Source organism: Viscerimonas tarda, from assembly GCF_054601255.1.
The window spans coordinates 57,672-173,014 of record NZ_BAAHWV010000001.1 but is presented as its reverse complement, the minus strand read 5'-3'; the positions used below and the strand labels follow the sequence as shown (position 1 = coordinate 173,014).

Genomic DNA, 115,343 nt, shown 5'->3' with positions numbered 1-115,343 from the left:
TTCTTCTTGTGTTTTGAAATCCGAAATTTTGTAAACAGATTTTGTAATTTCTTTTTCTATTTCAAAAGCTCCTTTTTCGGTAAATTTTAGATAGCAATCCTTTTTATTCTTACCGCTGTCCACAAAGAATACTTCGTCTTTTAGTGTCGCAATACCAACACAAATATCAAATAATTTGCCAATTGGTGTCCCAATAGTTTCAATGATTTGAATATTTTTTTTGTTCATCTTTCTTCAACAGACGCCATTTCCTTGCATTTAGGTCTCTTAGGTAATTGGGAGAACCGTTGGCAATTGACAAGAAATCTTTTGGTGTATAGTTATCTTTAATTCTGTCAAATGCTATTGCTTCATTCTCTTGTTTAGTCAGAAAAGTGATTGCAGTATAAGTTTGAGCATCAAATACCTTTTTGTGGCTAAAATCAATAATTCGTGAAACGCATTTTTTTTGCTGGAAATATTTACGAATAGATTCTCCAGATAATGAAGTGAAAAAGTTGTTTGGTGTAATATAGCCTAATTTACCATTCGGACTCAGTAATTTATACCCCAGTTCAAAAAAAGCAAAATATAAATTAAATGATCCTCTTTCTACTGTTTCCCAATTTTTAGCTAAATAAGTGCGGCTTTCATTTGACAAATCTTGAAATTTAACATACGGCGGATTACCCACAATATTGTCAAATTGAGTATTCCATTTTGCTTTCAAACTGTCTTGATGGTATAGATTAAAATCTGATTCTTCCAAAATTTCGTCATGTTGCAAAGCAAAAATTGTCAATAACAATTTAGTTCGATAAATATTATATACAAGAATGTCAGAGCCGTAGATATTTTCCTGAATAGTTTTTCGGATGCTTTTCCCCGTTTTTTTATAATAATCGACCAATCCTATTTGAAATGCACCACAACCACAACTTGGATCTAAGTTTTTGTGATTGTCTTGCGGTTTTACTTCGTTAATAATAAAATCTACGATGTAGTCGGGTGTAAAGAAAGCTCCGTTTTGTTTTCGATCGTTAGTCGGGATGATTAATTCTAAATGATTTTCAAGCGACTTAAGCGTTTCTATTCCCAATATTTGGACATCCAAATATAATTTGTTGTCCAAATTAAAGCCCTCGAAATACTCAGCCAATATGAGAGATCTTTGGTGGTTTAATCGTTTTTTGTCTAAAAATGAATATAACAAATGCTTCTCAAGAATACTGAGGTCTTGAGTTTTAATCAGTTCATTTAATAATCCGCTATTCATTTTATTGACTACTATAAGCAACAAGGATATGAATTTTTATTCAAATGAACAAGTTCTCATCAGGCAAACTAGGGTAGAGCCATAAAGATAAAACAATTATTTTCAATAGCAATGCAATAAATAAGTTTGCTTATACGCTTCATAACAATCTCCCCCTTATTCCCATCCTCAAAATTATCGTATCATATAAAAAATTTCGTACCTTTGCAAGGATAATTATAGGAGTTCTACATGGATAATTACATTGTTTCGGCACGAAAATACCGTCCTTCTACTTTTCAGTCGGTAGTTGGGCAAAGGGCGTTGACTACCACTTTGAAGAATGCGATTGCTTCTAACAAATTGGCACATGCTTACTTGTTTTGCGGTCCGCGTGGGGTTGGAAAGACGACTTGTGCCCGTATTTTTGCCAAAACCATCAATTGCCTGAATCCTACTGCTACCGGTGATGCCTGCAATGCATGTGAATCGTGTACGGCTTTTAACGAACAACGCTCGTTCAACATACACGAGCTGGATGCCGCTTCCAACAATTCGGTGGATGACATCCGCTCGCTGATCGACCAAGTGCGGATACCGCCGCAGATAGGTAAATACAAGGTGTATATTATCGACGAGGTGCACATGTTGTCGTCTGCGGCCTTCAATGCGTTTCTTAAAACTTTGGAGGAACCGCCTCATCATGCGGTCTTTATTCTGGCCACAACGGAGAAACATAAAATCCTGCCAACCATTTTATCGCGTTGCCAGATTTACGATTTTAGCCGGATAAGCATTTCGGACATAGTGGAACATTTGCAATATGTGGCCGAGCAGGAAGGAGTGAAAGCGGAGCCTGAAGCATTGAATGTTATTGCGCAAAAAGCCGATGGCGGGATGCGTGATGCACTCTCGATATTCGATCAGGTGGTGAGCTTCACGGGTGGAAATGTAACCTACAAGGCTGTTATCGACAACCTGAATGTGCTTGATTACGAATATTATTTCAAGCTGACCGATGCAGTACTGAACGGAAATGTAGTTGAAGCCCTCCTTATATTGAACGATATTCTCAATCGCGGCTTTGATGGGCACAACATTATTACCGGCATCGCCTCGCATTTCAGGGACTTGCTGTTGTGCAAAGACCCTCAAACGGCGGCCTTGTTCGAGGTAGGCGCCTCCATTCGTTCCCGCTACATCGAGATGGCGCAAAAATGCAGCAACGACTTGCTGTACAAAGCCATAGAGATTGTCAACGATTGCGATTTGAATTATCGACAAAGCCGGAATAAACGCTTATTATCGGATTTAACGGTGATAAAATTGTGCCAGCTGACTACAAATCCGAATGTAGCCGACGAAAAAAAAAACTCCCTGATTAATCCGATTGTTCCCCAATCGCCAACACAATCGCCGGTCGCCCCCCAGCCACAAACGCCGCAGCCCCAGCAACGCCAACCGGCAACGCCCGAAAGGCCTGTACAAAATACGGTAGCAAAAGAAACTCCCAAAAGCGCCCTTGCTCCGCCGTCTATCAGCAATTTAGGGGTCTCCATCTCGGCGATGACGCAAGAGAAAGAAGAAGTGCAAAAAACTGAAACAAAGGATAATACAGCCGTAGAGTCGGAACGGTTTACCCCTTTAGACCTGATCAACGGATGGAAGTCGTTTGCCGAATCGGACTTGGTGGGAGAAGACCAGCACCTGCGGAACACCATGCTGAACTGTCTGCCAAATCTTATTGATAACCAAACGTTTGAGGTAGTGGTCAACAATCAGGTGCAGGAGCAAAAGCTAACCGATTTCAGCCACAAGATACAGGCCGAACTGAGGAGCAAACTAAGAAATTCCTCCATCCAGATGAAAATACGCCTGTCGGAGGACAACGAGAAGAAGCTCGCCTACACACCGCGCGACAAATTCAACCTGATGGTCGAACAAAATAAGAACATTCTCCGGCTACAGGACGAATTTGGGCTGGAAATCACATAAAATAGAGCGTTTGCCGAAAAAAAATCCCATTTAGTTTTTCATTCTTCAAATTTTTTATATCTTTGCATCGCATTTGAGCGAAAATGCAGAAAAACAACAAGGGCGTTTAGCTCAGCTGGTTCAGAGCATCTGCCTTACAAGCAGAGGGTCGGGGGTTCGAATCCCTCAACGCCCACCTTGGGAATGAAGACTTACAGGTTTGTGGGTCTTTTTTTTGTTTTGTGGGGAGGCACAATTTGCATGCAACTATACGAATTACTCCTAAATAAGAGTTTAGTCATCACAAGAGTTTTTATGGATTATAACTCTGCCCCACTTTTAGAAACAACATGCCTCGAACTACGCACGAACCGTTAGGCGCTGGTGTTTGTTATCGTATTTATCGCATATCGCATATAACATGTTGGCGGCTTTATGCTGTGCTTGCTTTCACTAATGTTTGTGCGGGCGATAAACTTGCAAATTAACACTAACGTTTCTGCGGGAGTACGGCAAAGCATAGCAAAAAACCGCTCGTTATGCGAGGCTCGGTTGTTCTGTTGTGTTGTCGTTTTGGTAATTGATTACATAAACCATTCCTTTTCCCTGACCAACGGCGCTTACAATTTGTTCGGTTTTTAAGTATTGCAAGTCCTTTTTTAGCGTGTTAGGCGAAATGTCGGGGAAAGCAACGGTTATGTCCGAAATTTTAACGGTCTTTTGTTTAGTGATAAATTCTTTTAAGAATTTCTGCCTCTCGTTCAAATAGCCGCCTTTTTGTTTGAAAACATCATATTTTTTGTCTAATTTTTCGCTTAATGATTTCAAACTTTCCAGAAAGAATATCAGCCATTTATCTATAATATCTTCTTGCTTTATTCGTTTCCGCTGTGCCGTAATTAAGGCATCGTAATATGCTTTTTTGTGTGTTTCAATGTGATTTTCAAACGAAATATACTGCATAAATTCATAGCCAAGTTGCAAAAGAAAAAGCGTTGTAAGCAAACGACTTAACCTGCCGTTGCCGTCTTGAAAAGGGTGTATGCTCAAAAACTCGTAAATAAAAACGGATAAAACTATGAGCGGGTGTATTGCTTTGTCCTGCCATTGACGGTTTGTCCATTCGATGAGTTCAAACATTTCGCCTTCAACAAATGCGGGTTCTGTGGTGGAAAAAATTACTTTTTGCTCGCCTGTCGGGTAGGTTGCTACGACTTTGTTCGACAAATGTTTATATCCGCCACGGTGTCGCTCGTCTTTGTTGCTGTGTTTGATCAAAAGTTGGTGAAGTTGTTTAATATAACTTTCCGAGAGTTTAATTTCTGAATAATTATCAAAAATTTGTTCCAAAACATCGTAGTAACCAATGACTTCCTGTTCGTCTCGTGTTTGGAATTTGGTAATTTTTACGTCTTTGAGCAACTGTTTCACTTCTTCGTCCGTCATTGTAGAACCCTCGATACGAGTAGAAGAACCGATACTTTCTATTGTGGCAATTTTTCGCAATTCTTTCAAGTAACGATTTTCGTGTTTTTCAACCACATTCCATTTACCGCGATATTCGTCAATAGCGGCTATCAGTTGCATTACGCGCTGATTTGTAAGAAAATCAAAGTTTAATTTTTGAATATATTTATCCATATTGTATCTGTATCTTATCTGTAAATTCAACTGCGAAGATACATTATATATTCATATTATACCTATATTTTATCTAAAAAAATTATTTCAATCCCCAATTCTCAAAAACAAATGCCAAAATTCTATCTCTACTCTCTACGACTTTTATCTTCTTCGTTAAGGCGGCGGGGTGGCGGTGGAACACTTAAAGCTAACGTGTTGACGGCTTGGCGCAGTGGCGGGCTTACTGAGGCTCATGCGGGAATGAAACTTCAAAAATTGCACTGCTGTTTGTGCGGGATACTGCCGCCATTGTGGCAAATTGCCACGTTATGTGCAGGCATTTTTTATCACTTATTTTGTGTTGTTTCTAATAATTTCCATTCTTTCTGTATAACAATTTCGCTTAAATTCTACTGGTCGTCCTTTCGTATAATGTAATAATTCAGTAGCTTTACCATATAATAATCCAAAATGTTGTTTAAAACTACTTTTTATTTTTTTATCATCAACACTAAAGAGAGATGACCTAAAACCTAATTGGTCTGCAAAATAAAATCCGACTAACATTTCTGATGTTTCATCACTTCTATAATCAACGTAATGGTAAGCATACTGATTAATTTCAGAAACTACTTTAATATCTATACTACCAATAGGTTTTATTTCATCTAATTTCTTTGCTAATTCCTCTATAATTATTAATGATTTTTCTAAATCAAGATATAATGCTTTAGGTGTTGCACGTCCTTCACTTGTTGATATTTGATTTATCATATTCCACGCTGGGTCCAAAAATAAGACTTTAATATTCACTCCTTTCTGCATTTGTTGAATAAATATATCTGCAACGCCATTCCTGAAATGTTCTTGAAAGTCTCTTTCCATATTGTGTAAAACTGAACGTCCAGAAAATTGCACTTCCTTAACAGATTTTTGATTTAACCAATTGTGGTAGCCTCCATAGCCATTTCTTATTTCTGCAACCTCCATCATACCACCACGCAACTCATTCTTATTGGTAGACCAATAAGAACCAAATGCTAATTCCGCAAATAATCCAACAACTCCAGCAACAACTAAAGACAAACCAATGTTATAAACTACTTGCATAAATCTTACTGTTGTTTGTAAATCGCTAGTTAATAACATAATAATAACACCAACCAAGAACATAATGATTGCTCCTGCTACTTTTAAATTTAATTTTTCCTTCATTTTCTTATTATTTTGATTTATTGACTGTAAATAAATCTCAACCTTATTCTGTTATTACCTGCCCGCACCACTATCCACCGCTTGCCTGCAACTCATAAATATACGCAACCATTCTTTTTACAAACTTCAACATAAATCATTGCTGTTTAATTATCTATTACTTTTTACTAATTGCGTATTTTGACCTCCAATCTTTGGAACAGCATCCTCAAAACTTTCGCATCAAAGATACTAATAAATTAACATTGCAGAAAAAAAAGCACATCAAAAACTCCCATTTTTTACTAATTTTGCAATGTACTTATAAAACAACTTGTTATGAACTTGAATTTTACCCAAATCGCCAGCGTTTTTGTGGTTTTGTTTGCCTTGATTGATGTGTTGGGGTCGGCGCCTGTTTTTCTTAATTTTCAGAAGGAGGGGCGGAGCTTGAATCCTTTGCAGGCTTCGGTTTATTCGTTCTGCATTTTTGTGGTTTTTTTGTTTGTGGGGGAGTGGATATTGCAGCTTTTTAATGTGGATGTGTCATCTTTTGCTGTGGCCGGCTCGTTGGTCATATTTATCATTTCGATTGAGATGATATTCGGCATTGAGATTTTTAAGAATGATGCGCCCGAGGGCTCTTCTACGCTTGTGCCTGTTGTTTTTCCCCTGATTACCGGCCCCGGCACATTTACTGCGCTTTTGTCGATACGTGCCGAATACGACATCGTGAATATTATCATTGCCCTGTTCCTCAATATCGTAATCGTATTCCTTGTCCTGAAGAACCTGGGAATTGTGAAGCGGATAATGGGCGTTGGCGGCGTTTATGTGATGCGGAAGTTCTTCGGCATCATCCTTATGGCAATAGCCGTGCGCTTGTTCACCTCCAACTTTAATGCGCTTATCGAATCGTTCCGGTAGATTATGGAACATGCCGGAAATATGGGGGTAAATAGTCGAACACAAGAAGAACGCAAATTACGCGGATTACGCGAATTTGCGCAACTGATTTTATTAATTGACTGATTTTGAATAATATATAAATTGCGAAAATTTGCGTAATCCGCGTGATTCGCGTTCCTATGTTTTGTGTTTGCTGTGCTGGATAGTTGTCATCCCCAGTTTTTCGGCATGAGCCTAGGTTATCAGTTATCTCTTGTCGCTGTTCGGAATAAAAATGTAGTCGCCTCCTGCTTGTTTAATCAGGTCTTTGTCCGATACCAGTTTCTTTTTCAGCAGTTTGTAGGGCGTGTATCCCAGCGAATCGAAATAATCGAGTAGTTGCTGTTCGGTGTCGGCCCATACTTCCACCTGAACAGTTGGTTTATGGCGTTTGAGGATGTCCTCCATTTCGGTAAGCGCCGTGTATTCAAAGCCTTCGATGTCGCATTTGATGTAGTCAATCCGGTCAATGTCCCTGAACAAAACCGAAGGGACCTTCATTTCTACGGTGAACGAAAAATCCTGTGCCTGCGGAGAGCTGTCCCTCTTCGGGTCGAACACATGCGGCAGTCCGGTTCTCAGGTAGCCCGCACCGGAGGATGTTACCATCAACACCTCTTTTTCTTCCAAGCCCAAAGCATAAGGGAAAAATGTAACGTTTTTCTGTTTGCCTGCTTTCCTTTGCAGTACTTTGTTGAAAATTTCAATCGGCTCTACGGCATAAACCCTGCCGGCATCGCCTACCCACTTCGAGAACAGGAAGGTATAATAGCCCAGATTGGCGCCAATATCTATCACCGTATCGCCTTTCTTTATCAAGTTCCTGACAAAATAATGGTACTTGTAGGTTTCGTTCGATTTGAGTATCCCCCAATTATAGGCTGCAAAATAGCCGCTTTGCATCAGTTTGAGGTAAGTTTCGAGTTTAACAAAGCGGAATATGAATCTTTTTAAGCTACTTATCATGATGAATTATTTTGTTTCTTTACTAAGGCTGTTCACTATTAACTTGGCCGCCCTGCCCGATGCGCCGGGTGCGCCGAGAATCGCTATTATGCGGTCGTATCCGGCCAACATCTCGTTCCGGTAAGCGGTATCGTTCAGCATTTTATCCAGCTCATCGCCAATACTTTTGACGGAGAAAAACTTGGCGAATAGCTCCTGCACAACGGTTTTTCCGGCAATCAGGTTCACCAGCGAAATGTATTCCGTGGTCAGCAGATTTTTATACACCCAGTATGTAAACCGGGGTAGTGGCGTTCTGTAACACACCACCTGCGGCACGCGGAAAAGAGCGGTTTCGAGGGTCGCCGTTCCCGAAGTTACCAAAGCGGCATCGGCATATTCCAGCAAGCGGTAGGTCTGCCCGAAAACAATGGACGAATCGCTCCCCGCATATTTTTTATAGTAGTCCGGTTCGATGCCGGGCGCCCCTGCAATAACTGCCTGATAATCCCCAAATCGACTTACAGCCTCCAGCATGGCGGGCAGATTATCCTTTATTTCCTGCTGCCGACTTCCGGCCAACAACGCCACAACAGGCTTGGCGGACAAGCGATTTTCTTCGCGAAAAAGACTGGCTGTATCACCCTTGTTTTTATCGCGAAAACCGGCCACAGCATCCACCGTAGGATTGCCCACATAATCGACCTTGTAGTTATGCTTCTTATAAAAATCCACCTCAAAAGGCAGGATGCACAACATTTTATCGACGTACTTCTTAAACGATTTCACGCGGTACTCTTTCCAAGCCCACACCTTGGGCGAAATGTAGTAATAGACAGGAATTGCCGTGTTTTTCTTCACAAACTCAGCGATTTTCAGGTTGAAGCCGGGGTAATCGACCAAAACAACCACATCGGGGCGGTAGTCAACAATAGCCTGTTGGCACATCTTCATGTTGCGAAGGATAGTCCGCAGATTCAACAGAACCGGCACAAAGCCCATGAAAGCCAGTTCGCGGTAATGCTTCAGCAACACCCCACCCTGCGCCAGCATAAGGTCTCCGCCAAAGAACCTGAAATCGGCCTCCGCATCCTCCCTCTTCAATCCCGCCATCAAGTTCGAGGCATGTAAATCGCCTGAGGCTTCGCCTGCTATTATAAAGTATTTCATGAGTTTTGTTTTTATTCACTTCTTGTTTGCCGTACGATATGCCTGTTTAGGATGATTCGGCATTTCAGGAATGGTGTATTCCAATTTGCCTTGTTTGCGTAGCGGTGTAATATAGGTATATAACAAATGTTTTTCGCCGGTTCTATTCATCATTTCAGCTATTTGACTTAATGTAAGTGGATTCCATTCACATAAAGCAAGTATCACATTTTTTATATTCTCTTTCTTACTCCTGTGCTTTAATAGTTTTATTTCTTCTTTTAAGTCATCAGGCAACTGGTTCGTTAAAGCATCGAACTGGTTCGTTAAAGCATCGAACTGGTTCGTTAAAGCATCGAACTGGTTCGTTAAACTATCCTCACGAATAGGCAACAAGTTTATGAACTCTTCACCAGGGACATAGTAAGTCTGCTTACCTTTTCCTTTTTGTGTGAGGATTCCTTTGTTTTTCAAATCTCGCAAATCTATGCTGGCTTTCAGCATTTCAATTCCGTTGAGCTGTCGATAAGTAGGATTGTCTATTGCATCAACTTCCCTTGTGAGAATTAACGAGCGTTTTTGGTCTTCATTCAAGTCGAAACCCTTGAATTTGGCAAGCCAATTCACATCTTCTTCTCCCAAGAAATGATGCAACAGGAGACGGATAGTAAATTGATTGAGGCCGTGATTGCTCTCAAAAGTAGGAGGCAACATTTGTGCTTTTTCCATTAATAAACGCATGGTACGAATACCAAAGCCTTTGGTCTCAGCCAAATTGGTCTCGTGAAATATAGTTGCAATAATAGGATTTCTGTTTACTGACCCCGGAATACCAAGGTGTTCTTCCGGTTTCAATGAAAAGCCGGGATTACTTATCTCAATACGGTTGCTGTAACGAATGATTTGTATAGGCTGATTTACTCTAAATGTTCTGTGAATCATTGCATTGACTATTGCTTCACGCAAGACACGGGCAGGAAGCCCATTACTGCCCGCTTGCAATTCGCCTTCGGGCAATAAAAAACCTTTGGGCAAATCATCGGAAACAAGATTGAAAGCTCTTTGCACCATTTCGAGCAACGAGCCACGCATATCTACTGTGGTAAAACGATTATCAGGGTCTTCAATCCATGTATTGCCCGGCGCTCGGATATAATCTACCCGAACCATGGGGAGTAAACGGCGAAGGGAGGTTCGTTTACCAAACACTAATAAGCCGGCATACGTCAAATAGTATTTGTCCGCTTCCTGTTTCAGGCAAGCCAAAGACTGCAATAATTCAATATCATCGTATTGCAATTCTTCGGCATAAGGGTTGACTCTTGCTCGCAGATTGCGATACAAAGCAATGGCTTCTTCACTAATGTCATCTAATCCCGAATTTTTAATAATGCTACCATCAAGCTCGTCTTCTTTGTGGTAAAAGATAAACAAATCATCATCGGAGCAACGCTGGTCGCTTGATCCAATTCGTCTGTATGCACCACGAGGCAAGCCTTTATCCTTGAAATAAATCGGTTTTTGCGAGGCTGGCAGTTCCGGCACAAAGACAAGTAAGACATTTTTACCGTCTATCGTTTCTACGTTAATTTCGGGTCGAACGGTTTGATTAAAAGAATCGGCACATTGCGAACTCAAATTCAATTGCAATTTATCGGGATCACTTATTCCGGTAACGACATACTGCGGAGTTTCGACGGATTCGTCCTGCTCCACACCTAATAGCAGGTAGCCTCCGCCCAAATTAGGTTCATTGGAAAAAGCATTTATAGTTTCCATGACAGACCTGTCGATTTTTCCAGCCCGCTTTGCCTCAATATTCACCGATTCATCTGTGATATTCAGTCGCTCCAATAATTCGTTGATGTCTGCTGCCATGCTCCACATGTATTTTCTGCAAAGGTAGCAATTCGTTTTTAATTTTGATGGTTTGCGGGGGTATTCCGCAGGGCCAACCTTGAAAAAGTCCGGATAGGCTAAGGCTGAAAGCCTTAACTTAGTTTTGTGGGGGTATTCCGTTTCTTTGTTGAGCATAAAAAGCAGACCGGAGGCCTGCTTTTAGTTTGACGTAACGAGGATATTATGCCGACGGCGGAGAGTTTCAACTCACTTATTTTGATGGATTATTTCCTCTTCCACCTCCTGAAAGCTTACCCGGATGTTGACTTGGTCCATTAGGGACGGGACTACTTTTTGCCATGTCTAAAAAATATTTTTTCATTATAAAATTTGTTTTACGTCCGTCCTTCAATAGACATTTAATGAATTAATTTGTTATTTTTTGAATGTCCTAATTTCAGAAAGCTAAACGCTTTTTCCAAAATTTTAAAATGTGCGTATTAATACGCTTAATATCTGTTTCTTATCTTCTATTTTATTGATTTATAATATCGCTCATGATATAAAATAATTCCCATGTCTCTTAGCCTTCACTTGTTCGTGGCAACGAAACTGGTTTTCGGGCGTATTTGTCATGGTGGCAATGAACGAAAGCGATTTTGGAAACATCGTGCGGATGCGCAAGGCTATCGTTTTCAACTCTTCCATTCCGTAATAATTGCGGATAATTTGCCAGTCGTTCCACTCGCCATAGTCCAATACCCGCCCGACGACATACGTTTTGTGTACGTCCAAATCCAAATCATTCATATCGGCATCCCAAAACAAATTCTCTGAAAAGCGGTTATTTTCTATTGCAATCATCTAACTGTTTTTATCACACTGTAAAATTACAAAATTACTCCAATACATCACCCTTCCAAGGGCAAAATTCTCTCCAATCCCTTCAAGCCCTCTATCACCTCATGTGCCGTGATGTCTATTTTGGTGGGGACGATGGATATGTAGTTGTTGGCCAAGGCCCATTCGTCGGTTTCGGGGTTATTGGGCTCATCGTTCTCAAAACGACCTGTTAACCAGAAGATTTCCTTGTTTGCTCCGTCTTTTGAGCGGGCAAATTCTTCGACCCACCGCCCGGCTGTTTGGCGACATACTTTGATGCCTTGCAATTTTCCGGTGGGGATATTTACATTCAGACACACGCCTTCGGGCAAACCGGTTTTCAGAATCTCCTCGCTGAGTTTGCGGGTGATGGCTTCGGCATTGGAAAAATCGGCATCGGGGCGATGGTCTAACAGGGAAAAACCGATGGAGGGAACTTTGAAAATGCAACCCTCGATAGCCGCGCCCATCGTTCCCGAATACAGCACGCAGATGGAAGCATTTGAGCCATGATTGATTCCGGTCAGTACCAAATCGGGTTGGCGACCTGTTATTTCACTGATGCCCAGCTTCACACAATCGACAGGCGTACCTGTGCAGGCATATATTTTCAGGTCTTTTGCTTCGTCTTCTTCCATCAAACCTACGCGGATTGGCTGTATGCTGGTTATGGCGCCCGACATCCCCGAACGCGGCCCATCCGGCGCTACTACTACTATTTCGCCCAATCCTGTTACCGATTCTATAAGCGTTTTTATTCCTTTGGCCTGATAACCATCGTCATTCGTAATAAAAATCAGGGGCTTCTTTTTAGTCATAAATACTTTTTATACCTTTTAATCAAAAAACAAAGATAAGGGATTTATTTCAAAGATTTATTATCAAATAATGCGCATTGATTTTCTTAAAAGCTTATATTTGTACGAATTTCAAAAAAATGTACCGATGAAAAAAATAGTAATTTTTGTTGTGCTTGTATGCCTGATTGTTAGCCCCGGTTGGGGAAAGGTTTATCCGAAGGACGTGAAACCCGTAAAAAATGTGATTCTGATGATTCCCGACGGCACATCTATCGGAGTGGTGTCGGCTGCCCGCTGGTTTAACTTTTACAATAAACTGGGGAAAAATCTGAATCTCGACCCGTATATGTGCGGAACGGTGCAAACTTTTTCGTCCAATGCACCGATAGGCGATTCGGCGCCAACCACCTCCTGCTACATGACGGGCGTGCCTCAACAAACCGGCAATGTGGCCATTTATCCGGTTGCCGACCCTGCAAACGATTTGTATCCGGTTGACCCCGGCATGGCTTACCAACCACTGGTTACCATCCTCGAGGCGGCCAGAATAGACCGCAACAAAGCCACAGGGATGGTTTTCACCTGCGAATTTCCACATGCCACCCCAGCCGACTGTTCATCGCATTATTACAGCCGGGGAACCTACGATTACATCGCCCCGCAAATAGCATACAACAACCTCAACGTATTGTTTGGAGGAGGAAACAGTCTGCTGACAGACGATATTAAACAGCATTTTGCCAATAACGGCACCAAATTGATTCAAGACGACCTGTCGGCTTTCCGCAACTACCGCGACAATAGCAAGGTGTGGGCGCTTTTTGGCGACAGAGCGCTTCCCTACGATTTAGATCGCGATCCGGCAAAGGTTCCGTCTTTGGAAGAAATGACAAGCAAGGCGATCGACCTGCTGTCGAAGGATAAAAATGGATTCTTCCTGATGGTCGAAGGGAGTCAGGTGGACTGGGCTGCCCATGCAAACGACCCTGTGGGATGCATTTCCGAGTTTCTGGCCTTCGATAAGGCCGTAGGAGCGGCCATAGAGTTTGCTAAAAAGAACGGCGAAACAGCGGTTATCATCCTTCCCGACCATGGAAACAGCGGATTTACAATTGGTCGGCGCGATTTGCCCAGTTACGACCGCGCCAGCATCGAAAAACTATTCGGTGGCGTCTCCAAAATAAAAAGAACATCGCAAGGAATGGAAAAACTGTTATTGAAAGAAAAGCCCGAAAAATTTGCAGCAGTTTTCAAGGAATATACCGGCATTGATTTAACCGGGGACGATGTGAAGGCGCTTGCAGGTTCGCAAAACTACAAATTGGTGGACTACATGAAAGCCAGCGACAGCAAAAACATGGGCAACACAATAGTAAACATATTCAACAAACACCTGTGGTTCGGCTTCACCAGCGGAGGACATACGGGCGAGGAAGTGTTTTTAGCGGCTTACCACCCTCAGGGCACCCCTCCCACGGGCATGAATACCAATATGCAAATAAACGCTTACTTGTTTGATGTGCTGGGATTGAAAACAACGCTGCCCGAACTAACAAAAAAAGTATTCGCAAAACACACCGAAGTTTTCAAAGGTCTGGAATACACAATAGACAAATCGACCAAATTCCCCGTACTAATAGTAAAAAAAGGCGGAAACACCCTCGAAATTCCAGCATTCAAATCGGTAGCCTACCTCAACAAAACGGCCTTCGATTTGGGTTCGGTTGCAGTATATATAGACAAAAACGATACGTTTTATCTGCCTGCGGGATTGGGGGTGAAGATGAAATAAATGGTGAATGAAGTAGAGGTGTGTGTCATAAGTCTCTTTTCTGAATTTGTCATTGCGGGCTCCGACCCGCAATGACAGACTTATGACACAGCCTCTCATCGTCAGGGGCAGACGGATAGGTTTTCCCCTACGCAATTTCCGAAAAGTTTGCAAAACAGGAAAGTTTTCGGAAATTCAACAACGAATTGGAGACACAAGGAGGCTGGGTTATACTCCCACTTAATAGCATTTTACCTACTCTTTTCCACAAAAAACAACGATACATAAACAATCTTCCCCTATTTTTCGTAAATTTGCATCTAAATTATGACGCTTATGCAGGACAATGATCAAGACGATATATTAGACGATTTTACAAACGGCGAATATAAATACGGGTTTTTTAGCAACATCGATACGGATGTTATTACCAAGGGGCTGAATGAGGATGTTGTGAGGCTTATTTCTTCTAAAAAGAACGAGCCGGAGTGGTTACTCCGGTTCAGGCTGGAGGCTTACAGGCATTGGTTGACATTGGAGATGCCAACCTGGGCGCATCTCAAGATTCCACAAATAGATTACCAATCCATCAGCTACTATGCCGCACCCAGACAAAAAGAGGGGCCGAAAAGCATGGACGAGGTGGACCCCGAACTGATAAAAACCTTCAACAAGCTGGGTATTCCGCTGCAGGAACAAAAACAGCTGGCTGGAATGGCTGTTGATGCGGTGGTGGACAGCGTTTCGGTGAAAACAACTTTTAAAGAAGATTTGTCCAGGAGAGGGATTATCTTCTCCTCGTTCAGCGAGGCGGTGAAGGAACATCCCGAGCTGGTGAAAGAATACCTGGGGTCGGTGGTTTCGTACCGCGACAACTTTTTCGCCGCGCTCAATTCGGCGGTGTTTAGCGACGGTTCGTTTGTGTATATACCCAAGGGGGTTCGCTGCCCCATGGAATTGTCCACCTATTTTCGCATCAATGCGGCCAATACCGGTCAGTTTGAACGGACGTTGATTGTTGCCGACGACGATTCGTATGTCAGTTACCTCGAGGGCTGTACCGCTCCCATGCGCGACGAAAACCAGCTTCATGCCGCCATTGTGGAAATTGTGGTACACAATAGGGCCGAAGTGAAATATTCTACCGTGCAAAACTGGTATCCGGGCAATAAGGAAGGAGTTGGCGGGATTTATAATTTTGTAACCAAGCGGGGGCTTTGCAAGGGAATAAACTCCAAATTATCGTGGACGCAGGTAGAGACAGGCTCTGCTATCACCTGGAAGTATCCGTCCTGCATCCTGGCCGGAGATAATTCGTCGGGGGAATTTTATTCGGTTGCCCTCACCAACAACTACCAACAAGCCGATACCGGAACAAAAATGATACACATTGGCAAAAACACCAAAAGCCGCATTGTATCGAAAGGCATCTCCGCCGGACAAAGCCAAAACTCTTACCGCGGCCTGGTGAAAGTTTCGCCAAAGGCCGAGGGCGCCAGAAACCACTCGCAATGCGACAGCCTTTTGCTGGGCGACAAATGCGGGGCGCATACCTTTCCCTACACCGACATTCACAACAATACGGCCATAGTCGAGCACGAGGCAACGACCTCAAAAATCAGCGAAGACCAGATTTTTTATTGCAACCAGCGCGGTATTCCTACCGAAGATGCCGTAGGATTGATAGTGAATGGCTATGCCAAAGAAGTGATGCAAAAACTGCCGATGGAATTTGCCGTTGAAGCGCAAAAACTGCTGCAAATAAGCCTCGAAGGAAGCGTGGGTTGAATATTGATAATTTTAAAAACATATTGCCATGAAGAATAAACACAACATGTCGGCCAAGTATTTGCTGGCCATTCCAGTAGCAACAATAATGATATTCGGAAGCGCCGTACCGGCTTCGCCCGATTCGGTTCAAACGCCGGTAGATGGCGTTAGCTCTGCCACCACTCCGCTGGGAGAACAATATAAGGCTGCAAAAGACAGCGCTCACAGCTCTGTTGAAGTAATGCCGAAATTTCCGGGAGGAACAGATGGCCTGCTGGCATTTGTCGGAGACAATTTAAAATATCCCCCAAAAGCGGCAGCAGATAGTGTTCAAGGCCGTGTTTTTGTTGGTTTTGTCGTATCCAAAGACGGTTCGATTAGTAGTGCGAAAGTTATACGAGGCTTGTCGCCCGAAACCGATGCCGAAGCCTTACGGGTAGTCGGCTTGATGCCCGAATGGACGCCCGGGGAAATAAACGGTAAACCGGTGGATGTACGTTATACATTGCCGATTATATTCAAATTGAGCGATGATGAGGTGAAGAAAAACCCTGATGCGGCGGAAGCCAAAAGGCCTGCACCCAAAATGGATGAAAATGGCGTTTATTTTACTACTGGTGAAGAAATGCCGGAATTTAAGGGTGGACGGCAGAAATTAATGGCTTTTATTGCCAATAACCTGAGGTATCCTGTTGAAGCTTCTAAAGCCGGAATAGAAGGGCGTGTAATTGTTCGCTTCGTAGTTGCGAAAGACGGTTCGGTTAAAGATGCCGGAGCTATGAGAAGCTTATCGCCCGTTCTTGATGCCGAAGCCATACGGGTGGTGAATAAAATGCCGAAATGGACACCGGGGAAAAAGAACGGCAAACCGGTGGATGTATATTATACTTTACCGATAATATTCAGACTTCGGAGGTAGGTGTTTTTTTCTATATTCGCACAATAAAAACCGCCTTTATAAATTATACTATTCTAGTATATTGGTGTTAATAGATTATTTTTAGTTTAAAAAAAGCGATAGATACGGCAAAAAAAATCGCTCGCCGTATTTGTGTCCATTTAATAGATAATTTCACTTATACCATTAAAATAGAAGAAGTATTTTATATAGCTCATAACCGGAATCAGTACAGTGAAAAGACGGAAAAATAGCGTTTCAACTATTTATATATACATTGATAATCAATTTATTATAATTGAATTCTATTTCTTCCGTGCATTGGGTGTTCGCGTCTATCAATTGGGGGGACAAGCTCTTTTTAGTTGTTTGACTGCTTAGCGCCCAAAAATTGGATTTTAAGCCTGTTTCACCCAAAAAACGCCCATCAAATTATACTATTCTAGTATTTTGAAATTAATAAATTATTGCGGAAAGCGACCACGCTTACCCACCCCCCGAATGGCAGGGCTGTTAAGTTTTATCCCGTTAGGCACAATATGTTGGTAGAAAACAGATTCTCATCCCTAAGAGCGTGCCGTCAGGTACGCAATATACACACATCTCGTACCTACGGCACGAAGAAGAGAAGAGAACAACATTTCTACCAACATATTGTGCCTAACGGCACAAAAACGAGTGTTTATCAATAGAACTTAACAGCCCTGCTCCCAATGGGGGTTGAATGCACACTCGTTGTTGTTCAACACCTTCGGCGTTGGTGAAAAGAGCTGTACCTACCCGCCCCCAATCGCTCACTACGTTTCGCTTCATTGGGGGTTATTCATATTAAAGTCCTTTGGACTTTTTTCATGTGGTTGCTCTGACCAAATGGGGGAGGTAAGGTAAGGCTATCAAAATTACCATTCTCAAAACGCCCGTTCGCAGCAGCGGGCGAAAGATATTTCGCCCCTACAAAACCCGTTCGCGGCAGCGGGCGTATGCCATACGCCCCTACGAAATACGCGTCACGTCTCTACTTTGAACCCGAAAACTTGAACTTTGAACCTTGAACTTTAACCCCTCCCCTTCTTTTCTTAAAAAAGTAAAAATATTCTCTTGCATGGTTTTTATTTTGTTCCTTTGCATCAAACTTAGGGTTGTTGTACCCATTTTATAAATCAAAGAGAATACTTGTATAAAATATGGCAAAAAACAGACAAGGTGGTTCTTCCTCGTTATGGGGCGCCGGAATGACTACTGCCGTAAGTATTACGCTGGTCTTATTGTTGTTGGGGCTAACAATTCTAGTCGGTTTTTTTGGAAAGAGAATTACATCGCTCGTTAAAGAGAATATCGCCATCACGGTCGAAATATCGGATACGATGAAAGGCGCCGATATTGCCAAATTACAAAATCAACTGCAAAATAAGCCTTTTACCAAAGAAGTCAAGTTTGTCAGCAAAGAAGAAATAAAAAAACAATTGATTACCGATTTGGGAAAAGACCCCGAAGAAATACTCGGTTACAATCCGGCTTCCAGCTGTTTCGACATCAACCTGAAAGCAGAATATGCCAACCCCGACAGCATGAAAGTTGTTGAAGCAATACTGAAAGGAGAAAAGGTAGTTAAAAACATTATTTACAGTCAGGACGACCTCGAAATGGTCAACTCCAATCTGTCGAAGATAGGGACGGCGCTGCTGGCTATGGCTCTGGTGTTGCTGTTTATCTCGTTTACCCTCATCCGAAACACCATTCGTTTAAATATCTATTCCAAGAGGTTTATTATCAATACCATGCAGCTGGTTGGAGCCACCGATTCGTTTATCAGGAGGCCATTTGTGCAAGGTACTGTCTTTATGGGTGTAGTTGCCGCCATAATAGCCGATATGTTAATAACCATCCTGGTTTATTCTTCCATAAAAGAATATCCCGAGATGATTTCAATCATACAAATCAGCGATTTGCTGATTATTTATGCAGCCGTTTTAGCATTTGGCATACTGCTCACCTGGCTGGCTACCCGGTCGGCTGTGAATAAATACTTGAAAATGAAAACTAACAATCTTTATTATATCTAATTTTTTTACTTACATCTATGGACAAAAAAGAATATGCTTTCGGCAAAAAAAATTATATTATCTGTGCTGTTTCGGTACTTATCGTCATCATCGGGTTTTTGCTGATGACCGGTTCTGCCTCAACAATTGAAGAAGGTTTTCAAGCCGATATTTTTAGTACAAGACGAACCGTAGTTGCCCCAATGGTGTGCTTTTCCGGCTTTTTACTGATGATTGTCGGCATTTTATTTCAAGGCAAACCCAACGAAACAGACAAATAAAATAGCATGAACGTATTAGAAACTATTATCATTGCCATTGTTGAGGGACTGACCGAGTTTTTGCCTGTGTCGTCAACGGGGCACATGATTATTACACAAAGCATTTTGGGCGTCAAAAGCACCGAATTTGTGAAAGCGTTTACCGTTATCATTCAGTTCGGAGCCATATTATCTGTTCTGTTTCTTTACTGGAAACGGTTTTTGCAATCCTGGGATTTTTACCTGAAACTTTTTATCGGCTTTCTTCCTGCGGCATTTTTCGGATTTATATTCAGCGATAAAATAGACGAGCTGTTGGAGAATGTGCAAGTGGTATCCATCACGCTCATACTGGGTGGCGTTGTCATGTTGTTTATGGACAACTGGTTCAACAAACCAAAAGAAGATCAGGAAATAACCAAGAAGAATGCGCTTATCATCGGCTTTTTCCAGTGTATTGCGATGATTCCGGGCGTTTCGCGTTCGATGTCCACCATTTTTGGCGGTCTTGCACAAGGGCTTAACCGGAAAAATGCGGCCGAATTTTCGTTTTTTCTGGCTGTGCCAACCATGGCTGCCGCATCGGGCTATAAATTGTTGAAACTGTTTTTAGAACCAAATGGCATTGATATATTGACCGAAAACATGGGTACGCTGATACTCGGAAATGTGGTGGCTTTTGTAGTGGCCATGCTGGCTATCAAATTCTTCATCGGATTCATCACAAAATACGGATTCAAGCTTTTTGGTTGGTATCGCATTGTGATAGGCGGTATTATACTGGTTATGACACTACTGGGTTACGAATTAACCATTATGTAAGATGAATATGGATTTTGTTGCAGGCGAAATCGTGTATATAAATAAACCTTTGCATTGGACGTCCTTCAATTTGGTTAGCAAACTAAGGTCTAATCTGTGCCGAAGGCTGAAAATAAAAAAACTCAAGGTGGGTCATGCCGGTACGCTCGACCCCTTGGCAACCGGAGTAATGATTATTTGCACGGGGAAAAAAACCAAATTGATAGAGACATTTCAATATCAAACGAAAGAATATGTAGCCACCATTGGCTTGGGAAAAACAACCCCTTCTTTCGATTTGGAAACGGAAGTGGACGGTGTTTTTCCGACAGAACATATAAGTAAAGAGCTGGTTGAAAAAACCTTGTCGGAATTTATCGGCGAAATAGAACAAACGCCACCGGCTTTTTCGGCCTGTAAAATAAACGGAATGAGGGCCTACGACCTGGCACGTGATGGCCAAGCCGTTGAACTGAAACCCAAAACGCTGGCGATAGACGAAATAGAACTTTTAGATTATAATTTGCCCGTCATAAAAATAAGAGTGGTTTGCAGTAAAGGCACCTATATAAGGGCTTTAGCAAGAGACATTGGCTTGGCGATGAACTCAGGAGCACATTTAACAGGGCTTGAACGTACCAGAATCGGAGAAATTACGTTAGATAAATGTATGTCTGTTGATGATTTCGACGCCCTTATCGAAAAAATAACTGTTAATTAAACAATTAATACATTCTGTATATGAAACTTTCACAATTCAAATTCAATTTACCCGAAGAATTGATAGCCCAATATCCTGCCAAAAACAGGGACGAATCGCGCATGTTGGTCATTGATCGCAAAGAAGGCAAAATGGAACACAAAATATTCAAAGATATTCTGGAATATTATAACGATAAAGACGTTTTCATTTTCAACGATACAAAGGTCTTTCCGGCGCGGTTGTACGGAAATAAAGAAAAAACAGGAGCCAAAATTGAGGTCTTTCTCCTACGCGAACTCAACGAAGAACTCCATTTGTGGGATGTGTTGGTAGATCCGGCCCGAAAAATACGCATCGGCAACAAGCTGTACTTCGGCGAAAACGACTCGATGGTTGCCGAAGTAATTGACAACACCACTTCCCGCGGACGCACATTGCGATTTTTGTACGATGGTCCGGCTGAGGAATTCAAATCGTCGCTCTACGCCTTGGGCGAAACACCCATACCCAAATATTTGAAACGACCCGAAGATAAGGACGATAAAGAACGCTATCAAACTATTTTCGCCAAAAACGAAGGAGCTGTTGTTGCTCCGGCTGCCGGCCTGCACTTTAGTCGCGAACTAATGAAGCGCCTCGAAATAAAAGGCATCGATTTTTCGTTTATCACCCTCCATTCGGGTTTGGGAAACTACCGCGACATAGATGTGGAAGACCTCACCAAGCATAAAATGGACTCGGAGCAAATGATTATTACCGAAGAAGCCGCCAATATTGTGAACAAGGCCAAGGAAAACGGATACAATATCTGCGCAGTAGGTACTTCCGTAATGCGCGCCATCGAAACCATTGTTAGCACCGACGGTCGCCTGAAACCCAACCAGGGATGGACAAACAAATTCATTTTTCCACCTTACGATTTCAGTGTAGCAAACTCATTGGTAACTAATTTTCATCTTTCCGAATCCACCATCCTGATGATGGCAGCCGCTTTCGGCGGATACGACCTGATTATGGACGCCTACAACCTGGCCGTGAAAGAAGGCTACCAGTTTGGAACTTATGGCGATGCTATATTGATTATATGATGGTTTGTTCGGCATAGGTAGTTTAGCTACGCCGAACAAAAGGCAATTTTTGCACAAGTTCAAAAGAATATAGACATAATCAATACGCACCAACAATGAACAATACCAATCTGCACGATGTATTTCTAAGTCTGGGGTCAAACTTGGGCGATAGAGAAAAAAACTTGCATGGCGCAGTTGAAAAAATAAGCGAAAAGATAGGGGAAGTGGTTTCCCTATCTTCTTTTTATACAACCGCTCCGGTAGGTTTTGTCTCCGACAATTTTTTTCTGAATGCCGCCTGTCGTGTAAAAACCTCACTTACTCCCCTCGAAATACTGCAAACGACCCAGGAAATAGAGAAAGAACTGGGACGCACAACCAAATCGAACAACGAAACATACTCCGACCGGACAATAGATATTGACCTGTTGCTCTTTGACAATGTTATTCTGCATTCCGACAAGCTCACTCTCCCCCACCCTCACCTGCACGAACGGAATTTTGTTCTTCTTCCTCTTGACGAAATAGCCGGAAATATTGTGCACCCTGTGTTGAAAAAAACAATCAGGAAATTGAAGAATAACCTGTCAAGAAGTTGTTGAAATCTGTTGAAAAAAATAGAATTGTTTTATCCGAAGAAAGTGTATATAGAACAAACAACTTATAGTCTCAAATTTTTAAGCATAAATATAACAACACTATTTTATCAATTTCTCAACAGAAAAAAAGTCATTCTCCGTCAATAAATTTTCAACAACTGCTGTTTTCAACAACATTTTGATAAGATACGGAACCAACAGAAAATCAACCGGAATAAGGTTTGCAAAATCTGTTGATAAATCGGTTTTGGCTTTTGATTCATTTTTAAAAACGAAAGAAACAAGCATTTTCCGGTATTTCTTTCAACATTACTAACAGGGTATCATTACCACCATGTTTTTTTAATTCTTTCTAAAATAAGAATATATGAATATTAATCGTTCAAAACTAAAGTGGTGTTGAATTGTTTTATATGTTAACTTTGTAATCAGTTTTTTTAAAGGATTAGTCGTTATGAAAAGATTTTATGTAGTGTTGTGTATTCTTGTCTCGTTGTTGGCTTCTTGCAGTAAAACCGATAAAAACACAGGAATCGCTTTTTACGAAGGCGAAGATATTTCGGATGTGGCGAGCATTATACGGAATAAAGAGACCAAGGTGTCTAGCTTGGTCATCAATGTGGGCGGCAAGTGGGTGTTATATTCGGGCGCTTCGGTCGATAAAATAGACTATTCCGAACCCATAGCCGGCGGATTTGAAGCAGGCAGGCATACTCTCAATGTAAGCGATTCGTCAAGGGTCTATTTTCAGTTGATAACCGATAGAGGTAGAGGCATATTGGCCGAAAGACGTTTACCCATGGCCGGCGGATACAATTTCAGGGATTTGGGAGGTATCAGGAATAACGATGGAAAATACATAAAATGGGGTCAATTATTTCGTTCCGATGATTTATATAAGCTTTCGGAATCGGATTTGAATTACTTGTCGAGTAATCCCATTGTTTCGTTAGTGGACTTTAGAACGGATGAAGAAGTTAAAAGCGCTCCTGATAAAGTTCCTGCTTCGGTAAAAAGCAGTTATCATCTGCCCATTGATGCAGGCAGTTTGAGTATGGAAGAACTTGCTGAATTTTCTATTCCTCAAATGGATTCGATTATGATGAGTATGAATGTGAAATTGGTGAGTGATTCGTTGTGTGTAAAACAATACCGCGAATTTTTCGGCATTTTGCAAAATGAAAAGAATATTCCGGTTATGTTTCATTGTTCAGCCGGTAAAGATCGTACCGGAATGGGAACAGCTCTTGTTCTTTTTGCCTTGAATGTGGACGAAAAAGTGATTTTGGAAGATTATTTGGCCTCTGCCATGTACTTGGGAGATAAATATGCAGACATAACCAACGAATACCCTAATTTAAAGCCTTTGTATGACGTTAAACCCGAATTTCTGTTGGCCGGTATAGAACAACTGAAAAAGAGCTATGGATCGCCTGAAAATTACCTTAAAAAAGTTCTTCATGTGGATATAGATTTATTTAGGCAAAAGTATTTGTATTGAAGATGGGGAGAGTTGAAATATAAAATTATTTCATATATATTTGTAATTGAAAATAAGATTATAAAGATGGAAACAGTTTTACAAAATATTCAAATGAATGTTCCGAAATCAGATGTAAGACTTTTGAAAGCCTTAGCAAAAAAGATGGGCTGGGTTATTGAAACCAAGTCGGATACGCTTCGCAACTATATTTTAAGCCGTCCTAAAAATATTGTTGTATCAGAAGAGGATATTTTATCGGAACTTAAATCCGTAAGGTATAAATGAACATAATTGTTGATACAAACCTTTGGATTTCATTTCTTATCGGAAAAAGATTATCGGTACTGAAATCATTACTTACATCTTCAACTGTAAGAATTTTTGTTTGTGATGAACTATTGATGGAAATACAGGAAATATCATCAAAACCTAAGATACGAAAATATTGATAATAGGATTGCCCGTAGGGCATAATATCAATAGAAAATAATTTAATTCCCCGTATAAATTGTCCGTAGGACATTCACCCGTTCATTTGTGTATCCCCTATGGGGAAAAATTGCAAATTGTAATGCTATTTTTCTATTGATATGGATGTCCTACGGACAATCGTCTTTAAAAATATATGTTGCCTCCCTACAGGACTAAACATGAAATTTTGCTGTTAATCCTTGAAAATTTGTACTAAAAAACCGCTATCAATAAATACTGTTTTTCTTAATAGTGCTGTAGAGTTTGAGGTAGGTTGTCCGCAGGTCGTTAAAATTAAATTTAGCATTGCTGAATGCTGTTGTAATACCTAAGCCGAAAGGGGTAGAAATAATCCATTCGGCAACAAAATCTACATCAATGTCGGCTCTTAATTCGCCGCTTCTCATGGCAAATTTGATGATATTTTTCCATCCTGTCAATTCTTTTTCCATAAGTATTCCTACTTGTTCATTAAAATTGGAGGAATGCTCGGAAGCTTGAAAAAGAAACTTGAAGAAATAGAAATCAATTAATTTGGCAGAAGTTATTTCTTTCAACGTATTAACGTGATTTTGACGGCACTTTATGACTCCCAGAATGGCATCCTGAAGCGTTTTTTTCTCTCCCTCGGCAATTAACGAATAGTTCAGGTAGATGGGCAGAAGGTATTCGTTAACCACATCTTCATATATTTCTTCTTTACTTTTGAAATGATGGTATATAGCTCCTCGCGATACATTGGATAATTCCTGTATTTCCCGCATGGAAACAGAATTGTAGCTCTTTACCAGAAAGAGTGAGAATGCTTTTTCTAATATTTTTCTTTTAGACGGATTCATTTTTGTATGCCAAGTAGTTGTGTATTAATGACCGATTAGTAGGTTTCTCATACAAAAATAATTTTTTTATTTGATAAATGATAATTTTTAAGACAATTTTTTATCAAACTATACATTAAACCTGAAATGCATAATATCTCCATCCTGAACAATATACTCTTTGCCTTCCACATTCATTTTGCCGGCTTCTTTTACGGCTGCTTCCGAACCCAAAGTAATGAAGTCTTCGTATTTAATTACTTCGGCGCGTATAAAGCCTTTTTCAAAATCGGTGTGAATAACGCCTGCACATTGCGGGGCTTTAAAACCACGCAGGAATGTCCATGCGCGAACTTCCTGAACACCGCATGTAAAATAGGTTTGAAGATTTAGTAATATGTAAGCCGATTTGATTAACCGCGCAACGCCTGATTCTTCCAAACCTATTTCCGAAAGAAATAGCTGCCGTTCTTCGTAAGTTTCAAATTCGGCTATTTCCGATTCTATTTTTGCAGCCACAACCAAAATTTCGGCATTTTCAGCTTTAATGGCTTCACGTACTTGTTCTACATAGGCATTTCCGGTAGCTGCGCTTGCCTCGTCCACATTGCAAACATACAATACGGGTTTGTAGGTGAGTAAATAGAGTTCTTTGGCTATTTTTTCGTCTTCTTTGTTGTCGAATGTAATAGTACGGGTCGATTTGCCTTGTAGCAGGGCATCGCGGAACTGAACCAACACATCATACACACGTTTTGCCTCTTTGTCGCCGCCTGTTTTTGCTTGCTTTTCGACACGGGTAATGCGCGATTGTATTGTTTCCAAGTCTTTAAGTTGCAGTTCCATGTCGATGATTTCTTTGTCCCTCACCGGATTGATGCTGCCGTCAACATGCGTAACATTGCCGTCGTCGAAACAGCGTAAAACGTGCAGAATAGCGTCTGTTTCGCGTATGTTGGCCAAAAATTTATTTCCCAGTCCTTCGCCCTTGCTGGCTCCTTTCACCAGTCCGGCAATGTCAACAATTTCTACTGTTGTGGGAACAATACGGTTTGGATTGACCAGTTCGGCCAATTTGTTCAACCGTTCGTCGGGTACTGTAATTACGCCGACATTGGGTTCTATTGTGCAAAAAGGAAAATTGGCAGCTTGCGCCTTAGCATTCGATAAACAGTTGAAAAGAGTTGACTTACCAACATTTGGAAGTCCGACAATACCACATTGTAGAGCCATTGGAATGTATTTTATAGTTGAAATTCAGGCTGCAAAGGTAATTCATTTTTCCTTTATTCCGTTTTCAATTATGTATTTCTTAGGGTAACGTATGAAAAAATTTAGTACTACTGTTACAGATGAGATTCCTCCCTTTGGTCGGAATGACTCGCCTGTTAGCGCTTTAAGGGATGAGGAAGCGGCGGCGAAGCCGCCGCTTCCTCATCCCCTCTCCCAAAAAGGAGGCCGTCATTCCGACCAAAGGGAGGAATCTCCTGCTCATATCAGCAACTTTACCGAAAGGCATAAGCAGTAAAATTTTTCATGTTTGCCCTGTGTATTTCATTTTAAATATCTTAGAAAAAGGAGATTTTCCCAACGAAAAAAGGGGAATATCCGGCTGCCCGGATACCCCCTTTTCACAATTACTAAAAACAATGATTACTTTATAAATTTAAGCGTTTTTCCTGTTTCTGTTTTGACAATATACAATCCCGAAGGTATTGATTTTGCATTGATGTAGCTGTTATCGGATGTCAATATCAGCGTTCCTGTGGTATTGTATAAAAGAACGGTTTCTTGTTTCGGATTATTAATTATTCCGTCGATGTATGTAATACCGGCTTCCTCATTTGCTGTTTCGGCTTCGATATCACTTGCAACCGCATCATTGGATAACAATTCCAAAGTGGCGGAAACGTAAGCTACGCGCGGGTTTTTAGATGAGCTTCCTACTGTAGTCGTATTAGCGCCGCTTCCTATTTTGTAAAGGTCTTCATCTACTGTCGAAATGGTTACTGTGCGATACAAGCGGAACGATTTACTGCCGACCGGAGCTGTTACTTCAGTACCTATAGCGCCTTTGCGGGCTTGAGGAAGAGATATTTCTTCGTATCCGATGATGGATGTGGTATTGAATGGCAACTTATCGGAAAACAAAACAGCAGGCGATATTTCGGTATCAACATCAGAGCTTGTTCCGTTAATCTTTATGGAGGCAATATTTTTTTCGGCGCTGGCAGTTGTTAATGTTGCTTCAACATAATGTGCATTATCAGTCAGGTCGAAATATTGAATCTTGGTTGTTCCTTTTCCCGTGTACGAGCCATCGCTTTCGGCTACGGCGCCACCCGAAACGGAGAATTTCATTTCGTTGACGGTACTCGGGAAAACAGTGTAGGTTTTAGTACCGCTGGCTAGTATCTTTCCCGATTTGGCAGTTACTACGCTACCGGTAAAATCTTTTCCCACATCAACCAATGTACTTGTAAACGAATAGGTTCCTGTTTTGAAATTCCATACAGCGCCTTCGGTAGTTCCCAATATGTTTGTGGCATCTACTCGCCAATAATAGGCTGTGCCCATTGTCAAATCAGAAGTAGTATAGATATAATTTTTATCGGAAATGCCGGACGCAATTTTTGTCAAAGCGTCTGCACTCGCTCCAAAATATACATCGTAGCTAACAGCTCCCGCCCAAGGGCCGGTTGCATTTTCCCATGCAAAAGCAACTTCGGTATAAAAGCGCGAAGCGCTTCCTACTTCGGGTGAAGGATCAGTACTTGCATAAGGCGCTTTTGGCGTTCCTTCGGTTGCCGCTTTCAGTATTTCGGATGGTGTAGAATCGGCTAATCCGCTTTTCTTGGTAACCAGACGGAAATAATAGGTAGTTTCTTCCGACAATCCGGATACTTCAGCCGAAGTGGCCGTAGCGCCCAGCGGTTGTATTGTTTCAAATGCTTTACCATCAGCCGATTGTTGCAACAAAATTCCGTCGCTTTCTTCAGCATTGTTTTTCCACTCCAAGGTGATGGAAGTTATGCTACGGCTTTTTAATTTCAAATCGGAAGCACAACGTACATAAGGAGAAATGGCTGCACTAATGCCGTTGATATAGTTTTCGATGTTCAGGTAACCGTTGCCTGCTGGTTGTGTGGCATCGGCTTTGAGGTCAGGATTTAATCCGTTAGCTGTTTCCCACTCGTCAGGAATACCGTCATTGTCGGTATCGGTCAGTTTGGGTCCATTGCTCACAACGCCTACATTTTGATAAATGCCGTTGTTGTTTTCATTGGTAATCAAGGCTCCTTTTTTTCCGTACGAAAGCAATTGGTCAACTACATAAGCATCGGGCGCCGAACGTGCCGGCAGAGAAGCTCCAACAGAAGCTATTACTTTGGCAAGCGCCTCTTGAGGAGTTAAAATAGTGGTAATTGCCGGATGAGGCTTAGGAATGCGAACAAAATCTGTTACGCTTGCTTTGAAAGAAGTTGTATTTCCATAATTGGAATTTATAGCTACGCTCCCGTTTGCTGTACCATCTTTATTGGTATCTACATAATCGTTGTTGTAATAAAGTTGGAAATTAGCATTGGTTCTTGTAAAAGGGCCACCGCTACTGGAAGGGCCACCGATGAAGTAATTACCTTCCAACCATACCCAAGAATCACCTCCTGAATCACCCATGATATAACCATCGCTTCCGCCCCAGTTATACACCACGTTGTTGATAAATTGATTCAAACCTTTCACCTTTGGATTACGGGTTTTATTGTCCACATAGAGACAGCCAAGGATAGAAACACCGCCGTCAGTTTGAATCAAACCGCCTGCCGAGTGTGTCATGATACCCTGTCCGATAATAGAATTTTGAATAGTTATGTCGGCCGGTTCGGTACCTTTGCTGTCCCAGTTAATAGAGAAGTTTTCGTCCAAACCCCACATCAGCGATAAATGGTCGAAGATCATGTTGCTTCCGTTGGCTATACCCGAAGCATCTTTTCCCGAAGAACCGCTTTTACCCATATAAACGCGCAGGTAGCGTACTATCAGGTTGTTGGCTCCCGAAAAAGAAACGCCATCACCGTACAGGATTACCCCGTCGCCCGGAGCTGTTTGACCGGCGATATAGGAGTTGCCGGAGAACACAATACGCGAATTTAATTTAATAACACCCGCTACGTCGAAAACAACGATACGTCCCGGTTGGCTCACTGCATCGCGAAAAGAACCTGTTCCCGAATCATTGAGGTTGGTTACATGATATACGGTAGGGCTGGCTACTGCACGGGCGCCCGTAGCATTGCGACCAAATCCCTCAGCTCCCGGAAAAGCCAGTTGCTGGGCAGAAACATTATTAACTCCGAACGCAAAACATAAAGCGACCGCGAGTTTGAGTAAAGTTTTTTTCATGGTAAAAATATTTGTTTAAGAATTAGTAAAACTTGGTTTAAAGCTTTTTATCAGAAACAAAAATAGACAGATATTATAACAGGTATGTATCATAAAATATCTTTTATTTAGTGGCTAAGGGGGACATTTAGGTTTTTAACATATATGTTCTGTTGACCCAATAGCACAAAAAGAAAGGGCTGTCTCAAAAGGCTGTCATCCCGTGCTTGACACGGGATGACAGCCTTTTGAGACAGCCTTTTTGGTGATAAATATCTTGATTATTGAACGATTACTTTAAGCGTTTTCTGTTCAATCTTTACATAGTATATTCCTGAGCTGGCAGGTATAGTGCAGGATGACACGGTATTTTTTCCGTTGAATACCTGTAAACCGGAAAGATTGTAAACCGAAATAGTTTTGGGCGATGATAAGCCTTCGATAATGATTGCCCCATGCTTCGATTTCACTGTTTCCGAAATTTCGGTTGCCCCGATTCCTAAACCACTTGCAACTCTTAAAATACCGGATGTGTACAAGTTTGTTGTGTCCCAAATCAGGTCTTGTCCAGGAGTTGAGGGTGTTATGCCGACAAAACTTCCCGAATAAGTTGTTGCGGAAAGGATGGTTATGGCATCTCCATTGGCAAAACTTCCGTCAACAAGGTTGATATTCAGGTTTCCGGCCAATGTCAATGTTCCGTTTACAGTCAGTTTATCGTTTGTTTTGCTCTGTCTGTTGACGTCGATACTGAGATTGCTTCCTGCTTCAAATTTTGTGCTGTTTTTAATGGTGAATGTTCCGATGCCTAAATCACCTGGATTCAGTATGCCATCCTCTTTCACCGTTACCGGAGCGGCCAAAGAGCCTTTTCCCGACAAAGTTGCGTTTGCATTTACGGTTACGGCTCCTGTTCCGGTGTGCGCTCCGTTTACAATCAGGTTACCGCCGTTAATAACGGTTGTTCCGGTGTAGATGTTAGCGCCGGTCAATCTCCAGTAACCATCGCTTTCTTTTACGATGTTTGTTGTTCCTTTTTGTCCGCCGATGGCCTCATCATTGATGATACCTTTAAATTCCTCGTCGGTTCCAAGTCCGCCTACCACCCAGGTCATTTTAGCTCCGGTCGATTTTACATCGGCTCCCACAAGTCGTGTAGTCGATTCGCCCGATAATCCGCCGAGGTACATGGTACTTTGGCTTTTTGCACAATTGAGGCGGGCAATGCCGGTCAGGTTGATGCGTGCATTGGGGATGCCATCCCCTTTTCCGCCGTTTTCGAGGCTAAATGTGTTGTTTGATGTAGCAGGGCCATGTATTGTCAGGTTTCCCGTGAAATTATCCCAATTTCCCCTGTAATATTCGCGCAAGTAAATCAAATCTATTCTCAGGTTGCCATTGCCCGAAAATTTACTGTTGACATACGAATTACGTGTGGGGGAGAACACGCTTTGCGCTTCACCAATAACTTCCACGTCAAAATTATAGTTTCCCCACATTCCATCGGCGCCACCGGAGGTTTTGAATGTTCCTCCGTCGAGGATAAGTTTTCCGTGTAGCTCGAAAGGAGCGTTATTCCCTGTCATTTCGTAAGTTCCGCCTCTAAGGATGGTGTTTCCTGTGTAGGTATTCCGGTCTAATGTTGTTTTCACAGCTCCGGGACCCGATTTAATAAAATCGCCTGTTCCTCCTACCACTCCATTCAGGGTAATTGTTGCCGAGGCATTGGCTACTTCAAATTCGGTAGGGGCGTCTAATGCTACATTGCGGTCGGTTGCTACGCTGCCGCCGGTATAGCTGATTTTTCCACCTTTCCAAACCCAGTTGAAAGCGTAGTTTTGCGATGCGCCGATAGAACTTGGCTGACCGCCGTTTGCCAGTTTATTTATCACGACTACGCCACCGTGAATAACATTGGCGCCTGTATAAGTATTGTTATCATTTTTCAATGTTAATACGCCCGAACCTGCTTTGTTCACCGAACCTGCGCCGGATAATGCTTGTCCGCCGAATGTATAATCCCTGTTGGCATTGACTACCATATTGGATTGATCTACCGATGCCGGCAAGCTTATTTCGGTATCGCCTGTATAAGCGTTGTTGAACAAAACGCTTTTTCCGTTTTCAAAACTACCTTCAACCCAGTTTGCCGAGCTTGTATCCCAAACCGAAGAAGCAGCTCCCGTCCATGTTCTGTCGGGGGCAAAGCTCTCAACATCCAACACTTCTACCGGAACGGGGTTGGTTTTCACCGTTAGTTCATTCGTATAGGCTGTGCTCGAAGAACCGGCATAAGCTTTTACCCTGTAAATGTGGGTAGATTCGGCTGTTAATCCCGCAAAAGTATGTTTCCACACGCCTTTTCCTACGCGGCCGACTTCAACAAACGCATCACCTGTTTTTTCTTCAATAATATATCCGTCTTCACGGTCGGTATAGCCAAGCCATTCGATGGTGATTTCGTTTTGGGTTTTACTTTCAACCGACAGGCAAACAGGCGCTCTCAAATAGGGTTGAGAATCGGCTTCGGTAATCGAATTTATGTAATTTTCGATGTTTGCATAGCCATTAGCAGCTATTGTCATGGCATCCGATGCGTTATTCGGATTGAGGCTGTTGGCTGTTTCCCAGGCATCGGGAATTCCATCGTTGTCGGTATCAACCGGTTTTGTTCCTGTCCAAACATTCCATGTAGTAGGAGCATTGATCGGAAGGTCGGCTTCGTTGTTGATATAAATTCCTTTTTCGCCAAAAGAAGCAAGATCGCTCAGCAAGTACCAGTCGAGGTTGTCGCGATACGGCAGAGAGGCGCCGACCGATTTTACCAAATCCTCATAAAGCGAAGTAGCCGGTATAGTGGGTAATACGGGATAGTCGTAGGGTACATTTTTGAATGTAGGGCCTCCGCTGTATTCGCTTTGTGGTATCAGATAGCCATCCAATACGCCGTTTTTGTTTTTGTCCACCCAGTTATCCTCTGCATAAATATTGTAACGGCTGTTTGCCCCACTGAAGGCATTTGTTGAACCGGCAGGTCCGGTAATAAAATAGTTACCTACGGCATTGGCATACGATGTTCCTTCCGAATCGCCACCCATGATGTAGGCCGCGCTTTTCCAATTGTAAACAATGTTATTCACATATTGGTTTACTCCTTTAAATTTAGGATTTCGTGTATCGTTGTCGATGTATAGTGTGCGGTAAATAGTTACTCCTCCGTCAAGCTGTATCAACCCTCCTGCCGAGTGAGCGAGCAATCCCTGTCCGATAATACTATTTTGAATGGTGATATTTGCCGGAGCTGTGCCTTTTCCGTCGCTGCTTATCGAAAAGGTTTCGTCAAGTCCCCATGCTGCGGATACGTGGTCGAAGATCATATTGGCTCCATTGGCAATACCAATAGCATCACTGTCTTTTGTACCTACTTTTCCCATCCGAACACGCAGATAGCGACAAATGGTGTTGCTGGCTCCCGAAAACGAAATACCGTTGCCGTAGATGGTGATACCTTCGCCGGGTGCAGTTTGCCCTGCAATGTAGATATTGGATGAAACGGAGACTCTGGAGTTTATGCGAATGACTCCCGCCACATCAAAAACAACAATCCGGTTGGATTTGCTCACCGCATCCCTGAAAGACCCTGTACCGGTATCATTCAAATTAGTAACATGATACACCGAACCGGTTCGTCCGCCGATGGTATATTTTCCAAATCCTTCAGCGCCGGGGAAAGCCAGTTGCTGAGAATAAACGTTGTTGACTCCGAGCGCACAACATAAAGCGCACGCAAGTTTGAGTAAAGTTTTTTTCATGGTCATAAGGTTGTTTAAGTATTAGTAAAAACATGTTTCAAGGTATATGCAAACGCCACTACACCAACAACAAAGATATATCTATTTTATAATGCTAATGTATTATAAAATATCTTTTATTTACTGGTAAAGGGGGACATTCAGGTTTTTAACAAAAAAACTCCCCCAATATTTGGATACTATAAATATTTATAGTAACATTTACAATGTAATTAAAAATAAGAATAAATCAGATGAAAGAACTAAGCGAAAAAGAGATTGAACCGATAGAAGCTATCAGGAATCTAAAAAAATCAAAGCATAACTATTCAACTAAGTTTGAGGCGTATGTGAGAGAACTATTTGAAATGTTATTATTGTCGGATTAAAAAAAACTTTTAGACCACCTGGTCTTTTTAAAAAAAAACGAATATGAATACAGCAGTATCTAAAAAAATTGTTCCTCTGTCAATGGAAATACAGGATATATTGTTAGAAATTTCGTGGTCTAAAATTGCACAGCGGTATTTTCCCGATAAGTCTGTCGCCTGGTTTTACAACAAAATGCGAGGTGTAGATGGCAATGGTGGATCGGGTGATTTTACCTTTGAAGAGCGAATACAGCTAAAAAATGCCCTGTTCGATTTTTCGGAACGTATCCGAAAAACGGCCGAAATTATTGAATAAGGCTCTGATTTATTTTTTTTAATTACATAAGCCCTGCATAAGAGCCGTGCGGGGCTTTTTACATCTATTTTCCGCTAAAATGAGAGTGATTGATAAGTCTATTAGCGTTGTCTTCTGATGCAACTTTAATATAATTTAATATATAATAAACGAGAGACGGGGAATGCGTAGGGGCAGGTTTCAACCCCGCCCCTTACAAAATATTGCTTTAATTGTATCTATAAAGTTTCATTCGCCGAATAGTTGGCGCGCCAAGGCCGTTTCTCCGTTCATCGCCATTCAACCGGCGTTCCGAAATCCATTGGCCATTTTCAAATCGCCCTTCGTCATGGAAAAGAATATCTGTTTTGTGCTTGCTACCGGGGGCAGGAGAAAAAGAAGTGGAGATATTCGTTCCACAGATGTAAAACTCATCTTCTCCTACTTGCAGAATCAATCCACCGGCTTCGGGAATGTTTTTATCTTCGTTGCGTTCCGAACGGTATTCGACCTGAATATTGTAATCGCCCATTCTTATGGTTTCGCTCTTTTGATTGGTATAGAGCAGTCCCACACTTTTGCCTTTCCCTGCATATTGAGCGAAGAACGGCAGGAAGCCTTTCAGCGAACGGTAGGATTTGGCTACTACGCCCATTTTTTCGGGAGAGAAGAAATTGTCCACGCCGAAAGGAGCGAAACACATCGCATTTTCGCCGAGCGCATAATAAACGTATGCCGCCTGACGTACCGAAGAAGACAATTCGGGCAAGAACAACGGGTTGCCTCTTTGCGTGTACATTTTGCATAGACGTTTGAAGTCGTCGTGGTAAACATCCACTCCAATCAGGTCAATGGCAGGCGCTCCCACTTGCCAAATATCAAACATTTTGGAAACCGGACCGCCACTGGGGTAATCGGGCACCAAGTCTTTGGAAAAACTCCAGTCGTGCCAGGCATTCACATACATGGGGATGTCGTATTCTTTTTTACCGGCTTTGGCTACTTCGTTCACAAACGAAGAAATGTACCAGGCCATGAAGCATTCGTCGGCGCCATATCCAAATACTTCCTGCCATGTAGCTCCCTGGCGACGGGTACTGCTTTGCAGCATTTGTTTCATTTCGGGAACCAATTCATCCTTGTGTGCATCCAGATAGTTGAGCAGGACTTCCGGTACGGCTTGCTTGAAAGCGGCTTCGGCCAAATCATTCTTGTCGCGGGCTGTTCCTTGCACGCCGGTTTCGTTTTCGACCTGCATCATAAGTACCGTTTGTTCTTTGGCATCGTAGCTTTTAATGTAACGCATAAGAGCGGTGAAGGCTTTAATGTCTGCTTGCAGGGCATTTTGACCGAAGGCCGATAAAGCGGCGGAATTGTCGCCATGGCGTGTCTGCATTCGGGGGAAGCGTTCGAGGTCGGTTTTTACCCAGCCGGGAACGTAGGTCGAACTGGCATTTTTCCATGTGCCAAACCAGATCAGGATAAGTTTCAGGTCGTTTTGCCGGGCTTGGTCAATGATTCCTTTCACCAACGAATAATCGAATTTACCCTCTTCCTGTTCAAATAATTCCCATGAGACTGTTGCAATAACAGAATTGAAATTCCATTCTTTTGCTTTGGCCATCCGTGGCGCCAAATACTCGAGGTTCGACGATGAAGAATTATTCAACTCTCCACCCATAAAAATAAAGGGCTTTCCTCCTACGATAAATTGTTTAACGCCTCTTTCGTTTTCCACAATGTGTGGCAGCGATTGCGAATAGGCCGCGCAAACGCATAATAACAAAGCCGCAATGGCTGTTCGGGTTTTTGTTTTCATGAAATATTGTCTATTAGTTGTAAAAAAAATGAGCTACTGTGTTCGCTCGGAAGCGAAAGTACTACAAATAAATCAATTACACAATGCCGGATACAGAACCATGTCCGGCATTGTGTAGTAAAATATTATACAGGATTATTCTAAATCCGTATAAATAAATGTCTCTGAAACGGAGGTTTTTGTCGAAAAAAAATTTTGATTTTTTTTGAATTTTACTCGCTGGCGCAGGCTTGTAGCCTGTGTCCAATAACAAATTGGTTGTCCATTGGCCGGAACATAGGACACGGACAACATGTTCGCGCCAGCCTGAGCGGGAGATTGCGGGTCGGAGCCCGCAATGACAACTTCAAAAGAACATCTCCACCTGATATTTACTTCGATTCTTTCAAAACCATATCAATGGTAATGGCTGTGGAAACGACCACTATTTTTTCGGTATTTTCTTTGTAATCTTCTCTGATGGATACATTGTATTTGTCGGCGCTGGTAAATGCTTCTTTCATCACGCCGCCCCATTTTTTGCTGATGGTTCCGATGGGGGTGTTGTTTGTGTCGCTGATTTCAAAGTTCCAGCCTTTCCAGTCGCCTTTTATTTCGGCCAGTTTGGTTCCGTTGCCGTCCTTGATATGAAAGCTCGGTTTCATGAAAGACCATTTTTGTTGGATTTTTCCAATCAATTCGTGCTTGTCGGTCAAAATCTGAATTTCGGACATGAAAAACGTCCAGCCTCTTTTTATTACGGCCAATAAATTTCCGTCCGCATCAACTATTTCGAGCAGGAATGGCATCATTGCTTTGTTGATAAGTAAACGCAAAATTTTATGTCCGGTGGATATGCGTTGGCGGATAAAACCTATCTGCACACCTTCCTGATTGAAGACTTTGTATTCGGCTTCGAACTTCAATAAATTTACTTTCTGGTCGATAAAGTACTCGTTTGTTTCAAAAAATTTAGGAAAATCGCTCATAATTCTGTTTTTTTAAAGTTTATAATTAAAGTTATAGTTCGTTATCCTGCAATATTTATTTTGATGCCCAGCTCCCCTACCCTTTCGCCTATTTCTTTCAGTTTTTCCAGCGGTATTTTTTGGAGTTTGCTTTCGGGAGTTTCCCGGTCGATGGTATAAATCATCACTTCCTTCGGACGGCTTTCCGCAACGGCTTTCAACCAGGCTGCTATTTCTTCTTCGGTGGTGTTATCCACTGTTTGGCCGTTGTGTTCGCCTTTCACAAACATGGTTTGCATAATAAAGTCGCCCTCGAATTTCCTGAACAATTCCACTTGCTTCTCGATGCTGTAACCCGGGGAACTGGGGCAGTCGATCAAGCGGGCGGTGCTGATAATGGCAGAGTCCAGTTTCAGGATGTTGTTATCCACCTTTTTAAGCGCATTAAATACGGCATTCTTGGCAATGTGCATTCCGTTCGATAAAACGCTTATTTTGGCTTCGGGAACGTATTTGTCGCGTAATTCTATGGTGTCGTCTATTATTCCGGCAAACTGAGGGTGGAGGGTAGGCTCTCCGTTGCCGGCAAAAGTGATTACATCGGGAACAAGGTTTTCCTTTTTCAGCGTTATCAGTTTATCTTCCAAAGCCGCCTTCACGTTTTCGCGCGAGGGCAGGGGGCTTTTTGTTCTGCGGTCTTTGTTATAGCCACATTCGCAATAGATGCAATCGAAAGAGCATACCTTGCCATCGTAGGGCAGAATGTTCATCCCCAGCGAACTCCCTAATCTGCGGCTGTGAATAGGGCCAAAAACAATTTCATTGAATAGTATCATACACAAATAGTTAAGCCCCCCCGCCCCCCGTAGGGGGGAGTTTTGAGCCTCCCCTACGGGGAGGTTTTTTATATTTTGAAATCTTCGCTTGGATTGTAATGGCAGTCAACTATTTTTTCCATCAAAAATAATACGGTAGATAATTGTTTACCGGATACTTGCCTAAATAACGTATCATATACAATATGTGTAAAAAAATCTTTAGACATTAAAGAAAATAATCTTTTATCAAGAAATAAAGTAAACCCCACGTAAATAGCAAAAAAGGAATTTATTTGAATCAAACCATCGCTCATTGTTTTGTAAATGTCAACCGAATCATCATCTATTTTTATTTGAATCGGTTTAAATTTAACAATCCACTTGATTGTATAAGCGGCCTGTTTATGCTGATCGGCACAAACAGCTCCGGTGTATTCTTTAAATCGTTCAATATCATCAAAATATGAGTGTACAACACCTAATAGTAATGATCTATTTAAACAAACAGCAGCTTTTATTTCGTCCGAAACAGGTATAAGAGGAGAGGATATAAATTCTTTATACGCCTCAATAAAAGTATCATATCTATCAGATTCTTTTTTCTGTCGTTCTTCACCAATTTCTCGTTTCTTCAATTTCTCGTTTGCGGTCATAGATCTCAACAATTTTATATTTTTACACAGGGACAGTAAATTACAATAATTGTCCAAAATCTCTTTTTATAGCATCGTCTTTAAGTTTTTCTCTTGCTGATTTATCATTAAAAGGGTCGGCATGATTGATTAAACAACAAAACACAATAGTTACTACAGCTAGATTCGATAAAAATTTATATTCTGAAGTGAATGTATTATTGGTGGATTCAGTAACCGGAACAAGTGTAGGCTCAGTTTTTTTTGCAGATGAATCGTGTCTGTTTTTTTTGCAGATCAACTTTATCACTTGTCTATTATCGACCAAAATATACAAGATGACTAAAACAGGCAGATAAGGAGCTATAAGTTTAAGAAATTCCATAATGTATTTATATATGTTTTTTTATAAATTCGGGCAGGGTCATTTTAAATTGCTGATACCAAAGTATTCTAAACTTCACATATCCGGAAAGAAGCATTCCAAATATAAGTATATACCAACAAGTTGACAGGTTATCCTTAAAGGAAAATTTATCCGATATATCAATGATTGGATTATCAAACATGAAAAGCAAGCCTGAAAAGAAAACGAACACACCAATAAGCAGATAATCTATCGGCTTCGTTACAACATGCGCGTCATCATAGTCTTGAAACAGACTGACAACCAACGCTGTTCCTGCAAAAATATAAAATCCGTTTCCCAATAATTGGATAAAAATATCAGATGAAGTTAAGACATCATCCATTTGATGAAGCTTGCACATGTAAACAAAAAACCATGGTACACAAATTGGAATCACCAAATTTATAATGTACCAAATCACTAAATCCTTAAATATGTGTATAATATCCCTATTCACAAGGCACAAAGTAAATATAAAAATATTGTAAAGTCAAACAATATTGTGTTTTTTATAAAAATACGGACTTATACAAATCCACTTTTTCATCAAAACAACAAATTCATTCCATACATAATAACAACATATCGCGCAAATTTCCCCAGAAACATGCTGATATTTACTACATAAACATTGGCGCGCATATATCCCAGCGCTACGGCTATCACATCGCCCACTACGGGCATAAAGCTGAAAAATGCCATGGCGGCTCCTTTTCCCTTGAGCCAGTGTTGTATTTTTTCTATTTTCTCTTTCTTTATTTTCAGGTACTTTTCAATCCACTCTATTTTGCCCAGATGTCCGAGATAATAGTTCGTCATTCCTCCCATCCAATTGCCTGTGCTGGCCACAAGGGTGCAGGTCCAGGCATCCATACCGGCGGCTATAAGCGCCACAAACACCACTTCCGACCCGAAAGGCAGGATAGTGGCCGCCAGAAACGAGGCTAAAAATAAACCAATATATCCATATTCTACGAAGCCTTCGAGCATTTTTTCCTTTTTTTATACACAAAGATATACATGCCAAGCAATAATATCCCTAAAATGCTGATAAACGGGCTTATTTTTTGTATCGTCGTTCCGGCATAATAAACCTCAACGTGCCCCGATTCGGTTATGGGCAGCTCAATAAGTCCGTTCGGGCTTTCGCCGAGGGGAATGTCTTTTTTGTTCAGACGGGCGCTGTATCCCTTGTAGTAGAAGAGAGGCAATTCTACCTGTTCGGCTTTTTTGTGCGTGTTTATGTTGAAACTGGTAATGCCGTTTTTTTTGCTGAAATTGCTGATGACCGTCTCGTTGTATTTTGTAACAAGGCTGTCGCCTCTCCCGTCGATATAATCGACGGATGGAACCTTGGACGGGATATATTCCATGCCGTACAGGTGAAAATTGTTGGTTTCCCTGGTCGATACCTGATTGATGTCGTGTTCCGAATTCTCGAACTGGTAATCCTTACCACTGCTCGACAGGACGAAAATTGTGCCCAAAACAACCATAAGCGCTCCGGCGAATAACCGGCGATTGGAATGCAGAATATGGATGAGGTAATATCCTCCGGCTATGGCAAAGAAATAGCTTACAAATTCGTACAAGCGCCAGGGCAACTGGATGAAATACAATTGGCTGAAAGGAAACACATCCCAGGGAACAATGAATGAGGCCAACACGATGTAAACAAAGCCGATGATAACGCCTTTGTCCACACTTTTCAGCAAGGCCGATTTGTTTCCTTTTACGAACAGACGCAAACTGACAGCCCAGGTAAGCATCAGTCCGGTAGCCGGAATGAACACTTGCTTGGGATGAACAATGCCGCTGAACAAGCCCCAGATTATCCAGTTCAGTTTTTGTTTATGGTCATTGGGATGGGCTTTTATTTCGGTTTGGTAATAGAACGAACCCGATAGCATTTGCTCGAGCATCGGATACAGAAAATAGGCTGTAATAACAACTGTCGCCAATCCCGAAATCATCAGGTAGTAGCCCCGTTTACGCTCACCGACGAAGGATTTGTAATAAATGGCAAGGATGATGAGCAATGTTATAAACAGCAGGAAAGACGACAACACATGCGTGAAAATCATCAAGCTGTATCCAATGCTTAGGATATACCATTTCCGGTAGTCGCCTTTTATTATTTCGTACAAGCCCCAAAATACGAGTGGAACAAACGTAAACGAAAGCGCTTCTCCTACTGCCGACCGGTTATACATATCGAGTAAGCGGTAGGTGCAAAATGTGAAGAGAATAGAGCTGATAGAAGCGGCGTACGAACTTTTATAAATGCGGTTGACGGCGATGTACATCAACACGCCACACAAAACCGTTGTGCTAAACCACATGAACTGGTAAGCAAAAGCCGCGCCCGTTACGGTTCCGATGGCAGCAAAGGGCGCTAATATCAGGTCGGAGTAAAACCATTTGGTAGCGTATCCATAGCCGTTGGCAGCAGTGTAATCCAAGTAAATGGGGAAACTGCCGTTTTGTAAAGCATCCATCAGGGCATTCAACCGCCGGTAATGGAAATAAAAATCGAAACTGGGATATAACCGGTAGCTATATACCATGAACAGCGACAAGAAGAGCAAAACCGCAAAGAATATCCAGAAATGCGATTTCTTGCAGTCGGCAATCTTATCTATGGCAGTATTGATATAGTTCATGTTTAATTGCTTGTTTTTGATGTTATTTTTCGGGTTCGATAAATATATATGCAAAGCAAAAGTATGCTTATGATGCTGATACAGGGACTTATCTTCTGAATAAATGTGCCGGTGTAGGCAACAACTACATGCCCCGGTTCATTGACCGGTATTGCTACTAATCCGTGTTTACTTTCGCTTACGGGTATGGGCGCATTGTTCAGCTTGGCGCTGTATCCCTTGTAGTAGAAGAGGGGGAGTTCGAGCGTATCCGTACTATGGATGGTCAGGTTAAAGCTGGTAGCGCCGTCTTTTTTTATCTTGTTGCTTATGCCGGTATCGCTGTGTTTTGTTCTGATTTTATCTCCTCTTTCGGCCATGTATTCTTTTGATGGAACTTTTGCCGGTAAATATTCGAGCGTGCCTAAGTTGTTATTGTAAACATCAGTAAAGTGGTCATTAAAATTTAATAGCAAAGGCGAATTTTTAAAATCATTGCTGTCGTTTACTATCGTTAGCGAAATGCCTGTTACAACAATGAATATGCTAGCAACGTAGCGTTTTTTTGTGGTAATCAGCAGCGACAAATAATAGGATCCGGCTATGGCCAGGAAGAAACTGGTCGGCAGAAATAACCGATACGGAAATTGAATAAATCGAAACCAAACGAGTGGAATAGCCGACCAGGAGAATAGTTTGGATGCCAAGAGAATATAAGCTACTCCAATGAGGGCGATAATGTCGGTGTTGCGTAGCTTGGCGGATTTATCGTATATGAACAGGCGCAAGCCAAGTGATAAAGTCAACAGCATCCCTATGGAAGGCATAATGGCGGGTTGGGATGGAACAACGCCACTAAACATACCCCAAATTAGCCAACGCAGGCTTAAGGTATAATAATTGGTTTCGTAGGTTGCAGTTATATGAGATAAATAGAACTCCTGTGATAGCATTTGCTCAAGCATCGGAAGCGTGTGATATATTGTAATAATGAACGCTACTACCCCGGCTAAAAGCAGATGATAAATTCTCTTTTTTTCTCCAATCAACGATTTATAACATATAATTAGCCCGATAATCATTGTTAGGAATATGATAACCGAGGAAAGAAGATGAGAATATACCAACAGGCTAAAGCCAATCGTCAGAATGTACCACTTCCGGTAGTCGCCTTTTATTATTTCGTACAGTCCGTAGAAAACGATAGGGACGAAAGTAAATGCCAGCGCTTCGCTTGTGGTTCCCCTGTACGATAAATCGAATAAGCGGTACATGCAGAAAGTATAGAGCAAGCCCGATATAAAAGCGGCAAAATTGTTTTTATATATTTTGTTGACCGTTTTGTAAGTGAAAACGCCACATAAAACCGTTGCTGTAACTATTAATGCCTTGTAGGCAAACAGTGTGTTGGTAAAGTTCCCCAGTATGGCGAAGGGAATCAGAATGAAATCGGGGTAAAACCACCGGGTGGCATATCCGTAGTCAATAAAGGCGCTGTAATCAATGTATATGGGGAAAGTTCCGTTTTGGAATGAAATCATTAATGCATCCAATCTTCTCAGGTGAAAAGTTGTATCGTATCCCATATAAAACTTATCAAGCGGGAAGTAGCATAACATCATCAACGATGTTAGAGCTGATAATACCGCAAAGAACAGCCAAAAATGGCATTTCTTGTTATCGGCAATTTGCGATATGATACTGGTTAGAAATTTCATATTGGTTTAAGTTGTATTTTCTTAATGTGCTTCCAACCAGTTGTTTCCGCTTCCGAAATCGGCTTTCAGGGGAATGATTAGTTTGTAAGCGTTTTCCATTTCTTCTACTACAATTTGCTTTGCCTCTTCAAATTCTTCGGGCACAACGTTAAAGTTCAATTCATCATGTACCTGTAATATCATCTTCGACTTCATTTTCGACTTGTTGAAGCGGTCGAAAATGCGAACCATTGCCACTTTTATTATGTCGGCGGCGCTACCTTGTATGGGTGCATTGATGGCATTCCGTTCGGCATATCCGCGTACGGTTGCGTTTCTCGAATTGATGTCGGGTAAGTAGCGTTTGCGCCCGAAAATAGTTTCCACATAGCCTTTTTTTCGGGCAATCTGTATGCTTTCGTCCATGTATTTTTTTACATCGGGGTAGCTTTCAAAATAACCTTCAATCAGTTCTTTAGCTTCGCTCCGGGGTATAGTCAGGCGTTCGGCCAGGCCAAATACCGATATGCCGTAAATGATTCCGAAATTGGCGGTTTTGGCTTTCCGGCGCATGTCGTGGGTAACCTCCTTGATGGGTATTTTGTATATTTTGGCGGCGGTTGCAGCATGTATATCTTCTCCGCCATTAAAGGCCTCCACCATATTGGGGTCCTTACTCAGGTGTGCCATGATGCGCAGTTCGATTTGCGAATAGTCTGCCGATAAAAACAGGCATCCTTCATCGGGAACAAAAGCTCGGCGGATTTCTTTTCCCTGTGCATCGCGGATGGGTATATTTTGCATGTTTGGATTGCTCGAACTTAATCTTCCGGTTGAGGTTACGGTCTGATTGTAAGATGTATGTATTTTATTATCAACAGGGTTTATCAACTGCGGTAGGGTGTCGATGTAGGTGTTCAATAATTTTCTAAGTCCCCGGTATTCCAATATTTTCCCGATAATCGGATGTTTATCCCTTAGTTTTTCGAGAATCTCTTCGTTTGTTGTGTATTGTCCTGTTTTTGTTTTTTTGGCTTTCTCTATAATCGCCAGTTTCTCGAAAAGGATTTCGCCTACTTGTTTGGCCGAATTTAGATTGAATCCACAACCTGCCAATTCAAATATTTCCTGTTCTATTTTGAGTAACTGTTCGGTTATCACTTTCGACGATTCTTTGAGCGCTTCGCTGTCGAGTTTTACGCCGGTGTATTCCATGTCGGCCAACACATAAATCAGCGGAAATTCAATATCGTAGAGTAGCTCCTCGAATTTGTTTTCAATAATTTCTTTTTCCAGAATGTGTTTCAGTTTAAGCGTAACATCGGCATCTTCGCAAGCATAATCGCAAACGATCTTTTTAGGCACATCACGCATATTTTTCTGATTTTTCCCTTTGGCTCCAATCAGTTCGTCAATATGGATGGTTTTGTAATCCAAATAGGTTTCGGCCAGGTAGTCCATGCCATGCCTTAATTCGGGATTCAAAAGATAATGGGCAATCATTGTATCGAAGAGTTTGCCTTTTACTTTGATGCCGTATTTTTTCAGGATGACAATATCGTATTTTATGTTTTGACCAATTTTAACAATCCGGTCATTTTCTAAAAATTCCTTAAATAGATCGACCCGTTTTTTTGCTTCTTCAAATTTGGAGGGGATAGGCACATAATATGCCTCGGATTCGACAAAAGAAAACGACATTCCTACCAGTTCGCTACTTGTGGGGTCAAGTCCCGTAGTTTCCGTGTCAAACGAGCAAAAATCCTGAACAGAAATTTTGCTTATTAAATTCGCTATTTCGTCTTCTGTATCAACCAGATGGTAGCTATGTGGCACCGAATTTAAGTCCTTGAGATTTGAATATATTTTTTCTTTCGTATCATCGGTGGCAAATCCTTCAAACAAATCGCCTTGAAGCGACGGACTTTTAACAAAGCTTGATTGGGTTTCTTTTTTTAGTACTTTGTTGATTAAGGTGCGAAATTCCAACTCTTCAAAAATTGCTTGTAATTTTTTTTCGTTGAGGTCTTTTCTCAAAAAATCGTCTTTCTTAAATTCGATGGGGACGTCGGTTTTGATTGTTGCCAAAAATTTGGAAAAAATGATTTGCTCTTTATTCTCTTCCAATTTTTGTTTCAAGCTTCCTTTTATCATCGCCGTATGTTCGAGCAGATTTTCAATCGACCCGTATTCGGCGATAAGTTTTTCGGCGGTTTTTGGTCCAACCCCCGGGCAGCCCGGAATATTATCGGATGTATCACCTATCAATCCAAGCAAGTCTATTATCTGAATAGGGGAGGAGATGTTGTATTTTTCCAGTACGGCTTTGTCGTCAAGAATACTGAATCCACCGCCAAAGGAGTTGGGTTTGTACATGTGTATTTTATCGCTGGTCAGCTGGGCATAGTCTTTATCGGGCGTAACCATAAAAACTTCCAACGATTCTTTTTCGGCTTCTTTGGCAATGGTGCCGATAACATCATCGGCCTCAAAATTAAGTACTTCCAGTATTTTTATGTTATAGGCTGCAATAATTTCTTTGATAATAGGTATCGCCAGCCGTATATCTTCGGGTGTTTCCTGACGTTGTGCTTTGTATTGTTCATACACCTCGTGGCGGAAACTTCCTCCCGGAGGGTCGAATGCAACGCCGATGTGTGTCGGGTTTTCTTTCCTCAAAAGCTCTTCCAAGGTGTTCACGAAACCAAAAATGGCTGATGTGTTCAAGCCTTTTGAGTTGACACGCGGAGTTTTTATAAAAGCATAATAAGAACGGTATATCAGCGCATAAGCATCAATTAGAAACAGTCTCATCTGGGTAAATTGGGTTTTAAATAACAAAATCCGGTTAATTGACCGTAAAGTTATAAATAAATGACGCTAAAAAACGAATAATTTGTAAATTTGCGTCCAAGTTTTTCTTTTATGAATAAAAAGCTTTCTGTTGCCAAGCCTGTAATTTTGGAATTGGAAAATTTCAATGCGCGTTTTAGAAGCGCTATTTCTTCCGAAAATGCAAGGATTCAGGCTGTTATAGACCAGGTTATGAAATCGGATGGAAAAAAGATTCGTCCCATTTTGTTGTTGCTTGCCGCCAAGTTGTGCGGTGAGGTAAATGAGGTTACTTATAATTCGGCCATAACCATCGAATTATTGCACACAGCGTCGCTGATTCACGATGATGTGGTGGACGAATCGAACCTCAGACGTGGGGAACCATCGTTGAATGCCGTGTATAATAATAAGATAGCTGTTCTTGCAGGCGATTATTTTCTTTCCACCGCATTGCTGAAGAGTATCCTGACCGGAAATATTGAAATTATCAATGCCATATCGAATCTGGGGAGGAACCTGGCCGAAGGTGAACTGAACCAGCTGTCGTTGGTGAGCGAAGGTATTATTGATGAGGATGAATATTTTGAGGTTATCAATAAAAAAACAGCTTCGCTTCTGTCGGTTTGTATGCGGATTGGCGCCTTGTCGGTGAATGCTCCCGAAGAATTGATAGATAAATTCGGGAAATTGGGGGAATATATTGGTGTTTGCTTTCAACTGAAAGACGATATATTCGATTATTTTGCGAATGATGTGGGCAAGCCAACCGGTAACGACATCAGGGAAGGGAAAGTTACATTGCCTCTCCTGTATGCGCTTAAATCTGCCGAAACATTACATTCTCAACATATATCGGCTATTATCTGCCGGAAAGATTTTTCGGAAGCCACTATCCGGGAATTGATTTCCTTTGCGAAGGACAATGGAGGCATAGATTACGCTTATCAAAAAATAGCAGAATACAAGGAAAAAGCCTGCCATTTAATTGATACATTACCCGACAATGACATAAAAAGAGCCCTCTATGACGCTGTGGATTATGTGATTGAAAGGGGGTATTGATTTAATTGAGAATTGAGAATTGAGAATGCGCAAAGCGATGTAGGAGGGGTCGCTGGCGCGGGTAAACCTTGAAAAAATTCCGAATAGGCTAAGGCTGAAAGCCTACAGAGATTTTCATACGTTTACCTTGGGTCGCTGGCGCGGGCTTGCAGCCCGTGTCCGGCGAAGAGTTTAGCTTTTATTTGCTTCTCTTCCATATTGAATTTCTTTTTCACATATCAGTTTTTCGATTGTTTCAATAAATTGTTTGGCTGGTTCGAGAAGGGGAGCGATGTCTTCTTCGTCAATTAGAATCCAATCGCTATAATCGCCATTTTGCCGCAAATCAAAAAGATTACGATAAAGCTTATTGTATTCTTTGCTGATAATACCAGTTGTAACAAAATATTTTCCAAGTAGTGAAAACGTCCCATTATGCGTGTGAGGCGAATGTTTGTTTTGAATAAGCAATCCGATAACTGCATAATAACAAGCGTAATACAGCCGATTTGCAGCCCCATGCCAATGACGCAAACTTATCAGGTCTTTTGCCTCTTCAAGTGTATCTTTTGCTCTGCGCAAACGATGTTCTACAATCGCTATTCTTTCATCATCACTTATCGTCATTCGATTTCTATCTTATCTTGTTCTACATTTTTGTAAAAAATGGATGTTTTTTGTTCTTGCCACTCTGCTTCCGTAAAAACTTTTGCATTGATTAGTACGTCATATTTAAAGCCCATCTCTGTAAATGGATAGGCATATTTATTGGAATCCTCAATAAAATTTCGCTTTTTCTTATTCAGCAGAACAAGCAAATCCCAATCCGAATTGGAGTGTTCATCGCCACGCGCCTGAGAGCCGAAGAGTATCAAACGCTCATTGGGGAGCAGTTGACGTTTAAGTTGGCGGATATTTTCGAGAATTTGCGGATTCATAATATGAATATCTGTTTGTTTTCAAAAATACAATATAATTTGCGAATCTACAAATGAGAATGAAGAATAAGGAAATTGCGGATCAATTCCATAATGACAAAACCCTATTATTCATTCTCAATTCTCAACTCTCCATTCTCCATTCAATTAAGGCTCTCCAACAAATTTTTGGCTAACCTGCTGGCTCCTATTCTGAAATATTCGTTGTTGCACCATTCTTCGCCTAACAGCTCTTTTACTATGGTGTAGTATTTTACGGCTTCTTCGGTTTCGGATATTCCTCCCGATGGTTTGAAACCTACTTTGCGGCCTGTTTTGGTGTGGTACTCTTTTATGGCGCTGCACATCACGTATGCCGCCTCGAGTGAGGCCCCTTCATACACTTTTCCGGTGGAGGTTTTTATGAAATCGGCTCCTGAATATAACGCGAGGATGGATGCTTTTTTGATATTGGATGCTGTTTTTAAGGCGCCTGTTTCGAGGATTACTTTCAGGTGGGCATCGCGACAGGCGTGTTTCAGTTCCTCTATTTCTTCACACATTTCTTCGTAGTTTTCCGAGAGGAACAAGCCCAGGTTTATTACAATGTCTATTTCGTCGGCGCCATTGGCTACCGCAAGGGCAGTTTCGGCAATTTTTACCTCGATAAATGTTTGTGAGCTGGGAAATCCGCCCGAAACACAGGCAATTTTTACATTCTGAGCCGTAAGCGCTTCCTTTACGGTTTCGGCAAAATTGGGGAATACACAGATAGCGGCAACGTTAGGTACATCCGAACTGCCTTCAAAATCGTTTACCTTTTGTGTGAACTTCCATATATCTTCTTTAGAATCTACTGTTCCTAAAGATGTTAAGTCGATGCACGAATACAATTTCTTATATACTTCCTTGTTGTTATTTTCGGCCAGTTTTTTGCTCAACAGTTCGTTTACCTTGTTTGTTATTTCGCTGTCGTTCAGGTTTGTTGTGTACTGCTTCAGCACATCCAGGTATTTGTTTACGTTTTCCATAATTCTGTTTATTTTAGTTTGATATTATTGATATGTCTGTCTTTATCTCTGTTCGTCTTTTTCTCGATATTCTTTTTAAACGCTTCGGTGAGGTCGATTCCGGTTTGGTTGGCGAGGCAGATAAGCGCCCAAAGCACATCGGCCATTTCATCTCCCAGATTTTTCTCCAAATCCGATTTCTTAAACGACTGATCGCCATACCTGCGTGCCATGATTCGTGCCAACTCGCCGACTTCCTCTGTCAGTATCGCCATATTGGTCAGTTCGTTGAAATACCGTACGCCGTAGGTTTTAATCCATTTATCAACTGCTTGTTGCGCTTCCTCTATTGTCATGTTTCTATTCATTATCAATCAAATGCTAATATAACCAGTTATTATAGAATACTTTAAGTTTAATCATTCTTTATTAAATCACAATTCTATAAACATAGATTTTTAATATTCTATTTATATAGATTAACTTATATATGTACCTATAAATCAGCTAAATACAGCAATCTTTCGCTTACTCCCTATTCTTAGAGTCAATACAAATAGTTACAGGCCCGTCATTAACGAGTTTTACTTGCATATCAGCGCCAAAACTGCCCGTTTGTACCGGTCTATCGGTTAGGCTCTCCAAAGTCTCGCAAAACGCTTCGTAAAGCGGTATAGCGACTTCCGGTTTCGAGGCGCGAATATAAGACGGCCGGTTTCCTTTTTTTGTTGAGGCATGAAGCGTAAACTGCGATACCACAAGTATCTCGCCTGCCATGTCGAGGACAGAGAGGTTCATCACCTTGTTTGCATCGTCGAATATCCGCAGATTGACGATTTTATTGCACAGCCAGTCAATATCTTCTCTGCTATCCTCATCTTCAATACCAACCAATACCAAAAGGCCTCTGCTTATTTGCGACTTGGTATGCTTCTCAATCACCACACACGCCTCTGTAACGCGCTGAATTACTATTCTCATATAACGTATTACGTTGTTTTTAGTTCAATTCAAGCCCGATTTTTTAAATCTCGATATTGAATACATATTTCACCACCGTTCCTATAATAAAGCTGATGAAGGCTACACTCAGGCTGATTCCGGCCATTTCGAGGAACCGCGACTTGAACGCATGACCTTTGGCCACGGATGTATAATAGTTGAAAATGGCAATGATAAGGATAGCCGTAGAGATACACAACCCAAGAGCAAGGTAGATGTTTTGAACTAACAAATAGGGGAGGATGAGCAATATGACGGTTGTGATATAGGCAATGCCGGTATATATGGCGGCGGTAACCGGCTTCACATTTCCGTCATCGTCGGTTTTTGTTGATAGATATTCCGAGCCGGCCATGGAGAAGGCGGCTGATATGCCGGTTATTATCCCCACAAAGGCAATCATCCGGGTATTTTGCAAACCGAATGTTAATCCGGCCAGGACACCTGTTAGTTCAACAAGGGCATCGTTCAGTCCTAACACGATGGAACCCAGATAGTTAATTGATTTATCCTTTAGTAAATCAATTAGTTGGCGTTCGTGATTCTCTTCGTCCTCCTGAATACTTTTGGCTGCCGGAATGAATTCGCCTATTTCGGCATAATTGATAATCGCATTCTTCTCTCCCGATTCCATGAGTTTTAGCCCAAAAGTCAGGCCAAAATACCGGACAATGTTTGTATATAGCCATACCTTGTACTTGTCCGGGTTCACTTCCTGGTTAGTATATGATTTCCAGATTCTTGCGTGTTTCTTTTCTTCTGCCGATATTTTTATTATTATTTGCTTGTTGTCTTCGTCCTTAACGAATCTCGAGATATTTTCATACACTCTGCTTTCCGTTTCCTCGTTTCTCTGGGCGGCGACTAATTTTTCTTTAAGTTCGGGAGTTAATGCAATGTCCATAATAATATTCAATTTATGTTATTAGTAAAATAGCTTAAAATGAGTTGGGCTTTGTGTTTTCCGACAGTTTTTTCCAGTTTTTCTCTCGATGTTTCTTTCACCCGTTTAAAGCTTTTGTAGTGCGTCAGGAGTATTTTCTTGGTTTCGGGGCCGATGCCTTTTATATCGTCCAATTCCGATTGAATCTGGTCCCGGCTTCTTCTGTCGCGATGGAGTGTTATCCCAAACCGGTGGGCTTCGTCTCGCAGATGTTGTATAACTCTCAATGTTTCAGAGTTTTTGTCTAAATAGAGTGGGATAGAGTCTTCGGGATAATATATTTCTTCGAGCCGTTTGGCGATGCCTGTTATGGCAATTTTCCCATAAAGATCCAATTTTTTCAACGATTCACATGCCGCACTCAATTGCCCTTTGCCGCCATCAACCACAATGAGTTGGGGTAGGGGAGATTGTTCTTCCATCAAGCGTTTGTATCGTCTGAATACCACTTCTTTCATCGTTGAAAAATCATCGGGGCCCTTAACGGTTTTTACAATAAAGTGGCGATAATCTTTTTTGGATGGTTTTGCCATTTTAAATACCACACAGGCCGACACAGGATTCGTTCCTTGTATGTTTGAATTATCAAAACACTCGATGTGTATGGGCAATTCTTTTAAATGGAGGTCGTTCTGAATAGTTTTTAATATCCTGGTTACGCGTTGTTCGGGATTTAAACTTTCGGCTTTTTTTAGCTTGTCAAGTTTGTATTGCCTTACATTTTGTTGCGACAGATTCAATAATTTTTTCTTGTCTCCGCGCTGGGGAATAACTATTTCTACCTCTCTCATCGTAAGATCGGGGCAAAACGGAACGATAATTTCTCTCGATTTACTGTCGAATCTGGTCCTCATTTCGATGATGCCAAGGCCAAGTAATTCCTCTTTGCTTTCATCCATCCTCTTTTTGTACTCAATTGTATAAGCCCTGATTATTACCCCGTTGTATATATTCAGGTAATTTATATATGCGCTGTTTTGGTCTTCGTCATATCCAAATATATCAATGTTGTAGTTTATATTGGATACGATGATAGATTTATTCTTGAAATTCTTGATGAGTATATATTTTTCTTTTAATTTTTGAGCTTCTTCAAATTTTAGTTCGTCCGCTAGTTCTTTTATCTGTTTGTATATATTCATGCATACATCATTAATATTTCCTCTGAGAATTTCTTTTATGTATTCAATATTTTTATTGTAATCTTCGAGGCTTTGTAATCCTTGGCATGGGCCCATACAACGCTTAATATGATAATCAAGGCACACTTTAAATTTATTTTGAGCAATATTTTCGGGTGTAAGCTGAAGATGGCAAGTCCTCAGGGGGTATAACTTCTGAATGACTTCCAGTAGGGTTCTTATGCTCAGTTCGGATGTGTATGGGCCAAAATACTGTGAGCCGTCTTTTATTTTTTTTCGTGTTGAATAGATGCGTGGAAAATACTCGTTTCGGATAACGATGGATTTGTAGGATTTATCATCTTTCAGCATAACGTTGTAGCGTGGCTGATATTCTTTTATCAGGTTGTTTTCTAATAAAAACGAATCTTCCTCCGAATCTACAATGATGTATTTAATGTCCCGGATTTTGCTTATTAATATCCGTGTTTTCGGACTATCATGCTTTTGCGTAAAGTATGAAGATACTCTTTTCTTCAGGTTCTTGGCTTTCCCGATATAGATGATTACACCTTTATCGTCAAGGTACTGATAGCACCCGGGCTTCTCAGGGATATTCTGTATGATATTTTTTAGATAATCCAGCATTCAATTTTCTTGTTCCTTTGTTGTTTATAAATGAGTTATTTTAAACGATTTATATTTTATATTTTGATTGTTCCACGTGGAACACCTAATAAGTTGAGCCTGTATAAATCTTATACATAACTCACCCAGAGCGAGATATGCGGCAAAGAATCATCAATCAAATTTAATTAATGCATCCACATCCACTTCTTTGGGAAATACTTCCCGGCCTTGTAAATCTCCCAGCTCTATGATGAAGTTGATATACACTTTTTTTACTCCCATTTTCTTTACGAGTTTGTAAGCGGCCAACATTGTTCCACCTGTCGCCAGTAAATCGTCGTGAAGTAATACAATGTCATCGGAATTTAAGGCGTCTTTGTGAATTTGAATGGTGTCGATGCCATATTCTTTTGTATAGCTTTCTTCGATTGTTTCGGCAGGGAGTTTACCCGGTTTTCGGATAGGCACAAATCCGGCGCCGAGTTTTAGCGCCATTATCGGGCCCATTATAAATCCTCTGGATTCGATGCCGACAACTTTTGTTATTCCTTTGTCTTCGTATTTCTTTGCCAATTCGCGGGTAAGTTCTTTCAAATTTTCCGCTTCTTTGAATAGCGTTGTTACGTCCTTGAATTGAATTCCCGGTATTGGAAAGTTGGGGACGTTACGGATTGAGTTTTTTAATTTTTCTGATTTCATCGTTTTTTTTGCTATTTTAAATGGGTTATTTTAAGCGATTTATATTTTTTATTTTCGATTGTTCCACGTGGAACACACCGGATTTATCTTCCTAACAAAACTAACAGGATAGACACATCGTTGGGTGAAATTCCCGGAATCCGGCTAGCTTGGGCTATTGTTTCGGGATTAATCTTTTTTAGTTTCTGTCGGGCTTCCGTTGATAAAGATAATATATTATCGTAATCAAACCGGTCTTTTATCCGAATATTTTCGAGCCTGTTTATTTTTTCTGCAATAATTTCTTCTCTTTTTATGTATCCATCGTATTTTAGCTTGATTTCACAAGCTTCCATGATTTCTTCTTTGCGATTCGGAATCTTATCCAGCTCCGCTTTAAAGTCGGGAATATATTCGCAAATGTTTTCTATTGTAATCTGAGGACGCATAATTAAGTCTTTCAATTTCATTCCATGCTTCAGCGAACTGGTGCCTAACAATTCTAATGCAGTGTTCACAGCTTCCGGTTTTATCGAATAATTGGATATAAATTCGATTAACCGGTCGATTTCTTCTCTTTTTTCTTTCAGCAAATCAATCCTGTCTCTCTTAGCCAAACCAATATTAAAACTCTTTTCGGTTAAGCGCATATCCGCATCATCTTGCCGGAGAAGTATTCTGTATTCGGCGCGAGAGGTGAACATCCGGTACGGCTCATCTACTCCTTTTGTTACCAAATCGTCGATTAATACGCCTATATATGCTTCATCTCTTTTCAGAATAAATTCATCGCCTCCCTGCGCTTTTATATGGGCATTGATGCCTGCCATCAACCCTTGTCCGGCGGCTTCTTCATAACCGGTTGTCCCGTTGATTTGACCGGCAAAAAACAGGTTCGCTATATATTTCGATTCCAAGCTGTGTTTCAGTTGCGTTGGGTCGAAGAAGTCATATTCTATGGCGTAGCCCGGGCGATAGATGTGAAGATTGCGGAAAGCAGGGATTTTTTGCAAGGCTTCTATCTGTATATTCAGCGGTAAAGAGGACGAAAATCCGTTCAAATAGTATTCCTGCGTGTTCTCTCCTTCGGGTTCCAGAAATAATTGATGGGATGTTTTGTCGGCAAATGTTACTATTTTGGTTTCTATACTGGGGCAATAACGCGGACCTATACTTTTAATTTGTCCGTTGTAAAGGGGCGAATCGGACAATCCATCACGTAGCCGTTGGTGAACTTCTTCACTTGTATTGCAAATCCAGCAACTCAACTGATTGAGCGTTTTTGCCGGAAAATTCAGGTACGAGAACTTATGAAAGTCTTGCTCTCCTTTTTGCTCTGTCATCAGCGAAAAATCAACGCTTCTTCCGTCAATTCTTACGGGTGTACCGGTTTTCATTCTGTCGGTTTTTATTCCAAATCCGGCCAATTGTTCGGTAATTCCCCTCGATTCGGGTTCGGCTATCCGCCCACCGTTTAGCTGAATTTTGCCCATGTGTATCAGCCCATTCAGGAATGTGCCGTTTGTCAACACCACCGATTTTGCCCGAAATTCAACACCTAAGGCCGTCTTTACACCTTCAACGGTATTATTGTGGAAGAGGAGGCTGGTTACAGCGTCTTGCCAGATGAACAGGTTTTCGGTATTTTCGAGTATTTCGCGCCACTTTATACTGAACTTCATCCGGTCGCTTTGGGCGCGAGGGCTCCACATGGCAGGCCCTTTGGATTTATTCAGCATTCTGAACTGTATGGCTGTTTTATCCGTTACGATTCCCATTTGGCCTCCCAATGCGTCGATTTCTCTAACAATCTGACCCTTTGCGATACCTCCGACTGCCGGATTGCAACTCATCTGCGCAATTTTATTCATATCCATTGTTACCAGCAAGGTTTTTGAGCCCAGATTGGCTGCTGCGCTTGCGGCTTCGCATCCGGCGTGTCCTGCTCCAACAACAATTACATCATACTCGAATTTCATTCAGCTTATTTTGGAAATTAATTATTACAACTACAAAGGTAATGATTCTTGAAATAATTTTGCTTTAGTTTTCGCTTTTAAGCTTTAATTGCCATTCGCTTCCCCTGTTTTGCAAGGCAGATCTTGGAAGAAAGTCCGAAGGACTTTAATATGAAACAACGTTCGCGTGGTTTGAAATTATAGCCTTCGGTTTAAAAAATAAATTTGCTCTGAAAGAGCTTAAGCATTAGCTTATGGCAACGCCCAGTTGTGTTCGGAAGCTTGTAAATTTCTATGATATAATTGTTTAAGATGCTGCAATCCGTTAGGATTGCATCGCTCGGTAGCATAGAAGTAATCTAACGAGGGCGCATTCCATTCGGAATGCCGACCCTGTTAAGCCTGATTTTTCTACCGGGCGAATCATTCCTACGGAATGGCGCTAATAACACGCAGCTTTATATTTGTATAACAAATAATTACAATCTTCCGAACACGACTGAGGTTTGCCCTGCCCTGTTTTTACTCTCAATAGGAGATTTACTCGTAATGGAATTTAGATATTTATTAACAAAATTGGGCTGTTCTTCTTCTCTTCTTCGCCGGTTTTTTCCCTGTCTTTTTGAGTAATAATTTTTTCCGTCCGCTTGATGCATTTTCTATAATTATATTAGTATATAATAATCTTTATTTTCACCGAATTAACCGGTCTATTTTCTTTTTCAATTTTCCTGTTTGTTTTCTTTCATCAAAAAGTTAAATATTATTACTAATTATGGTGTTATAGATACGATTAATATTCAACTAGTTCTTTAATAGTAATTTAATATAGTATAGTTGACTGAATAAAAAATTAAAAAATATTTATTGTAATAGTATCATAGATAAATATAATATCTTGTTATTCCTCCTGTATCGCATCTATATTGTATGCGGTTAGTTGGATATATTTTACGGATCAGGGGCTGTTTTCTCTGCTTTGAAATGTGCTTTCGGATTACTTGTTCTGATTAATTTTTCATATAGTTAAATTCTGTTATTATTATGTTTATATAGAATACTAATATTACTTTTGAATGAAAAATCATACACGCAAAATAAAGAATTAAATAAACTTGTAAAAATGGAATTTCATAAGAACAAACCTATTTATATTCAGATTGTGGATATAATTGCACAGAGAATTGTTTCAAAGGAATGGAACGAAGCGACTAAGATCCCTACAATTAAAGACTTGGCGAAAAGTCTGAGCGTCAATCACAATACTTTGATGAGGTCGCTGGAATTCTTGCAAGCCAGAGACATCCTGATGTCGAAACGGGGTGTCGGATTATTCCTGACAAAAGACTCTTACAACAATTCCATGGAATTGATGCGTAATTCTTTTTACAAAGAGCAGGTTCCCGAATTCTTTGAAACCATGTACTCTTTAAAAATTACCCTGGGGGAATTAATTGATTTATATAAAACAAACAAGAAAGACAAGTAAGTTGAATTTTGTCTTTTTGGGCGATTTCAGTCTCTTGGGGGCAATTCCTAAGATTGTTGGGAGATTGCGGGTCAGGCCCGCAATGACAGGCTCGGGGAAAGGAATTGATGAAACTACTTCAAATTTTGTATATACATTCGTTTAAAATTATTCATTGATATGAAAATAGCGCTTATTGGCTATGGTAAAATGGGCAAGGAAATAGAAAAAATTGCCAAAGGCCGCGGACATTCCATTGTTGCGGTTATTGATGTTAACAACACACAGGACTTGGATTCCGATGCGTTTAAAACGGCCGATGTGGCTATTGAGTTCACAACTCCCGCCACCGCCCTGAACAACTATGAAAAATGTTTTGCCGCCAATATTCCGGTTGTGTCGGGAACGACAGGCTGGCTCAATAGGGTAGAGGTGGTAAAGGCTGCTTGCGAAAAAGAGGGTCAAACGTTCTTTTATGCCTCAAACTTTAGTCTGGGGGTGAATATCTTTTTTGCCCTGAACAAATACTTGGCGAAGATAATGAGCAACTTCCCCGACTACAACGTGAAAATGGAGGAAACCCATCACATTCATAAACTTGATGCGCCCAGTGGAACAGCCATTACCTTGGCCGAAGCCATTATTGCCGAGAACCCTGCAAAAACCCGTTGGAGTCTGGAGGTTGAGAATACGAAGTCGGATTTGGCCATTCATTGCATCAGGGAGGGGGAAGTGCCGGGCATTCACGAAATAGTGTATGAATCGCCGGTGGATACAATCAGCATTAAGCACGATGCAAAAAGCCGGCAGGGTTTTGCCCTGGGCGCTGTGTTGGCTGCCGAATTTGTTTTTGGTAAAAAGGGCTTTCTTGGGATGAATGATATGCTTAATTTTTAATTTATAGATAGCGTTTGATATGGGAATAGATATTCGAGCAAGAATAGTAAAAGCAACAAAAAAACAATGGATCAAAATGGCGGCGATGGATATACTGTGTATCCTTTTTGTCGCCTGGACGGGGTATTATCCTGTACTGCTGCTGATTGCATTGTTTTTTGATTCATATATAACCCGGTATGTCCCTTGGGGAGGCTGGAAAAAAATAAAAAATCCGGTGGTAGAGTGGGTGGATGCCATTCTGTTTGCGCTGGTGGCGGTTTACTTCATCAATACATTCTTCTTTCAGAATTATCAGATACCGTCTTCGTCCCTCGAGAAATCGCTTTTGGTGGGCGATTTTTTGTGCGTCAGCAAAGTGAGTTATGGCGCTCGTTCGCCGATGACTCCTTTCTCGTTTCCGTTGGTGCAGCACACCTTTCCTTTTTTCGACCTGAAGTCTTTTTTGGAAAAGCCCCAGTTGGCCTACAAACGCTTTACGGGAACCGGGTCGGTGGAACGAAACAATATTGTTGTCTTTAATTTTCCGGCCGGAGATACGGTTGCTCTCAAAGTGCAGGAACGGGATTATTATTCGCTCTGTGTCGAAAATCCGCTGGGAAGAGCCGGTGTTTGGGGAAATAAGGAAAGGTATGGCGACATTGTATATCGTCCGGTGGACAGGCGCGAAAATTATGTAAAACGCTGTATCGGACTTCCGGGGGAAATCATTTCGATGCGCAACGATAGTGTGTTCATCAATGGGAAGCTAATCGCCGAACCCGAAAATGTTCAACGTTCCTATACCGTTCAAACCGATGGTACGGTGATTTCGCCGGTTGTATTCGATGAGTTGGGCATTACGAAGGATGATCAGTCGTATGTTGGGTATGACTCCTATACTGCCGATAGCGCCGTTACGGCACAACTGGGCTTAGGCTGGAACAATGGCAAAAACGGACTTATTTATGAGACGGTTTTTATGACGAACGCAATGGTGGATCAGTTAAAGAAGAAACCCTTTGTTTTGGCCGTAAAAAATCAGAACAGTTTTCATAAGGCGCTTGCACGTATTTCTAATCTCAATAACCGGCAGGATGTTTATCCGGTTGGCTACGACCAGCACGTGGAAAGAGGCGATTTTCCACCGCTGTGGATTCCGAAGCGGGGAGAAACAATTAAATTTGATACGAATGTCGATTACAAGGTTGCTGCGTACAGTCGCTGTATAAAAAATTACGAGCATAACGATTTCGATTATCGCGATGGAAAGGTTTATATCAACGGAAAAATAGCCGGTTCATACACGTTTGAATACGACTACTATTTTATGATGGGCGATAACCGCGACAACTCCGCCGATTCGCGCGTATGGGGTTTTGTGCCGGAAGATCATGTGGTAGGAAAACCCTTGTTTATTTGGCTGTCGTTGAATAAAGATAAGGGTTGGTTTAGCGGAAAAGTGAGATGGAACCGCCTTTTTACCAGCGCCGCAAAATAAACTTTATCGCAGATGGGCAGAGCATAATAGCTTTGTAGGGTAAACGCGTGAAAAAATTTACTGCTTATGCCTTCGGTAAAGTTGCTGATATGAGCAGGAGATTCCTCCCTTTGGTCGGAATGACGGTTTCTTTTTGGGGAGAGGGAAAGAGGAGGAAGTGGCGGCGAAGCCGCCACTTCCTCCTCCTTTAAACCACCAATGGGCGAGTCATTCCGACCAAAGGGAGGAATCTCATTCGGAATAGTGGCGCTGAAATTTTTTATACGTTTGCCCTGAATAGCTTTGCTCATTTGACAGAATCTTTTACTTTTGCCTAAAATATGAACCTAAATGAGTAGCCAACCCAAAAGTTTCAGCATTTGGAAAATCATTCTTCCCACCATCCTTGGCATGGGGGTTATCTTCTACATGCTGTGGAAAGAGTTGTCGCAACCCGAAACCGGCGGCTTGGAGAACCTGAAGCAGCTATCTCTTTCGTGGCACATGCTCTTCTGGTTTATCATTGCCTTGTTGCTGATGGTTGGTCGCGACTTGGGTTTTACCATCCGCTACCGTTATCTGACCGAAAAATTACTTAGCTGGAAACAGTGCGTAAAAATTACCTTGCTTGCCGAGTTTGGTTCGGCTATTACTCCTTCTTCGGTGGGTGGGTCGAGTTTGGCGGTACTTTTTCTGGCGAAAGAAAATATTTCGGTGGGGAAGAGCACAACAATGGTTTTTATTACCCTTTTACTCGACGAAATGTTCTTTGTTGTAACATTTCCTTTCTTGCTGTTGTTTATCCCTTCCGGTGATTTATTTTCCAGCATTTCGGCTTTGGAAACGAGCATATTAACCCTTTTCATCGTGGCTTATGTGGTAAAGCTCGTTCTTTGTGCGTGCCTGATTGTTGGTTTGTTTTTTAAACCACAGGCTATAAAATGGTTGCTGACTTCGGTATTCAGGTTGCCGTTTCTCCGCAAATGGCAAGCTGCTGCTGCAAAGGCCGGGGATGATATTGTTTTAAGTTCGGGCGAAATCAAAGGGAAAGGCTTTGGCTATTGGGCGCCACTTATTCTGGCCACCATTTTGTCGTGGTGTTCCCGCTATTTGGTTGTAAATGCCCTGTTCATGGCATTTTTCGCAGTCGAAGACCATTTTTTGGTCTTTGCCCGCCAATTTGTGATGTGGGTGTTGATGATTATCAGTGTAACTCCCGGTGGAAGCGGACTGACTGAACTTATTTTTCAGAAATACCTGAGCGTGCTGATTCCAGTAGCTGGACTTGCTTCGGTTATAATATTCCTGTGGCGCTTGGTCAGCTATTATAATTACCTTTTCATCGGGGCTGTGTTGGCGCCAAAGTGGGTGAAAAGGTCGTTTTCAAGAAAAGGAAGAAGTTAAATTTTAAATACATATTACCAATGAAAACAAGCTTAAGAAATTTAGTTTTATTCGTTTTTATTTTTTCGTTCACCGGCATCTATTGCCAAACGGTGGACACGATTGCTGTTTTTAGCAATAAAATGGGAAAAGAAATTAAAAATGTACTGATTTTACCGAAGAATTACAGCAAGGATAGCCCAAAGCCTTATCCAGTGTTGTACCTGCTTCACGGTTATGGCGGAAAGCACGATTCGTGGATTGGCATGAGACGTGATTTGCCGGTGGAAGCGAGTAAATTCGATGTAATAATTGTTTGTCCCGATGGAAAAAACGGTTGGTATTGGGACAGCCCCGTCAATCCCGCTTCTCAGTTTGATACCTATGTGAGTAAGGAACTGGTTGGCTACATGGATGCCAACTATAATACGGTGAAATCGAATAAAGGCAGGGCTATTACCGGATTAAGCATGGGTGGCCACGGCGGATTGTGGTTGGGCATCAATCACCCCGATATTTTTGGCGCTTGCGGGTCGATGAGCGGCGGCGTGGATATTCGCCCTTTCCCCAACAATTGGGACATGAAAAAACAGTTGGGCAGCTACAAAGATTACCCGGAAAATTGGGACAAATATACTGTTATTGAACAGCTGCATAAAATTGAACCGGGGACGCTGAGCATTATTTTCGATTGCGGAACTGACGATTTCTTTTATGAAGTAAACGAAAATCTGCATCGCAAAATGCTGTTGAATAATATTCAGCACGATTACATTGTGCGCCCGGGTCGGCACGATGGCAATTACTGGAAAAACGCAATAGATTATCAACTGCTGTTTTTTACTAAATTTTTTGGTAGATAGAAACAACAACAGCCCCTCCAACCTCCCCGTAGGGGAGGTTGGAGGGGCTTTAAATTAAATACAATGAACTTACAAGAAGCCGTATGTAAATTTGTCGATGTAATGGGCGATGATTCGTCAATGAAAGATGAAATAAACTCATCGTTAAGGTCTATTTATGAACTGATACCCGATTCTTCGGACCTGGATTTCGGCCATGCGCTGAAGTCGATATTCAGCCTGGTTAAACTGCCCAATCCCGACCGGGCTTCGATGGCTGCCGGTATCTGTGGTTATTTGGTGGAACTGGGCTACCCTGGAGAGGCGATTGTTGATGATTTCATCGAATTTTATAGCCATTTGATTGAGGTGTCGCAGCCGTTTTATACGCGTTACTTTGATGAAATTGAAGGGATTGATGAATCGGATGAAGAACGGGATGAAAAATTGAACGAGGCCTATCAAACTGTTTGGGAAGAAAGGATGGACATTAATCCCGCCGAAATTGAGGCAATTGATGCCCTGGATAAATTCTTCCCCTGTGGAATTTCGTTGTTTTCTGCCGGTAGAAAGGCCTTTTTTATGGGAAAAAGTCAACTGGCGGAAAAAGTAGCGCAGCTCTCGGAATACAATCAGGGATGCTATTGGTTCAACACGCTGTTTAAAGTGTTGTTTGATGAAAAGATTGTTGTCATTGACCTGGATACTAAAAAAGGTTTTACCGCATCAATGAGTGGCGTAGTGGATAATTTTCAGCTGCAACTCCTGTTGATGGGTATGCCCGAATTAAACGATAAAATCGCCATTTCTGCCGATTTTCTGTCGGTTATAAATGGTTCAGGCCCTCAATCGAGCGGGCAGGCAATTGTTGGAAAATGGAATATGTACACTTCTTCCTTGCTGCAAAAACACGGATGGAAAGAACTTATTGGCAACAAAAAACTGGTGGTGGACAAAGCCAAAGATTATTCCGATTCCTGGATTTGGGGCGAAGGTATTCCCGCCGACATTCCGGTGGTGAACGGTTACCGGGTTATTTTATTGGGATTGCCCTCTTATCAGCGGAGCATACAGATTCAACGGACGTTTAAGAATCTGGCGGCGGAAGTTGCAATAGAAAAAATATTGTCGGACGAGGAAATCGCTGCATGGATAAACTAAAACTGTCGTTTTCTCCGTATAATTTGCTGCTTAAACATCCCTTTACCATAGCCACTTATTCCAGAACCTCTACGCCTGTTGTATTAACCCAACTGGAATACAAGGGCTTGGTTGGCTATGGCGAAGCCTCGTTACCGCAATATTTGGGCGAAACGCAAGAGCGTGTGATTTCGTTTTTGAACAAGCTGGATTTAGCGCAATTTACCGATCCGTTGAAAATGGACGAAATACTCAATTATGTCGATGGAGTGGGAGAGGGGAACACCGCCGCAAAGGCTGCCGTTGATATTGCTCTCCACGATTTAACCGGCAAATTGCTGAATAAATCCTGGCATTCGATTTGGGAGCTGGACAAAACCCATACGCCTGATACCACCTTCACGATAGGGATAGATACGGAGGATGTTCTGAAGGCAAAAACACAGGAAGCAGCCACCCAATTCAACATCCTGAAAATAAAACTGGACGGCAAAACCGATAAAGCGATTATAAATACCATTCGCGAGGTAACAAATCTTCCGCTGGCGATAGATGCCAATCAAAGTTGGACGGATAGAGTAGAGGCTTTGGACAAAATTTATTGGCTCAAAGAGAAAGGTGTTGTACTGATTGAACAGCCGATGGATAAGCACAATCTGGACGATCAGGCCTGGCTGACCGAAAAAAGCCCCCTGCCCGTTTATGCCGATGAATCGGTTCAGCGATATGCCGATTTACACCGGATAAAAGGCGCTTTTTCGGGAGTTAATATCAAATTGATGAAATGTACCGGTATGGCCGAAGCCAAAAGAATGATGGACCTTGCTCCTGCTCTTGGCTTTAAAACGATGATTGGTTGCATGACCGAAACCTCTTGCGCCATTTCTGCCGCCGCACAATTATCTCCCTTGGCCGGATTGGCCGATTTAGACGGCGCCTTGCTGATTAAAAATGATTGTTACGCCGGTGTGAAAATAGAAAAAGGGAAACCCATACTGAATGACCTTCCGGGTATTGGCATCACTCCTGTTTCACCTGCAAAACTGGTGTAGTCCCATGCGGGACTAAACACGGGGTGTTATCGGTGAACCATTTTTCATGCGATTCCCATTAATTTCTTTCCCATAATATTTCTTTTTAAAACAAAAAACATTACCTTTGCGCCCTCAATCGTTTAATTATTAATTATTAATTGTTTGTTATATGAATAACTACGAAACCGTTTTCATTTTAACTCCCGTTTTATCTGATGTTCAGATGAAGGAAGCGGTAGAAAAGTTCAAAGGCATTCTGACAGCCGAGGGCGCTGAAATTGTGAATGAGGAACTATGGGGTCTTCGGAAATTGGCTTATCCAATCCAGAAGAAGTCAACCGGGTTTTACGCATTCGTTGAGTTTAACGCCAATCCTACTGTCATTGCTAAATTGGAACTTAACTTCCGCCGCGATGAGCGAGTTATCCGTTTCTTGACATTCCGTCAGGACAAGTATGCACTCTTGTATGCTGAAAAGAGAAGAAATCTTAAGTCATCAACCAAAAAAGAAGAAGTAAAGGAGAATTAAGCTATGGCACAACAATCAGAAATCAGATATTTGACTCCGCCTTCGGTGGATGTAAAAAAGAAAAAGTATTGCCGGTTTAAAAAGAGCGGCATAAAGTATATTGACTATAAAGATCCTGAGTTTTTGAAGAAGTTCTTGAATGAGCAAGGTAAGATTTTGCCCCGCCGCATCACCGGAACATCATTGAAATTCCAACGTCGTGTTGCACAAGCCGTAAAAAGAGCGCGCCATTTAGCGTTGCTTCCTTACGTAACTGACTTAATGAAATAATTTAAAAACCAAGGAGGATAAAATATGCAAATTATATTGAAAGAAGATGTTGCGAACTTGGGTTACAAAGATGATGTGATAACAGTCAAAGACGGTTATGGACGGAATTATCTTATTCCCCAGGGGAAAGCGATTATAGCAACCGATTCCGCTAAAAAAGTATTGGCGGAAAATTTGAGACAACGCGCTCATAAATTGGAGAAAATCAAAAAAGATGCCGAAGCTCTTGCTGCAAAACTGAACGGCGTATCGCTTGTAGTTGGCGCAAAAACCAGTTCGACAGGAACAATATTTGGTTCGGTAACGAATATCCAAATAGCTGAAGCTCTCGAAAAACAAGGCTACAATGTTGACAGAAAAACCATCATCATTAAAGAAGCCGTTAAAGAAGTAGGAAGCTACAAGGCGCTCGTAAAACTACACAAAGAAGTATCCGTTGAAATTCCTTTTGAAGTAGTATCGGAATAAGACTTTTTTTAGAGAGTTAATAATAAATGCGGAGGCAGCCAATTTGGTTGCCTCTGTTGTTTTTACCCGATTTTGCCGTTATTGCGTTATAATCATTTGATTGAACCAACCCGGTCGCATCGCACATTATAACAAAAAAAGGACACCCATTCAGGCGTCCTTTTTCCACGAAAAAAAATTTAATCTGTAACCCCGGAGGGGCTCGAACCCTCGACCCATTGATTAAGAGTCAATTGCTCTACCAGCTGAGCTACGGAGTCATTTCGTGCCGCAAAAATAGCACAAATAATTTATTTAACAGAGATATTTCGGGAAATATTCCTGTTAAATAAGTTTTAGAGGGCTTCTTTTTTCGCTTTTAACGAAGAATAGGCCAAATAAATCGCAATCAGGGCAATTTTTTTACGCTGTATCAATTTTATGCCAGGGCAAACGCATGAGAATTTTTACTAGCGCTATTACGCATGAGATTCCTCCCTTTGGTCGGAATGACTCGCCTGTTAGTGGTTTAAGGGATGAGGAAGCGGTGGCAAAGCCACCGCTTCCTCATCTCATCTCCCCAAAAGGAGACCGTCATTCCGACCAAAGGGAGGAATCTCATGCTCATATCAGTAATTTTACCGAAAGGCATAAGCAGTAAAATTTTTCATGCGTTTGCCCTGAATTTTATGCGCAAACAATTTAAAGTCGCAGGCCTTTTTATTACATTTGCATAATTCTTGAAGTTTTTATTATGAGTACTGATATAAGCGCCACCTATTACGAAGCTGTCGATTTGTTGAAATCAATGATTCGTATTCCTTCGTTTAGCAGGGAAGAAGATACTGTTGCCGGATTGATAGAAAGTTACATCGAAAAAAACGGTCTGAAACCGCAGAGAAAGGGAAATAATGTGTGGACTATATCTCCCGGTTTCGATTCGGAAAAGCCAACTATCCTGCTGAATTCGCATATCGACACCGTGAAGCCTGTTTCGGGCTGGACAAGAGAGCCTTTCGACCCTTCGGTTGAGGATGATCGGCTGTATGGGCTGGGGAGTAACGATGCCGGAGCAAGTGTTGCCTCGCTGTTGCAGGCTTTCTTGGTTTTAATTGCGAAAAAGCAGTATTACAACCTGGTCTTTCTGGCTTCGTGCGAAGAAGAGGTTTCCGGTAAAAACGGACTGGAATCTGTCCTGAACGAAATACCTGTCCCTCGGTTTGCTATTGTAGGAGAACCTACGGGGATGAATCCGGCCATTGCCGAAAAAGGATTAATGGTACTTGATTGCATTGCTCAAGGCAGGTCGGGACATGCGGCGCGCAACGAAGGCGAAAATGCCATTTACAAAGCCATAAAAGACATCGAATGGTTCAACAGCTACCAATTCCCCAATTTTACCGGATTACTGGGGCCGGTGAAGATGACCGTTACAATGATTAACGCCGGAACGCAACACAATGTCATTCCCGACGAATGCAGGTTTGTTGTCGATGTGCGCAGTAACGAGTGTTATACAAACGAAGAATTGTTTGCCATAATTGATAAACACACCGCCTCGGTGGTAAAACCACGCTCGTTTCGCCTCAATTCTTCGGGAATACCCCTCGAAAACCCCCTTGTGCAGCGGGCGCTTATAACAGGCCGGAAAGCATTTGGGTCGCCCACCTTGTCCGATCAGGCATTAATGCCGTTCCCCTCGGTGAAGATAGGTCCGGGCGATTCGGCCCGTTCCCACACAGCCGACGAATACATTTTGTTAAGCGAAATCCGCGAGGCCATCGAGTATTATGTGAAATTGCTTGATGGGTTGAGGGTTTGAAGTTTCAAAGTTTCAGGTTCAAGGTTTCAGGTTCAAGGTTTTGCCGTCGGGTTAAGGCTGAAAGCCTTTAAGCATTAGCATAGGGCAACGCCCTATGTAGGTGTGAATCGGTTAATTAAGCCCTGAAAGGGCGTAAGCCTGCCTGAAAGGCAAAATTTTCATAACCCCATGCAAGCGGAGCGCAGCTTAGGGTTATGAAATAAGGAACAAATACTGTCTGAAAGACAGAACTAGGACATAGCAGTCTTGCCTTTCAGGCAACAGGTCCTATTCGCCAACCGACCGCAGGTCGCCACTTCGTTTTGACCTGCGGTTATGAAAATCAGGCTTTTCAAGCCAACTGACTATTTTTTTGTCATGTACTAAAAACAATCAATTACAATCTTCCGAACACGGCTGGGCGTTGCCCAAGGCAAACGCATGAAAAATTTTAGTATTACTGTTACGAATGAGATTCCTCCCTTTGGTCGGAATGGCTCGCCTGTTAGTGGTTTAAGGGATGAGGAAACGGCGGCTTCGCCGCCGCTTCCTCATCCCCTCTCCCCAAAAAGGAGACCGTCATTCCGACCAAAGGGAGGAATCTCCTGCTCATATCAGCAACTTTACCGAAAGGCTTTCAGCCTAAACCTAACGGCAAAACCTTGAACTTTGAACCTGAAACTTTGAAACCAACCAATCAATAAACAATAAGCCTGTCTTCCAGCGGCTGGTATTTTTTTCCCTGCGGTTCTTCTACCGGAACGCCGAAGGGCATTTGTGCTATCAGTTCCCATCTTGGATTGAGCTTCCATGTTTTAATCACCTCTTCGTCTATTAAGGGGTTGTAGTGTTGCAGGGAAGCGCCGAAACCGGCATCTTCCAGCATGGTCCAAACGGCAAATTGGTGCATGGCCGATGTTTGTTGCGCCCAAACAGGGAAATTCTGACTGTAAAGCGGGAAATTCTTCTGCAGGTTTTCGGTTACGTCTTTGTCCTCGAAAAATAACACCGTTCCGTATCCTGATGCAAAAGAATGATTGATTTTTGCTTCTGTTGCCGGAAATGCCTCGGCGGGAACGATTTTCTGCAACGTTTCTTTTGTTATATCCCACAGCTTCGTGTGATTTTTGGCCAGCAGCAACACAATCCTTGTCGATTGCGAGTTGAATGCCGACGGCACATTTTTCAAGGCTGTCTTCATTATTTCCTCAATTTCACAGTCGGAAACAGGCGATGAATTACGGATGGAATAGTATGACCGGCGATGCGCAATCGCTTCTTTAAAATTTCTTGCCATATTCTTAATAAGTTATATATCAAGCTAACAATTACAGTCGCTATTTTGTTTAGCGTATTTCGTAGGGGCGTATGGCATACGCCCGCTGCCGCGAACATGCATTCTAAGGACAATTATTGCTTGCGCCCCTTCAGGGATTGGCCGCTATATTGCTGTTACATAGGGCGTTGCTCTATGCTATTGCTTAGCGGCAGCGGGCGAAAAATATTTCGCCCCTACGAAATCCGTTCGCGGCAACGGGCGAAAGATATTTCGCCCCTACAAATACGTGGAATACATTCGTATGCAAAATAAGGGCGCGATTAATCGCGCCCCTACATTATTCACAATCAACAAAATCATATTCAAAATCCTGCTTCACACAAACCCTCTTTCCTCTTATTTATTATGTTAAAACTTACACAAAGTAATAATTTAATATGTTTTTAATTTGAAATTAATCTAAAACCAGCCGAATTTTTAAGCATGGCCGCCTTCCTTTGTAGCATCATTTAATTCTTTATTAATTTAAAACCTAACACACCATGAAAATGAATTACTTTTCGAGAATTGCTTCAATTCTTTTCTTTTCTTTATTGGTTACTTCGCTGTCCGCGAAGGATATTTACCTGTCGGCAACAGGTGATGATGACAACGATGGCTTGACACCCTCAACCCCAGTTGCCTCTATGTCGAGAGTGCTTGGAAATTCTGCTTTAGGAATAACACCAGTAATGACCAATGGAACCGGTGATGTTGTTCATATTAGTGGGATTATTGATCTTACTCAAGACCCGTACTACCTTGCTTCTACTACTGTGGCAAACGACAAACTGAATGGTTTCCTTTTTCCGGTGAACACCTACAATAACTCCAAGTTTAGTTTCGTTGGAGACGACAAGGCTACTTCCGGTTTCGATGGTAAAAATGCAGCTCGTTTCGGAAAGGAATGGGCCGGGATACCCCAGACTGTTACATTCAAGAACCTGACTTTCAAAAATTTAGGAACATCAACTATACCGGGGGGTAGCGCTATACGCATTGTAAATAACTACAATATAAGTAGTAATATAATTATAAACAACTGCGTTTTTACGGGTTGTTTAGGAACTCAGGGTACTTTAAATTTATATAGAAGCAGGGTCGAAGTGATAGATACTGAATTTTCGGGTAATGTAATAACAGAAGGTAGCGCTATATTCTTTGGCGGTGGACTGCTAGGTGATGATTGTTCTGTTACAGTAGATGGTTGCACCGTTATAAATAATGATGCCAGTACGGTAGGAACAAGTGGAGCTTTCAAATTTAATGCTTCCGCCATTGATAACGTAACAATAAAGAACACCCTTATCAAAGGGAATAAAATAAAAACAACAGGCGCTTATGGTGGAGCTATCCATGTTCAGAACAGTACAGGAAATATTGTAGTGGATAGTTGTGTCATTGAAGAAAATTCTGCAAATACGGGTGGCGCCATCCGCTTTTATGGAACAAACGGGAAATTCACCATCAAAAACAGTACCATATCGGCCAATGAAGCGCCGGGCGGTGGCGGCGCTATTGCTACCTACAACGCTACCGGCGAAATAATCGTAGAAAATTGCACTGTTAAAAATCATACAAACGGTGGCTGGGGAGCAGCCTTTGATATTTTCAATGGAGGAAACGGAGGAAGCGGAAATCCAACCGTATTTACAATAAAAAGCTCTTTGATTACAGGGAATCAATGCCCCACTAACGGTCATGCTTCAGCTCTTCGCCTGAGTAGCGACGGCAATACCGATGGCTCTCGTCCAACTGTATTGTCTATCATTAACAGTACTGTTTATAAAAACATCCATCCCGGAAACGGTGTTGGCGCTTTATGGATTCGGAGTACCTGTCCGGGTAGCGAGTTTAATTTAATCAACTCTACTGTTGTCGAAAATGAGGTTAACGGAGCAGTAGGACAAGGCGCAGGATTACGTTTTAACGGAGCTGCAGGGGATCTCATGAGCGCCAGTATAAACACTAAGATACGCATCTACAATTCCATTATACAGGGAAATACCGGTACTGCAGGCGACACCAATCTGAATTCGGACGTTTACTTCACTATACCACAAGATGAAATTGCTACAGATAGCGAAATCCGTAATTCGTATATCGGTCGCATTTTGGGAGGACAATACACCGCAAACCAACTTTCGTACAACAATGTTCTCAATTATTCGGCAGATATTGCTACTAATGGCCCTGGTTTACCCATCCCGGGAGCAACCGCTATTGCCACATACGGCGCTATTCCGCTGGAAGCTGGTGCACCGGGTTTAACCGCTGGCGATGCAACATACCTCCAAGCTTTAGGTATCTCTACCGACCAATTGGGTTTCACCCGTAATTTTGTGGGCGGAAAATGTGCCGTTGGAGCCGTAGAACTCGATTATACAACTGTTGACGTGAAAGAAGTAACAGTAGCCGCCGCCGAAGAATTGTCGCTTACACAACAAGGCGCTGCTTTGTTGCTCACATCTCCGGTAAAAGGCTTGGCCAAGCTCGACATCTTCAGCATATCGGGCAGCTTGGTAAAAAGCTATGCACCTCAGCTTGTTGAAGCCGGTGCAGCAACTGCTTATGCCTCCGGCTTGCCTCAAGGCCTCTACATCGCCAAGGCAAACGTAGGCGGTAAGGTTTATTCTGTAAAAATAGCTATTAAATAATCCAATCGTAGCCCGTAGGGGCGGGTTTTAAACCCGCCCCTACAAGTGCTGCAATTTTTGAAAAATGAAGCTTTAAACAATCCATAATCAAAGGGGCAAGGCTTGCCTTGCCCTTACTTTTAAAATTTAAACTTTTTATCAACATGAAAACAAACTATTTTATTCGATTTTATTCGATGCTGTTCCTCAGCTTGCTGATAACGTCCTTGTCGGCAAAAGATATTTACCTGTCGGCAACAGGGGATGATACCAAAGACGGCTTGACAGCCGAAAATGCCCTAGCATCCATCACTAAAGCCCTCGATTTGCTGGCTGACGGCGATGTGATACGGGTATCGGGCATTATCGACCTCACTCAAACATCCGGCTTTTTGGCCGATGGTCAAGGCTTTGTGGTTCCTATTGCCAGCAGGGCTTTCGCTACAGGCTTCTCCATTATAGGCGACGATAAAGCCACATCGGGCTTCGATGGTAAAAAGCAAGGCCGTTTTGGCGACCAGTTTGCCGGTTATGGCAATGCTACTGCAACAATCACATTCAAAAACCTGACTTTCAAAGATTTGGGGAAATCGGGCTTGGGAGGCGGCAGCTCATTGCGCATACTGAACAATGCCGCAAAAACGCTTATCGACAATTGCGACTTCACAGGCAGCATCGGTACACAAGGAACCATCTTGTCGGTCAATGCCGAACTTGAAGTAAGAAACAGCAAGTTCTACGCCAATACCATACAACAAGGAAATGCCGTATTCTTCAACGGACACACCGTTCGTAAAGCATTAATCGAAAATTGTATTGTTGAAGACAACGACTGTTCTGCCGTTGCAGGTTCATCGGCAGGCGCATTCCGCTTTAACAACGCCTCCGGTGAAGTTATAATCAGGAATACCACCGTCCGCCGGAACAAAATCCTAGGCTACGGCGCTGTTGCCAGCATAACCGCCGGTGAAGACAGATCGGCCGCACCAGTAGTATTGACTGTCAAGTTTGAAAATTCGCTACTTTCCGAAAACGAAACGCCGAGCCATTCTCCCGGTATCCAAATCGAAAACACGGGAGCAGGCTTCACTTTCGATGTATCATTAATCAACACCACAGTATATGGCAATAAAGCAACAACGCCAAACAGCGGCGTTATCTGGATATACCGGGCTACTCCCGGAAGTAAGTTCAATGTTATCAACTCCACCATCGTCAATAACTGGACTGCCGGAAATGCAGGTCATGCACCGGGTTTGAGAATTGTTGCCGCCGATGTATTCACAACCATACATAACTCCATTATCGAAAACAACACAGCCGAACAAACAGCCGGTAATCCGGGCGACTTGTGGTTTTCTGCCCCGCAAACCGATGGCGTTACCTGCGATATTCGCAATTCCTATATCAGTTATGTAAACTGGGGAGGAGCTAATCCATACGCTTCTATTGCCAACCATGGCAACGTTACGGGCTATATCTTTGGCGCTAACTCGGGCCTGGCCTGGCCATTTGCCGACTACATTGCATCCCGGGGATGTATTCCATTGGACTTTGAATCTCCTGCCTTAACAGGCGGCGATGCCAAGTACCTGAAAGACCTGGGCATCTCTACCGACCAGGAAGGAACTACCCGCCTCTTCGCGGATGATAAATGCGCCGTAGGAGCCGTAGAATCGACCGTAGTAGCAGGTATTGTTACCGGCGAGGAACACAATTACACGCATTACATCATCTCGGGACAAAGCCTTTCCACCGGACACGAATCCGATCCGTTGTCAATAACAAACATCCCCGGTAACTACATGCTGGGCGACCGGATTTGGATAAACAACGGCAATGCCAGCCTGAACGATATAAATCCGCTGGTGGCCACAACCGTACCGGGCCCACAGGCCGAATCGCCTTTGCATGGCGCCATCAACCATTTGAGGAATAAAATACCCTTGGTTACCGATGCTGAAGGCAAAGAAAACCGTTTTCTGGCCAGCTCGGTGGGCGTAAGCGGAAAAACCATCGAAGAACTTTCGAAAGAATACCAGGGAGCCGATTACCTGTACAGATATTACGAAACAGGCATCAGCAAAGGAAAGAGCATGGCTTTGAGAAGAGGTAGCACTATCAACTGCCCCGCCATCATCTTTATGCAGGGCGAATGGAACTACCAAACTTACGGCACCAGCCTCAATGGTACAAGCACACCCGCTCCAACCGCTTTAAAAGACGAATACAAGGACTTATTCCTGCAATTGAAAGGACACATGCAAGCCGACGTAAAAGCTAAATACGAGCAAAGCAATGCCCCTCTGTTCTATACCTATCAAACAGGTGTTCAGTATTCCAAAGGCAGGACACTGGAAATAGGTATGGCGCAGTTGGAAGCTGCCAACGAAAACGACGATGTAATTATGGTAGGCCCCGTGTATCCGATGACTGACGTTGGCGGGCACCTCGATGCCAATGGTTACAGATGGTACGGCGAAATGATAGGTAAAGTAATTTACAAAACTCAAGTGCTGGGCGAAACATTCAGCCCGCTTCAACCCATAAAAGTAGAACGGGTAGAAGGCAATGCCAAACAACTGAAAATTACCTACCACGTACCCAATCCTCCGTTGGAATTGGATGTTTACACCTTGTTGCAAATGCCTAATTATGGATTCAACCTGTATCACAACAATGCCGTGCAAGCCATATCAAGCGTAGAAGTGGTTGGCCCCGACGCTATTATAATAACAGCCAGCGCCGACCTGACAGGAGCCGTAGAAATTACATACGCCGGTGTTGATGCAACTGCTTCCTATCCGGGTAAAAACCTGAGAGGTCATGGTAACGTAAGGGATAGCGACACCTACGGCGCATTCTTCAACTACGAGCAAAAAGCATGGGTATCCACAGCCACTCAGAGCGGCGAACCTACCAGCGATGGCACAACCGTTATCTACAATCAGCCCTATCCGCTTTATAACTTCAGCGTAGCATTCTACTACAAGCTGGCCGCCGGAGAAGACGAAGTAGTTATCGGCCCCGAAACAAGCATTGGCAAACAACAGGCCAAAGACGGTTTCTCGTTCTATCAATCGGGTTCGGACTTGTATCTGTCAACTCCCGACAAAGCTACTGTTAAGCTGGATATTTACACTATCTCCGGTGGCTTGGTAAAGAGTTTTGCACAAGAAACAGCAACAAGCGCCCATAAATATGCATTAGATACACTTTCGCAAGGTTTGTATATAGCTAAAGCAAACGTAGGTAACAACGTGTATTCGGCGAAAATAATTATTAAATAACAATCCTCTTTTTAAATACAAAACCGTCCGGAATTTCAATTCCGGGCGGTTTTTTTATGGGTTCAATTCTCTGAACCGTTGATTGTAGCTGATTTTTTTTGATTTGCAGGATTTATTGTAGGGGCGTATGCCATACGCCCCTACGCGATTATCGTTTGACTATGGCAGATTGCGGGTCGGAGCCCGCAATGACAATGTAAACAAACAAAACATTTACCCACAAAAAATAAGGGCGAAAGATATTTCGCCCCTACATTGAACCTATAAGAAACAGGTTTATTTGTTTACCCTGAATTTTTCGTTTCCGTTTTTGAGGAAATCGACAATTTGTTTTGCGGCGGCTATACCTGCGTTGCTGTTTGCTTCGGCAGTTTGAGCGCCCATTTTCTTGGGTGTTGAGAAGTATCTTCCTTCAAATTTTTCAGCCATCTCGGCATGGTTCGCCGGTAGAATATCCGTTACATATTTGAAGTCGGCGCGATCGGTCATCAATTTGGCCAGTTCGGCTTCGTTTATCACCTCTTTGCGGGCGGTGTTAATCAACAGGGCCTTTGCCGGCATTTTGCTCAGCAAATCGTAGTTAATTGAGTTTTTTGTTTCGGCTGTTGCCGGAATATGCAAGGATACATATTGGCAGGTAGCATACAATTCTTCTGCCGATTTCACGGCTTTGATGCCTTCTTTTTCGATGGCTTCTGCCGAAAGGAATGGGTCGAATGCATACACATCCATGTTGAATCCTTTGGCTATGCGGGCAACATTGCGTCCCACGTTACCATAAGCATGAATACCGATTTTTTTGCCGCTCAGTTCGGTTCCCGATGTGCCGTTGTAGAAATTGCGCACGGCGTAAACAGCCAATCCGAAGGCCAGTTCGGCTACGGCGTTGGCATTTTGTCCGGGCGTGTTCATCACACAAATTTTGTTTGCAGTAGCTGCGTCCAGGTCTATGTTATCGTATCCGGCGCCTGCGCGTACAACTATTTTGAGTTGTTTACCCGCTTCAAGCGCTTCCTTGTCGAAAATATCACTTCTGATAATGGCTGCATCAACAGAGGCAACAGCGTCGAGCAACTGCTTTTTTTCGGTGTATTTTTCGAGCAATACCAATTCGTATCCGGCCTGATCTACAACCGCTTTAATTCCATTTACAGCTTCCTTGGCGAAAGGTTTGTCTGTGGCTATTAATACTTTCATGTTTATCTAAAAAATTATAAAGCGACAGGGCTGTGTCAAAAGAACGCGAATTACGCAGATTACACAAATTTACGCAAATAAACCACTCTATCTTTTTCTTATTTAATTGAAATTCAACAATAAATAAATTGCGATAATTCGCGTAATCTGCGTAATTTGCGTTCAAAAATACTTTCGAGACAGCCCCATCACTTCGGATGGGTTATTTGTTTATTTATTTTTCTTTTCAAATTCCTGCATGCAGTCAATCAAAGCCTGAACGCTTTCGATTGGCATGGCATTGTAGATAGATGCACGGAAACCACCTACCGAGCGGTGTCCTTTCAGTCCGTCCATGCCACGTTCGGCAGAGAATTTCTGGAAGTCGGCTTCCAAGTCTTTGTATTCGTTTGTCATAACGAAACATACATTCATCAACGAGCGGTCTTCAACAGCGCAAGTGCCTCTGAACAACGGGTTCCGGTCGATTTCCTGATACAGAATACCGGCTTTTTCCTGATTGATTTTTTGCATGGCGCTTACACCGCCTTTTGCCTTCAACCATCTGAGGGTTTGCATAGCGGCATAAATAGGCACAACAGGAGGCGTATTGAACATCGAACCATTTTCGATATGTGTTCTATAATCCAGCATAGTGGGTATCGGACGATTTACTTTGCCCAGCAATTCGTCTTTAACAATAACGAAAGTTACACCGGCAGGAGCCAGATTCTTCTGAGCGCCACCGTAGATAAGTCCGTATTTGGACACATCCACCGGACGAGAGAAAATATCGGACGACATATCGGCAACCAAAGGCGCCGGAGAGTTCAGGTCGGTATGTATTTCGGTACCGAAGATGGTATTGTTTGTTGTGATATGGAAATAATCGGCATCCGAGGGGATGGTGTAATCCTTGGGGATGTAGGTGTAATTGTCGGGCTTGGAAGATGCCACTTCAATTACTTCGCCGAATAATTTAGCTTCTTTAGCTGCTTTACTGGCCCATGTTCCAGTATTGAGGTAAGCTGCTTTTTTCTCCAGCAAGTTGTAGGGAAGCATACAGAATTGTAAACTGGCGCCACCACCGAGGAAAATCACCGAATATCCGGCTGGAATATCCAACAATTCTTTAAACAAGTCGGTAGTTTCATCCATTACGGCTTGAAAACCTTTACTTCTGTGGCTAATCTCCATAAGAGACAAACCTGAGCCATTGAAGTCTAAAATAGCCTTTGCTGTTTCTTCAATAGTCTGTTGTGGCAAAATTGACGGGCCTGCACTAAAATTATGTTTTTTCATTTTTAAAATAAAAATTAGAGTTACTGTTTTTTCTAACGGGCTTCAAATTTAGTAATTATTGTCCAAATTATAAGCCTTTGAAAACGAAAACAAACGAAAAATATTTTTATTTATTCGATTCTTGTTCAAAATGTAATAGGGAGTTAGCAAAACTTTGGGTTTTTGTGGTGTTGTTGTGGGAGATAAGGACATTTCTAAGAAAAAAATTATACTTTTGTTCCGATACTCATGGATGATAATTATTGTTGCCGGATAAAATGAAAGATGCTATCCACCTGAAATACCTGATTGTAAACGAAGTCGATTTGCTGTGGGGATTAACCGTCAATTCTGTCGGCTATCAGGGTATTGGGGCCAATGCGTCTTATCCTCCGCGCGATCATCCTACCCGGTACTTGTTCTCCATCGACAAGGGGCGGGTGCTGGACGAATACCAGCTTTTATACATCACACGCGGAAAAGGGAGCTTTGTTTCGGGCGAAAACAAGCTCCAGAACATTAACGATGGGAATATGTTCCTGCTTTTTCCGGGTGAGTGGCACAATTATATGCCCGATAAACAAACGGGCTGGGACGAGTACTGGATTGGCTTTAAAGGCGTAAATGTCGATCACCGGGTCGAAAGGGGCTTTTTTAATCGGCAGCGCCCTATTTTCAACGTGGGAATAAACAACGAGATTGTGCAGCTGTATCAGGAAGCGATAAGGGTGGCCATCGAACAAAAATCGGGATTCCAGCAAATGCTTGCCGGCATAGTCAACCACCTGCTCGGATTGGCCTATTCGCTGGACCGGAATTCTGTTTTCGAGAATTCGGAGATAATCACCCAAATCAATAAAGCCAAGATAATGATTTCGGAAGATGTGAATACCATTAAGCCGAGGAGCGTTGCCGAAAAGCTTCACATGAGCTATTCCAGCTTCCGCAAAATGTTTAAGGAATACACCGGATTTGCCCCTTACCAATACATTCAGGAAGTAAAAATCCAAAAATCGAAAGAATTACTGACCAACACCACCCTCCCCGTAAAAGAAATAGCCTACCAAATGGGGTTTGAAAATCAGGAATACTTTTTCACCGCCTTCAAAAAGAAAAACAAATTCACCCCTTTGGAATACCGCAAATTTACTCAGGGAGAGCAGGGGAATGTGAATAATGTGCCAATGTGAATAATGTAGGGGCGTATGGCATACGCCCGCCGCCGCGAATATGTTTGAACCGTTGATTTGTAGGGGCGAAATATCTTTCGCCCGTTGCCGCGAACGGATTTAATCGGGGATTTGTAATTTTTTTGATTTACAGGACAAAAACGCCCCATTCGCGGCAGCGGGCGTATGCCATACGCCCCTACGATATTTTACACAAAATTTGTTGATACACAAAAAAACGTGTGAACAAATAATAATATTTTTCGAGATTGCATTAACAAAAGTAAATTTTTATGGTGTGAAATACAAAATAAAGATGTATTTTTGCCGTTATTGTTGTATATAATAATTCTGACAATGGATAAAATAACAATTAGATACATCATCCTGCTTTGTTCTGGGTGTTTCTTGCTGTTCTTTTTGCCCGGTTGCGGCAAGAAAGGTCAAACTACGTTCACAATAAAAGGCAAGCTTGCCAACTTGGAATCGCCGTATATTTTTATAGCAACGGAGAACAACGATTCTATTTTTATAGACACCATACGAGCCAACAGGAAAGGCGTTTTCTCTTACGAAGGAACGGTCGGGCATTTAACGATGGCTTCGTTGTTTTTTGAAGGAAAACCCTGGGCTACCTCCATTTTCTTTGATAAAGGATGGAACATTGAGATAACGGGAGACGTTAAGCGCCCCGATTTGATTTATGCAACCGGAGGCAATATCAACGATGATTTAACGGCAGTCAAAAAAGAGAATATTCAGCTACTCAATACAAAAGCCGACCTCATAGCGCGAATTGACAGCGCATCGACTCCCGAGATGCTGCAAAATTATAGCTCGGAACTGAAGACGATTAACTTTGAACTCACCAATCAAGGCCGTCAATTTATTGAGAAAAATCCCGAAAAAATAGCCAGTGTTGTTTTGATACAATACTTTTTCAAGAACGACATATCGGTTGAGGCCTTGGATGAAGCCTTAGCCCTGTTGAAAGGAGAGGCAGCCGATTTTTCGTTAACAACGGAATTGAAACAATACAGCGAAAAAATCAAGTCGTCGCAAATTGGGGCAAGAGCTCCGGCCTTTGAATTGAAAAACAAGGATAAGGACATCCGATTGTACGACTACAGAGGGAAATACCTCTTAATCACTTTTTCGGCCGAATGCAAAGACGATTCGGTATGGACAGTACCGCCCGTAATAACGGATAGTTACGACCAATCGAAAGATAACAAGCTCGAATATCTCTCCGTAGTGATGTTATGCGACAAGCCGGTAAAACAAGCTCCCGATTCGATAAAATGGAAAGTTTTTTACGACACAAATGGCTGGAATTCCGACATTGTGAAAGCATACAACATTGTTGATGTTCCGAATAATGTGCTGATTTCGCCCGAAGGAGTTATTCTGGGTCGCCGATTATCGGCAATTTCACTGATTGAACAAATAAATGAGTTGAAAAAGACCGATAAGAAATAAATTTTTCACTACTTTAGCCGGACTAAAAATAAAGTAATGCTTGTAAAAATTTTTGGAGCAGCAGTACAGGGGATTAATGCCAATTTAATCACAATAGAAGTCAATTGTTCGAAAGGGATTAAATTCATGCTGGTCGGCCTCCCCGATACATCGGTTAAAGAAAGTCATGAACGAATAATATCCGCCTTGCAAGTCAACGGATATAAATTCCCCCGTCAACAAGTGGTTATAAACATGTCTCCGGCCGACATCAAAAAAGAAGGTTCGGCCTACGACCTGCCGTTGGCTGTTGGCATCCTGGCCGCGTCGGAAAGTATTCAGAAAGATAAACTCGAAGAATACCTCGTTATGGGCGAACTTTCGCTCGACGGGAGTATATTGCCAATAAGAGGCGCCCTTCCGATAGCCATAAAAGCGCGGGAGGCAGGCTTCAAAGGCCTTATCCTGCCGATGAAAAACGCCCGCGAAGCCGCTGTGGTTAATAGTATAGACGTTTATGGCGTTGAAAACATCTGCGAAGTTATCGACTTTTTTAACAATGATAAAGAACTGGAGCCTGTTGTAGTTGATACAAGGGCCGAATTTTATAAACAGCAGCAAAATTTCGAGTTCGACTTTACCGATGTCAAAGGGCAGGAAAATGTGAAGCGCGCCCTGGAAGTTGCCGCTGCAGGAGGTCATAATATTATTATGATAGGCCCTCCGGGAGCCGGAAAATCCATGATGGCCAAAAGAATGCCGTCGATACTTCCCCCCTTCACGCTGCACGAAGCCTTGGAAACAACAAAAATCCATAGCGTAGCCGGTAAAATAGGGACGGAGACGGCTCTTATGTCGCATCGTCCTTTTCGCTGCCCGCATCATACCATCTCGGATGTGGCGATGGTGGGCGGAGGTTCTTTCCCTCAACCGGGCGAGATTAGTCTGGCGCACAATGGCGTACTGTTTTTGGACGAATTGCCCGAATTCAACCGCAGCGTTCTGGAAGTGATGAGGCAACCCTTGGAAGACCGGAAAATCTGTATCTCAAGGTCGAAGTTCAGCACCGAATATCCGGCCAGTTTTATGCTTGTGGCCTCCATGAATCCTTGCCCCTGCGGATATTTTAATCACCCCGAAAAAGAATGCGTTTGCGCCCCCAATGCCGTACAACGCTACCTCAACCGGATTTCGGGCCCTTTGCTCGACCGGATAGACATCCACATCGAAATTGTTCCGGTTCCGTTCGAGAAGATTTCCGACAAAAACCTCTCGGAAAACAGCGATTCGATAAGAACCCGGGTGATACAAGCCCGCGAAATACAAGCCGAACGATTTAAAGACGAAGAAGGCGTTTACTGCAACGCCCAGATGTCGAGTAAGCTGTTGCAGAAATATGCATCGCCCGACGAAGCAGGCCTGAGCCTGTTGAAAACAGCCATGGACCGCTTCAACCTGTCGGCGCGCGCCTACGACCGGATACTGAAAGTAGCGCGAACCATTGCCGACATCGACAATTCGGAAAAAGTATTGGCCAGTCATTTAGCAGAAGCCATCAATTACCGGAATTTGGATAGAGAGAGTTGGGCTACACGGTAATCTCCCAAGTCGAATTAGTAGCACACAGAATACACGGAATGAACAGATAAACACAGATTTCATTTTTTATATTGATTATTTTCCCTTGATGAAAAAAGCATTCCCATTCCTCCTCTTATTATTTTTCCTGCAAAGCGCTTTTGCACAGGAAAGGAAAGTCAGATTGTTGTTTGCCGGTGATGCCATGCAACATCAATCGCAGATTGATGCGGCTAAAACAAAAGCCGGCTACGACTACTCTTCCTATTTCAGGCATATCAAAAACCGGATTGATTCGGCGGATATTGCTATTGTGAATTTAGAGCTTACTCTGGCCGGAAAACCTTACACAGGCTACCCGACATTCAGCGCGCCGGACGAATTCGCTGACGAGCTTAAAAATGCCGGATTCGACGTATTTCTGACGGCAAACAACCATGTGTTGGATAAAGGGAAGAAAGGATTGCTGAAAACGATTGCCCGGCTCGACACCATAGGGGTAAAACATTTGGGCAGCTATGCCGACAGGGAACAACGCAGCTTGCGCTACCCGCTGATGCTCGTAAAAAACGGAATACGGATGGCGCTGTTGAATTACACTTACGGCGCCAACGGCATAAAGGTGCAGGCGCCGAATGTGGTCAACTACATACAAAAAGACAGCATCAGGAATGATATAGAGCTGGCCAAGCGAATGAATCCCGATATTATCATCGCCAATATGCACTGGGGGTTGGAGTACAAATTAATGCACAATAAGCAACAGACCGACTGGTCGGACTTTTTAATCCAGAACGGTGTAAATCTGGTGATTGGCGGTCATCCGCATGTGGTGCAACCGATGGAGGTGCGGAAAGAAGGCGATTCGATAAAAAATGTGATTGTGTATTCGCTCGGTAATTTTGTTTCGGGGATGAAGGCGCCCAATACCGACGGTGGCATGATGCTAAACATTGACTTGAGCAAAGATTCGACAGGTGTTGTGAGAATAGACAGCTGCAATTATTCGCTGGTCTGGGTACACAAACCGGTGGAAGAAGGCCGGATACAGATACAATTAATCCCTGTTGACGAATACGAGGATGAGGAAACAGGAAAAGCATTTTTGGGCGAAGCCAATTACAATAGAATGATGAGTTTTGCCCGTACAGCAAAGGAAACAATAACAGCCCCTCCAACCTCCCCGTAGGGGAGGCTAAAGGACTGCTTCTTTGAAGCCTCCCCCACGGGGAGGTTTGGAGGGGCTGGGCTTTTAAACATAAATGACATGACAACATTAGTTCTCGCCCATCCCTGGCATGGCAGCTTTAATAAAGCCATTCTCGATACGATTACGGCTAAATTGGATAAGCAGGGGAAAGAATATCAGGTAATAGATTTAAACAAAGACCAGTTCAATCCGGTGATGACGGAGGAAGAGCTGGCCTTGTATTCGGCAGGCGGCTATTTGGATCCGCTTGTCGGGAAATACCAGGCTATACTGAGCCAGTCCGCTGAAATGATTTTCATATTCCCCATTTGGTGGGGCACAGCGCCTGCCATACTGAAAGGATTTTTTGATAAAGTGCTGCTAAAGGATTTTGCGTTCTCGTACGAAAACGGATGGACGCCATTGCTGAAAATAAACAAAACAACAGTTATCACCACTTCCGAATCGCCTACCGAACATTTCCGGCTTTCGATAGAAAACAATTTCATTCCCTTGATGCTATACTCCGCCGGTATCAGCAACGCCACCTGGCTCAATTGCGACAATACATCGAACGGCACAGATGAGCACCGGCAAGAATTTTTGAGAAAAGTAGAAGAGGGTATATAAGCCTTATTCCCGAGTTTGTCATTGGCTCAGGCCGATTTACGCTCCGCTCCAATTGCGGGCCCCGACCCGCAATCTCCTGACAGAGGCACAATGTTTGAACTTCTGTTAAGAGATCCCGTGTCAAGCACGGGATGACAGACTTTTTGGACACCCCCCTACAAACGAATTTTGTTCAAGCTTGGAGGGGACTGATTTTTCACCTAATTCTGTACAGAATTCTGTACAAATTTGTATATTTGCAAAAAAGAAAAATTATGATAGTCATTAGTTCGACAGATTTAAGAATAAATCAGAAAAAATACCTTGATTTGGCCGAAAAAGAACAGGTTGTAATTAAAAGAGGCCGAAAGTTGATTGAACTGGTAGTCAAAGAAAGACTGATTACCGACGAAGACCTTAGAACCGGAATTACGGGCGAGGAGTTGAAGGAACGTATGCACAGAAGAATTGATAAGATATTTGATAAATGAAAGTTATTTTTGATGATTCGATAGACGAATATTTTTCTGAAGTTATTGATATTCTCTACAAAAAGGAATATTTTGGATTCAAAGAAAGTGCATATAAATACGTCGATGATTTGATCGACGAAATAAATCTCACAATCCATAACAAGCACAAAAGACCGGCGCCGGATTATTTTTCCAAATATGGTAGAAATCTTTTTTATTCTGTTTTCAAAAAGAATGACAATACACAGTGGTATGTGTTTTTCAATCAGGAGAAAGATGTTTATTTTATCCGCTATATAGGGAATAACCACGTATGCTCTCAATATTTGTAGGGGCAAACCTAGGTATTCGCCCCCATTATCAAGGAATTGCCTCAAAATTCTTTTCCGAGTTTGTCATTGGCTCAGGCCGATTTAGCTCAGGCTGATTTCCGCCGTTGGCTACAATTCCGCTCCGCTCCAATTGCGGGCTCCGACCCGCGATCTCCTGACAAAGGCACAATGTTTGAACTTCTGTTAAGAGATCCCGTGTCAAGCACGGGATGACAGACTTTTTGGACACCCCCCTACAAACGAATTTTGTTCAAGCTTGGAGGGGACTGATTTTTCACCTAATTCTGTACAGAATTCTGTACAAATTTGTATATTTGCAAAAAAGAAAAATTATGATAGTCATTAGTTCGACAGATTTAAGAATAAATCAGAAAAAATACCTTGATTTGGCCGAAAAAGAACAAGTTGTAATTAAAAGAGGCCGAAAGTTGATTGAACTGGTAGTCAAAGAAAGACTGATTACCGACGAAGACCTTAGAACCGGAATTACAGGCGAGGAGTTGTTGCGCCAAGTTAAAGAAGATATACACGAAATTTATAGCCGCAAGAGATGAAAATTCTTTTTTCACCGGAAGTTAGGATATATCTGATAGAACTCTCTGAAATACTTTACGAAAAAGATTATTTTGGATTTGAAGAAGAAGCCTATGACTATGTGGAAGAATTGGTTAAAGATATAATTAATTCTTTGCACAACAAACACAAAAGACCGGCGCCGGATTATTTTTCCAAATATGGTAGAAATCTTTTTTATTCTGTTTTCAAAAAGAATGACAATACACAGTGGTATGTGTTTTTCAATCAGGAGAAAGATGTTTATTTTATCCGCTATATAGGGAATAACCACGTATGCTCTCAATATTTGTAGGGGCGAACCTAGGTGTTCGCCCCCATTATCAAGGAACTGTCTCAAAATTCTTTTCCGAGCTTGTCATTGGCTCAGGCCGATTTAGCTCAGGCTGATTTCCGCCGTTGGCTACAATTCCGCTCCGCTCCAATTGCGGGCTCCGACCCGCAATTTCCTGACAAAGGCACAATGTTTGAACTTCTGTTAAGAGATCCCGTGTCAAGCACGGGATGACAGACTTTTGAGACACCCCCTACAAATCTTCCAAACATTACTTTGGTAACCGAAAGGAAATGGGCAAGGTAAAATTGCTCTCTTTTGGCTTGCCGTTTTGTATTCCCGGCGTAAACTTCGGCAGTAAGCCCACAATTCGTAATGCCTCGGCGTCAAGTTCGGGCGACACGCCTTTCACTACTTTAGCTCCGCTGATCGAACCATCTGTGGTTATGGTAAAGCGGACAGTAACATCTCCTTCTATCTTGGCTTTAAGCGCTTGTTCGGGGTATTTCAGATTGTTGTAGATAAATTCTCCCAGCTCTTTCCATCCACCCGGATACTTGGCCGCCTCTATTTCAACTACCGGAAACCCTAGCCTATAACGAGCATCTACCGGATTACCATTTTGTTTTCCGGGTATCCACCTCGGCATCAAGCTTACAATACGCAATGCTTCGGCATTTGCCTCGGGAGATGCTCCTTTCTCAATTTTAGCATCGGTAATCGAACCGTTTTTGGTTACAACAAAGCTAACGGTAACATTTCCTCCTGCTTCTGCATCACCTGTAGCCGGTATCCGATTGTCGTTGATAAACTTGAGTAATTCTTTCGTCCCGCCCGGATATTGTGGCATCACGTCAATTGTACCAATGGGCATCGTATAATATACATCCACAGGTTCGCCATTTTGTTCTCCGGGTATCCATTTTGGCATTGACCCGATAACCCGCAATACTTCGGCATTGAGTTCAGGCGAGCCTCCTTGCATAATCTTAGCGTCGGTAATCGACCCATCTTTCTTTACAACAAAGCGAACAAGAGCGCTCTCCTTAATATCACCTTTAAAGTTTATCAAACTGGTATTTATAAACCGAAGCAAGTTTGGCATTCCACCCGGGAACTGTGGCATCACCTCCACACTGCGATAAATGCCTTCGGCATCCGGTTTATCATCTACAGCCGGACCCAGGTTCAATTTAAAGACAATTGGCATCGTAAAATACACATCCACAGATTCGCCATTTTGTTTCCCCGGTATCCATTTTGGCATTAAGCCAATCACCCTTTTTGCTTCGGCATCAAGTTCGGGCGATACTCCTCTTACGACTGTTGTATCAGCAATCGAACCATCCTTTGTTACAACAAAGCGGACTATCACACTCCCTTGAATACTATCTTTAGCTGCTTGTCGAGGATACCTCAGGTTTTTTTGGATAAATTTTGACAACTCGCTCATCCCACCCGAAAATTGAGGCATCACTTCAACAGAAACGTAAGGTTTGGATGTTGGAGGAGCTACCGGAAGAGTGTCTTGTAGCTCTGCCTGAACTGGTTGAACTGGTTGAGGTGGAGCTATTGTTTCCTCAACAGATTGAACCTGATTATTTTCTACTGCCGGAGCTTCGGGCTCAGGCGCCAATATCGTACTGACTATTTCGGAGGGTAAATTTGCCAAAGCTGGCGAGGCTTGTACGGCATTCCCGAATATCAGCAGCATTCCGGCCGGAATCGCCAGCAAATACTTGGCGGATAGCAGCAACGAACTCTTGTGCTTATTCATCATGATAATACGTTTTTTTAGTTGTGAAACATTGAAATTATTTATAATTGGAATACCGGTAGTTGAGATTGATAGTTGCAATAATGCATATTGATAGTTTTTTGTATCTACCCCCATATTCAAGGCCCCTTGGTCGGCCAGATACTCCAGATTGGTTTTGATGGCTCGTTTCATCAGCCAGGTGATGGGGTTCCACCAAAAGCAGATGCAGAGCGTTTCGGCAATCAATACATCGACCGAATGGAATTGATGGACATGAACTTTTTCGTGAGCAAGTATTTCGGAGAATTCGCCTGTGTCAATTTTATTGACGTTAATAAAAATCCAGCCGAAAAACGAAAATGCCGTTATATCTTTCTCTCCCGCTTCTATAATACGGAAAGCCTGGGCTGTTTTTTTGCTGTTCTTCCTTATCAGGCGAAAAATGGAGAACAGCTGCGTGGCAAAACTCACTACCAAAATAGCCGATCCCAACAAGGACGCCAGCAACAAGGTCGGCACAGTATAATCTTTGTAGTTCACCGGAGCAGGTTCCGGTTCTGCGACCTGAACATCGAATATCTCCACCTCCAATTGCGAAAAATAGACCGGCAATTCGATGGGAGTTTGCTGCGCTTCGTTGGCAGGCAATTCGATATTGAACAAGGGATAGGCCAGCGAAAACACGATGGCAAACAGAAAATAGAACCGGCGCAGTTTCAGGAATGTATCGGCACGCAAGCACAGCAGGTAAAGCCCGTAAAACAAAAACAGGGCAACCGATACTTTAATGGCATACATAATTATCAAGGCGTTATCCATGGCTGTTTTGATTTAAAAAGTTCGTTCAAGGTTTTTTGTTCTCAATTAGCTGTATGATTTCTTTCAATTCCTCGGGAGATATATTTTCTTCCTTTACAAAAAAAGAAACCAGTTCCTTGTACGAATTTTCGAAATAGCTCTTCACAATTCCCGACATAAACACCTTTTTGTATTCGTCCTCTTTTATCTTAGGGCTATAGACATTTACGTTGGCATACTTCTTCGATTTGATGTAGCCCTTTTGCTCCAGATTGCGGACAATGGAGGCCACAGTTGTGTAAGGCGGTTTGGGGTCGTCCATCTCGTTGACGATGTCTTTCACCACACATTCTTTCAGTTGCCAGATATGCAACATCACGCTTTCTTCCTGATTCGTTAGCTTTTCCATAAGACTATAAATATCGTATATCTACTATTTTTTCGTAAATATACGCAGAAATAGTTATTGCGCAAGCATTTTGAGGAAAAAATGAAAAAATAATTTTTAATTAATTGTCTGAACCGTTGATTGTAGCTGATTTTATTGATTAACTTGATTACATTGCCGCATTTGCATTCCGCGCCACGTATTCCCGTAGGGGCGTATGGCATACGCCTGCTGCCGCGAACGGGTTTGAACAGAGGATTTGTAAATTTTTTTGATTTGCATGATTAAGCGCCTGTATTTTGTCCCATGCAGGACAAAAATGCCCTGTTCGCGGCAATGGGCTGCCCCTACGGGAATACGTGGCGAATGCAGACGTGGCGCGCCACGTCTCTACAATGTATCAGGTTAATCAATAAAATCAGCTACAATCAACGGTTCAGACAATGGCAACGATAGACAAAAAATACAGGGGTAACGCTATGCGTTGCCCCTGTATTTATACAAAAAACCTCCTTAAAAATTTACTTAGGCAGATTGAATGCTACTTTCAATTCGTGCATTTGTTCGGGTGTGGTACCTGTTGGTTCAAAGCCCATTGCTTTGGCTGTCAGGTATATTTGCGCTGATTTGGAGAGGGTGTCCACCATATCGAATGCTTCCATGATGTTTTCGCCTACTGCCGAAACGCCATGTTTTTCCCACATCACCACATCATATTCTTCAAGTTCCTTGAGCGTTGCATCTGCCAGAGCGAACGAGCTGGGCATAGCGTAAGGAATAATACCCAATCCGCGCGGACAAAACGCCCTTGTTTCGGGAATCATGCTCCACAGCAAATCGGTGAGTACATCCTTTTTCAGGAATTTGGGGTTGTGTGTCATTGCCACCAAATCAATCGGGTGAGTATGCAATGCCGCCTTGTAATTGGAGCCTTTACCAATCAGGTAATTGTGCATCGACAGGTGCGATGCCAGTTCCGATGTTGGTTTAACGGCTTGGTCGGCAATTATCTCGTAGCTGGCGCAATCGTCCAGAATACGGATGACCGATCCATTTTCCATTGGCCAGCGAGCCAAGTCGCGCATACGCTTGTTTGTTCCTTTACAGAAGAAATAGCGTCCTTTCAGGTTGGGAAGCGTTCTTCCTATCGGCACAACGCCGCTAATAGGCTTCAAGGCCCTGATTTCATCGTCTATCACATCGGTAATGTTAACGGTTATATTACCGCCATTACGTTCGGCCCAGCCTTTTTGCCAAAGGTATCCGGCAACTTCTGCCACATCTGCTACTTCTTTAGCAAGTAACGGACGATTATCCAATATTGATTTCATTTGCTTATTGTTTTAATAATTATCTCCATATCGTTCTTTCGTAATATCTTCCAGTGTTTTTCCCTGCGTTTTGGGTGTCCAGATGGCGCCAACTATCAACGCTACGAGCAACAGGCAAACCATGATGATGCCGGCTGTATAGAATCCCGACTGGTTGAAAATGCCGAGGAACACAAACGACCAGATAGCGGCTCCGCCACGCACCACAAAGAACATAATCCCCTGTGCGGCGGCGCGATATTTTGCCGGAAAAAGCTCCGATGCCCACAAGGCATAGAATGCTTGTACGCCAAGGCCTGCATGCACACCCCAAAGTACAGTAAACGTCCAAAGAGCTGCCATATTGTTTATGCCGACAAATGTGAGCACTACCCAAGCGGCTACGCCAAGCAATGTACCCCCGATGTACAACAAGCGTTGATTAACTTTGTCGGACAACAGCGCAAACCCAAAAAACGACACCAAGGCTGTGAGCAACCACATAATGGAAGTCAGCCTGTTGGAATATTCGTTGGTAAGATCTCCGGCTGTTTCGTAAACATGCGGCATGAAGAATCCCATGGCGCCTGCTACTAAATTCCAGGTGAGGTAAATGCCGGCCAGATACAAAATAGTTTTTACATTTACAGCGTTGGAAAACAAGGCGCCGAACGATGAAAAAATGCCGGGCTGTTTTGTTTTCGACAGCTTTTGCTCGGCCCGTGTATTTTCCCAGTCTTTCGATTCGTCCAATTGCCGTTGAAGTATCCAGGCAATAAGAGCTACTACGAACAGCGTACCAAAGATAATGCGGTTACCGAAAAGCTCAGCCGATTGTGCCGACCAACCGCTATCCACCAATGAGGTATAGATTTTGCTGCCAAGAACGCCGTCTTTTGCCAGCAACATTCCCAAGCCAAAAATAATGGCGGGGCCTATCGACCACGCAAATTGCGAGATACCGATGTTTCGTCCGCGATTCTTCACTTCCGAAGTTTCGGAGATGTAAGTCCACGAAGCCGGAACACCTGCTCCAACCGAGATGCCCGTGATCAAGAATCCAAGCAGCAGCATCGGAAAATTGAACGAGAACATGATAATGGCTACACCGGTCATATACACCAGCATGTTGTAGGTATAGATGGTTTTACGCCCGTATTTGTCGGCCAGAAATCCGCCTATAATGGCGCCTAAGGCAGCGCCAAAACAGTTGGCGCTAATAGCATTCAGCCAACTCAGATGAACTTCTTGCAGCGAAAGATAATTCTGCCAAAGAGTCAATCCGCTTGCACCGGCAACAATAGAACCGGCATCTAAATAATTGGTCAAAGATACGGCTATTGTACTCTTCAAACTCCCTTTTTGAACTTCCATAATCTTTTGTTTTTTAATGTGTTGATTATCGTTTGGATGTTACATTCTTTTCGTACTGCTGTATTTCTGTAATGTAATCTTCGCCTACTGCGATATTGTTTTTCAAGCAGAAATAGTCCCAAACGGCGTTCCAAGGTAAGCTTTTTGCTTCTTCCAACAAAGCAAGCCGTTCAAAATATTGTCCGTTTGCTTCATAATTGCGCAATACGGCGATGGGTTCCAACAATCCCTGAAGGAATGCTTTTTGTGTTGAGCGGATACCTACAACATAAGCGCCGATACGGTTGATAGAGGCATCGAAATAATCCAATCCAATGTGGACGCGGTCTAAGGCATCGGCCCTGACAATTTCTTTGGCCAAATCGGCTGTTTCATCGTTCAAAATGGTTACATGGTCGGAGTCCCAACGTATCGGACGGCTCACATGAAGCATGATTTCGGGGGTGAACAGCAACAAGGAAGATATTTTATCGGCAATACTTTCCGACAAGTGGAAGTGGCCTGTATCGAGCGTAACGATTTTTTGTTTTTTAGCGCCGTATCCCAAGTAGAAGTCGTAAGAACCTACGGTGTAACTTTCGAGGGCGATGCCGAACAATTTGGCTTCGATACAGTCTTTCATGTTTTTGTAGTCTTTCGCAAAAATTTCGTCGAGCGATTGTTCCAGAATCTGACGGTATTTCAAGCGGTTAACAGTCTGGTCCTTGCTGCCGTCGTGCACCCACAGGTTCATGATACAAGGGTCGTTCTGGAATTTACCCATTTCTTCGGAGATCAGGCGACAACGCTTGGTGTGTTCGATCCAAAAATCGCGAATGGCTTTATCGGGGTTGGCAAGCGTTAAATCGCCGCTTTTAGGATGACCGAAAGAGGTAGAATTGAAATCCAGTTTCAAGCCTGTTTCCTTCGCCCATTGCATCCAGCTGGTAAAATGAGCCGGTTCCACCTGATCGCGGTCAACCACTTTTCCGCCAAAATCGCCATATATTTCGTGCAAATTCAAGCGGTGATCGCCGCCTACCAAGGTCAACACTTTTTTAATATCGGCACGCACTTCGTCAATATTGCGGGCTTTGCCGGGGTAATTTCCGGTTGCTTGAATGCCCCCGCCGCCCAAATTCTCCAGTTTCTCGAAACCGGTAACATCATCGGCTTGCCAGCAATGGATGGAGATGGCTATTTTTTGCAGCTTCTCTAATGCGGCATCCACATCCACGCCTATTGCAGCGTAGCGTTCTTTCGCTATTTCGTACGATTTTTGAACTAATTCACTTTTACTCATATTTGTTTATTTTTATGGTTAATAATTCGGATTTATAATTGAATGTATGATTTAATATCGCTATTTTACCACCCAGTCGTACACATATTCGTTAGTTATTAGATTTTCTTTGGCGATTTTTTTGCCTTGAACGACCACATTGTCAATCAGCACATTTTTAATGGCATGAGTTTCATCAAAACCGAGAAATTCCATCCCCACGCGAGGAGGAGTATCGCCGGTTACGACAATATCCTTGAATACAACGTTTTCGATATGTCCCCGCTCCTTGTCGGCTGTCCATACTGCCTTGTTTATCCATAGCGAGCCCAATCGCTGGCACTCTTCGATGCGGATATTTTCAAAACGAATGTTTTTCACTACTGCCTTGTCGCAATGGAAAACGCGCAATGCCCACTCGCGGCAATGATCGCCGATAATGTCGCAATCTCTGAAAGTTACGCCATCAACCTGCTCCCGAAGTTCCGCGCCAACACTCAGGGCATGAGCTACTTCGTTCCACAGCACGCATTTTTGTGCCAGAATATTGCCTGCGCCGCCTCTGCCTGTGTTGGTTTTTACTACAATCAGGTCGTCGATGGTGCGAATAAAGCAATTTTCGACCAGCACATCCCAACTGTCGCAAATATCAATGCCGTCGGTATTGGAACGATACCCCAATAGCTTGATGTTGTCGATATGCACACGGCTGGCTTTTTGCAGATTAACCGTCCAAATGCTGGCATTGCGCAGAATGGGGCCATTTATCAGCACGTCGCTGCCCGAAACGAGAAACACATTGCGCCCTTGCGTACGGGGAACATTTTCGTGGTCGATAATTCCGCGTCCCAGCACTTTGGTATTTTTGCCGCTGACGATAAAACCGGCTTTCGGCTTTTGGTCGGCGCCGGACGGATTGGCAAACCTGACTATCGCCCCTCCGGCAATATAAAGCGTTTGATTATCCTTAATTTCAACAGATTCGGTAACATGGTGGATTCCCGGACCGAAATATATCACATTTGGATCGGCAGGGTCGGGCTTTTCCCTTTCTTCGGGGTTGACAAAGATATGCAGCGAACGAATATGTTCGCCGTTGATTTCTACTGTCAAGTGTTGTGGTTTATCCACTTCAAAGCTGATGCTCTTCCCCTGAATCCTGGGTGTAATGCCGAATGAGGTTGGCAAAATTTTCGCTGTTTCTATTGGCTTGTCCACTGTAACGGTGAGCTTTACCTTGCCACGCTTCAAATCGAAACTTGCAAAACCTGCAATGTCGTAATAGAGGTGCGACTTGGAGGCATCGGCTATGGCATCTTCCCGCACTTTTTTGTCGGCAGCGCCTACCTTGGCATTGTAAACAGGAACAGGCCTGTTATCAACCGTTAATCTGTAATCCACACTCAACTCTTCTCCTTCCGGTGCAGCATAAACAACTGCGCTTTCGCTCTTGAGAACATTACAAGAAACCAAAAGAAAAGCTCCAAGCAGTAAGCTAATTTTATTCATATCGGAGTGTTATATACTATTTAGATTTAGTTGATTTTTTGTAGAGATAGCAATACGCTCCCACAAACGGCATCCTTGCAAAGACGCACTTGGCTTTTCCTGTTAATGATCAGTATTTAGCAATAATTTGCACAAATTTTCCGTAGGCTTGTTCCCATACCTGTGAGTCCTGCGGTTGATATACATCCGGCGTTACGGAGTTTTTAATTATTTCGCGCATTTCGGACAAGGAGTTTACAACCCCAATACCTTTCGCCTGCAACATAACATTACCAATAGCCGTTGCTTCCGAGGGGCCTGCCACAACGGGAATACCTGTCGAATTGGCGGTGAACTGGTTCAGTAATTTGTTTTGCGAGCCGCCTCCAATCACATGCAGCTTCTCGATTTTGAACGGAGCCACTTTTTGCAAGCTGACCAATACGTCCTTGTACCTCAATGCCAAACTGTCGAATATGCAACGGATAAACTCGGCATGAGTTTCGGGTTCGCGCTGATGTGTTTTTTCGCAATAATCGGCAATGGCGCCGGTCATGCTTTCGGGATTGGCAAAAGAAAGATGATCGGGATTTATCAGCGACTGAAAAGCGGTTGCCGAGTTGGAAAGCGCCACAATTTCGGGGTAGCTGTATTTTGTACCGGCAGCTTCCCATTCTTTGCGACATTGTTCCAACAGCCACATGCCGGTGATATTTTTCAAAAAGCGGGTGGTTCCTTCCACGCCTCCTTCGTTGGTGAAGTTTAACTCGTACGTCTCTTCGTTGATAATGGGGTCTTTTACTTCTATACCCATCAACGACCAGGTGCCCGAACTGAGGTAGGCAAAGTTTTCGTTTTCTGCCGGAACGGCAGCTACGGCAGAACCTGTATCATGTCCGGCGACAGCTATGACAGGAGTTTTATTCAGTCCGCATTCTTTTATTATATTATCTGTCAGGTAGCCTGTAATTTCGCCGGGCATGACAATAGGTTGCATTATGGAGGGATTTACACCCATCGCCTCAAACAGTTTGGGTTCAAAGGCTTTTGTCCTCGGGTTCAGAAGCTGCGAGGTGGATGCGATGGTGTATTCGCACACTTTTTTACCGGTCAGCAAATACGACAGGGCATCCGGCATAAACAGGATGTCTTTTGCCGCCTTAAGCGCTGATGAGTTTTCGGATTTTGCCGCATACAACTGGTATATGCTGTTGAAATTCATTATCTGAATGCCGGTAAGCTCATAGACTTCCTTTTTCGACAGAAGTTTGAAATACGCTTCCGGTTTTCCGTTTGTATAAGGGTCGCGGTACGAACGGGGCTGGCTCAGAATGTCGCCATCTTCGCCCAGATACACAAAATCGACACCCCATGTATCAATGCCGATTGCATCGAGGTTGATATTTTGTGATGCCGCCAGAAACAATCCTTCTTTCAGGGCATCGTATAAAGCAAAAATATCCCAGTAATATTTGTCGTGTATGCGGACAATTTTATTGGGGAAACGGGTTAATTCTTTCAGTTGAAGTTTTCCGTCTTTCAACGTTCCGAGAATGGAGCGTCCGCTGGTAGCTCCGATGTCGAATGCAAAAAAATGATATACCTTGTTCATGGTTTAGAAAAATTTCTTTAGGCTACAAAATTACCTCTTAAAATACACTTCCGATTGAGCAATATGATTTTAATACTTAAAAAAATGACATTACTTTATTCCGGCATTTTTCCTTTACCGGATTGAGAATAAGCAATTATGAATAGCCATACTCTATTTTATATCAGTTATTTAATTTTGTTGCAAAGATAATAAATAAATGCATCTATCATTCAAACTATGTGAATTATGATATTTTGGGAATGGAGAATCTCCTTTGGAGGCTGTCTCAAAAGTCTTTTTCCGAGGTTGTCTTTTTTTTGGCGCAAGTTGAAAACTTGCGCCAAATGAGGATTAACCTGAACATTGTAGAGACGTGGCGCGCCACGTCTGTATTCCGCACGTATATCGTAGAGGCGAAAAATGTTTCGCCCCTACAACATAATCCTGTAAATTCTGATTCAGACAGGTTTGTTTTCACGCATAAACATAAGTACCAATATTCTCGCCTTTCATCAATTTTTCGAGGTTGCCGGGGGTATCCATGTCGAAGACAATGATGGGCAGGTTGTTTTCCTTGCACATGGTTGTGGCTGTTAAATCCATGACTTTCAGGCCACGGTTATAGATTTCATCGAACGAAATCTGGTCGAATTTCTCTGCTGTTGGGTCTTTTTCGGGGTCAGCCGTATAAACGCCGTCAACGCGTGTACCTTTCAGCATAACGTCGGCTTCGATTTCGATACCGCGCAAAGCCGAACCTGTATCGGTGGTAAAAAACGGATTGCCTGTTCCTCCCGAAAGAATGGCTACTTCGCCGGCTTCCATGGCTTCTATCGCTTTCCATTTGCTGTAGAATTCGCCGATGGGTTCCATCCGAATGGCAGTTAATACGCGGTTCTTCTGTCCCAGGGCGGTCAGCGCCGAACTTAGCGCCAAACTGTTGATGACGGTTGCCAACATGCCCATTTGGTCGCCTTTCACGCGGTCGTAACCTTTCGATGCGCCGCTCAGTCCCCTGAATATGTTACCACCGCCAATAACGATACCTGTCTGGATACCCATACCGGCTATCGCTTTTATCTGGCTGGCATACGATGCCAGGTGCGAAGCGTCTATTCCGTGCTGTTGTTTTCCCATCAGGGATTCTCCGCTGAGTTTCAGTAAAATTCTTTTATATTTCATCATTGATAGTTATTTACACGATATTTCGTAGCGCAAAATAAACAAATATATTTCTATTCCCGTCTTTTTTGCCCCATAAATGTTGGAGATAAGCAACTCATTGAAAAAAAAGTTTCAATCTCGATTTAACCTTTTGGGTTTTTCGCAGTCTATTAATTCAGTGTTTAATTTAAAAACAGAATTTTATGAAAACGAAATTATTAGTGCTTGCGACAGCTTTATTTTTTACAGTAACCGGATTGGTTGCACAAAACAGACAACGCCTTAGCGCCGAAGAAAGAACTAAAAACGAAACCGAAGCCCTGACTAAAGCTTTGGAGTTGACAGCCGAACAAAAACAACAGGTGTATGACATCACGCTGAAGTTTGCGAAAGATCGCAGCGCTGCCATGACCTCTTCCGGCGATTTGAGCCGCGAACAACGGATGGAAGCGTTTCTGAAAATACAGAAACAACAGACCGACTCAATTAAAACGGTGCTGACTGAAGGACAACAGACTAAATACGATGAGTTTCTGAAAGAACAGCAAAACCAATTTCAAGGCAGAGCAGGCGGCGGCAATCGCGGCAACCGGTAAGGTTTAGGGGTTTAAAAGATTAAAGTAGAGACGTGGCGTGCCACGTCTTTTTTTGTTTTCTGGAACCCGAAACTTTGAGCCTTGAATGTTTTTAGTTTGAAATTATAAACAAATTTGTTTATATATAATTGTTTATTTTGTATATTTGCATTTTAATTGGGAATAATATGAAAAATGGTTTGGAGATATTCAAAGGACTGCATCCCGGAATTGTTATTGATAGAGAATTGAAAAAGCGGAAAATTCCCAGTGGAAGATTAGCTATTTCCATCAATGAATTTCCACAAACAATGAGTGCGGTTATCCATGGAAAACGGGCAATCAATACCCCCTTGTCTCTGAAAATAGAAACCGCATTGGATTTTGAAGAAGGCTCCTTGATGATGCTTCAGGTATTTTATGAAATCAAACAGTTGAAGCAAAAAGAAGCCGCTGATTACAAGCCCGATTTGTCGAAACTTCGTCCGGCAGTATTTTGGGACACCAATATTAATACAATAGATTGGAAGAAAAATAAACGAGCGGTCATTGAACGTGTTTTTGAATATGGAAATAGAATAGAGCAAGAAGAAATTAGCCGCTTTTACGGAAAAGAGGAAGTGCTGAAATATCTTCACAAATCCAGTCAATAAATTATGGGAACATCTTCTTTAGCTTACAATACGGTCAAGCCACAATTAATATCAGTACTCCGTGATTTAATGCAGGAAAATTGCTTTAATGACTTTGTGTTGGTGGGCGGAACGGCATTAAGTCTGCGCATTGGGCATAGAATATCCGTTGATATAGACCTTTTCACCGAAAAATCTTATGGTAGTGTGGATTATGAACAAATAGATGCGTTTTTTAAAAGCAGATATAAATATGTTGACTGTCCCGACCATACAAGTATCGTAGCAATGGGTAGGTCGTACTATATTGGAGATTCTGAACAAGAAAGTGTCAATGTTTGAGGGGTAAATATTGGGAAGTGATTAAAGCCGATTTTATGGATGAGATGGCTCCCCAATGAACGAAAGCGTTCAAAGTCTAAACGCCGTCCCCCCTGCGGAACTAAACACGGAGGTTTGCCGGTGAGCCAAGCCTACAATTGTAAAATATACATACAGCAATACAGACGTGGCGCGCCACGTCTCTACAAATAAAACGGCATAATGGTTGCGGCACGGCACGACCCTACATTAGCAACAAGCTCTCATTCCCCATATTAAACAGCAAATCGAGAATGCTTAAATTTTCGGTGAAACCGAACCTTTCGCCAAATACCTGGTAATAGGGTTGTAGGTGGAAGTCGGGGTCGGCTGGCGTTTTTTTAGGATGAATTGTCTCTCTGAAATCCTTGTCGCCCGGCAATACTTCCGGCTGATATGCCTCTGTGTATCGAATGTTTTGGGTGTCGATGCCAATCAAATCGCAGATTAAAATTCGGAGTTCTTCGTTGAAATCGAAAAGAAAGCGCTGTTTTTTCTCATAAAACGGGCGAAAGTCGTCGCGATAATACTCGAAAAAAGGCGTTGAATTGTATGCCGACAAAATGGCATTCCAATGCAAATGCTGCCAGTTACCCGAATTGGCGATGCGAACATCCCTTGTCAGGCATTTTTCGGCTTTATTATGCTCCACCGGGATTGAGAGCGTAAGCGCGCCATTGGCCGATAAAATTGTACAGCGGTTGCGGTAAGTTTGCTTCACATAATTATCGCATCTCTCGATAAAAACGCCCTCTTTACTCAGAAGTTTTGAATAATATTGCACAGGAGCAAGGTAAGCTGTTGAGAGATAAATGCTCATATTTACTTTTTCAAGGCGGCAATGCTTTCTTTTATTGTGCTTATTTTGCTCCCGGCATCGGCTTGTTTCTTGCGCTCGTTTTCCACAATTTCGGGTTTGGCATTGGCTACAAACTTTTCGTTGCTCAATTTATTGGCTACCGATTTCAGGAATCCTTCGAGGTAGATAAGTTCTTCGTTCAGTTTCTTCAATTCGGCTTCCACGTCAATGCTATTGCCGATGGGAACGGCAAATTCGGTTGTGCCGACAAGGAACGAAACAGCAGCTGGCGATTTCTCGTTCGCGACCGAAATATCCGATAGATTCGCCATTTTTAGAATTACCGGAGCATAAGCCGTTTCAAAATCGCCAACAACTTGCAATTCCAGCGCTTCCTTATTCGGAATATTTTTCTGCAACCTGACGGCCCGGATGCCCGATATAATTTCTTTTATTGTCTCGAAAGAAACCGTCAATTTTTCATCCACAGCTTTCACTTCCGGCATTCTGGCAATCATAATGCTTTCGCCGTCTTTTCTGTCGGCCAAAGCCTGCCACAATTCTTCCGTAATGAAGGGCATGAAAGGATGAAGCAACCGGAGCAAACTGTCGAAGAAATCGAGCGTTTGTTGGTATGTTTTCGCATCTATTGGCTTTTGGTAAGCCGGTTTAATCAGCTCGAGATACCAGGACGAAAACTCGTCCCAGAACAATTTATACAACAGCATCAAGGCTTCCGACAGGCGGTATTTACCGAATAAATCGTCCACCTCGGCAATTGTTTTCGACAATACCGAATCGAACCATTCCACCGCAATTTTCGACGATTCGGGTTGGTCAATTGCCTTATCCACCTCCCAGCCTTTCACCAGGCGGAAAGCGTTCCATATTTTGTTGTTGAAATTACGGCCTTGTTCGCAAAGGGCATCATCGAACGGCAGGTCGTTGCCGGCAGGGGCTGTCAGCAACAAGCCCATGCGCACGCCATCGGCGCCATATTTAGCGATTAAATCGAGCGGATCGGGCGAATTACCCAATTGCTTCGACATCTTCCGGCCAAGCTTATCCCGCACAATTCCGGTGAAATAAACATGGCGGAAGCAAGGTAATTTCCGGTATTCGTAGCCCGACACAATCATGCGCGCCACCCAGAAAAATATAATATCGGGACCCGTTACCAAATCGTTTGTCGGGTAATAATACTGAATATCCTTGTTTTCGGGCTGAGTGATTCCATCGAAAACCGATATAGGCCACAACCACGACGAAAACCAGGTATCCAGACAATCCTCATCCTGGCGCAAATCTTCCAACCGGAGATTTTGGTTTACTTTTTGGGCTTCAATCAAGGCTTTTTCTGCCGTTTCCGCCACCACAAATCCGCCTTCGGGCAAAAAGTAAGCGGGTATCCGGTGCCCCCACCACAGTTGGCGGCTGATGTTCCAGTCTTTGATATTTTCCATCCAGTGGCGATAGGTGTTTTTGTACTTCGCCGGGTAGAATTTTATGGTATCATCCATCACGGCATCCAATGCAGGTTTCGCCAGTTCTTCCATCTTCAGGAACCATTGCATCGAAAGTTTCGGCTCTATCGGAACATTTGTCCGTTCGGAATAACCGACTTTATTGTTATAGGGTTCTACTTTTTCGAGCAGCCCCAATTTATCCAAATCATCTACAATTTTCTTGCGGACATCAAACCTGTCCATGCCTGCGTATTGCAATCCATGCGCATTCAAGCTTCCATCGTCGTTAAAAATGTCGATTACTTCGAGATTATACTTTTCGCCGAGCATGTAGTCGTTCACATCGTGGGCCGGTGTAACTTTCAGGAATCCTGTTCCAAATTCCGTATCCACATAGTCGTCTTCAATAATCGGCACAACACGGTTTACAATCGGCACAATCACCTTCCTGCCCTTAAGCGCGGTTGTTTTTTCATCGTTCGGATTAATACATACGGCTACGTCGCCAAAAATAGTTTCGGGACGGGTAGTGGCTATAACGGCGTAATCAGCCCCCTCAACTCCCCCGTGGGGGGAACTTTTTAGTGATTCTTGAATTTTTGCCAATACAGTTTCAGTATTAGCTATCACTTCATCATTAGAAAATCGTAGAACACAATACCCCAAATCATTAAGAATACTTGTTCTTAAATTATCCGCATCTCTTATTTCAGAATTATCATGATATTTTCCATCTACTTCGATGATTATTTTTTTGTCCAAACAAACAAAATCAACAATAAAATCAGCTATAACATGTTGTCTCCTAAATTTATCTCCCAATTTTTTTGAGCGTAACATTTCCCACAGGGCACTCTCGGCTTCAGTTGAGAATTTACGCATTTCTTTTGCATTAGCCTTTAATAAATCATAATTGTTGCAATTTGCAGTTTGATGTTGTGGATGATTGCTATCCCCCCTCCGGGGGGTGGGGGGGCTGGAGGGGCTGATTTTGTACCTTATATAATACAACTTACTATTTTCCTCTTTATGGATAACCTCTTCGTCCGAAATGGCTGTTTTTGCCCGTGGATCCCAGTTCACCATGCGAACGCCGCGATAGATCAGGCCTTTATTGTATAAATCGACAAATACTTTCAATACGCTTTCCGAACGCTTTTCGTCAAGGGTAAAGGCGGTTCTGTCCCAATCGCAGGAAGCGCCCAGCTTTTTCAGTTGTTCGAGGATGATGCCACCGTGTTTGTGCGTCCATTCCCAGGCATGTTCCAAAAATGCATCGCGACTAAGATCGGCCTTTTGTATGCCCTCTGCGGCAAGTTTGCCAACCACTTTGGCTTCGGTAGCAATTGAGGCATGGTCGGTACCGGGTACCCAGCAAGCATTTTTCCCCATCATGCGGGCACGACGTACCAGAATATCCTGAATGGTATTGTTCAACATGTGCCCCATGTGCAGGACGCCTGTAACATTAGGCGGCGGGATGACGACAGTAAACGGTTCCCTACTGTCGGGTTCGGAATGAAAAAGACGGTTTTTCATCCAATATGCATACCATTTGCCCTCTACTTCGGCAGGACTGTACTTGCTTTCGATTTCCATTTTCTAACAAAATTATTATGAAGATGCAAAAATACAAATTTGTTTAGAATAATGGATGAAAACCGAAAAACTAAACAGAATAAAAAGAGGTTGTCGAAAAAGTCGAAGACAGCACACAGATTACACAGAATGAACAGATAAACACGGTTTATATTTTATTATATACCTAATTATCAGTATTATACGGATTAAAAATGATTTTCTATTCCGTATTTTCCGTGTAATCCGTGTGCTAATTTCGACTTATGAGACAGCCTCTTTTATTCTGTTATTTACTCGTTTGTTCTTTAGAATATAAGCTCTACACCGAATAAGGCGCGGCTTAGATTGAGGTCTAAACCAAATCTACTTGTCTTTTCATCGCGTATTTTTGACAATTCGTATCCCAAAAATCCAACTTTAGCAGTCAATTGCACTCTATCCGACACATTTAATGCAACTCCCGGTTTGAGTCCGATTCCCCACAAATCGGTATCTCTGCTTTTATATTTAGTGTAATCAATGCCAGCATCTACAAAAATTCCGCCTATATCGCCTTTCGATACCGAATAACGTATAAAGGGCGAGACTGTAACCGCTTGTAGTTTACGCACCGCTTTCAATTCTTCAAAATTAAATTCCGTTTGGCTAATTCCAATACCGAGGCCAAGGGCTATTTGGTCGTTTATAATATACCCAACTTCGGGAATAAACTTGTAGCCGAAATAGTCATCGCCACCTTTAACGCTGATTGAAGAAATACCAAAATTACCACTAACCCAGATTTCACCTGTTTCTTGTGCCGTTGCCGCCGCAAAAACGCCCAATGCAACAGCTAAAGTCATTATCAATTTTTTCATAATCTGCTAATCTTTTAGTTACTATACTTGATTATTAAAGCGGGTGCAAAGGTCTGAAATAAAAAAATAATACCAGCAAGTTTTCACGCAAAAAATTAAGAGAAAAACCCGATTTCGTGAAAATACCGCCCGATTGGGGAACATAGCCGAAAAGTGGGGGTAAATAATCGAACACAGAAACAAAATACGGGAACGCAAATTGCGCGGATTATCGCAAATAGATGGACGCGTATCGTAGGGGCGTATGGCATACGCCCGCTGCCGTGAACGGGGCGTTTTTGTCCCGCAAATCAAAAAAAATTACGGAAATTCCCGATTCAAATCCATTCGTGGCAATGGGCTACAGCTATTTCGCCCCTACGATTATCGTGCAAATCAAAAAAATCAGGTATAATCAACGGTTCAGACATATTCGCGGCAACGGGCGTATCCTGTAAATCATTAAATCCTGCAAATCCTGATTCAGACGTTATGTCTATAAAAAAGAAAAGGTTGTCATCACGACAACCAATCTTCATTGTTAACCTTAAATCTAATACCATGAAAAACACAGTACAAAGGTAAGCGTTTTTATGTTATAAAACATAATTGTAAAGCTATATTTTTTAGCATTTAACTTTAATTAGTACTGTCGTCGCTTGGGAGTTCTTTTTGGGGCTTAATTCCTAAATCCTTTAACATTTCTGCCTGCCTGATCAGGTTTCCACTGCCTTCTTTCAGTTGCGAAATAGCTTTGTCGTAGCTTTTTTGCGTCCTGTCCACATTTTTCCCAATGTCCTGCAATACATCAACAAAGTTCGCAAATTTATCGTACAGCAAGGCTCCTCTGCGGGCAATTTCCTGTGCATTCCGGCTCTGAGACTCCCTTTTCCACAAATCGGCGACCACTTTCAGCGAGGCTATCAGGTTGGTGGGGTTGATTAACAACACCCGTTTGCGGTAGGCATAATCCCAAAGACCCGAATCGAGTTGCATGCCCAGAATATAGGCCGGTTCGTTGGGGACAAACATCATCACAAAGTCCAAGGATTCTATATAGTCCTGATAGGCTTTTTGGCTCAATTCGTCGATGTGCTTCTTTACGGATACGATGTGTTCTTTTTCGGCCAAAATACGTTCCTCTTCGGTATCGGCTTCCACATACTTCACATAGGCGTTTAGCGAAACCTTCGAGTCGATAATTATTTTCCGCCCACCCGGATACACCACTACCACATCGGGTTGCATGTACTTGTTCTGTTCGCTCTGAAGGCGTTCGCCGTTCTCGCCCCGCAAAAAATCCTGAGCGTAATACTCTTCGCCTTTCTTCAATCCCGATTTTTCCAGTATCGACTCCAAAAGCATTTCGCCCCAGTTTCCCTGTATTTTGCTGTTCCCCTTCAAGGCTTTTGTCAGGTTGTTGGCATCTTCGCTGATCTGGTTATTCAGCGCAACGAGTTCCCGTATCCGTTCTTCGAGCGAAAAACGCTGCTTCGATTCCTTGTCATAGGTCTCTTCTACTTTGGTTTTAAACTCGGACAGCTTTTCATTCAAAGGCTTTAGAATCGTTTCCATGTTGGCCTTGTTCGTATCCGTAAAGCGCGAAGTTTTTTCTTCCAGTATCTGGTTGGCCAGTATCTGAAAGTCTTTGTTCATTTGTTCGCGCATGTTGGCAAGTTCCTCGCTTCTTAATTTTAGCAGCTCCTCTTTCGATTGCAAGGCCACCTTCAGGCCTGCATTTTCTTCGACCGATGCCAGTTGGTTTTGTTGCAGGCTTTCTTTTTCCGATTTCAGCTCGTCGATTTGGGCTTTCAGCTCCCGGGCTTGTTTCTTCCCATTGTTTTGTATCCAAATCAGCAGAAAAACTGCCAGCAATACGATGATGATAATATAGACAAATTCCATGTTTAATGTATTTATATTAACTTTCCCTTAATAAGTATGTCATCCCGTGCCTGACACGGGATCTCCTGGCAAAGCCATTTGATTGTTAGGAGATTGCGGGTCGGAGCCAGCAATGACAAGCCTTTTTGATACAGCCCTGCCCCTACGGGGGATTTAGGGGGCTGTTATTTTTTACTTTTCACTTAAATATAATATCTTTGCCAAAGATAATAATAAGTTTGTTTATGTACGGAAATTTCGACAAGCCATTTACATTCGACCGGGTTGTTCGCCTGGTTATTAGTGTAGCATTAATCATTTTCGGGATTTATGTCATTTACGTTCTGAGAAGTGTGCTTCTGCCATTTCTGATTGCGTGGCTGATAGCCTACCTGTTGAATCCGGTTGTCCGTTTTTTTCAATATAAACTGCATATAAGAAACAGGGTATTGGCCGTAACAATTACTCTTTTGCTGGTAGTTGGACTTATCACCCTGATTATCATATTGCTTATCCCCCTAATCGAAAGGGAAGTGTCGCAAATAAATAACCTGATATACAATTACCAATCCCGTTTGGGTGCATTCAACCTGAATATCAATGGAATCCCTGTAAAATTGCAGGATTTTATTCTTAACAATGTCGATTTTAATAAATTGCGGGATGCGTTGAGTAAAGAAAATGCGACTGAAACGATGCAATACCTTGTTCCGGCCATCACAGGGGTTGTATCGGGCACCATATCGGTTATATTGAGTTTGGCCATTGTTTTTATTGTGATATTGTACCTGATATTTATTCTTATCGACTACGACCGAATCAACGAATTGTGGCGGAATTTAATTCCTGTACGCTACCGTTCGCAGGTAAACAGATTGATGCAGGATGTTGAAAAAAATATGAACACCTATTTCAGGCATCAATTCTTCATCTGCCTGATTTTATGTGTCCTCTACGCCTTGGGATTTCAGTTGATAGGCCTTCCGCTGGCCATTTTGCTGGGCTTGTTTGTAGGCTTGTTGCACATGATACCCTATATGCAGGTCATCAGTTTTATCCCCACCTTGTTGCTTTGCTGGCTGAAAGTAACGCAAACCGATCAGAGCTTTTGGGGATTGGTAGCCTTGGTAGCGCTGGTGTATCTGACGATGCAGTGTATCATGGATTTATTCCTGGTTCCTAAAATTATGGGAAAAGCCATGGGCTTGAATCCGGCAATTATATTGCTTTCGTTGTCGGTATGGGGATATTTGTTGGGGATTGTCGGAATGATTATTGCGATACCATTAACAACCATTCTTCTGTCTTATTATCAATTATTTATAGCCTCTATGCCGGATGACGATACGGCGAAATTTGTGCAGAAAGAAGAAGCCGCAGGTGATGGTTCTTCATCAATAAAAGAAAAATAAATAAGGCGCCCGATTGTATTTCAGGATTTTTGTTTTACCTTTGCGCTCGCTTTTCAAGCAAACCGGAGATTCCGTAGCTCAGCCGGTAGAGCACATCACTTTTAATGATGGGGTCCTGGGTTCGAATCCCAGCGGGATCACAAAGTGCGAAATAGATAGCCTGTAATTGAATGATTGCAGGCTATTTTTTTGTTGGATATAAGTAACTCGTAGCATAATGGATAAAAAAAATCTTCTGTCAGTTGTCCTGTTCCTGAGCGCGATAGCCTGTTTCGCCCAGGAAAATAAAGCCATTTCTGAGCTGAGAAACAGCAGGGCATTGTCGAATGCCATCATCGGGATTTGCATACAGGACATGCAGGGGAAGGAGCTGGTTTCCCTCAATAAAAACCTGTCCATAACCCCCGCTTCTACCCTGAAAATAGTTACAACGGCAACCGCCCTGGAAATACTGGGGAGCAATTACCGCTTCCGAACCGAGTTGTTGGCCGACAAGGAACAAAAAAGCAAACTAATCGTCCGCGGCTACGGAGACCCTACCTTGGGCAGCGAACATGTTGAGGGAACAGCGAAAGACTTCCTGAACAAATGGGTGGAAGAAATACAAAAGAAATTTGGCGCCGGCTTAACGGAAATAGAAATAGACGACAGCTATTTCGGCTACGAAGGCATCTCCCGCCACTGGATAAGAGAAGATACAGGAAACTATTACGCCACAGGAAGTTATGGCATAAGCGTGTTCGACAATGCCTACAAATTGTACTTCGACACACGCGATAAAACCGGTCGGCCACAAATTGTAAAAACCGAACCCGAAATGTCCGGCATGAGCTTCACAAACACCCTGAGTTTGAACACTACGGGTAAGGACAACGGGTACATTGTGGGTGAACCTTTTTCAAACAACCGCTTGCTGATTGGCGACATTCCGGAGGGCAGGGCTTCGTTCAGCATCAAAGGCGACATTCCCGACCCGGGGCTGTATTTGGGACGAACTTTGGCCGGTCGGCTAAATAAAAACGGCGAGGAGCTTTCGTACCATACCCTTAGAGCCAATTTTGACGGGAAATTGCCCCCAAAAGACGGAGAAGTTTTCTACACGCATCTGTCGCCACCCCTAAAAAATATTGTCCGCGTTGTGAATGTAAAAAGCAACAACCATTATGCCGAGCACCTGATCAGGGCAATAGGCAAAACCACCGGTAATCTGGCGACCGACTCCGCTCCACTTCGCGCTGGAACAGACCTGATAAATCAATATTGGCAAAGCAAAAGCCTTGATACCGCTTCACTATTCATGTACGATGGTTGCGGACTGTCGCCCTCAGACGCTATCAGCCCGAAACTGATGTGCAACATCTTGGCATACATGTACGACAAAAGTAAAAACGCCGAAACCTTTCTGGCCTCCTTCCCCAAAGCCGGACAAGAAGGAACCGTCCGAAACTTTCTGAAAGACGCCAAGCTATCGGGAAAAGTACTTGTAAAAAGCGGCAGCATAGCCAACGTTCAATGCTACGCCGGTTACTACATCAACGGCGAAAAAAAGTATGCCTTTACCATCATGGTAAATAACTTCCGGAAGAATTCGCGGGTTGATGTTGTGGAGGCTATTGAGGCGTTTTTGGAGAAATCTCTTTAATGAAAATTTCAGAATCTGAATAAAAACAGCTATCTTCGTACTTTATAATCTTCGTGTTGAATGTTATGCATAGTATAATCGTAAATAATATTGATAAAATCAGAGCAGTGTGCGAGCAGCATCATGTTCGGTCTCTGTTTGCATTCGGTTCGGTGTGTACCGATAAATTTAACGATGCAAGCGATATTGATTTGTTGGTTTCTTTCCAGCCCCTGGACTTTGGCGACTATGCCGACAACTATTTTCAAACAGCCGATTTATTAGAACAAATCTTTCACCGTCCGGTTGATTTGGTCACGGAAAAATCGCTTAAAAATCCTTATTTTATTTATTCTGTCAACCAAACAAAAACGCCTTTGTATGGACATTGAGATAAAGAAATATATCTACGATATTCAAGAAGCAATTCTTTCGATAGAAAATTATCTTGGTGAACAACGTGATTTTAACGTCTATACAGAGAATAAGATGCTTCGACGTGCCATTGAAAGAGAGTTTGAAATTATTGGGGAAGCCTTAAATAAGATGGACAAAATTATACCCGACATTCAAATATCAAGCAAGCAGCAAATTATTGGAATGCGAAACAGAGTTATACATGGATATGACAAAATTGACGATGGTATCATTTGGGGTACTATTGTACGGCATCTACCCATTCTAAAAGAAGAGATAGAAGCTCTCTTGAAATCCTAATATTTTCATAGGCCCCTATACGGGGTGTTATCGGTGAACTCTTTTTCATGCGTTTATCCCTGACAATTCGTCTATTGCAACATCGAAAATAATTTTGTACACTTGTCGCTCAAAGGAACGGTAAACAATTGAAATTTTATATATTTAACATTATTTGATTAAATATTTAACTAAATATGTTTGGAAGTTACCCCCCCCGTTTAGTTTTGTAGAATTAAAAATTCTTAAAACATAATTATCATGTAATGAATTTAACGAGGTCAATTGTCCGAAAAACAGTTGTACAAACTGGTTCTAACAGTCCAAATCACGCACATGATAGTTGCCAGAATAACGTTTGATGCATTTGTTGAACTCATAATTGTTCACTAATTCCAAAACCTGTGAGAAAACATATTTACCCGAATGCATACTTTTTGCTTTTTGAACAAAAGTACGTCAATTCAAATCAAAAAACAAAGAACGGTTATATATATGTGTGTGTATCAATGTATTACAATTGAATTTTAAAAATTAACGCAACAGCAGTACATTTGTAACATCAAAAAACAGATAAATTTTATATACTGGTAAATTAAAGGGGAAATGGCATATAATGTTAAAATAAAAAATATTGTTTTCATCGTTTTGTTTTTATTTTTGTGTTTCTGCAGTCTGTTTCTGAATGAACCGACTTTTGTTGATGCACAAATATCTCCCAAACATTATGCTGTCGTATTTGTAGGAATGACGTTAATCTTAACGCTTGTTGTTTTTTCTTTTTTCAATAAAATAAAAATAAATTTCTCAGACTGTTGTTCCATAATTGCTGTTTTGTGTTCGTTGCAGGCTTTATACGGAGTAGCGCAATATGCAGAAATACTCCCTGCCTTTGAAGGACACAGGGTTACTGGCAGTTTCGACAATCCCGCCGGATTTGCAGCTTGCCTGTGCGCTGGATTCCCTTTTGTGTTCTATTTCATCTTCAGGAGGAAACCGTGTAAACGCTATTTGGCGACAACGGCTGTCGGCGTCATTGTTGTTGCAGTAATACTTTCCGCTTCGCGGGCAGGTGTTGTCGGTTTAACGGCGGTAGGTTTGGTTATTTCCTTTTACAAAATAAAACTAACGGCCAAATGGAAATGGATAATAGCCTTTATTATCTTGTCGGGGACGCTTTCAGGCTTGTATTTTCTGAAAAAGGATTCTGCCGATGGGCGGTTGCTGATTTGGCGCTGCTCGTGGGAAATGATTAAGGAAAAGCCTTTGTTCGGTTTTGGAACAGGTGGCTTTACGGCTAATTACATGAGCTATCAGGCAAAGTTTTTTGAAGAACACCCCGGTAGCCGGTATGTCATGCTGGCCGATAATGTAAGCCGTCCGTTCAATGAATATTTATTGCTATTGGTAAACTACGGAGCTGAAGGGCTGATTATATTCTTCGTTTTTGCATGGCTTTTGTGGAAATGTTACCGGCGGAACCGGAACAAGGATATAGCTGTTCGGATTTCTCTTTGGTGCCTGCTGTCCATTGCCGCTGTTGCATTATTCTCCTATCCGTTGCGCTATCCCTTTGTGTGGCTCATACTTATCCTGAGCATAACTGCAATTATTCACAGGGCTAAATATCCAGTTAAAATTCCGGCATTCATTATTACTTCCTTAAAGCTACTGATAATACCGGCCATTGCTGTTTCAGGCATATTCGCTTACCGGCAAATGGAAGCAGAACGGCTGTGGTGCAAAATTGCCCGTCAATCGCTGGCCGGACAAACCGAACAGGTGTTGCCTGTTTATAAACAGTTGCATCAATCGCTATCGCATAACGAATTATTCCTGTATAATTATGCTTCCGAACTAAATGTAGCCGACCGCTATGCTGAAAGTTTGAAAATAGCGCATGAGTGTGAACGCTTATGGGCGGATTATGAATTGCAACTACTGATCGCCGACAATTACCGGCAGATGAAGCAGTACAAAGAAGCGGAGCAGCATTATCAAAAAGCAGCCAATATGTGTCCGGTAAAGTTTATGCCGTTGCATTGCCTGTTCGACCTGCACCTGATAACAGGGGAAAAAGATAAAGTGGTAGCCATCGCTGATAAAATCATGAACAAGCCGGTAAAAATAATGTCGCCGACTATACGGCAAATCAAATACGATGTGGAACGGAAAATGAAAAGCCTATGAAAGTATAACCAACTACCGCAAGAAGAAAGGAGCAGGCAAGTGCCTTTCAGGAACTTTGCAGCAAAGTTACTTGCATATTGAGACCGAAATAAAAGAATTGCCAGAATCAAAATAAATAAAATTAGAATTATGAAAAAATTAAATTTAAAATTAATCGCGTTGTTTCTTTGCCTTGCTGTTTTAGGCGTATTTTAAGCGGTAATTGATATGGGTAAAATTAAATTATATTGGCCGCTCTTTATGAGTTTGGTGCTGCTTATAATATTGGCAATCATAAAAACAGAAGAAATTTATGAAGTAAACAATATTTTATTTGCAATAGCATACATATTGTTAGCTATATCGTTTCCTTATGTAGTGATAAAAGAGGCTGAAAGGTTCAGAAGACAAGGCAGATATAAAACTACATATCGGTTGACATTTGGGGCAGGATTTATTTGCTCTATGTTTTTATTAAAAGCAATTGAATACCTTTTCTGAACATTATTTTTTATGTCCTCCGGCTTTACTCAAAAGCCGGAGGGTGTATTATAACGGATTTATAATATGAGAACAATATTTCTACTCGCAGGCGGTTTTCTGTTATTCTGCCCGCTTTATCCGGCAGGTAATAAAACCTGATTTTCATGCGTTTGTCCTAAATTAATCTCCCTCTTTAGAATCAATCTAAGAAAATTCACTACATTTAGTGATTGACAGGATAAATGGAATGAGTTTCCTTTGTGCTCAATTTCAAAATCAATTATCCTGTTATGAGAAAATTTATTACTGCTGCTTTTTTTACGCTCTCGGTGTGTGCTTTCGCTAAGGAATCGGTCGAAAAAGATACTTTATATACCGAACTGAAGCAAGATATAGTCATCCTTTCTTCTACAAAGGAAACTAATAGCCTCAAGTCGCTTCCGGCTTCCATATCGGTGTTTTCACCCAAAAATCTGGAGGGCTTGCAGGTAACTTCCATCAAGGATTTAAGCGCCGTGGCGCCCAACTTTTTTATGCCGAATTATGGCTCTAAAATGACGGCTCCTTTGTATATCAGAGGGATAGGCGCGCGGACGGGTGTTCAGACGGTTAGCTTGTATGTTGATAATATTCCCTATTTCAATCCTTCGGTATTCGACTCGGAGCTGTACGGCATCCAGCGGATAGAACTCTTGAGAGGAACTCAGGGTACGCTTTACGGGCGGAACTCCATGGGGGGGATTATTAATATCTATACCTTCTCGCCTCTTACTTACGAGGGTACTAATGCAACTGTCAGCGGCGGAAACTATGGGTACTTCTTGGGGAATCTATCGCATTACAGGCGGTTAAGCAACAATTTTGGAATAGCCGTATCGGGTTACTACAAAAAAGATGATGGTTTTTTTAAAAATGCATATACCGGCAAAAACGCCGACCATTCGGAAAATGCAGGCGGAAAAATTAAACTGGATTGGGATATTACGCAAAACCTCTCGGTGCGATACGCGGCCAATTTCGACTTTACCAGCCAAGGGGCCTTCCCTTATATGAATATCAATGCCGACGAAGTGAATTACGATGGTCCCGGCAGCTACAAACGGCGAATACTGACCAACGGCGTCTCGGTTCAATATACCCAACCTGAATACATCATTTCGTCAACAACCGGTTACCAATACCTCAACGACAATATGTATATGGATCAGGATTACACGCCGGCTGCCATCTTCAAAATCAATCAGCGACAAAACCAGCGCTCGGTCAGCGAAGAAATTACCATAAAATCGAATAGCCGTTCAAATTACCAATGGTCGAATGGAATTTTCGGGTTTTACGATTACCAAAAAACCACCTCGCCCGTCCTTCTGCTTCAGGATGGCATAACCGCCATGCTTCAAAGCCAGATAGACAAGGCGGCGGCAGCCAACCCGAATATGCCGGTTATAAAGTTGATTGACACCGAAATAGGATTGAACGGGGTATATAAAAAACCGGCGTATGGCGGGGCGATATTCCACCAATCGACTTTCAATAATATTCTATCTACCAAGGGGCTGTCGTTTACCGCCGGTTTGCGCTTGGACTACGAAAAAACCGAACTCGATTATGATGCCCATACGGGGACTAATTTGACCATTCAACCCCAATTTCCTGCCGGTAGCCCTGTTATCCCGATGCGGGTCGATTCCGTTATCAAAGGCAAGGCTTCGACAGACTACATCGAACTGCTTCCCAAGTTTGTCTTGAAATACGACATTGACCAAAACTCGTATCTGTACGCCTCAGCTTCGCGTGGATACAAAGCCGGAGGCCACAATGTACAGATTTTTGCCGATTTGCTGAGCAGCGCGCTAAGCAGTTCTATCCAAAGCAGAGGGCTGAACAAACCCAGCCCTGTTCCGGTGAACGATATGATAGATTTTGAGCCTGAATACAGTTGGAATTATGAAGTAGGAGGAAAAATAGATATAATCCAAAACTCCTTATCGGCCAGCTTCTCTGTTTTCTACATTGATGTGAAAGATGTGCAGATCTCTCAGTTTGTAGCAAGCGGACAGGGGCGAATGACTACAAATGCGGGGAAGGCCGTCAGCAAGGGCTTTGAATTTGGCTTGAAAACCCGTCCCTGCACCGGATTTTACCTGTATGCCAATTATGGATTTTCGGATGCGAAATTCAAGAGTAAGGAATATTACATGAACAACCACATCACCTTTGCGCCCGAATCCACGCTAAGCCTTGGAACAAATATCTCCTACAATTTTAAGCGGAACCCGATTCTGGATAAAGTTGTGTTTGATGCAAACTTTGCGGGTGTTGGGAAAATATACTGGACAGAGGCAAACGATAAATCGCAGGACTTTTACGCTACCACAAATGCCCGGTTGGCCTTTGAAAAAAGCCTGTTCGGTCTCGAATTGTGGGGGAAGAACATCTTCGACAGGGACTATCAAGCCTTCTACTTCGAGTCGATGGGCAATTCTTTTGTGCAAAAAGGGAAACCCGCACAGTTTGGCGCCACCTTTCGTCTGAAAATGTAAGTTCTTTCTTTTTATATGCAATTGTAAAAATTCTGTCATCCCGTGCTTGACACGGGATCTCCTGAGTAAACGTGCAACAATTTTCAGGAGAGCCCGAGCCGGACACGTATGTAATAGCAAAACTCCGCCTTTGCTCAAGGCCGGAGCCCATGCCGAACGAGAGACACAAAATTTTGCGTCTCTACGGTAATAATAGCGGCTTGCGTATAAGTCTGCAATGACAAGTTTTTCGGGTACGAACTCAGGGCAAACCATGAAAAAGGTTCACCGATAACACCCCGTATTTAGCCCCGCATGGGGCGACAGTTTATTAACCGTATGCTTTAGCTTACGGGACAGGCTGCGACATGCTATTCAAGTCCCGCAGGGACGGCGCTTGGATACTGTATCAAGCGCCGCCCCATGCGGGACTAGACCAGTTTTGCCGGTAATTCAATCCCTTCATACAACGAAAGTATATAATTTTTTCTGCGTTTACCCTGGGTACGAATTACATATCTGTATCATTTTTTTTACTTTCCGCACTATAATATTCTGCCATTTTGATTTTGATTTCCAATTATTTTGCTATATTTGCTGAATCTTCACAAGAAAAACACTATTTTTAAATTAAATTAAGACCAGAATGAAAGTACAAGAAGTATCAAATGAGTTGAAACGCAGGTTTCCGAATGAACCGGAATATCTACAAGCAGTAACAGAAGTATTAGAGTCGATTGAGGACGTGTATAACGCACATCCTGAGTTTGAAAAGGCTAACCTTATCGAACGGTTGTGTATCCCCGATCGCATTTTCACATTCCGCGTAACATGGGTTGACGACAAGGGAAAAGTAAACGTAAACACAGCTTATCGTGTTCAACACAGCAATGCAATCGGCCCATACAAAGGGGGTATTCGTTTTCACTCGTCCGTAAATCCTTCTATTTTGAAGTTTTTAGCCTTTGAACAAACATTTAAAAATGCCTTGACTACTCTTCCTATGGGTGGAGCAAAGGGCGGTTCGGATTTTTCTCCCGAAGGAAAATCAGACGCTGAAGTAATGCGTTTTTGCCAGGCATTTATGCTTGAGCTGTGGAAACACATTGGTTCCGACAAGGATGTTCCTGCGGGCGATATAGGTGTAGGTGGTCGCGAAATAGGCTACTTGTTTGGCATGTACAAAAAATTGCAAGGCGAATTTACAGGCGTTCTTACCGGTAAAAATCTGGAGTTTGGCGGTTCCCTGATTCGTCCCGAAGCAACCGGTTATGGCAATATCTACTTCCTGCTGGAGATGTTGAAGACGAAAGGTATTGACATCAAAGGCAAAAAATGCCTGGTATCAGGCTCGGGGAATGTGGCGCAATATACTTGCGAAAAGTTGATAGAATTGGGCGCTATTCCCACTACTTTGTCCGATTCGGGTGGTTATATCTACGATCCGGCAGGTATCACCCGCGAAAAATTGGAGTATGTGATGGACTTGAAGAACGTCCGCCGCGGTCGCATTAGCGAGTATGCCGAAAAGTATGGCTGCAAATATGTGGCCGGTCAACGCGTATGGGCTGAAGTGGGAGATATAGCTTTGCCTTCGGCTACTCAGAACGAACTGAGAGGCGATGATGCCAAACATTTGGTTTCCACAGGTTGTATTGCCGTGAGCGAAGGAGCTAATATGCCATCTACTCCCGAAGCGATTGAGGTATTCCAAAAAGCGGGCATTCTTTATGCTCCGGGCAAAGCGGCTAATGCGGGAGGCGTAGCTACTTCGGGCTTGGAAATGTCGCAAAATTCCCTTCGTCTATCTTGGACACGCGAAGAAGTGGATGCTAAATTGAAACAAATTATGAAAGATATTCACTCGCAATGTGTGAAATACGGAACAAAAGAAGACGGAAGCGTTGACTACGTGAAAGGAGCCAATACAGCCGGATTTATGAAAGTTGCCAAAGCAATTATGGCACAAGGAGTTATATGATTTTGTAGTTTTATAATGTAGGGGCGAAATATCTTTCGCCCTTTATTATTTACAAACATTTGGCGCAATTATTTGCCGGATTGCAATAAACCGAACGGTCGGTTATTGGTGAAATTTCAGGTGATTCCCCAAAAAGCTTTGTACTTTGTATAGCTAAATGCTAAAACAGTAAAAATAATGGGAAACGTAAATCCAACGGAAACGTAAATCACCCCAGAAGCTCCCTAAATCCCCCTTGGGGGACTTCAAAAGCCTTGATAAAATTGGTGTAAACCAAACGGTCGGTATAGATTATGCCGTCTGAACTATGATTTTTTTCACTAAGCGAGATTATTTCGTAGGGGCGTATGCCATACGCCCGCTGCCGCAAATATATCTGAGCCGTTGATTTTAGTTGATTTTCTTGATTAACCTGATACATTGTGGAGACATTGCGTGCCACGTCTTCCGTTTCCGCGTCCATATTCCCGTAGGGGCAGACCCATGTGTCTGCTCGCTGCCGCGAATGGGGCGTTTTTATCCCGCAAATCAAAAAAAAATTACGGGAATCCCCATTCAAACATATTCGCGGCGACGGGCGTATGCCATACGCCCCTACGATAATACGAATAATAAAACCTAATTTTTACCTAATTCTTTCTTACAAAACAACCTCAGTAGCAATGGATTACAACGTATAATGTAACCTCATTGTTCACACGTTCTTTGTGTATCGACAAATCTTGTGTAAAATAAATGAGGGAATGAGGTCGGGTTATCTATTGTAGAATGCTGCTAATGAGGTTGTTTTGTAAGAAAAAATTAGGTGGGAATGAGGTTGCAAAAACGCCCCGTTCGCGACAGCGGGCGAAAAATATTTCGCCCCTACAATAAAATCAAATACAAAATGAGACTGCCCAATACCACAATCACACCTGTTATCAGGAACCATTTTTTCACCATATCCGGCATTACTTTCTTTCGCCTTTCATCCAATTTATAATATCCTGCAATGATATTGGGGTTTTGTTTTGCCCAAAAACCACAGCCAATCAGGATGAGGCCCATCAATATTGATATTATAAGTAATCCCCCCATCATGCCTTACAATTCCGACTTCAACAACTCGGCCAATGCCTGGTAGTAGTCCCGTTCTATTTGCAGAAAGCTTGCTACACTTTGGTACAAAAAATTTATCTCGCCGAAGTATTCGTGCAGCGACATCTGCCCCGACGAAAGGGCTTTATCCAAATAATTCCGACTGTTGTTTTGAGCCGACAGCAATTTCAGGTATTCTTCATACGATTGCTTCAGGGCCATCGCTTTGTCATACACTTGTTTTAAGTCGTTGGACTGCGACAAGCGGCGGTCT

At 42.5% G+C, this 115,343-nt stretch carries 105 protein-coding genes, 3 tRNA genes and 1 pseudogene (2 of these 109 cut by a window edge); 54 read left to right on the top strand and 55 right to left on the bottom strand.

The window, feature by feature from the left end; genetic code table 11:
* Together ACYPWY_RS00785 and ACYPWY_RS00780 are read right to left on the bottom strand one after the other, a co-directional pair.
* Nucleotides 1–228 carry the beginning of a hypothetical protein gene (locus ACYPWY_RS00785; protein ID WP_459683375.1) on the bottom strand. The gene continues 618 nt to the left of window position 1, outside the view, so only the first 228 of its 846 coding nucleotides appear in the window; the start codon lies at nucleotides 226–228; its stop codon lies off the left edge, out of view.
* Entirely contained in the window at nucleotides 200–1,255 is a 1,056-nt protein-coding gene (locus tag ACYPWY_RS00780; protein WP_459683374.1) for an HsdM family class I SAM-dependent methyltransferase, read from the bottom strand. The genes ACYPWY_RS00785 and ACYPWY_RS00780 overlap by 29 nt, the downstream gene beginning before the upstream one ends.
* Nucleotides 1,256–1,486: 231 nt before the next feature.
* Here ACYPWY_RS00780 and ACYPWY_RS00775 point away from each other — a divergent pair, with 231 nt between their 5' ends.
* Complete coding sequence (locus ACYPWY_RS00775; protein ID WP_459683372.1) at nucleotides 1,487–3,229, top strand: DNA polymerase III subunit gamma/tau; 1,743 nt, start codon at nucleotides 1,487–1,489, stop codon at nucleotides 3,227–3,229.
* Nucleotides 3,230–3,329: 100 nt separating this feature from the next.
* Nucleotides 3,330–3,404, top strand: a tRNA-Val gene (locus ACYPWY_RS00770).
* Between the two features lie 341 nt (nucleotides 3,405–3,745).
* Here the strand turns inward: ACYPWY_RS00770 and ACYPWY_RS00765 are convergent.
* Both ACYPWY_RS00765 and ACYPWY_RS00760 read right to left on the bottom strand, forming a co-directional pair.
* The gene (locus ACYPWY_RS00765) at nucleotides 3,746–4,849 is read right to left on the bottom strand and encodes a Fic family protein (protein WP_459683371.1); all 1,104 of its coding nucleotides are present in this window, start codon (nucleotides 4,847–4,849) and stop codon (nucleotides 3,746–3,748) included.
* Between the two features lie 333 nt (nucleotides 4,850–5,182).
* Complete coding sequence (locus tag ACYPWY_RS00760; protein WP_459683370.1) at nucleotides 5,183–6,046, bottom strand: hypothetical protein; 864 nt, start codon at nucleotides 6,044–6,046, stop codon at nucleotides 5,183–5,185.
* Between the two features lie 318 nt (nucleotides 6,047–6,364).
* Here ACYPWY_RS00760 and ACYPWY_RS00755 point away from each other — a divergent pair, with 318 nt between their 5' ends.
* Entirely contained in the window at nucleotides 6,365–6,952 is a 588-nt protein-coding gene (locus ACYPWY_RS00755; RefSeq protein WP_459683369.1) for a MarC family protein, read from the top strand.
* Nucleotides 6,953–7,180: 228 nt separating this feature from the next.
* Here the strand turns inward: ACYPWY_RS00755 and ACYPWY_RS00750 are convergent, their stop codons facing one another.
* The 5 genes from ACYPWY_RS00750 to surE all read right to left on the bottom strand — a co-directional run bounded on the left by ACYPWY_RS00750 (nucleotide 7,181) and on the right by surE (nucleotide 12,606).
* Complete coding sequence (locus ACYPWY_RS00750) at nucleotides 7,181–7,939, bottom strand: FkbM family methyltransferase (protein ID WP_459683367.1); 759 nt, start codon at nucleotides 7,937–7,939, stop codon at nucleotides 7,181–7,183.
* A gap of 6 nt (nucleotides 7,940–7,945) precedes the next feature.
* Nucleotides 7,946–9,088, bottom strand: a complete 1,143-nt coding sequence (lpxB, locus tag ACYPWY_RS00745; protein ID WP_459683365.1) for a lipid-A-disaccharide synthase — start codon at nucleotides 9,086–9,088, stop codon at nucleotides 7,946–7,948.
* A 15-nt stretch (nucleotides 9,089–9,103) separates the two neighbouring features.
* On the bottom strand, nucleotides 9,104–10,945 hold the full coding sequence (locus ACYPWY_RS00740) for an ATP-binding protein (RefSeq protein ID WP_459683364.1): 1,842 nt from the start codon (nucleotides 10,943–10,945) through the stop codon (nucleotides 9,104–9,106).
* A 516-nt stretch (nucleotides 10,946–11,461) separates the two neighbouring features.
* Nucleotides 11,462–11,770 carry a DUF6922 domain-containing protein gene (locus ACYPWY_RS00735; RefSeq protein ID WP_459683363.1) on the bottom strand — a complete coding sequence of 103 codons (309 nt, stop codon included), beginning with the start codon at nucleotides 11,768–11,770 and terminating at the stop codon, nucleotides 11,462–11,464.
* A gap of 47 nt (nucleotides 11,771–11,817) precedes the next feature.
* The gene (surE, locus tag ACYPWY_RS00730; protein WP_459683362.1) at nucleotides 11,818–12,606 is read right to left on the bottom strand and encodes a 5'/3'-nucleotidase SurE; all 789 of its coding nucleotides are present in this window, start codon (nucleotides 12,604–12,606) and stop codon (nucleotides 11,818–11,820) included.
* A 127-nt stretch (nucleotides 12,607–12,733) separates the two neighbouring features.
* On the opposite strand from surE, the gene ACYPWY_RS00725 reads away from it, so the two are divergent.
* The 3 genes from ACYPWY_RS00725 to ACYPWY_RS00715 all read left to right on the top strand — a co-directional run bounded on the left by ACYPWY_RS00725 (nucleotide 12,734) and on the right by ACYPWY_RS00715 (nucleotide 17,048).
* The gene (locus tag ACYPWY_RS00725; protein ID WP_459683361.1) at nucleotides 12,734–14,380 is read left to right on the top strand and encodes an alkaline phosphatase; all 1,647 of its coding nucleotides are present in this window, start codon (nucleotides 12,734–12,736) and stop codon (nucleotides 14,378–14,380) included.
* A gap of 315 nt (nucleotides 14,381–14,695) precedes the next feature.
* Nucleotides 14,696–16,147 (top strand): Fe-S cluster assembly protein SufB, encoded by a 1,452-nt coding sequence (gene sufB, locus ACYPWY_RS00720; RefSeq protein WP_459683359.1) that lies wholly within the window; start codon nucleotides 14,696–14,698, stop codon nucleotides 16,145–16,147.
* Between the two features lie 28 nt (nucleotides 16,148–16,175).
* Nucleotides 16,176–17,048: an energy transducer TonB gene (locus tag ACYPWY_RS00715; RefSeq protein WP_459683357.1), complete on the top strand. Its 873-nt coding sequence runs from the start codon at nucleotides 16,176–16,178 to the stop codon at nucleotides 17,046–17,048.
* A 639-nt stretch (nucleotides 17,049–17,687) separates the two neighbouring features.
* Here ACYPWY_RS00715 and ACYPWY_RS00710 read toward each other — a convergent pair.
* Nucleotides 17,688–17,840 carry a hypothetical protein gene (locus ACYPWY_RS00710; protein WP_459683356.1) on the bottom strand — a complete coding sequence of 51 codons (153 nt, stop codon included), beginning with the start codon at nucleotides 17,838–17,840 and terminating at the stop codon, nucleotides 17,688–17,690.
* Between the two features lie 371 nt (nucleotides 17,841–18,211).
* Between ACYPWY_RS00710 and ACYPWY_RS00705 the strand changes: the two genes are divergently transcribed.
* The 9 genes from ACYPWY_RS00705 (at nucleotide 18,212) to ACYPWY_RS00665 (ending at nucleotide 24,434) form a co-directional block, all read left to right on the top strand.
* On the top strand, nucleotides 18,212–19,090 hold the full coding sequence (locus tag ACYPWY_RS00705) for a cell division protein FtsX (protein ID WP_459683355.1): 879 nt from the start codon (nucleotides 18,212–18,214) through the stop codon (nucleotides 19,088–19,090).
* Between the two features lie 17 nt (nucleotides 19,091–19,107).
* Entirely contained in the window at nucleotides 19,108–19,350 is a 243-nt protein-coding gene (locus tag ACYPWY_RS00700; protein ID WP_459683354.1) for a DUF3098 domain-containing protein, read from the top strand.
* A gap of 6 nt (nucleotides 19,351–19,356) precedes the next feature.
* Nucleotides 19,357–20,151 (top strand): undecaprenyl-diphosphate phosphatase, encoded by a 795-nt coding sequence (locus ACYPWY_RS00695; RefSeq protein WP_459683352.1) that lies wholly within the window; start codon nucleotides 19,357–19,359, stop codon nucleotides 20,149–20,151.
* Between the two features lie 7 nt (nucleotides 20,152–20,158).
* Complete coding sequence (gene truB, locus ACYPWY_RS00690) at nucleotides 20,159–20,851, top strand: tRNA pseudouridine(55) synthase TruB (RefSeq protein ID WP_459683418.1); 693 nt, start codon at nucleotides 20,159–20,161, stop codon at nucleotides 20,849–20,851.
* Between the two features lie 20 nt (nucleotides 20,852–20,871).
* Nucleotides 20,872–21,921, top strand: coding sequence for a tRNA preQ1(34) S-adenosylmethionine ribosyltransferase-isomerase QueA (gene queA, locus ACYPWY_RS00685; RefSeq protein ID WP_459683350.1), 1,050 nt, complete (start codon nucleotides 20,872–20,874; stop codon nucleotides 21,919–21,921).
* 95 nt (nucleotides 21,922–22,016) lie between these two features.
* On the top strand, nucleotides 22,017–22,505 hold the full coding sequence (gene folK, locus ACYPWY_RS00680) for a 2-amino-4-hydroxy-6-hydroxymethyldihydropteridine diphosphokinase (protein WP_459683348.1): 489 nt from the start codon (nucleotides 22,017–22,019) through the stop codon (nucleotides 22,503–22,505).
* Between the two features lie 451 nt (nucleotides 22,506–22,956).
* The gene (locus ACYPWY_RS00675; RefSeq protein ID WP_459683346.1) at nucleotides 22,957–24,003 is read left to right on the top strand and encodes a tyrosine-protein phosphatase; all 1,047 of its coding nucleotides are present in this window, start codon (nucleotides 22,957–22,959) and stop codon (nucleotides 24,001–24,003) included.
* Between the two features lie 66 nt (nucleotides 24,004–24,069).
* Entirely contained in the window at nucleotides 24,070–24,270 is a 201-nt protein-coding gene (locus ACYPWY_RS00670; RefSeq protein ID WP_459683345.1) for a hypothetical protein, read from the top strand.
* Nucleotides 24,267–24,434, top strand: a complete 168-nt coding sequence (locus ACYPWY_RS00665; RefSeq protein ID WP_459683343.1) for a putative toxin-antitoxin system toxin component, PIN family — start codon at nucleotides 24,267–24,269, stop codon at nucleotides 24,432–24,434. The genes ACYPWY_RS00670 and ACYPWY_RS00665 overlap by 4 nt, the downstream gene beginning before the upstream one ends.
* 249 nt (nucleotides 24,435–24,683) lie before the next feature.
* Here the strand turns inward: ACYPWY_RS00665 and ACYPWY_RS00660 are convergent, their stop codons facing one another.
* Entirely contained in the window at nucleotides 24,684–25,295 is a 612-nt protein-coding gene (locus ACYPWY_RS00660; RefSeq protein WP_459683342.1) for a TetR/AcrR family transcriptional regulator, read from the bottom strand.
* 108 nt (nucleotides 25,296–25,403) lie between these two features.
* Complete coding sequence (ychF, locus tag ACYPWY_RS00655) at nucleotides 25,404–26,507, bottom strand: redox-regulated ATPase YchF (RefSeq protein ID WP_459683341.1); 1,104 nt, start codon at nucleotides 26,505–26,507, stop codon at nucleotides 25,404–25,406.
* Nucleotides 26,508–26,598: 91 nt separating this feature from the next.
* Here ychF and ACYPWY_RS00650 point away from each other — a divergent pair, with 91 nt between their 5' ends.
* A complete protein-coding gene (locus tag ACYPWY_RS00650) occupies nucleotides 26,599–26,802 on the top strand; it encodes a hypothetical protein (protein ID WP_459683340.1) in 204 nt (67 codons plus the stop codon).
* A 125-nt stretch (nucleotides 26,803–26,927) separates the two neighbouring features.
* Here ACYPWY_RS00650 and ACYPWY_RS00645 read toward each other — a convergent pair whose 3' ends face one another.
* Both ACYPWY_RS00645 and ACYPWY_RS00640 read right to left on the bottom strand, forming a co-directional pair.
* On the bottom strand, nucleotides 26,928–29,678 hold the full coding sequence (locus ACYPWY_RS00645) for a T9SS type A sorting domain-containing protein (RefSeq protein ID WP_459683338.1): 2,751 nt from the start codon (nucleotides 29,676–29,678) through the stop codon (nucleotides 26,928–26,930).
* A gap of 260 nt (nucleotides 29,679–29,938) precedes the next feature.
* Entirely contained in the window at nucleotides 29,939–33,469 is a 3,531-nt protein-coding gene (locus ACYPWY_RS00640; protein WP_459683336.1) for an autotransporter-associated beta strand repeat-containing protein, read from the bottom strand.
* Nucleotides 33,470–33,880: 411 nt separating this feature from the next.
* On the opposite strand from ACYPWY_RS00640, the gene ACYPWY_RS00635 reads away from it, so the two are divergent.
* Nucleotides 33,881–34,135: a DUF5053 domain-containing protein gene (locus tag ACYPWY_RS00635; protein WP_459683334.1), complete on the top strand. Its 255-nt coding sequence runs from the start codon at nucleotides 33,881–33,883 to the stop codon at nucleotides 34,133–34,135.
* Nucleotides 34,136–34,343: 208 nt separating this feature from the next.
* Here ACYPWY_RS00635 and ACYPWY_RS00630 read toward each other — a convergent pair whose 3' ends face one another.
* The 10 genes from ACYPWY_RS00630 to polA form a co-directional block, all read right to left on the bottom strand.
* On the bottom strand, nucleotides 34,344–35,933 hold the full coding sequence (locus ACYPWY_RS00630; RefSeq protein WP_459683332.1) for a GH35 family beta-galactosidase: 1,590 nt from the start codon (nucleotides 35,931–35,933) through the stop codon (nucleotides 34,344–34,346).
* A gap of 371 nt (nucleotides 35,934–36,304) precedes the next feature.
* Entirely contained in the window at nucleotides 36,305–36,901 is a 597-nt protein-coding gene (locus ACYPWY_RS00625) for an LURP-one-related/scramblase family protein (protein ID WP_459683330.1), read from the bottom strand.
* A 41-nt stretch (nucleotides 36,902–36,942) separates the two neighbouring features.
* Nucleotides 36,943–37,716 carry a radical SAM protein gene (locus ACYPWY_RS00620; protein ID WP_459683328.1) on the bottom strand — a complete coding sequence of 258 codons (774 nt, stop codon included), beginning with the start codon at nucleotides 37,714–37,716 and terminating at the stop codon, nucleotides 36,943–36,945.
* A 68-nt stretch (nucleotides 37,717–37,784) separates the two neighbouring features.
* Nucleotides 37,785–38,351: a hypothetical protein gene (locus tag ACYPWY_RS00615; protein WP_459683327.1), complete on the bottom strand. Its 567-nt coding sequence runs from the start codon at nucleotides 38,349–38,351 to the stop codon at nucleotides 37,785–37,787.
* A gap of 40 nt (nucleotides 38,352–38,391) precedes the next feature.
* Entirely contained in the window at nucleotides 38,392–38,715 is a 324-nt protein-coding gene (locus ACYPWY_RS00610; protein ID WP_459683325.1) for a hypothetical protein, read from the bottom strand.
* 7 nt (nucleotides 38,716–38,722) lie between these two features.
* Nucleotides 38,723–39,082, bottom strand: a complete 360-nt coding sequence (locus ACYPWY_RS00605) for a hypothetical protein (protein ID WP_459683323.1) — start codon at nucleotides 39,080–39,082, stop codon at nucleotides 38,723–38,725.
* A 203-nt stretch (nucleotides 39,083–39,285) separates the two neighbouring features.
* Nucleotides 39,286–39,729, bottom strand: coding sequence for a YqaA family protein (locus ACYPWY_RS00600; protein WP_459683322.1), 444 nt, complete (start codon nucleotides 39,727–39,729; stop codon nucleotides 39,286–39,288).
* On the bottom strand, nucleotides 39,711–41,402 hold the full coding sequence (locus tag ACYPWY_RS00595) for a hypothetical protein (protein ID WP_459683321.1): 1,692 nt from the start codon (nucleotides 41,400–41,402) through the stop codon (nucleotides 39,711–39,713). The genes ACYPWY_RS00600 and ACYPWY_RS00595 overlap by 19 nt, the downstream gene beginning before the upstream one ends.
* A 2-nt stretch (nucleotides 41,403–41,404) precedes the next feature.
* Entirely contained in the window at nucleotides 41,405–43,099 is a 1,695-nt protein-coding gene (locus ACYPWY_RS00590; RefSeq protein WP_459683320.1) for a YfhO family protein, read from the bottom strand.
* Between the two features lie 21 nt (nucleotides 43,100–43,120).
* Nucleotides 43,121–45,892 carry a DNA polymerase I gene (polA, locus tag ACYPWY_RS00585; RefSeq protein WP_459683319.1) on the bottom strand — a complete coding sequence of 924 codons (2,772 nt, stop codon included), beginning with the start codon at nucleotides 45,890–45,892 and terminating at the stop codon, nucleotides 43,121–43,123.
* A gap of 111 nt (nucleotides 45,893–46,003) precedes the next feature.
* On the opposite strand from polA, the gene ACYPWY_RS00580 reads away from it, so the two are divergent.
* The gene (locus ACYPWY_RS00580) at nucleotides 46,004–46,975 is read left to right on the top strand and encodes a polyprenyl synthetase family protein (RefSeq protein WP_459683317.1); all 972 of its coding nucleotides are present in this window, start codon (nucleotides 46,004–46,006) and stop codon (nucleotides 46,973–46,975) included.
* A gap of 171 nt (nucleotides 46,976–47,146) precedes the next feature.
* Here ACYPWY_RS00580 and ACYPWY_RS00575 read toward each other — a convergent pair whose 3' ends face one another.
* From ACYPWY_RS00575 to mnmG, 9 genes are all read right to left on the bottom strand, one after another.
* Nucleotides 47,147–47,581: a HEPN domain-containing protein gene (locus tag ACYPWY_RS00575; RefSeq protein WP_459683316.1), complete on the bottom strand. Its 435-nt coding sequence runs from the start codon at nucleotides 47,579–47,581 to the stop codon at nucleotides 47,147–47,149.
* A complete protein-coding gene (locus ACYPWY_RS00570) occupies nucleotides 47,578–47,892 on the bottom strand; it encodes a nucleotidyltransferase domain-containing protein (RefSeq protein ID WP_459683314.1) in 315 nt (104 codons plus the stop codon). The genes ACYPWY_RS00575 and ACYPWY_RS00570 overlap by 4 nt, the downstream gene beginning before the upstream one ends.
* Nucleotides 47,893–48,035: 143 nt before the next feature.
* A complete protein-coding gene (gene deoC, locus ACYPWY_RS00565) occupies nucleotides 48,036–48,902 on the bottom strand; it encodes a deoxyribose-phosphate aldolase (RefSeq protein ID WP_459683312.1) in 867 nt (288 codons plus the stop codon).
* A gap of 8 nt (nucleotides 48,903–48,910) precedes the next feature.
* A complete protein-coding gene (locus ACYPWY_RS00560; RefSeq protein WP_459683310.1) occupies nucleotides 48,911–49,237 on the bottom strand; it encodes a nucleotide pyrophosphohydrolase in 327 nt (108 codons plus the stop codon).
* A gap of 172 nt (nucleotides 49,238–49,409) precedes the next feature.
* Entirely contained in the window at nucleotides 49,410–49,862 is a 453-nt protein-coding gene (gene dtd / locus ACYPWY_RS00555; RefSeq protein WP_459683308.1) for a D-aminoacyl-tRNA deacylase, read from the bottom strand.
* Nucleotides 49,863–49,905: 43 nt separating this feature from the next.
* On the bottom strand, nucleotides 49,906–50,787 hold the full coding sequence (locus ACYPWY_RS00550) for a VIT1/CCC1 transporter family protein (protein ID WP_459683306.1): 882 nt from the start codon (nucleotides 50,785–50,787) through the stop codon (nucleotides 49,906–49,908).
* Nucleotides 50,788–50,795: 8 nt separating this feature from the next.
* Complete coding sequence (gene uvrC / locus ACYPWY_RS00545) at nucleotides 50,796–52,595, bottom strand: excinuclease ABC subunit UvrC (protein ID WP_459683305.1); 1,800 nt, start codon at nucleotides 52,593–52,595, stop codon at nucleotides 50,796–50,798.
* A 153-nt stretch (nucleotides 52,596–52,748) separates the two neighbouring features.
* Entirely contained in the window at nucleotides 52,749–53,276 is a 528-nt protein-coding gene (locus tag ACYPWY_RS00540; RefSeq protein WP_459683304.1) for an adenine phosphoribosyltransferase, read from the bottom strand.
* 83 nt (nucleotides 53,277–53,359) lie between these two features.
* Nucleotides 53,360–55,234: a tRNA uridine-5-carboxymethylaminomethyl(34) synthesis enzyme MnmG gene (gene mnmG, locus ACYPWY_RS00535; protein ID WP_459683302.1), complete on the bottom strand. Its 1,875-nt coding sequence runs from the start codon at nucleotides 55,232–55,234 to the stop codon at nucleotides 53,360–53,362.
* 1,102 nt (nucleotides 55,235–56,336) lie between these two features.
* Here mnmG and ACYPWY_RS00530 point away from each other — a divergent pair.
* The 3 genes from ACYPWY_RS00530 to lepB all read left to right on the top strand — a co-directional run bounded on the left by ACYPWY_RS00530 (nucleotide 56,337) and on the right by lepB (nucleotide 59,058).
* Entirely contained in the window at nucleotides 56,337–56,702 is a 366-nt protein-coding gene (locus tag ACYPWY_RS00530; protein ID WP_459683301.1) for a GntR family transcriptional regulator, read from the top strand.
* Between the two features lie 159 nt (nucleotides 56,703–56,861).
* Entirely contained in the window at nucleotides 56,862–57,578 is a 717-nt protein-coding gene (gene dapB / locus ACYPWY_RS00525) for a 4-hydroxy-tetrahydrodipicolinate reductase (protein ID WP_459683299.1), read from the top strand.
* Nucleotides 57,579–57,621: 43 nt separating this feature from the next.
* Nucleotides 57,622–59,058 carry a signal peptidase I gene (lepB, locus tag ACYPWY_RS00520; protein ID WP_459683416.1) on the top strand — a complete coding sequence of 479 codons (1,437 nt, stop codon included), beginning with the start codon at nucleotides 57,622–57,624 and terminating at the stop codon, nucleotides 59,056–59,058.
* Here lepB and ACYPWY_RS00515 read toward each other — a convergent pair.
* Nucleotides 58,950–59,348 carry a hypothetical protein gene (locus ACYPWY_RS00515; RefSeq protein ID WP_459683297.1) on the bottom strand — a complete coding sequence of 133 codons (399 nt, stop codon included), beginning with the start codon at nucleotides 59,346–59,348 and terminating at the stop codon, nucleotides 58,950–58,952. The two genes, lepB and ACYPWY_RS00515, sit on opposite strands and share 109 nt — an antisense overlap.
* A 40-nt stretch (nucleotides 59,349–59,388) precedes the next feature.
* Between ACYPWY_RS00515 and ACYPWY_RS00510 the strand changes: the two genes are divergently transcribed.
* The 7 genes and pseudogenes from ACYPWY_RS00510 to rplI all read left to right on the top strand — a co-directional run bounded on the left by ACYPWY_RS00510 (nucleotide 59,389) and on the right by rplI (nucleotide 64,703).
* Nucleotides 59,389–60,441, top strand: coding sequence for a lysylphosphatidylglycerol synthase transmembrane domain-containing protein (locus tag ACYPWY_RS00510; protein ID WP_459683295.1), 1,053 nt, complete (start codon nucleotides 59,389–59,391; stop codon nucleotides 60,439–60,441).
* Between the two features lie 20 nt (nucleotides 60,442–60,461).
* Complete coding sequence (locus ACYPWY_RS00505) at nucleotides 60,462–61,283, top strand: alpha/beta hydrolase (RefSeq protein WP_459683293.1); 822 nt, start codon at nucleotides 60,462–60,464, stop codon at nucleotides 61,281–61,283.
* 63 nt (nucleotides 61,284–61,346) lie between these two features.
* Nucleotides 61,347–62,423, top strand: coding sequence for a hypothetical protein (locus ACYPWY_RS00500; RefSeq protein ID WP_459683292.1), 1,077 nt, complete (start codon nucleotides 61,347–61,349; stop codon nucleotides 62,421–62,423).
* Nucleotides 62,417–63,454, top strand: a pseudogene (locus ACYPWY_RS00495) (dipeptide epimerase); the annotation flags it as partial. The gene ACYPWY_RS00500 and the pseudogene ACYPWY_RS00495, both read left to right, overlap by 7 nt.
* 151 nt (nucleotides 63,455–63,605) lie before the next feature.
* Nucleotides 63,606–63,965 carry a 30S ribosomal protein S6 gene (gene rpsF / locus ACYPWY_RS00490; RefSeq protein ID WP_459683291.1) on the top strand — a complete coding sequence of 120 codons (360 nt, stop codon included), beginning with the start codon at nucleotides 63,606–63,608 and terminating at the stop codon, nucleotides 63,963–63,965.
* Nucleotides 63,966–63,968: 3 nt separating this feature from the next.
* Nucleotides 63,969–64,235 (top strand): 30S ribosomal protein S18, encoded by a 267-nt coding sequence (gene rpsR, locus ACYPWY_RS00485; protein ID WP_459683290.1) that lies wholly within the window; start codon nucleotides 63,969–63,971, stop codon nucleotides 64,233–64,235.
* Nucleotides 64,236–64,259: 24 nt separating this feature from the next.
* Entirely contained in the window at nucleotides 64,260–64,703 is a 444-nt protein-coding gene (gene rplI / locus ACYPWY_RS00480; protein WP_459683288.1) for a 50S ribosomal protein L9, read from the top strand.
* Between the two features lie 187 nt (nucleotides 64,704–64,890).
* Here the strand turns inward: rplI and ACYPWY_RS00475 are convergent.
* Nucleotides 64,891–64,963, bottom strand: a tRNA-Lys gene (locus tag ACYPWY_RS00475).
* Nucleotides 64,964–65,139: 176 nt separating this feature from the next.
* Between ACYPWY_RS00475 and ACYPWY_RS00470 the strand changes: the two genes are divergently transcribed.
* From ACYPWY_RS00470 to ACYPWY_RS00460, 3 genes are all read left to right on the top strand, one after another.
* Nucleotides 65,140–65,343: a hypothetical protein gene (locus ACYPWY_RS00470; protein WP_459683286.1), complete on the top strand. Its 204-nt coding sequence runs from the start codon at nucleotides 65,140–65,142 to the stop codon at nucleotides 65,341–65,343.
* 93 nt (nucleotides 65,344–65,436) lie between these two features.
* Nucleotides 65,437–66,504: a M20 family metallo-hydrolase gene (locus tag ACYPWY_RS00465; RefSeq protein ID WP_459683285.1), complete on the top strand. Its 1,068-nt coding sequence runs from the start codon at nucleotides 65,437–65,439 to the stop codon at nucleotides 66,502–66,504.
* 420 nt (nucleotides 66,505–66,924) lie between these two features.
* Nucleotides 66,925–67,149, top strand: a complete 225-nt coding sequence (locus tag ACYPWY_RS00460; RefSeq protein WP_459683283.1) for a hypothetical protein — start codon at nucleotides 66,925–66,927, stop codon at nucleotides 67,147–67,149.
* A 31-nt stretch (nucleotides 67,150–67,180) separates the two neighbouring features.
* Here ACYPWY_RS00460 and ACYPWY_RS00455 read toward each other — a convergent pair whose 3' ends face one another.
* Nucleotides 67,181–67,780, bottom strand: a complete 600-nt coding sequence (locus ACYPWY_RS00455) for a nitroreductase family protein (RefSeq protein ID WP_459683281.1) — start codon at nucleotides 67,778–67,780, stop codon at nucleotides 67,181–67,183.
* Nucleotides 67,781–68,304: 524 nt separating this feature from the next.
* On the opposite strand from ACYPWY_RS00455, the gene ACYPWY_RS00450 reads away from it, so the two are divergent.
* Nucleotides 68,305–70,458, top strand: a complete 2,154-nt coding sequence (locus ACYPWY_RS00450; RefSeq protein ID WP_459683279.1) for a hypothetical protein — start codon at nucleotides 68,305–68,307, stop codon at nucleotides 70,456–70,458.
* Here ACYPWY_RS00450 and ACYPWY_RS00445 read toward each other — a convergent pair.
* Nucleotides 70,451–70,603 (bottom strand): hypothetical protein, encoded by a 153-nt coding sequence (locus ACYPWY_RS00445; RefSeq protein WP_459683277.1) that lies wholly within the window; start codon nucleotides 70,601–70,603, stop codon nucleotides 70,451–70,453. The two genes, ACYPWY_RS00450 and ACYPWY_RS00445, sit on opposite strands and share 8 nt — an antisense overlap.
* Between ACYPWY_RS00445 and ACYPWY_RS00440 the strand changes: the two genes are divergently transcribed.
* Entirely contained in the window at nucleotides 70,602–73,727 is a 3,126-nt protein-coding gene (locus ACYPWY_RS00440; RefSeq protein WP_459683275.1) for a T9SS type A sorting domain-containing protein, read from the top strand. The two genes, ACYPWY_RS00445 and ACYPWY_RS00440, sit on opposite strands and share 2 nt — an antisense overlap.
* A 276-nt stretch (nucleotides 73,728–74,003) precedes the next feature.
* Here the strand turns inward: ACYPWY_RS00440 and ACYPWY_RS00435 are convergent, their stop codons facing one another.
* On the bottom strand, nucleotides 74,004–74,924 hold the full coding sequence (locus ACYPWY_RS00435) for an NAD(P)-dependent oxidoreductase (protein WP_459683274.1): 921 nt from the start codon (nucleotides 74,922–74,924) through the stop codon (nucleotides 74,004–74,006).
* Between the two features lie 210 nt (nucleotides 74,925–75,134).
* On the bottom strand, nucleotides 75,135–76,205 hold the full coding sequence (serC, locus tag ACYPWY_RS00430) for a 3-phosphoserine/phosphohydroxythreonine transaminase (RefSeq protein WP_459683273.1): 1,071 nt from the start codon (nucleotides 76,203–76,205) through the stop codon (nucleotides 75,135–75,137).
* Between the two features lie 257 nt (nucleotides 76,206–76,462).
* Here serC and ACYPWY_RS00425 point away from each other — a divergent pair, with 257 nt between their 5' ends.
* From ACYPWY_RS00425 to ACYPWY_RS00385, 9 genes are all read left to right on the top strand, one after another.
* Nucleotides 76,463–77,374 (top strand): AraC family transcriptional regulator, encoded by a 912-nt coding sequence (locus tag ACYPWY_RS00425; RefSeq protein WP_459683272.1) that lies wholly within the window; start codon nucleotides 76,463–76,465, stop codon nucleotides 77,372–77,374.
* 336 nt (nucleotides 77,375–77,710) lie between these two features.
* Nucleotides 77,711–78,832, top strand: a complete 1,122-nt coding sequence (locus ACYPWY_RS00420; protein ID WP_459683270.1) for a DUF4369 domain-containing protein — start codon at nucleotides 77,711–77,713, stop codon at nucleotides 78,830–78,832.
* A gap of 36 nt (nucleotides 78,833–78,868) precedes the next feature.
* On the top strand, nucleotides 78,869–80,410 hold the full coding sequence (locus ACYPWY_RS00415; RefSeq protein WP_459683269.1) for a YifB family Mg chelatase-like AAA ATPase: 1,542 nt from the start codon (nucleotides 78,869–78,871) through the stop codon (nucleotides 80,408–80,410).
* An 88-nt stretch (nucleotides 80,411–80,498) separates the two neighbouring features.
* A complete protein-coding gene (locus ACYPWY_RS00410) occupies nucleotides 80,499–81,578 on the top strand; it encodes a CapA family protein (protein WP_459683268.1) in 1,080 nt (359 codons plus the stop codon).
* 78 nt (nucleotides 81,579–81,656) lie between these two features.
* Nucleotides 81,657–82,208: an NAD(P)H-dependent oxidoreductase gene (locus ACYPWY_RS00405; RefSeq protein ID WP_459683267.1), complete on the top strand. Its 552-nt coding sequence runs from the start codon at nucleotides 81,657–81,659 to the stop codon at nucleotides 82,206–82,208.
* Between the two features lie 254 nt (nucleotides 82,209–82,462).
* Nucleotides 82,463–82,678, top strand: a complete 216-nt coding sequence (locus ACYPWY_RS00400; protein ID WP_459683266.1) for a hypothetical protein — start codon at nucleotides 82,463–82,465, stop codon at nucleotides 82,676–82,678.
* Nucleotides 82,675–82,992, top strand: a complete 318-nt coding sequence (locus ACYPWY_RS00395) for a hypothetical protein (RefSeq protein WP_459683264.1) — start codon at nucleotides 82,675–82,677, stop codon at nucleotides 82,990–82,992. The genes ACYPWY_RS00400 and ACYPWY_RS00395 overlap by 4 nt, the downstream gene beginning before the upstream one ends.
* Before the next feature lie 332 nt (nucleotides 82,993–83,324).
* Nucleotides 83,325–83,546 carry a hypothetical protein gene (locus tag ACYPWY_RS00390; RefSeq protein WP_459683263.1) on the top strand — a complete coding sequence of 74 codons (222 nt, stop codon included), beginning with the start codon at nucleotides 83,325–83,327 and terminating at the stop codon, nucleotides 83,544–83,546.
* Nucleotides 83,543–83,860: a hypothetical protein gene (locus ACYPWY_RS00385; protein WP_459683262.1), complete on the top strand. Its 318-nt coding sequence runs from the start codon at nucleotides 83,543–83,545 to the stop codon at nucleotides 83,858–83,860. The genes ACYPWY_RS00390 and ACYPWY_RS00385 overlap by 4 nt, the downstream gene beginning before the upstream one ends.
* Nucleotides 83,861–84,110: 250 nt before the next feature.
* Here the strand turns inward: ACYPWY_RS00385 and ACYPWY_RS00380 are convergent, their stop codons facing one another.
* The 8 genes from ACYPWY_RS00380 to pyrH form a co-directional block, all read right to left on the bottom strand.
* A complete protein-coding gene (locus tag ACYPWY_RS00380) occupies nucleotides 84,111–86,417 on the bottom strand; it encodes a TonB family protein (protein WP_459683261.1) in 2,307 nt (768 codons plus the stop codon).
* Between the two features lie 25 nt (nucleotides 86,418–86,442).
* Nucleotides 86,443–86,805 carry a BlaI/MecI/CopY family transcriptional regulator gene (locus ACYPWY_RS00375; RefSeq protein ID WP_459683259.1) on the bottom strand — a complete coding sequence of 121 codons (363 nt, stop codon included), beginning with the start codon at nucleotides 86,803–86,805 and terminating at the stop codon, nucleotides 86,443–86,445.
* Nucleotides 86,806–87,305: 500 nt separating this feature from the next.
* A complete protein-coding gene (gene rhaD, locus ACYPWY_RS00370) occupies nucleotides 87,306–88,115 on the bottom strand; it encodes a rhamnulose-1-phosphate aldolase (RefSeq protein ID WP_459683258.1) in 810 nt (269 codons plus the stop codon).
* 12 nt (nucleotides 88,116–88,127) lie between these two features.
* Nucleotides 88,128–89,468, bottom strand: a complete 1,341-nt coding sequence (locus tag ACYPWY_RS00365) for an MFS transporter (RefSeq protein WP_459683256.1) — start codon at nucleotides 89,466–89,468, stop codon at nucleotides 88,128–88,130.
* Nucleotides 89,469–89,493: 25 nt separating this feature from the next.
* On the bottom strand, nucleotides 89,494–90,750 hold the full coding sequence (locus ACYPWY_RS00360) for an L-rhamnose isomerase (RefSeq protein ID WP_459683254.1): 1,257 nt from the start codon (nucleotides 90,748–90,750) through the stop codon (nucleotides 89,494–89,496).
* 60 nt (nucleotides 90,751–90,810) lie between these two features.
* On the bottom strand, nucleotides 90,811–92,238 hold the full coding sequence (locus ACYPWY_RS00355; protein WP_459683252.1) for a glycosyl hydrolase family 28 protein: 1,428 nt from the start codon (nucleotides 92,236–92,238) through the stop codon (nucleotides 90,811–90,813).
* 109 nt (nucleotides 92,239–92,347) lie between these two features.
* A complete protein-coding gene (locus ACYPWY_RS00350; protein WP_459683250.1) occupies nucleotides 92,348–93,829 on the bottom strand; it encodes a rhamnulokinase in 1,482 nt (493 codons plus the stop codon).
* 456 nt (nucleotides 93,830–94,285) lie between these two features.
* Entirely contained in the window at nucleotides 94,286–94,996 is a 711-nt protein-coding gene (gene pyrH, locus ACYPWY_RS00345; RefSeq protein WP_459683248.1) for a UMP kinase, read from the bottom strand.
* A gap of 182 nt (nucleotides 94,997–95,178) precedes the next feature.
* Between pyrH and ACYPWY_RS00340 the strand changes: the two genes are divergently transcribed.
* The 3 genes from ACYPWY_RS00340 to ACYPWY_RS00330 all read left to right on the top strand — a co-directional run bounded on the left by ACYPWY_RS00340 (nucleotide 95,179) and on the right by ACYPWY_RS00330 (nucleotide 96,524).
* On the top strand, nucleotides 95,179–95,571 hold the full coding sequence (locus tag ACYPWY_RS00340; RefSeq protein WP_459683247.1) for a hypothetical protein: 393 nt from the start codon (nucleotides 95,179–95,181) through the stop codon (nucleotides 95,569–95,571).
* A gap of 167 nt (nucleotides 95,572–95,738) precedes the next feature.
* Nucleotides 95,739–96,203, top strand: coding sequence for a helix-turn-helix transcriptional regulator (locus ACYPWY_RS00335; RefSeq protein ID WP_459683245.1), 465 nt, complete (start codon nucleotides 95,739–95,741; stop codon nucleotides 96,201–96,203).
* Nucleotides 96,204–96,206: 3 nt separating this feature from the next.
* Complete coding sequence (locus ACYPWY_RS00330; protein ID WP_459683243.1) at nucleotides 96,207–96,524, top strand: nucleotidyl transferase AbiEii/AbiGii toxin family protein; 318 nt, start codon at nucleotides 96,207–96,209, stop codon at nucleotides 96,522–96,524.
* Between the two features lie 223 nt (nucleotides 96,525–96,747).
* Here ACYPWY_RS00330 and ACYPWY_RS00325 read toward each other — a convergent pair whose 3' ends face one another.
* The 5 genes from ACYPWY_RS00325 to ACYPWY_RS00305 form a co-directional block, all read right to left on the bottom strand.
* Nucleotides 96,748–97,362: a WbqC family protein gene (locus ACYPWY_RS00325; protein WP_459683241.1), complete on the bottom strand. Its 615-nt coding sequence runs from the start codon at nucleotides 97,360–97,362 to the stop codon at nucleotides 96,748–96,750.
* A gap of 2 nt (nucleotides 97,363–97,364) precedes the next feature.
* Nucleotides 97,365–100,406: a valine--tRNA ligase gene (locus ACYPWY_RS00320; RefSeq protein WP_459683239.1), complete on the bottom strand. Its 3,042-nt coding sequence runs from the start codon at nucleotides 100,404–100,406 to the stop codon at nucleotides 97,365–97,367.
* Nucleotides 100,407–100,693: 287 nt separating this feature from the next.
* Nucleotides 100,694–101,245, bottom strand: coding sequence for an outer membrane beta-barrel protein (locus tag ACYPWY_RS00315; RefSeq protein ID WP_459683237.1), 552 nt, complete (start codon nucleotides 101,243–101,245; stop codon nucleotides 100,694–100,696).
* 317 nt (nucleotides 101,246–101,562) lie between these two features.
* Entirely contained in the window at nucleotides 101,563–101,763 is a 201-nt protein-coding gene (locus ACYPWY_RS00310; RefSeq protein WP_459683235.1) for a hypothetical protein, read from the bottom strand.
* A 100-nt stretch (nucleotides 101,764–101,863) separates the two neighbouring features.
* Nucleotides 101,864–103,129, bottom strand: a complete 1,266-nt coding sequence (locus ACYPWY_RS00305; RefSeq protein ID WP_459683233.1) for a DNA recombination protein RmuC — start codon at nucleotides 103,127–103,129, stop codon at nucleotides 101,864–101,866.
* A 197-nt stretch (nucleotides 103,130–103,326) separates the two neighbouring features.
* Here ACYPWY_RS00305 and ACYPWY_RS00300 point away from each other — a divergent pair, with 197 nt between their 5' ends.
* From ACYPWY_RS00300 to ACYPWY_RS00280, 5 genes are all read left to right on the top strand, one after another.
* Nucleotides 103,327–104,520 carry an AI-2E family transporter gene (locus ACYPWY_RS00300; protein WP_459683232.1) on the top strand — a complete coding sequence of 398 codons (1,194 nt, stop codon included), beginning with the start codon at nucleotides 103,327–103,329 and terminating at the stop codon, nucleotides 104,518–104,520.
* Nucleotides 104,521–104,587: 67 nt separating this feature from the next.
* Nucleotides 104,588–104,660 (top strand) — tRNA-Lys (locus ACYPWY_RS00295).
* A gap of 77 nt (nucleotides 104,661–104,737) precedes the next feature.
* The gene (gene dacB / locus ACYPWY_RS00290; RefSeq protein ID WP_459683230.1) at nucleotides 104,738–106,162 is read left to right on the top strand and encodes a D-alanyl-D-alanine carboxypeptidase/D-alanyl-D-alanine endopeptidase; all 1,425 of its coding nucleotides are present in this window, start codon (nucleotides 104,738–104,740) and stop codon (nucleotides 106,160–106,162) included.
* Nucleotides 106,163–106,227: 65 nt separating this feature from the next.
* Nucleotides 106,228–106,533 (top strand): nucleotidyltransferase family protein, encoded by a 306-nt coding sequence (locus ACYPWY_RS00285; RefSeq protein WP_459683228.1) that lies wholly within the window; start codon nucleotides 106,228–106,230, stop codon nucleotides 106,531–106,533.
* Entirely contained in the window at nucleotides 106,523–106,858 is a 336-nt protein-coding gene (locus ACYPWY_RS00280; RefSeq protein WP_459683227.1) for a HepT-like ribonuclease domain-containing protein, read from the top strand. The genes ACYPWY_RS00285 and ACYPWY_RS00280 overlap by 11 nt, the downstream gene beginning before the upstream one ends.
* 294 nt (nucleotides 106,859–107,152) lie before the next feature.
* Here ACYPWY_RS00280 and ACYPWY_RS00275 read toward each other — a convergent pair whose 3' ends face one another.
* Nucleotides 107,153–107,269, bottom strand: a complete 117-nt coding sequence (locus tag ACYPWY_RS00275) for a DUF4372 domain-containing protein (RefSeq protein WP_459683225.1) — start codon at nucleotides 107,267–107,269, stop codon at nucleotides 107,153–107,155.
* 174 nt (nucleotides 107,270–107,443) lie between these two features.
* Between ACYPWY_RS00275 and ACYPWY_RS00270 the strand changes: the two genes are divergently transcribed.
* The 4 genes from ACYPWY_RS00270 to ACYPWY_RS00255 all read left to right on the top strand — a co-directional run bounded on the left by ACYPWY_RS00270 (nucleotide 107,444) and on the right by ACYPWY_RS00255 (nucleotide 113,992).
* Complete coding sequence (locus ACYPWY_RS00270; protein WP_459683224.1) at nucleotides 107,444–109,027, top strand: O-antigen ligase family protein; 1,584 nt, start codon at nucleotides 107,444–107,446, stop codon at nucleotides 109,025–109,027.
* A 207-nt stretch (nucleotides 109,028–109,234) separates the two neighbouring features.
* Nucleotides 109,235–109,507 (top strand): hypothetical protein, encoded by a 273-nt coding sequence (locus tag ACYPWY_RS00265; RefSeq protein ID WP_459683223.1) that lies wholly within the window; start codon nucleotides 109,235–109,237, stop codon nucleotides 109,505–109,507.
* Nucleotides 109,508–109,779: 272 nt separating this feature from the next.
* The gene (locus tag ACYPWY_RS00260; RefSeq protein WP_459683221.1) at nucleotides 109,780–112,032 is read left to right on the top strand and encodes a TonB-dependent receptor; all 2,253 of its coding nucleotides are present in this window, start codon (nucleotides 109,780–109,782) and stop codon (nucleotides 112,030–112,032) included.
* A 625-nt stretch (nucleotides 112,033–112,657) separates the two neighbouring features.
* Entirely contained in the window at nucleotides 112,658–113,992 is a 1,335-nt protein-coding gene (locus ACYPWY_RS00255; RefSeq protein ID WP_459683219.1) for an NADP-specific glutamate dehydrogenase, read from the top strand.
* Nucleotides 113,993–114,856: 864 nt separating this feature from the next.
* Here the strand turns inward: ACYPWY_RS00255 and ACYPWY_RS00250 are convergent.
* Together ACYPWY_RS00250 and ACYPWY_RS00245 are read right to left on the bottom strand one after the other, a co-directional pair.
* Nucleotides 114,857–115,039, bottom strand: a complete 183-nt coding sequence (locus ACYPWY_RS00250) for a hypothetical protein (RefSeq protein ID WP_459683218.1) — start codon at nucleotides 115,037–115,039, stop codon at nucleotides 114,857–114,859.
* A 36-nt stretch (nucleotides 115,040–115,075) separates the two neighbouring features.
* A protein-coding gene (locus ACYPWY_RS00245) for a TolC family protein (RefSeq protein ID WP_459683216.1) crosses the window boundary here: on the bottom strand, nucleotides 115,076–115,343 show its end. It continues 932 nt past the right edge of the window; 268 of the gene's 1,200 nt are visible here — the last part of the coding sequence; its start codon lies beyond the right edge, outside the window; its stop codon occupies nucleotides 115,076–115,078.

Excerpts from the sequence above, each read along its gene's own strand:
- ACYPWY_RS00390 (WP_459683263.1), top strand. The coding sequence starts at position 83,325 with ATGATAGTCATTAGTTCGACAGATTTAAGAATAAATCAGAAAAAATAC.
- ACYPWY_RS00580 (WP_459683317.1), top strand. The coding sequence starts at position 46,004 with ATGAATAAAAAGCTTTCTGTTGCCAAGCCTGTAATTTTGGAATTGGAA.
- rhaD (WP_459683258.1), bottom strand. The coding sequence starts at position 88,115 with ATGAAATCAATATTGGATAATCGTCCGTTACTTGCTAAAGAAGTAGCA.
- ACYPWY_RS00530 (WP_459683301.1), top strand. The coding sequence starts at position 56,337 with ATGGAATTTCATAAGAACAAACCTATTTATATTCAGATTGTGGATATA.
- ACYPWY_RS00340 (WP_459683247.1), top strand. The coding sequence starts at position 95,179 with ATGAAAACGAAATTATTAGTGCTTGCGACAGCTTTATTTTTTACAGTA.
- ACYPWY_RS00375 (WP_459683259.1), bottom strand. The coding sequence starts at position 86,805 with ATGGAAAAGCTAACGAATCAGGAAGAAAGCGTGATGTTGCATATCTGG.
- rpsF (WP_459683291.1), top strand. The coding sequence starts at position 63,606 with ATGAATAACTACGAAACCGTTTTCATTTTAACTCCCGTTTTATCTGAT.
- ACYPWY_RS00505 (WP_459683293.1), top strand. The coding sequence starts at position 60,462 with ATGAAAACAAGCTTAAGAAATTTAGTTTTATTCGTTTTTATTTTTTCG.
- ACYPWY_RS00355 (WP_459683252.1), bottom strand. The coding sequence starts at position 92,238 with ATGAATAAAATTAGCTTACTGCTTGGAGCTTTTCTTTTGGTTTCTTGT.
- ACYPWY_RS00630 (WP_459683332.1), bottom strand. The coding sequence starts at position 35,933 with ATGAAAACAAAAACCCGAACAGCCATTGCGGCTTTGTTATTATGCGTT.
- truB (WP_459683418.1), top strand. The coding sequence starts at position 20,159 with ATGGATTTTGTTGCAGGCGAAATCGTGTATATAAATAAACCTTTGCAT.
- ACYPWY_RS00440 (WP_459683275.1), top strand. The coding sequence starts at position 70,602 with ATGAAAACAAACTATTTTATTCGATTTTATTCGATGCTGTTCCTCAGC.
- ACYPWY_RS00605 (WP_459683323.1), bottom strand. The coding sequence starts at position 39,082 with ATGGATGATGTCTTAACTTCATCTGATATTTTTATCCAATTATTGGGA.
- sufB (WP_459683359.1), top strand. The coding sequence starts at position 14,696 with ATGCAGGACAATGATCAAGACGATATATTAGACGATTTTACAAACGGC.
- ACYPWY_RS00420 (WP_459683270.1), top strand. The coding sequence starts at position 77,711 with ATGGATAAAATAACAATTAGATACATCATCCTGCTTTGTTCTGGGTGT.
- ACYPWY_RS00360 (WP_459683254.1), bottom strand. The coding sequence starts at position 90,750 with ATGAGTAAAAGTGAATTAGTTCAAAAATCGTACGAAATAGCGAAAGAA.
- ACYPWY_RS00405 (WP_459683267.1), top strand. The coding sequence starts at position 81,657 with ATGACAACATTAGTTCTCGCCCATCCCTGGCATGGCAGCTTTAATAAA.
- ACYPWY_RS00455 (WP_459683281.1), bottom strand. The coding sequence starts at position 67,780 with ATGGCAAGAAATTTTAAAGAAGCGATTGCGCATCGCCGGTCATACTAT.
- ACYPWY_RS00255 (WP_459683219.1), top strand. The coding sequence starts at position 112,658 with ATGAAAGTACAAGAAGTATCAAATGAGTTGAAACGCAGGTTTCCGAAT.
- ACYPWY_RS00270 (WP_459683224.1), top strand. The coding sequence starts at position 107,444 with ATGGCATATAATGTTAAAATAAAAAATATTGTTTTCATCGTTTTGTTT.
- ACYPWY_RS00410 (WP_459683268.1), top strand. The coding sequence starts at position 80,499 with ATGAAAAAAGCATTCCCATTCCTCCTCTTATTATTTTTCCTGCAAAGC.
- ACYPWY_RS00600 (WP_459683322.1), bottom strand. The coding sequence starts at position 39,729 with ATGCTCGAAGGCTTCGTAGAATATGGATATATTGGTTTATTTTTAGCC.
- ACYPWY_RS00575 (WP_459683316.1), bottom strand. The coding sequence starts at position 47,581 with ATGACGATAAGTGATGATGAAAGAATAGCGATTGTAGAACATCGTTTG.
- ACYPWY_RS00715 (WP_459683357.1), top strand. The coding sequence starts at position 16,176 with ATGAAGAATAAACACAACATGTCGGCCAAGTATTTGCTGGCCATTCCA.
- ACYPWY_RS00470 (WP_459683286.1), top strand. The coding sequence starts at position 65,140 with ATGAGAATTTTTACTAGCGCTATTACGCATGAGATTCCTCCCTTTGGT.
- ACYPWY_RS00515 (WP_459683297.1), bottom strand. The coding sequence starts at position 59,348 with ATGAGCAAAGCTATTCAGGGCAAACGTATAAAAAATTTCAGCGCCACT.
- ACYPWY_RS00550 (WP_459683306.1), bottom strand. The coding sequence starts at position 50,787 with ATGGACATTGCATTAACTCCCGAACTTAAAGAAAAATTAGTCGCCGCC.
- ACYPWY_RS00305 (WP_459683233.1), bottom strand. The coding sequence starts at position 103,129 with ATGGAATTTGTCTATATTATCATCATCGTATTGCTGGCAGTTTTTCTG.
- ACYPWY_RS00265 (WP_459683223.1), top strand. The coding sequence starts at position 109,235 with ATGGGTAAAATTAAATTATATTGGCCGCTCTTTATGAGTTTGGTGCTG.
- rplI (WP_459683288.1), top strand. The coding sequence starts at position 64,260 with ATGCAAATTATATTGAAAGAAGATGTTGCGAACTTGGGTTACAAAGAT.
- ACYPWY_RS00385 (WP_459683262.1), top strand. The coding sequence starts at position 83,543 with ATGAAAATTCTTTTTTCACCGGAAGTTAGGATATATCTGATAGAACTC.
- ACYPWY_RS00675 (WP_459683346.1), top strand. The coding sequence starts at position 22,957 with ATGAAAAGATTTTATGTAGTGTTGTGTATTCTTGTCTCGTTGTTGGCT.
- ACYPWY_RS00280 (WP_459683227.1), top strand. The coding sequence starts at position 106,523 with ATGGACATTGAGATAAAGAAATATATCTACGATATTCAAGAAGCAATT.
- ACYPWY_RS00660 (WP_459683342.1), bottom strand. The coding sequence starts at position 25,295 with ATGAATCCGTCTAAAAGAAAAATATTAGAAAAAGCATTCTCACTCTTT.
- lpxB (WP_459683365.1), bottom strand. The coding sequence starts at position 9,088 with ATGAAATACTTTATAATAGCAGGCGAAGCCTCAGGCGATTTACATGCC.
- ACYPWY_RS00400 (WP_459683266.1), top strand. The coding sequence starts at position 82,463 with ATGATAGTCATTAGTTCGACAGATTTAAGAATAAATCAGAAAAAATAC.
- polA (WP_459683319.1), bottom strand. The coding sequence starts at position 45,892 with ATGAGACTGTTTCTAATTGATGCTTATGCGCTGATATACCGTTCTTAT.
- ACYPWY_RS00315 (WP_459683237.1), bottom strand. The coding sequence starts at position 101,245 with ATGAAAAAATTGATAATGACTTTAGCTGTTGCATTGGGCGTTTTTGCG.
- ACYPWY_RS00635 (WP_459683334.1), top strand. The coding sequence starts at position 33,881 with ATGAATACAGCAGTATCTAAAAAAATTGTTCCTCTGTCAATGGAAATA.
- ACYPWY_RS00365 (WP_459683256.1), bottom strand. The coding sequence starts at position 89,468 with ATGGAAGTTCAAAAAGGGAGTTTGAAGAGTACAATAGCCGTATCTTTG.
- ACYPWY_RS00780 (WP_459683374.1), bottom strand. The coding sequence starts at position 1,255 with ATGAATAGCGGATTATTAAATGAACTGATTAAAACTCAAGACCTCAGT.
- ACYPWY_RS00610 (WP_459683325.1), bottom strand. The coding sequence starts at position 38,715 with ATGGAATTTCTTAAACTTATAGCTCCTTATCTGCCTGTTTTAGTCATC.
- ACYPWY_RS00725 (WP_459683361.1), top strand. The coding sequence starts at position 12,734 with ATGAAAAAAATAGTAATTTTTGTTGTGCTTGTATGCCTGATTGTTAGC.
- ACYPWY_RS00425 (WP_459683272.1), top strand. The coding sequence starts at position 76,463 with ATGAAAGATGCTATCCACCTGAAATACCTGATTGTAAACGAAGTCGAT.
- ACYPWY_RS00755 (WP_459683369.1), top strand. The coding sequence starts at position 6,365 with ATGAACTTGAATTTTACCCAAATCGCCAGCGTTTTTGTGGTTTTGTTT.
- ACYPWY_RS00560 (WP_459683310.1), bottom strand. The coding sequence starts at position 49,237 with ATGACAATAGAGGAAGCGCAACAAGCAGTTGATAAATGGATTAAAACC.
- dtd (WP_459683308.1), bottom strand. The coding sequence starts at position 49,862 with ATGAGAATAGTAATTCAGCGCGTTACAGAGGCGTGTGTGGTGATTGAG.
- ACYPWY_RS00275 (WP_459683225.1), bottom strand. The coding sequence starts at position 107,269 with ATGCATTCGGGTAAATATGTTTTCTCACAGGTTTTGGAATTAGTGAAC.
- ACYPWY_RS00650 (WP_459683340.1), top strand. The coding sequence starts at position 26,599 with ATGAAAAAATTTAGTACTACTGTTACAGATGAGATTCCTCCCTTTGGT.
- ACYPWY_RS00260 (WP_459683221.1), top strand. The coding sequence starts at position 109,780 with ATGAGAAAATTTATTACTGCTGCTTTTTTTACGCTCTCGGTGTGTGCT.
- pyrH (WP_459683248.1), bottom strand. The coding sequence starts at position 94,996 with ATGATGAAATATAAAAGAATTTTACTGAAACTCAGCGGAGAATCCCTG.
- ACYPWY_RS00615 (WP_459683327.1), bottom strand. The coding sequence starts at position 38,351 with ATGACCGCAAACGAGAAATTGAAGAAACGAGAAATTGGTGAAGAACGA.
- dapB (WP_459683299.1), top strand. The coding sequence starts at position 56,862 with ATGAAAATAGCGCTTATTGGCTATGGTAAAATGGGCAAGGAAATAGAA.
- ACYPWY_RS00415 (WP_459683269.1), top strand. The coding sequence starts at position 78,869 with ATGCTTGTAAAAATTTTTGGAGCAGCAGTACAGGGGATTAATGCCAAT.
- ACYPWY_RS00450 (WP_459683279.1), top strand. The coding sequence starts at position 68,305 with ATGAAAATGAATTACTTTTCGAGAATTGCTTCAATTCTTTTCTTTTCT.
- ACYPWY_RS00640 (WP_459683336.1), bottom strand. The coding sequence starts at position 33,469 with ATGAAAAAAACTTTACTCAAACTTGCGTGCGCTTTATGTTGTGCGCTC.
- ACYPWY_RS00395 (WP_459683264.1), top strand. The coding sequence starts at position 82,675 with ATGAAAGTTATTTTTGATGATTCGATAGACGAATATTTTTCTGAAGTT.
- ACYPWY_RS00590 (WP_459683320.1), bottom strand. The coding sequence starts at position 43,099 with ATGAAATTTCTAACCAGTATCATATCGCAAATTGCCGATAACAAGAAA.
- ACYPWY_RS00670 (WP_459683345.1), top strand. The coding sequence starts at position 24,070 with ATGGAAACAGTTTTACAAAATATTCAAATGAATGTTCCGAAATCAGAT.
- ACYPWY_RS00595 (WP_459683321.1), bottom strand. The coding sequence starts at position 41,402 with ATGAACTATATCAATACTGCCATAGATAAGATTGCCGACTGCAAGAAA.
- ACYPWY_RS00445 (WP_459683277.1), bottom strand. The coding sequence starts at position 70,603 with ATGTTGATAAAAAGTTTAAATTTTAAAAGTAAGGGCAAGGCAAGCCTT.
- mnmG (WP_459683302.1), bottom strand. The coding sequence starts at position 55,234 with ATGAAATTCGAGTATGATGTAATTGTTGTTGGAGCAGGACACGCCGGA.
- ACYPWY_RS00740 (WP_459683364.1), bottom strand. The coding sequence starts at position 10,945 with ATGGCAGCAGACATCAACGAATTATTGGAGCGACTGAATATCACAGAT.
- rpsR (WP_459683290.1), top strand. The coding sequence starts at position 63,969 with ATGGCACAACAATCAGAAATCAGATATTTGACTCCGCCTTCGGTGGAT.
- ACYPWY_RS00350 (WP_459683250.1), bottom strand. The coding sequence starts at position 93,829 with ATGAACAAGGTATATCATTTTTTTGCATTCGACATCGGAGCTACCAGC.
- ACYPWY_RS00665 (WP_459683343.1), top strand. The coding sequence starts at position 24,267 with ATGAACATAATTGTTGATACAAACCTTTGGATTTCATTTCTTATCGGA.
- ychF (WP_459683341.1), bottom strand. The coding sequence starts at position 26,507 with ATGGCTCTACAATGTGGTATTGTCGGACTTCCAAATGTTGGTAAGTCA.
- ACYPWY_RS00765 (WP_459683371.1), bottom strand. The coding sequence starts at position 4,849 with ATGGATAAATATATTCAAAAATTAAACTTTGATTTTCTTACAAATCAG.
- ACYPWY_RS00645 (WP_459683338.1), bottom strand. The coding sequence starts at position 29,678 with ATGAAAAAAACTTTACTCAAACTCGCGGTCGCTTTATGTTTTGCGTTC.
- ACYPWY_RS00465 (WP_459683285.1), top strand. The coding sequence starts at position 65,437 with ATGAGTACTGATATAAGCGCCACCTATTACGAAGCTGTCGATTTGTTG.
- ACYPWY_RS00705 (WP_459683355.1), top strand. The coding sequence starts at position 18,212 with ATGGCAAAAAACAGACAAGGTGGTTCTTCCTCGTTATGGGGCGCCGGA.
- ACYPWY_RS00380 (WP_459683261.1), bottom strand. The coding sequence starts at position 86,417 with ATGGATAACGCCTTGATAATTATGTATGCCATTAAAGTATCGGTTGCC.
- ACYPWY_RS00250 (WP_459683218.1), bottom strand. The coding sequence starts at position 115,039 with ATGGGCCTCATCCTGATTGGCTGTGGTTTTTGGGCAAAACAAAACCCC.
- ACYPWY_RS00500 (WP_459683292.1), top strand. The coding sequence starts at position 61,347 with ATGAACTTACAAGAAGCCGTATGTAAATTTGTCGATGTAATGGGCGAT.
- ACYPWY_RS00435 (WP_459683274.1), bottom strand. The coding sequence starts at position 74,924 with ATGAAAGTATTAATAGCCACAGACAAACCTTTCGCCAAGGAAGCTGTA.
- surE (WP_459683362.1), bottom strand. The coding sequence starts at position 12,606 with ATGACTAAAAAGAAGCCCCTGATTTTTATTACGAATGACGATGGTTAT.
- ACYPWY_RS00510 (WP_459683295.1), top strand. The coding sequence starts at position 59,389 with ATGAGTAGCCAACCCAAAAGTTTCAGCATTTGGAAAATCATTCTTCCC.
- ACYPWY_RS00710 (WP_459683356.1), bottom strand. The coding sequence starts at position 17,840 with ATGAAGCGAAACGTAGTGAGCGATTGGGGGCGGGTAGGTACAGCTCTT.
- dacB (WP_459683230.1), top strand. The coding sequence starts at position 104,738 with ATGGATAAAAAAAATCTTCTGTCAGTTGTCCTGTTCCTGAGCGCGATA.
- ACYPWY_RS00540 (WP_459683304.1), bottom strand. The coding sequence starts at position 53,276 with ATGAAATCAGAAAAATTAAAAAACTCAATCCGTAACGTCCCCAACTTT.
- ACYPWY_RS00330 (WP_459683243.1), top strand. The coding sequence starts at position 96,207 with ATGGGAACATCTTCTTTAGCTTACAATACGGTCAAGCCACAATTAATA.
- folK (WP_459683348.1), top strand. The coding sequence starts at position 22,017 with ATGAACAATACCAATCTGCACGATGTATTTCTAAGTCTGGGGTCAAAC.
- ACYPWY_RS00320 (WP_459683239.1), bottom strand. The coding sequence starts at position 100,406 with ATGGAAATCGAAAGCAAGTACAGTCCTGCCGAAGTAGAGGGCAAATGG.
- ACYPWY_RS00775 (WP_459683372.1), top strand. The coding sequence starts at position 1,487 with ATGGATAATTACATTGTTTCGGCACGAAAATACCGTCCTTCTACTTTT.
- deoC (WP_459683312.1), bottom strand. The coding sequence starts at position 48,902 with ATGGAAAACGTAAACAAATACCTGGATGTGCTGAAGCAGTACACAACA.
- ACYPWY_RS00625 (WP_459683330.1), bottom strand. The coding sequence starts at position 36,901 with ATGAGCGATTTTCCTAAATTTTTTGAAACAAACGAGTACTTTATCGAC.
- ACYPWY_RS00285 (WP_459683228.1), top strand. The coding sequence starts at position 106,228 with ATGCATAGTATAATCGTAAATAATATTGATAAAATCAGAGCAGTGTGC.
- ACYPWY_RS00695 (WP_459683352.1), top strand. The coding sequence starts at position 19,357 with ATGAACGTATTAGAAACTATTATCATTGCCATTGTTGAGGGACTGACC.
- ACYPWY_RS00750 (WP_459683367.1), bottom strand. The coding sequence starts at position 7,939 with ATGATAAGTAGCTTAAAAAGATTCATATTCCGCTTTGTTAAACTCGAA.
- ACYPWY_RS00700 (WP_459683354.1), top strand. The coding sequence starts at position 19,108 with ATGGACAAAAAAGAATATGCTTTCGGCAAAAAAAATTATATTATCTGT.
- ACYPWY_RS00310 (WP_459683235.1), bottom strand. The coding sequence starts at position 101,763 with ATGAAGATTGGTTGTCGTGATGACAACCTTTTCTTTTTTATAGACATA.
- ACYPWY_RS00735 (WP_459683363.1), bottom strand. The coding sequence starts at position 11,770 with ATGATTGCAATAGAAAATAACCGCTTTTCAGAGAATTTGTTTTGGGAT.
- ACYPWY_RS00760 (WP_459683370.1), bottom strand. The coding sequence starts at position 6,046 with ATGAAGGAAAAATTAAATTTAAAAGTAGCAGGAGCAATCATTATGTTC.
- serC (WP_459683273.1), bottom strand. The coding sequence starts at position 76,205 with ATGAAAAAACATAATTTTAGTGCAGGCCCGTCAATTTTGCCACAACAG.
- ACYPWY_RS00335 (WP_459683245.1), top strand. The coding sequence starts at position 95,739 with ATGAAAAATGGTTTGGAGATATTCAAAGGACTGCATCCCGGAATTGTT.
- ACYPWY_RS00325 (WP_459683241.1), bottom strand. The coding sequence starts at position 97,362 with ATGAGCATTTATCTCTCAACAGCTTACCTTGCTCCTGTGCAATATTAT.
- ACYPWY_RS00570 (WP_459683314.1), bottom strand. The coding sequence starts at position 47,892 with ATGAATCCGCAAATTCTCGAAAATATCCGCCAACTTAAACGTCAACTG.
- uvrC (WP_459683305.1), bottom strand. The coding sequence starts at position 52,595 with ATGCTGGATTATCTAAAAAATATCATACAGAATATCCCTGAGAAGCCC.
- ACYPWY_RS00460 (WP_459683283.1), top strand. The coding sequence starts at position 66,925 with ATGAAAAATTTTAGTATTACTGTTACGAATGAGATTCCTCCCTTTGGT.
- ACYPWY_RS00620 (WP_459683328.1), bottom strand. The coding sequence starts at position 37,716 with ATGATACTATTCAATGAAATTGTTTTTGGCCCTATTCACAGCCGCAGA.
- queA (WP_459683350.1), top strand. The coding sequence starts at position 20,872 with ATGAAACTTTCACAATTCAAATTCAATTTACCCGAAGAATTGATAGCC.